The 112,297-nt window shown below is 66.2% G+C and carries 108 protein-coding genes and 2 tRNA genes (2 of these 110 cut by a window edge); 64 read left to right on the top strand and 46 right to left on the bottom strand.

The genetic code is table 11. The annotated features are described in order from the left end of the window. The 3 genes from ACNI3Q_RS14505 to ACNI3Q_RS14495 form a co-directional block, all read right to left on the bottom strand. Positions 1-758, bottom strand: the 5' portion of a protein-coding gene (locus ACNI3Q_RS14505) for a helix-turn-helix domain-containing protein (RefSeq protein WP_426277894.1). 196 nt of this gene lie to the left of the window's left edge; the window shows 758 of its 954 coding nt (coding positions 1-758); its start codon is at positions 756-758; the stop codon falls past the left edge of the window. A gap of 116 nt (positions 759-874) precedes the next feature. Then, complete coding sequence (gene ptsP / locus ACNI3Q_RS14500) at positions 875-3,151, bottom strand: phosphoenolpyruvate--protein phosphotransferase (RefSeq protein ID WP_426277892.1); 2,277 nt, start codon at positions 3,149-3,151, stop codon at positions 875-877. A 115-nt stretch (positions 3,152-3,266) separates the two neighbouring features. After that, entirely contained in the window at positions 3,267-3,848 is a 582-nt protein-coding gene (locus ACNI3Q_RS14495; protein ID WP_426277890.1) for a helix-turn-helix domain-containing protein, read from the bottom strand. 100 nt (positions 3,849-3,948) lie between these two features. Here ACNI3Q_RS14495 and ACNI3Q_RS14490 point away from each other — a divergent pair, with 100 nt between their 5' ends. Further along, entirely contained in the window at positions 3,949-4,428 is a 480-nt protein-coding gene (locus ACNI3Q_RS14490) for a DUF6456 domain-containing protein (protein WP_426277888.1), read from the top strand. Positions 4,429-4,432: 4 nt separating this feature from the next. On the opposite strand, the gene ACNI3Q_RS14485 is transcribed toward ACNI3Q_RS14490, so the two are convergent. Then, on the bottom strand, positions 4,433-5,065 hold the full coding sequence (locus ACNI3Q_RS14485; protein ID WP_426277886.1) for a YqaA family protein: 633 nt from the start codon (positions 5,063-5,065) through the stop codon (positions 4,433-4,435). A 101-nt stretch (positions 5,066-5,166) separates the two neighbouring features. On the opposite strand from ACNI3Q_RS14485, the gene dapF reads away from it, so the two are divergent. The 13 genes from dapF (at position 5,167) to ACNI3Q_RS14420 (ending at position 18,437) form a co-directional block, all read left to right on the top strand. Then, positions 5,167-6,120 carry a diaminopimelate epimerase gene (gene dapF / locus ACNI3Q_RS14480; RefSeq protein ID WP_426277884.1) on the top strand — a complete coding sequence of 318 codons (954 nt, stop codon included), beginning with the start codon at positions 5,167-5,169 and terminating at the stop codon, positions 6,118-6,120. Between the two features lie 6 nt (positions 6,121-6,126). After that, a complete protein-coding gene (locus tag ACNI3Q_RS14475) occupies positions 6,127-7,011 on the top strand; it encodes a DMT family transporter (RefSeq protein WP_426277882.1) in 885 nt (294 codons plus the stop codon). 77 nt (positions 7,012-7,088) lie between these two features. Then, entirely contained in the window at positions 7,089-8,057 is a 969-nt protein-coding gene (locus ACNI3Q_RS14470; protein WP_426277880.1) for a protein-tyrosine phosphatase family protein, read from the top strand. A 101-nt stretch (positions 8,058-8,158) separates the two neighbouring features. After that, complete coding sequence (locus tag ACNI3Q_RS14465) at positions 8,159-8,554, top strand: hypothetical protein (protein ID WP_426277878.1); 396 nt, start codon at positions 8,159-8,161, stop codon at positions 8,552-8,554. 123 nt (positions 8,555-8,677) lie between these two features. Further along, positions 8,678-10,384, top strand: a complete 1,707-nt coding sequence (locus ACNI3Q_RS14460) for a hypothetical protein (protein ID WP_426277876.1) — start codon at positions 8,678-8,680, stop codon at positions 10,382-10,384. A 171-nt stretch (positions 10,385-10,555) separates the two neighbouring features. Beyond that, a complete protein-coding gene (locus ACNI3Q_RS14455) occupies positions 10,556-11,068 on the top strand; it encodes a hypothetical protein (RefSeq protein ID WP_426277874.1) in 513 nt (170 codons plus the stop codon). After that, a complete protein-coding gene (locus tag ACNI3Q_RS14450; protein ID WP_426277872.1) occupies positions 11,065-12,372 on the top strand; it encodes a DNA-packaging protein in 1,308 nt (435 codons plus the stop codon). Before ACNI3Q_RS14455 ends, ACNI3Q_RS14450 begins: the two co-directional genes overlap by 4 nt. 27 nt (positions 12,373-12,399) lie before the next feature. Next, positions 12,400-13,086 carry a spermidine synthase gene (locus tag ACNI3Q_RS14445; protein ID WP_426277870.1) on the top strand — a complete coding sequence of 229 codons (687 nt, stop codon included), beginning with the start codon at positions 12,400-12,402 and terminating at the stop codon, positions 13,084-13,086. A gap of 690 nt (positions 13,087-13,776) precedes the next feature. Then, positions 13,777-14,460: a phage portal protein gene (locus ACNI3Q_RS14440; RefSeq protein WP_426277868.1), complete on the top strand. Its 684-nt coding sequence runs from the start codon at positions 13,777-13,779 to the stop codon at positions 14,458-14,460. A 1-nt stretch (position 14,461) separates the two neighbouring features. Beyond that, positions 14,462-16,054, top strand: a complete 1,593-nt coding sequence (locus ACNI3Q_RS14435; protein ID WP_426277866.1) for a GTA baseplate fiber-binding domain-containing protein — start codon at positions 14,462-14,464, stop codon at positions 16,052-16,054. 34 nt (positions 16,055-16,088) lie between these two features. Then, positions 16,089-16,598, top strand: coding sequence for a DUF2793 domain-containing protein (locus ACNI3Q_RS14430; RefSeq protein WP_426277864.1), 510 nt, complete (start codon positions 16,089-16,091; stop codon positions 16,596-16,598). 105 nt (positions 16,599-16,703) lie between these two features. Next, on the top strand, positions 16,704-17,840 hold the full coding sequence (locus ACNI3Q_RS14425; protein ID WP_426277862.1) for an OmpA family protein: 1,137 nt from the start codon (positions 16,704-16,706) through the stop codon (positions 17,838-17,840). A 264-nt stretch (positions 17,841-18,104) separates the two neighbouring features. Next, positions 18,105-18,437, top strand: coding sequence for a hypothetical protein (locus ACNI3Q_RS14420; protein WP_426277860.1), 333 nt, complete (start codon positions 18,105-18,107; stop codon positions 18,435-18,437). 9 nt (positions 18,438-18,446) lie between these two features. On the opposite strand, the gene ACNI3Q_RS14415 is transcribed toward ACNI3Q_RS14420, so the two are convergent. Beyond that, positions 18,447-19,763, bottom strand: a complete 1,317-nt coding sequence (locus tag ACNI3Q_RS14415; protein ID WP_426277858.1) for an MFS transporter — start codon at positions 19,761-19,763, stop codon at positions 18,447-18,449. 144 nt (positions 19,764-19,907) lie between these two features. Here ACNI3Q_RS14415 and pgsA point away from each other — a divergent pair, with 144 nt between their 5' ends. The 3 genes from pgsA to ACNI3Q_RS14400 are packed head-to-tail and all read left to right on the top strand — an operon-like array spanning position 19,908 to position 21,216. Beyond that, positions 19,908-20,453 carry a CDP-diacylglycerol--glycerol-3-phosphate 3-phosphatidyltransferase gene (gene pgsA, locus ACNI3Q_RS14410; RefSeq protein ID WP_260021353.1) on the top strand — a complete coding sequence of 182 codons (546 nt, stop codon included), beginning with the start codon at positions 19,908-19,910 and terminating at the stop codon, positions 20,451-20,453. A 5-nt stretch (positions 20,454-20,458) separates the two neighbouring features. Continuing rightward, entirely contained in the window at positions 20,459-20,722 is a 264-nt protein-coding gene (gene moaD / locus ACNI3Q_RS14405) for a molybdopterin converting factor subunit 1 (RefSeq protein ID WP_426277856.1), read from the top strand. Next, complete coding sequence (locus tag ACNI3Q_RS14400) at positions 20,719-21,216, top strand: molybdenum cofactor biosynthesis protein MoaE (RefSeq protein ID WP_426277854.1); 498 nt, start codon at positions 20,719-20,721, stop codon at positions 21,214-21,216. The genes moaD and ACNI3Q_RS14400 overlap by 4 nt, the downstream gene beginning before the upstream one ends. A gap of 50 nt (positions 21,217-21,266) precedes the next feature. Here ACNI3Q_RS14400 and ACNI3Q_RS14395 read toward each other — a convergent pair whose 3' ends face one another. The 5 genes from ACNI3Q_RS14395 to ACNI3Q_RS14375 all read right to left on the bottom strand — a co-directional run bounded on the left by ACNI3Q_RS14395 (position 21,267) and on the right by ACNI3Q_RS14375 (position 26,405). After that, complete coding sequence (locus ACNI3Q_RS14395; protein ID WP_426277852.1) at positions 21,267-22,028, bottom strand: fasciclin domain-containing protein; 762 nt, start codon at positions 22,026-22,028, stop codon at positions 21,267-21,269. Between the two features lie 134 nt (positions 22,029-22,162). Continuing rightward, entirely contained in the window at positions 22,163-23,068 is a 906-nt protein-coding gene (locus tag ACNI3Q_RS14390) for a hydrogen peroxide-inducible genes activator (protein ID WP_426277850.1), read from the bottom strand. Between the two features lie 115 nt (positions 23,069-23,183). Then, on the bottom strand, positions 23,184-24,764 hold the full coding sequence (gene ahpF / locus ACNI3Q_RS14385) for an alkyl hydroperoxide reductase subunit F (protein ID WP_426277848.1): 1,581 nt from the start codon (positions 24,762-24,764) through the stop codon (positions 23,184-23,186). Positions 24,765-24,897: 133 nt separating this feature from the next. Further along, positions 24,898-25,458 (bottom strand): alkyl hydroperoxide reductase subunit C, encoded by a 561-nt coding sequence (gene ahpC / locus ACNI3Q_RS14380; protein WP_260021359.1) that lies wholly within the window; start codon positions 25,456-25,458, stop codon positions 24,898-24,900. 185 nt (positions 25,459-25,643) lie between these two features. Next, positions 25,644-26,405, bottom strand: coding sequence for a sulfite exporter TauE/SafE family protein (locus ACNI3Q_RS14375; protein ID WP_426277846.1), 762 nt, complete (start codon positions 26,403-26,405; stop codon positions 25,644-25,646). A 184-nt stretch (positions 26,406-26,589) separates the two neighbouring features. Between ACNI3Q_RS14375 and epsC the strand changes: the two genes are divergently transcribed. Together epsC and ACNI3Q_RS14365 are read left to right on the top strand one after the other, a co-directional pair. After that, positions 26,590-27,282 carry a serine O-acetyltransferase EpsC gene (epsC, locus tag ACNI3Q_RS14370; RefSeq protein ID WP_426277844.1) on the top strand — a complete coding sequence of 231 codons (693 nt, stop codon included), beginning with the start codon at positions 26,590-26,592 and terminating at the stop codon, positions 27,280-27,282. After that, complete coding sequence (locus tag ACNI3Q_RS14365; protein WP_426277842.1) at positions 27,282-27,629, top strand: DUF2794 domain-containing protein; 348 nt, start codon at positions 27,282-27,284, stop codon at positions 27,627-27,629. The genes epsC and ACNI3Q_RS14365 overlap by 1 nt, the downstream gene beginning before the upstream one ends. A 14-nt stretch (positions 27,630-27,643) precedes the next feature. On the opposite strand, the gene ACNI3Q_RS14360 is transcribed toward ACNI3Q_RS14365, so the two are convergent. From ACNI3Q_RS14360 to ACNI3Q_RS14325, 8 genes are all read right to left on the bottom strand, one after another. After that, positions 27,644-28,537, bottom strand: coding sequence for an SDR family NAD(P)-dependent oxidoreductase (locus ACNI3Q_RS14360; protein ID WP_426277840.1), 894 nt, complete (start codon positions 28,535-28,537; stop codon positions 27,644-27,646). An 81-nt stretch (positions 28,538-28,618) separates the two neighbouring features. Then, positions 28,619-29,311: a phosphate regulon transcriptional regulator PhoB gene (phoB, locus tag ACNI3Q_RS14355; RefSeq protein ID WP_260021367.1), complete on the bottom strand. Its 693-nt coding sequence runs from the start codon at positions 29,309-29,311 to the stop codon at positions 28,619-28,621. A 4-nt stretch (positions 29,312-29,315) separates the two neighbouring features. Beyond that, positions 29,316-30,011, bottom strand: coding sequence for a phosphate signaling complex protein PhoU (gene phoU / locus ACNI3Q_RS14350; protein WP_426277838.1), 696 nt, complete (start codon positions 30,009-30,011; stop codon positions 29,316-29,318). Between the two features lie 20 nt (positions 30,012-30,031). Continuing rightward, on the bottom strand, positions 30,032-30,832 hold the full coding sequence (gene pstB, locus ACNI3Q_RS14345; protein WP_426277836.1) for a phosphate ABC transporter ATP-binding protein PstB: 801 nt from the start codon (positions 30,830-30,832) through the stop codon (positions 30,032-30,034). Continuing rightward, positions 30,832-32,100, bottom strand: coding sequence for a phosphate ABC transporter permease PstA (pstA, locus tag ACNI3Q_RS14340; protein WP_426277834.1), 1,269 nt, complete (start codon positions 32,098-32,100; stop codon positions 30,832-30,834). Before pstA ends, pstB begins: the two co-directional genes overlap by 1 nt. Further along, on the bottom strand, positions 32,093-33,469 hold the full coding sequence (gene pstC / locus ACNI3Q_RS14335; RefSeq protein ID WP_426277832.1) for a phosphate ABC transporter permease subunit PstC: 1,377 nt from the start codon (positions 33,467-33,469) through the stop codon (positions 32,093-32,095). Before pstC ends, pstA begins: the two co-directional genes overlap by 8 nt. Then, complete coding sequence (locus ACNI3Q_RS14330; protein WP_426277830.1) at positions 33,466-34,500, bottom strand: substrate-binding domain-containing protein; 1,035 nt, start codon at positions 34,498-34,500, stop codon at positions 33,466-33,468. The genes pstC and ACNI3Q_RS14330 overlap by 4 nt, the downstream gene beginning before the upstream one ends. Before the next feature lie 83 nt (positions 34,501-34,583). Continuing rightward, positions 34,584-35,801: a sensor histidine kinase gene (locus ACNI3Q_RS14325; RefSeq protein WP_426277828.1), complete on the bottom strand. Its 1,218-nt coding sequence runs from the start codon at positions 35,799-35,801 to the stop codon at positions 34,584-34,586. Positions 35,802-35,928: 127 nt separating this feature from the next. Between ACNI3Q_RS14325 and ACNI3Q_RS14320 the strand changes: the two genes are divergently transcribed. From ACNI3Q_RS14320 to ACNI3Q_RS14305, 4 genes are read left to right on the top strand one after another with little or no spacing between them, the layout of a single operon-like run. Then, positions 35,929-36,351: a hypothetical protein gene (locus ACNI3Q_RS14320; RefSeq protein WP_426277920.1), complete on the top strand. Its 423-nt coding sequence runs from the start codon at positions 35,929-35,931 to the stop codon at positions 36,349-36,351. A gap of 43 nt (positions 36,352-36,394) precedes the next feature. Further along, positions 36,395-36,664: an HPr-rel-A system PqqD family peptide chaperone gene (locus ACNI3Q_RS14315; RefSeq protein WP_426277826.1), complete on the top strand. Its 270-nt coding sequence runs from the start codon at positions 36,395-36,397 to the stop codon at positions 36,662-36,664. Continuing rightward, a complete protein-coding gene (locus ACNI3Q_RS14310) occupies positions 36,661-37,524 on the top strand; it encodes an HprK-related kinase A (RefSeq protein ID WP_426277824.1) in 864 nt (287 codons plus the stop codon). Before ACNI3Q_RS14315 ends, ACNI3Q_RS14310 begins: the two co-directional genes overlap by 4 nt. After that, a complete protein-coding gene (locus ACNI3Q_RS14305; protein ID WP_426277822.1) occupies positions 37,521-38,528 on the top strand; it encodes a nucleotidyltransferase domain-containing protein in 1,008 nt (335 codons plus the stop codon). Before ACNI3Q_RS14310 ends, ACNI3Q_RS14305 begins: the two co-directional genes overlap by 4 nt. On the opposite strand, the gene gph is transcribed toward ACNI3Q_RS14305, so the two are convergent. Continuing rightward, positions 38,513-39,187, bottom strand: a complete 675-nt coding sequence (gene gph, locus ACNI3Q_RS14300) for a phosphoglycolate phosphatase (protein ID WP_426277820.1) — start codon at positions 39,185-39,187, stop codon at positions 38,513-38,515. The genes ACNI3Q_RS14305 and gph overlap by 16 nt on opposite strands. 76 nt (positions 39,188-39,263) lie before the next feature. Between gph and glmU the strand changes: the two genes are divergently transcribed. From glmU to ACNI3Q_RS14270, 6 genes are all read left to right on the top strand, one after another. Further along, a complete protein-coding gene (gene glmU / locus ACNI3Q_RS14295) occupies positions 39,264-40,622 on the top strand; it encodes a bifunctional UDP-N-acetylglucosamine diphosphorylase/glucosamine-1-phosphate N-acetyltransferase GlmU (RefSeq protein ID WP_426277918.1) in 1,359 nt (452 codons plus the stop codon). A gap of 93 nt (positions 40,623-40,715) precedes the next feature. Then, on the top strand, positions 40,716-42,539 hold the full coding sequence (glmS, locus tag ACNI3Q_RS14290; RefSeq protein WP_426277818.1) for a glutamine--fructose-6-phosphate transaminase (isomerizing): 1,824 nt from the start codon (positions 40,716-40,718) through the stop codon (positions 42,537-42,539). 41 nt (positions 42,540-42,580) lie between these two features. Further along, complete coding sequence (locus ACNI3Q_RS14285) at positions 42,581-42,877, top strand: hypothetical protein (RefSeq protein ID WP_426277816.1); 297 nt, start codon at positions 42,581-42,583, stop codon at positions 42,875-42,877. Between the two features lie 146 nt (positions 42,878-43,023). After that, on the top strand, positions 43,024-44,343 hold the full coding sequence (locus ACNI3Q_RS14280) for an EAL domain-containing protein (protein WP_426277814.1): 1,320 nt from the start codon (positions 43,024-43,026) through the stop codon (positions 44,341-44,343). A gap of 43 nt (positions 44,344-44,386) precedes the next feature. Continuing rightward, positions 44,387-46,867, top strand: a complete 2,481-nt coding sequence (locus tag ACNI3Q_RS14275) for an ATP-binding protein (protein WP_426277812.1) — start codon at positions 44,387-44,389, stop codon at positions 46,865-46,867. Between the two features lie 62 nt (positions 46,868-46,929). Next, positions 46,930-47,316, top strand: a complete 387-nt coding sequence (locus tag ACNI3Q_RS14270) for a response regulator (RefSeq protein WP_426277810.1) — start codon at positions 46,930-46,932, stop codon at positions 47,314-47,316. A 20-nt stretch (positions 47,317-47,336) separates the two neighbouring features. On the opposite strand, the gene ACNI3Q_RS14265 is transcribed toward ACNI3Q_RS14270, so the two are convergent. Together ACNI3Q_RS14265 and ACNI3Q_RS14260 are read right to left on the bottom strand one after the other, a co-directional pair. After that, positions 47,337-48,605, bottom strand: a complete 1,269-nt coding sequence (locus ACNI3Q_RS14265; protein WP_426277916.1) for an MFS transporter — start codon at positions 48,603-48,605, stop codon at positions 47,337-47,339. Between the two features lie 29 nt (positions 48,606-48,634). Beyond that, the gene (locus ACNI3Q_RS14260; RefSeq protein WP_426277808.1) at positions 48,635-49,951 is read right to left on the bottom strand and encodes a dicarboxylate/amino acid:cation symporter; all 1,317 of its coding nucleotides are present in this window, start codon (positions 49,949-49,951) and stop codon (positions 48,635-48,637) included. 169 nt (positions 49,952-50,120) lie between these two features. Here ACNI3Q_RS14260 and rpsU point away from each other — a divergent pair, with 169 nt between their 5' ends. Together rpsU and ACNI3Q_RS14250 are read left to right on the top strand one after the other, a co-directional pair. Then, positions 50,121-50,327 carry a 30S ribosomal protein S21 gene (gene rpsU, locus ACNI3Q_RS14255; protein WP_260021384.1) on the top strand — a complete coding sequence of 69 codons (207 nt, stop codon included), beginning with the start codon at positions 50,121-50,123 and terminating at the stop codon, positions 50,325-50,327. Between the two features lie 153 nt (positions 50,328-50,480). Further along, on the top strand, positions 50,481-51,095 hold the full coding sequence (locus tag ACNI3Q_RS14250) for an FKBP-type peptidyl-prolyl cis-trans isomerase (RefSeq protein ID WP_426277806.1): 615 nt from the start codon (positions 50,481-50,483) through the stop codon (positions 51,093-51,095). Positions 51,096-51,143: 48 nt separating this feature from the next. On the opposite strand, the gene ACNI3Q_RS14245 is transcribed toward ACNI3Q_RS14250, so the two are convergent. Together ACNI3Q_RS14245 and ACNI3Q_RS14240 are read right to left on the bottom strand one after the other, a co-directional pair. After that, the gene (locus tag ACNI3Q_RS14245; RefSeq protein ID WP_426277804.1) at positions 51,144-52,763 is read right to left on the bottom strand and encodes an alpha-L-fucosidase; all 1,620 of its coding nucleotides are present in this window, start codon (positions 52,761-52,763) and stop codon (positions 51,144-51,146) included. After that, on the bottom strand, positions 52,760-54,277 hold the full coding sequence (locus ACNI3Q_RS14240; protein WP_426277802.1) for a tryptophan halogenase family protein: 1,518 nt from the start codon (positions 54,275-54,277) through the stop codon (positions 52,760-52,762). Before ACNI3Q_RS14240 ends, ACNI3Q_RS14245 begins: the two co-directional genes overlap by 4 nt. 134 nt (positions 54,278-54,411) lie before the next feature. Between ACNI3Q_RS14240 and ACNI3Q_RS14235 the strand changes: the two genes are divergently transcribed. From ACNI3Q_RS14235 to ACNI3Q_RS14220, 4 genes are all read left to right on the top strand, one after another. After that, positions 54,412-57,321, top strand: coding sequence for a TonB-dependent receptor (locus ACNI3Q_RS14235; RefSeq protein WP_426277800.1), 2,910 nt, complete (start codon positions 54,412-54,414; stop codon positions 57,319-57,321). A gap of 116 nt (positions 57,322-57,437) precedes the next feature. Further along, positions 57,438-59,066, top strand: coding sequence for a DUF5597 domain-containing protein (locus tag ACNI3Q_RS14230; RefSeq protein ID WP_426277798.1), 1,629 nt, complete (start codon positions 57,438-57,440; stop codon positions 59,064-59,066). Between the two features lie 2 nt (positions 59,067-59,068). Then, positions 59,069-61,951 carry a glycoside hydrolase family 31 protein gene (locus ACNI3Q_RS14225; RefSeq protein ID WP_426277796.1) on the top strand — a complete coding sequence of 961 codons (2,883 nt, stop codon included), beginning with the start codon at positions 59,069-59,071 and terminating at the stop codon, positions 61,949-61,951. Next, complete coding sequence (locus tag ACNI3Q_RS14220; RefSeq protein ID WP_426277794.1) at positions 61,948-63,540, top strand: GH39 family glycosyl hydrolase; 1,593 nt, start codon at positions 61,948-61,950, stop codon at positions 63,538-63,540. Before ACNI3Q_RS14225 ends, ACNI3Q_RS14220 begins: the two co-directional genes overlap by 4 nt. On the opposite strand, the gene ACNI3Q_RS14215 is transcribed toward ACNI3Q_RS14220, so the two are convergent. From ACNI3Q_RS14215 to mutM, 6 genes are all read right to left on the bottom strand, one after another. After that, positions 63,533-64,792 (bottom strand): adenosylmethionine--8-amino-7-oxononanoate transaminase, encoded by a 1,260-nt coding sequence (locus ACNI3Q_RS14215; RefSeq protein WP_426277792.1) that lies wholly within the window; start codon positions 64,790-64,792, stop codon positions 63,533-63,535. The two genes, ACNI3Q_RS14220 and ACNI3Q_RS14215, sit on opposite strands and share 8 nt — an antisense overlap. Continuing rightward, entirely contained in the window at positions 64,789-65,421 is a 633-nt protein-coding gene (gene bioD / locus ACNI3Q_RS14210; protein WP_426277789.1) for a dethiobiotin synthase, read from the bottom strand. Before bioD ends, ACNI3Q_RS14215 begins: the two co-directional genes overlap by 4 nt. Continuing rightward, positions 65,418-66,533 (bottom strand): 8-amino-7-oxononanoate synthase, encoded by a 1,116-nt coding sequence (locus tag ACNI3Q_RS14205; protein ID WP_426277787.1) that lies wholly within the window; start codon positions 66,531-66,533, stop codon positions 65,418-65,420. The genes bioD and ACNI3Q_RS14205 overlap by 4 nt, the downstream gene beginning before the upstream one ends. A gap of 77 nt (positions 66,534-66,610) precedes the next feature. Then, positions 66,611-68,062, bottom strand: a complete 1,452-nt coding sequence (gene dnaA, locus ACNI3Q_RS14200; protein ID WP_426277785.1) for a chromosomal replication initiator protein DnaA — start codon at positions 68,060-68,062, stop codon at positions 66,611-66,613. Between the two features lie 427 nt (positions 68,063-68,489). Next, positions 68,490-68,753, bottom strand: a complete 264-nt coding sequence (gene rpsT / locus ACNI3Q_RS14195) for a 30S ribosomal protein S20 (RefSeq protein WP_260021397.1) — start codon at positions 68,751-68,753, stop codon at positions 68,490-68,492. A gap of 131 nt (positions 68,754-68,884) precedes the next feature. Then, a complete protein-coding gene (gene mutM / locus ACNI3Q_RS14190) occupies positions 68,885-69,700 on the bottom strand; it encodes a bifunctional DNA-formamidopyrimidine glycosylase/DNA-(apurinic or apyrimidinic site) lyase (protein WP_426277783.1) in 816 nt (271 codons plus the stop codon). A 146-nt stretch (positions 69,701-69,846) separates the two neighbouring features. Between mutM and ACNI3Q_RS14185 the strand changes: the two genes are divergently transcribed. Genes ACNI3Q_RS14185 through wecC form a run of 12 tightly spaced genes read left to right on the top strand, consistent with a single transcriptional unit; the run spans position 69,847 to position 80,082 of the window. Continuing rightward, entirely contained in the window at positions 69,847-70,584 is a 738-nt protein-coding gene (locus ACNI3Q_RS14185) for a class I SAM-dependent methyltransferase (RefSeq protein ID WP_426277781.1), read from the top strand. 43 nt (positions 70,585-70,627) lie between these two features. Further along, on the top strand, positions 70,628-72,160 hold the full coding sequence (ubiB, locus tag ACNI3Q_RS14180) for a 2-polyprenylphenol 6-hydroxylase (protein WP_426277779.1): 1,533 nt from the start codon (positions 70,628-70,630) through the stop codon (positions 72,158-72,160). Then, on the top strand, positions 72,157-73,263 hold the full coding sequence (locus tag ACNI3Q_RS14175; RefSeq protein ID WP_426277777.1) for a hypothetical protein: 1,107 nt from the start codon (positions 72,157-72,159) through the stop codon (positions 73,261-73,263). The genes ubiB and ACNI3Q_RS14175 overlap by 4 nt, the downstream gene beginning before the upstream one ends. Next, entirely contained in the window at positions 73,260-74,444 is a 1,185-nt protein-coding gene (gene coaBC, locus ACNI3Q_RS14170) for a bifunctional phosphopantothenoylcysteine decarboxylase/phosphopantothenate--cysteine ligase CoaBC (protein WP_426277775.1), read from the top strand. Before ACNI3Q_RS14175 ends, coaBC begins: the two co-directional genes overlap by 4 nt. Continuing rightward, positions 74,434-75,267 (top strand): alpha/beta hydrolase, encoded by an 834-nt coding sequence (locus ACNI3Q_RS14165; protein WP_426277773.1) that lies wholly within the window; start codon positions 74,434-74,436, stop codon positions 75,265-75,267. The genes coaBC and ACNI3Q_RS14165 overlap by 11 nt, the downstream gene beginning before the upstream one ends. 26 nt (positions 75,268-75,293) lie before the next feature. After that, on the top strand, positions 75,294-75,719 hold the full coding sequence (dut, locus tag ACNI3Q_RS14160; RefSeq protein ID WP_426277914.1) for a dUTP diphosphatase: 426 nt from the start codon (positions 75,294-75,296) through the stop codon (positions 75,717-75,719). Continuing rightward, complete coding sequence (locus ACNI3Q_RS14155; protein WP_426277771.1) at positions 75,716-76,108, top strand: hypothetical protein; 393 nt, start codon at positions 75,716-75,718, stop codon at positions 76,106-76,108. The genes dut and ACNI3Q_RS14155 overlap by 4 nt, the downstream gene beginning before the upstream one ends. Beyond that, entirely contained in the window at positions 76,105-76,857 is a 753-nt protein-coding gene (locus ACNI3Q_RS14150; protein WP_426277769.1) for a HesA/MoeB/ThiF family protein, read from the top strand. Before ACNI3Q_RS14155 ends, ACNI3Q_RS14150 begins: the two co-directional genes overlap by 4 nt. Further along, on the top strand, positions 76,842-77,150 hold the full coding sequence (locus ACNI3Q_RS14145) for a DsrE family protein (RefSeq protein WP_426277912.1): 309 nt from the start codon (positions 76,842-76,844) through the stop codon (positions 77,148-77,150). The genes ACNI3Q_RS14150 and ACNI3Q_RS14145 overlap by 16 nt, the downstream gene beginning before the upstream one ends. Positions 77,151-77,192: 42 nt before the next feature. Further along, on the top strand, positions 77,193-77,618 hold the full coding sequence (locus ACNI3Q_RS14140) for an FKBP-type peptidyl-prolyl cis-trans isomerase (RefSeq protein WP_426277767.1): 426 nt from the start codon (positions 77,193-77,195) through the stop codon (positions 77,616-77,618). A gap of 51 nt (positions 77,619-77,669) precedes the next feature. Further along, a complete protein-coding gene (gene wecB, locus ACNI3Q_RS14135) occupies positions 77,670-78,800 on the top strand; it encodes a non-hydrolyzing UDP-N-acetylglucosamine 2-epimerase (RefSeq protein WP_426277765.1) in 1,131 nt (376 codons plus the stop codon). Further along, positions 78,784-80,082 (top strand): UDP-N-acetyl-D-mannosamine dehydrogenase, encoded by a 1,299-nt coding sequence (gene wecC / locus ACNI3Q_RS14130; protein ID WP_426277763.1) that lies wholly within the window; start codon positions 78,784-78,786, stop codon positions 80,080-80,082. Before wecB ends, wecC begins: the two co-directional genes overlap by 17 nt. 35 nt (positions 80,083-80,117) lie before the next feature. On the opposite strand, the gene trpS is transcribed toward wecC, so the two are convergent. The 3 genes from trpS to secB are packed head-to-tail and all read right to left on the bottom strand — an operon-like array spanning position 80,118 to position 83,268. Further along, the gene (gene trpS / locus ACNI3Q_RS14125) at positions 80,118-81,125 is read right to left on the bottom strand and encodes a tryptophan--tRNA ligase (protein WP_426277761.1); all 1,008 of its coding nucleotides are present in this window, start codon (positions 81,123-81,125) and stop codon (positions 80,118-80,120) included. Between the two features lie 10 nt (positions 81,126-81,135). Continuing rightward, complete coding sequence (murJ, locus tag ACNI3Q_RS14120; protein ID WP_426277759.1) at positions 81,136-82,719, bottom strand: murein biosynthesis integral membrane protein MurJ; 1,584 nt, start codon at positions 82,717-82,719, stop codon at positions 81,136-81,138. Positions 82,720-82,743: 24 nt separating this feature from the next. Beyond that, entirely contained in the window at positions 82,744-83,268 is a 525-nt protein-coding gene (gene secB, locus ACNI3Q_RS14115; protein ID WP_260021414.1) for a protein-export chaperone SecB, read from the bottom strand. 181 nt (positions 83,269-83,449) lie between these two features. On the opposite strand from secB, the gene ACNI3Q_RS14110 reads away from it, so the two are divergent. The 4 genes from ACNI3Q_RS14110 (at position 83,450) to ACNI3Q_RS14095 (ending at position 87,805) form a co-directional block, all read left to right on the top strand. Then, a complete protein-coding gene (locus ACNI3Q_RS14110) occupies positions 83,450-84,094 on the top strand; it encodes a Tim44/TimA family putative adaptor protein (protein ID WP_426277910.1) in 645 nt (214 codons plus the stop codon). 22 nt (positions 84,095-84,116) lie between these two features. Continuing rightward, complete coding sequence (gene mltA / locus ACNI3Q_RS14105) at positions 84,117-85,421, top strand: murein transglycosylase A (protein WP_426277756.1); 1,305 nt, start codon at positions 84,117-84,119, stop codon at positions 85,419-85,421. Then, positions 85,408-85,980, top strand: a complete 573-nt coding sequence (locus ACNI3Q_RS14100) for a Smr/MutS family protein (protein WP_426277754.1) — start codon at positions 85,408-85,410, stop codon at positions 85,978-85,980. Before mltA ends, ACNI3Q_RS14100 begins: the two co-directional genes overlap by 14 nt. Before the next feature lie 130 nt (positions 85,981-86,110). Continuing rightward, complete coding sequence (locus ACNI3Q_RS14095) at positions 86,111-87,805, top strand: putative bifunctional diguanylate cyclase/phosphodiesterase (RefSeq protein WP_426277752.1); 1,695 nt, start codon at positions 86,111-86,113, stop codon at positions 87,803-87,805. Here the strand turns inward: ACNI3Q_RS14095 and dapE are convergent. Continuing rightward, positions 87,774-88,907 (bottom strand): succinyl-diaminopimelate desuccinylase, encoded by a 1,134-nt coding sequence (gene dapE, locus ACNI3Q_RS14090; protein ID WP_426277750.1) that lies wholly within the window; start codon positions 88,905-88,907, stop codon positions 87,774-87,776. The two genes, ACNI3Q_RS14095 and dapE, sit on opposite strands and share 32 nt — an antisense overlap. Before the next feature lie 28 nt (positions 88,908-88,935). Here dapE and ACNI3Q_RS14085 point away from each other — a divergent pair, with 28 nt between their 5' ends. Continuing rightward, positions 88,936-89,400, top strand: a complete 465-nt coding sequence (locus ACNI3Q_RS14085) for a cupin domain-containing protein (protein WP_426277908.1) — start codon at positions 88,936-88,938, stop codon at positions 89,398-89,400. Between the two features lies 1 nt (position 89,401). Here ACNI3Q_RS14085 and ACNI3Q_RS14080 read toward each other — a convergent pair whose 3' ends face one another. From ACNI3Q_RS14080 to rpmH, 6 genes are all read right to left on the bottom strand, one after another. Further along, the gene (locus ACNI3Q_RS14080) at positions 89,402-90,070 is read right to left on the bottom strand and encodes a glutathione S-transferase family protein (protein WP_426277747.1); all 669 of its coding nucleotides are present in this window, start codon (positions 90,068-90,070) and stop codon (positions 89,402-89,404) included. A 97-nt stretch (positions 90,071-90,167) separates the two neighbouring features. Continuing rightward, positions 90,168-90,821: a ribosome biogenesis GTP-binding protein YihA/YsxC gene (gene yihA / locus ACNI3Q_RS14075; RefSeq protein ID WP_426277745.1), complete on the bottom strand. Its 654-nt coding sequence runs from the start codon at positions 90,819-90,821 to the stop codon at positions 90,168-90,170. Continuing rightward, entirely contained in the window at positions 90,818-92,518 is a 1,701-nt protein-coding gene (gene yidC, locus ACNI3Q_RS14070) for a membrane protein insertase YidC (RefSeq protein WP_426277743.1), read from the bottom strand. Before yidC ends, yihA begins: the two co-directional genes overlap by 4 nt. A gap of 21 nt (positions 92,519-92,539) precedes the next feature. Next, positions 92,540-92,734, bottom strand: coding sequence for a membrane protein insertion efficiency factor YidD (yidD, locus tag ACNI3Q_RS14065; RefSeq protein ID WP_426277906.1), 195 nt, complete (start codon positions 92,732-92,734; stop codon positions 92,540-92,542). Positions 92,735-92,763: 29 nt separating this feature from the next. Then, positions 92,764-93,105, bottom strand: a complete 342-nt coding sequence (rnpA, locus tag ACNI3Q_RS14060; protein WP_426277904.1) for a ribonuclease P protein component — start codon at positions 93,103-93,105, stop codon at positions 92,764-92,766. Continuing rightward, a complete protein-coding gene (gene rpmH, locus ACNI3Q_RS14055; RefSeq protein WP_044332822.1) occupies positions 93,102-93,236 on the bottom strand; it encodes a 50S ribosomal protein L34 in 135 nt (44 codons plus the stop codon). The genes rnpA and rpmH overlap by 4 nt, the downstream gene beginning before the upstream one ends. 240 nt (positions 93,237-93,476) lie before the next feature. Between rpmH and ACNI3Q_RS14050 the strand changes: the two genes are divergently transcribed. The 5 genes from ACNI3Q_RS14050 (at position 93,477) to ACNI3Q_RS14030 (ending at position 97,516) form a co-directional block, all read left to right on the top strand. Further along, positions 93,477-94,985 carry a YifB family Mg chelatase-like AAA ATPase gene (locus ACNI3Q_RS14050; protein ID WP_426277741.1) on the top strand — a complete coding sequence of 503 codons (1,509 nt, stop codon included), beginning with the start codon at positions 93,477-93,479 and terminating at the stop codon, positions 94,983-94,985. A 97-nt stretch (positions 94,986-95,082) separates the two neighbouring features. After that, entirely contained in the window at positions 95,083-95,472 is a 390-nt protein-coding gene (locus ACNI3Q_RS14045; protein ID WP_426277739.1) for a DUF805 domain-containing protein, read from the top strand. Between the two features lie 55 nt (positions 95,473-95,527). Then, positions 95,528-95,612: transfer RNA gene (locus tag ACNI3Q_RS14040), tRNA-Leu, on the top strand. 13 nt (positions 95,613-95,625) lie between these two features. Further along, positions 95,626-95,701: transfer RNA gene (locus ACNI3Q_RS14035), tRNA-Thr, on the top strand. 396 nt (positions 95,702-96,097) lie between these two features. Continuing rightward, positions 96,098-97,516, top strand: coding sequence for a hypothetical protein (locus ACNI3Q_RS14030; RefSeq protein ID WP_426277737.1), 1,419 nt, complete (start codon positions 96,098-96,100; stop codon positions 97,514-97,516). 104 nt (positions 97,517-97,620) lie between these two features. On the opposite strand, the gene ACNI3Q_RS14025 is transcribed toward ACNI3Q_RS14030, so the two are convergent. Further along, entirely contained in the window at positions 97,621-98,601 is a 981-nt protein-coding gene (locus ACNI3Q_RS14025) for an SPOR domain-containing protein (RefSeq protein WP_426277735.1), read from the bottom strand. 173 nt (positions 98,602-98,774) lie between these two features. Between ACNI3Q_RS14025 and ACNI3Q_RS14020 the strand changes: the two genes are divergently transcribed. The 3 genes from ACNI3Q_RS14020 to ACNI3Q_RS14010 are packed head-to-tail and all read left to right on the top strand — an operon-like array spanning position 98,775 to position 101,402. Then, positions 98,775-99,485, top strand: coding sequence for a ParA family protein (locus tag ACNI3Q_RS14020; RefSeq protein ID WP_260021436.1), 711 nt, complete (start codon positions 98,775-98,777; stop codon positions 99,483-99,485). 10 nt (positions 99,486-99,495) lie between these two features. Next, positions 99,496-100,038 carry a hypothetical protein gene (locus ACNI3Q_RS14015; protein WP_426277732.1) on the top strand — a complete coding sequence of 181 codons (543 nt, stop codon included), beginning with the start codon at positions 99,496-99,498 and terminating at the stop codon, positions 100,036-100,038. Positions 100,039-100,052: 14 nt separating this feature from the next. Then, on the top strand, positions 100,053-101,402 hold the full coding sequence (locus ACNI3Q_RS14010) for an SPOR domain-containing protein (RefSeq protein ID WP_426277730.1): 1,350 nt from the start codon (positions 100,053-100,055) through the stop codon (positions 101,400-101,402). Positions 101,403-101,470: 68 nt separating this feature from the next. Here the strand turns inward: ACNI3Q_RS14010 and ACNI3Q_RS14005 are convergent, their stop codons facing one another. Genes ACNI3Q_RS14005 through ACNI3Q_RS13985 form a run of 5 tightly spaced genes read right to left on the bottom strand, consistent with a single transcriptional unit; the run spans position 101,471 to position 106,157 of the window. Further along, the gene (locus ACNI3Q_RS14005; protein ID WP_426277728.1) at positions 101,471-102,679 is read right to left on the bottom strand and encodes a dihydroorotase; all 1,209 of its coding nucleotides are present in this window, start codon (positions 102,677-102,679) and stop codon (positions 101,471-101,473) included. Then, positions 102,676-103,665 carry an aspartate carbamoyltransferase catalytic subunit gene (locus tag ACNI3Q_RS14000; protein WP_426277726.1) on the bottom strand — a complete coding sequence of 330 codons (990 nt, stop codon included), beginning with the start codon at positions 103,663-103,665 and terminating at the stop codon, positions 102,676-102,678. Before ACNI3Q_RS14000 ends, ACNI3Q_RS14005 begins: the two co-directional genes overlap by 4 nt. Positions 103,666-103,722: 57 nt before the next feature. Further along, positions 103,723-104,565: an oxygenase MpaB family protein gene (locus tag ACNI3Q_RS13995; RefSeq protein WP_426277724.1), complete on the bottom strand. Its 843-nt coding sequence runs from the start codon at positions 104,563-104,565 to the stop codon at positions 103,723-103,725. Positions 104,566-104,589: 24 nt separating this feature from the next. After that, entirely contained in the window at positions 104,590-105,057 is a 468-nt protein-coding gene (gene ruvX / locus ACNI3Q_RS13990; protein WP_426277722.1) for a Holliday junction resolvase RuvX, read from the bottom strand. After that, positions 105,054-106,157 carry a DUF3089 domain-containing protein gene (locus ACNI3Q_RS13985; RefSeq protein ID WP_426277720.1) on the bottom strand — a complete coding sequence of 368 codons (1,104 nt, stop codon included), beginning with the start codon at positions 106,155-106,157 and terminating at the stop codon, positions 105,054-105,056. Before ACNI3Q_RS13985 ends, ruvX begins: the two co-directional genes overlap by 4 nt. 111 nt (positions 106,158-106,268) lie before the next feature. Here ACNI3Q_RS13985 and ACNI3Q_RS13980 point away from each other — a divergent pair, with 111 nt between their 5' ends. The 3 genes from ACNI3Q_RS13980 to gatA are packed head-to-tail and all read left to right on the top strand — an operon-like array spanning position 106,269 to position 109,860. Continuing rightward, entirely contained in the window at positions 106,269-108,050 is a 1,782-nt protein-coding gene (locus ACNI3Q_RS13980) for a DUF4153 domain-containing protein (protein ID WP_426277718.1), read from the top strand. 38 nt (positions 108,051-108,088) lie between these two features. Beyond that, positions 108,089-108,376 carry an Asp-tRNA(Asn)/Glu-tRNA(Gln) amidotransferase subunit GatC gene (gatC, locus tag ACNI3Q_RS13975; RefSeq protein WP_426277716.1) on the top strand — a complete coding sequence of 96 codons (288 nt, stop codon included), beginning with the start codon at positions 108,089-108,091 and terminating at the stop codon, positions 108,374-108,376. Further along, positions 108,376-109,860: an Asp-tRNA(Asn)/Glu-tRNA(Gln) amidotransferase subunit GatA gene (gene gatA / locus ACNI3Q_RS13970; RefSeq protein WP_426277713.1), complete on the top strand. Its 1,485-nt coding sequence runs from the start codon at positions 108,376-108,378 to the stop codon at positions 109,858-109,860. The genes gatC and gatA overlap by 1 nt, the downstream gene beginning before the upstream one ends. 22 nt (positions 109,861-109,882) lie before the next feature. Here gatA and ACNI3Q_RS13965 read toward each other — a convergent pair whose 3' ends face one another. Continuing rightward, complete coding sequence (locus tag ACNI3Q_RS13965) at positions 109,883-110,842, bottom strand: glycosyltransferase family 2 protein (RefSeq protein ID WP_426277711.1); 960 nt, start codon at positions 110,840-110,842, stop codon at positions 109,883-109,885. Between the two features lie 78 nt (positions 110,843-110,920). Between ACNI3Q_RS13965 and gatB the strand changes: the two genes are divergently transcribed. Beyond that, on the top strand, positions 110,921-112,297 hold the 5' portion of the coding sequence (gene gatB, locus ACNI3Q_RS13960; protein WP_426277709.1) for an Asp-tRNA(Asn)/Glu-tRNA(Gln) amidotransferase subunit GatB. It continues 189 nt past the right edge of the window; 1,377 of the gene's 1,566 nt are visible here — the first part of the coding sequence; its start codon is at positions 110,921-110,923; the stop codon falls past the right edge of the window.

Genomic DNA, 112,297 nt, shown 5'->3' with positions numbered 1-112,297 from the left:
ACATCCTTGATCGCGCGCTCCGCCGTGCCGAGGGCAGGAACAGGCCGTCCGCCGACCGTGACGTCGAGCAGGTCCGGCCGGCCGGTGTTGATCATCGGGCGATTGGCGTTGGCCGGCACCTCGAACCGCTCACCCGCCTGAAAGGTGCGCAGTACGAGCGTCTGGTTGGCGGCGTCATAGACGCGCAGCCATACCTCGCCCCTTGCCGTCAGGACGACGGGGCCGTCCGTGGCCGGCGGGGCAGCCGCAGGGGCGGCGGCGGGGACGGGGACGCTTGTGGCGGGCTTGACGCCGAGTTCGTCGGCGACGCTGGTCGTTTCGGCGGTATCGCCGCCGCGCAGCATCGCCCCGCCATAATAAAGGCCCGCCGCGATGATCAGGACGAGGAAACCGATGATCAGGCCGATGGTCATTGCCGGGCTGGGCAGACGGCTTGGTTCCTCGATCTCGCCCATGCTGATCGTCGGTTCGCGGGCCGGCGCACCGGACAGGGTGCTGCGAAGGGTGCGGGCCAGCCCCACCTCGTCAAGCCCGACCGACCGGGCATAGGCCTTGACGAAGCCATAGGCGTAGGTGGGGGAGGGCAGGGCAGAGAAATCCGATTGTTCGATCGCCTCCAGATGCCGCTGCGGAATGCGGGTGCGGGCGGCAATTTCGGCAAGATCGAGGCCCGCGGCCTCCCGCGCTGTGCGCAGCCGATCGCCGACGGTGGCCGGTTCGGCCTTATTCTGTGGGGTGCCGGCTGGGGTTTCGGCCATGTCCTGCTTCTCTCTTTCGCGCCGGTCGTGCGTCCCGTTTATTGCCGCCGCTTAGCGTTGGGTTTTGGCGACCATGGCCGTGCTGTCAACGCCGGTTCAGGCAAATACAAGCCCGGTCACGCCAGTTCGACGCCATTTTCGCGCGCCCAGTCGAGCAACGGCTCCCTGAGGCTGCGCGGCGGGTTGACCAGCAGCGTTTCCAGATGCGCGGCAAGCGCCGTCCGGTCGAGCGAACGGACCATCGCCTTGATGGGGCCGACCGCGGCGGGGGTGATGGACAGCCGGTCGATGCCGAGGCCGATCAGCATCATCGCCTCCAGCGTGCGGCCGCCCATTTCGCCGCACACGGCCAGCGGCTTGCCGGTGCCGTGCAGCGTGCGCTGCACCCGGCGCAGGAAACGGGCGATGGCGGGGCTCATCCAGTCATAGCGCACGGCCAGTTTGGGGTGCGCGCGATCGGCGGCGAACAGGAATTGCGTGAGGTCGTTGGTGCCGATCGACAGAAAGTCGAGCCGGGGCATCAGCATGTCGAGCACATCGGCCAGCGCCGGCACCTCCAGCATCGCGCCGTAGCGGATGTCGACGGGCAGTTTCTTGCCGCGCGCGACCAGCCATTCGCGCTGCGCCTCGAACAGGGTCCGCGCCTCTTCAAACTCCCAGGGTTCGGAAACCATCGGGAACATGATATTGAGCTGACGCCCGGCCGCCGCCTCCAGGAGGGCGCGGGCCTGCGCCTTCATCAGCCCTTCACGCTCCAGCGCAAGCCGCAGCGCGCGCCAGCCCATGGCGGGATTTTCCTCATCCCCATCCTCGTCATGGTTGAGATAGGGCAGCGCCTTGTCCCCGCCGATATCGACGGTGCGGAACACGACCGGGCGGTCGCCCGCCGCATCGAGCACATCGCGGTAGAGCCGTTGCTGCCGCTCACGCTGGGGCAGGGTGGCGGACACCAGAAACTGGAACTCGGTGCGGAACAGACCGATGCCGTCCGCGCCGGTCAGGTCGAGCGCGGCGATGTCGTCGCGCAGGCCCGCATTGATGTTGACATGGATGCGGGTGCCGCAGCGGGTGACGGGTTCGACATGGCGAAGCGAGGCAAAGACGGCGCGCCGCTGCTGCGTCCGGGCAAGGCGCGTGTCGAACGCCTCCTCCATCGCCGCCGAGGGCCGGATGATCACCTGTTCCGTCGCGGTGTCGAGGAGCAGCCGGTCGCCCTCTGCGATCAGGCGGCGCACGTCGCGCACGCGGCCCAGCATGGGTACGCCCATCGCGCGGGCGACGATGGTGACGTGCGCGGTCAGCGATCCTTCCTCAAGGATCACGCCCTTCAGCCGCCGCCGGTCATATTCAAGCAGTTCGGCCGGACCCAGATTGCGCGCGATCAGGATGGAATCGTGCCGCAGGCCAAGCTGCGCCGCCGTGCCGAGCTGACCCGACACGATGCGGATGAGGCGGTTGGACAGGTCCTCAAGATCGTGCATCCGGTCGCGCAGCAGGGGATCGTCGATCTGGCGCATCCGCTGGCGCGTGCGCTGCTGCACCCGTTCGATCGCCGCCTCTGCCGTCAGGCCGCTGTCGATCGCCTCGTTGATCCGGCGGGACCAGCCTTCGTCATAGGCGAACATCTTGTACGTCTCGAGCACCTCCTGATGCTCGCCATCGACGCCGAATTCGGCCTGGCTGGCCATGCGGTCGATCTGTTCGCGCATCTTGTCGAACGCAGCATAGACGCGATGACGCTCCGCCTCGGTATCCTCTGCCACCGTATGTTCGATGACGATGCGTGGCTGATGGAACACGGCGACGCCGGCCGCCATCCCCTCAACCAGCTTGAAGCCCGGCACCCGGTCCGCCGCCGTCGATTGCGGGCGGCTGGTATCGCTGCTGGCATTGTCGATCAGCCCGGCATTGGCGATGAGTTCGGACAAGACCATGCCGACGGTCTGCAGCGCCTCGATCTCCACATCGTCATAGCGGCGGCTATCGACATGCTGCACGGCCAGCACGCCGACCGCGCGTTCGCGGCGGATGATCGGCACGCCGGCAAAGCTGTGGAACTTTTCCTCGCCCGTTTCAGGGCGATAGGCGAAATCGGGATGGATCGCCGCCTCATCCAGGTTCAGCGTTTCGACGTTGCGCGCGATGCTGCCGACCAGCCCCTCGCCCAGCGCGAGCTTGGTAACGTGCACCGCCTCTTGCGCCAGGCCGCGGGTGGCGAAGAGTTCCAGCACCCCCTCGCGCAGCAGATAGATGGAGCAAACCTCGCTATCCAGCGCCTCTCCGATGATGCCGACCACCGAATTGAGCTTGGCCTGTGCCGCGCTGCGCGAGGCCATGACATCGTGCAGGCGGGTCAGGATTTCGCGGGCGGAGGCGACGGCGGAAAGCGGCATGACAGGATGCTAGCAGATGCGCGGGCGCGGGGCCAATGGCGGTGTCGGATCGGAGTTTGCAAAACCAGCCGCCCCGCCCCGCCCCGGCCCCTGCGCCGAAGGGCGCGGCTGATGCTTAAAGCGCCCGAACCAGCCGTTTGGCGCAGGCGATCCAGGGGGGATCGGTGACCACCTGTTGCCGGCCGGCGGCGCCGTGGGGCAAGAGTTGCAGCTTGCCCGGCTGATCGGCGCGTGCGCCCTCTCGCCCGATCAGCCGGGCAAAGATGAAGCGGCCGGCGGGGCGGGGGACAAGCACGTCGCGGTTGAGCGCGCGGCCGAACTGATCCGGGTCGAGCCGGTCGCACCAGATTTCGTCGCCCGCCCGGTAATCGCCGACGCCGACCGCGACGGTGACGGCGACCATGCCGGGTGCGCCATGCGGCGGCACGACCGAAGCGGCGCGGCGCGGCGCACTGGCCCCGCCCGCCTCCAGCACCGCCACGACGGGCATGTCGGCGCGGGCGGGCAGGTGGACCAGATCGGCGGCATCCACCTCAAGCGCGGCGGCGATGCGGTTGAGCCAGTTGACCGAAACGGTGCGGGTGCCAGTTTCCAGACGCCCGATGGTCTGGGCCGTGGTCGGCGGGTTGCAGCGTCGGGCGACATCTTCAAGGGTCAGCCCCTTTGCCCGGCGAACCTCCCGGATAGCGGTAATCATGCGTGTTTCGCCCCCTCAAGCGAACCAATGCGGTTTGGCGACTGTCCTACAGCCCCGTCGTCATGGCAAGCCGATTCGGGCAGCAGCAACGGAGGCCGGGATGAGCCGAATGATCGTCGAACGCAGTTTTTCCGATGACCGCATCGGATCTGCCCCGCCGCAGCGCGGGCAACGCGGGGTGCAGGTGAACCTGGGCGAATCGGCGCTGTCGTGGCTGTTTGCGCGCGGGCACCTGAACCCCCGGCAGAACGAGGCGGGCGAGCGGCTGCGCGCCGATTACGAGCGGGCGGCGCTGGCCCCCGGCGTGACGATGCGCTGGACCGCCGCGCCCGCATCCGGCGGACGGCGCGGGCCGCCCGCGGGGGTGGATGCGAGCATGGTGCAGATCGACGCCAAGCGCCGGTTCGATGCGGCAATGGCGGCGACGGGGCCGGGGCTGTCCGACATCCTGTGGCGCGTGGTGTGCGCCGACGAGCGGCTGGCGGGCGCGGAACAGGCGATGGGATGGCCGGCGCGGTCAGGCAAGCTGGTGCTGGGCATCGCGCTCGACCGGCTGGCGGATCACTATGGGCTGGGGTGAGGGGTCAGCGGGTGGCGGTTGCCGCCGCCGTGCACTGATCGGACGGCTTGTCGCCATGGCCGATCTGGCTGACCAGCAGGAAGCCGCCGATGACCAGCACGACAAAGGCGATCGAGAGCAGGCCCAGATATTTTTCGATAAACTGCTTGGCCCAGGCACCGAACAGCCGGAACAGCACGCCGACCAGCACGAACTGAAACCCGCGCGACAGCACGCTGGCCCACAGGAAGGTGAACAGGTTCATCTGAATGAAGCCTGCGGTGATCGTGACCAGTTTGAACGGGATCGGCGTCGCGCCCTTGATGATGATCAGCTGTGCCCCGTATTCGCGCAGGTAACAGGCGGCGACCGGAAACTTGTCGGCCAGGCCGAGCGCGGCCAGCAGCTGATCGCCAAAGGCGTCATAGGCGAAATAGCCGATGCCATAGCCAAGCAGCCCGCCCAGCACCGAGGCGATGGTGCACACGACACCGAAACGGACGGCGCGTTTCGGATCGGCAAGACACATCAGCCCGAGCAGCGGATGCGGCGGGATGGGGAAAAAGCTCGATTCAATGAACGAGAACAGGAACAGCCAGCGTTCGGCGTGCGGGTGCGCGGCCTTGGCCAGCATCCAGTTGTAAAGCGAGCGGAGCATCGCGGCGGGTGTTAGCGGGCAGGAGCGCCGGGCGGAAGCGGCCACGCCCGCCCGGCGCAAAAATAGTTGCGGCACCCGCGGCGCGCGCGCATGGGGCGGCCATGCGGATCGCGTTCATCAAATGCCAGGGATCGGGCAACGACTTCCCGCTGGTCGACGGGCGGGCGCTGGCGCTGGACGATGGCGAATGGGCCGCCATCGCGCGGGCGCTGGCCGACCGGGCCGGGCCGGTGGGGGGCGACGGGTTGCTGATCCTGACCGGTGCCACCGACGGGCAGCCGTTCGGGATGCGGATGCTGAACCCCGATGGCAGCGAGGCGGAAACGTGCCTGAACGGCCTGCGCTGTACGGCGCGGCTGGGGTTCGAGGTGACAGGGCTGACCGCTGCCGAGGTGCGGCTGAAGACCAGCGTGGCGGGCGCGGCGAGCGAGCCGGACATGGCGGCAGGCGTGGTGACGGTGCGGACCGAGGCGGTACCCGCGGGTGTCGGCGCGGCGGCCATCGGGCTGAAGGTCGGGATGGACGGGCCGGTCGATCAGCCGGTGCCGGGTGTGCCGAGCGCGCGCGCCTTTACCGCCGTGGCGATGCCCAACCCGCATCTGGTCGCGTTCGTCGATGCGATCGACGAGGACGAGCTGGTCGCGCTGGGCGATTGGGCAGAGGCGGCGCCCGACATCCTGCCGGCACGCTGCAACGTCAGTTTCGTGCGGGTCGATGGCGCGGACGCGATCTATGTGCGCACCTATGAACGGGGCGTCGGCCTGACCGACAGTTGCGGCAGCGCGATGGCGGCGTCGGTGCTGGCCGCGGTGCTGACCGGCAGCGTCGCGGCGGGCGCGTGGATCCGGGTCGCCAATCGCGGCGGATTTGTCCGCGCACAGGCCGACCGGGCAGCGGCGGATGCGACGATCACCATCGCGGGCAATGCGACGTTCGAATGGGAGGGCGTGGCCGAAATCGACCTGGCCGCCGCGCGGGTGACGGCGATGACGCGCACCGCCGAGCGGCCGCAGGAGGCCGATGCCTGGGACGCCGTGCTGGCCGGTCTGGACTGACCGGCGGTGCCCCCCGCGACCGTTGCCCTGATGCTGGTGATCAACCTGTTTTGGGCGGGCAATATCATTATTTCGAAGTTCATCGTGGCGACGCTGGGCGTGCCGCCATTCTGGGCGGCGGGCATCCGGGGGTTCATCATCGCCGCCGCGCTGTCGCCATGGCTGTTCCCGCTGCCCCGGCCGTTCGGGCGAGTGATCCTGATCGCGCTGTCGATGAGCGGGGGCAGTTTCGGGCTGTCGATGGTCGGCCTGATGACCGCAGCGCCGTCGGCGGTCGCCATCGTCAGCCTGCTGGCCGCGCCGCTGACCGTGCTGCTGGCGATCGTGATGCTGGACGAGCAGGTGGGGTGGCGGCGCGCGCTGGGCATTGCGCTGGCCTTTGCCGGTGTGGTGACAGCGCTGGCCGAGCCGCAGACGCTGAGCGCATCGACCGGGCTGTTGTTCGTGCTGGCCGGTGCGGTCGTCGGCGCGCTGGGATCGGTGATGATGAAGCGGGTCGAGGTCGGCGCGGTCAAGCTGCAGGCATGGGCGGGGGTTTCGACGGGCATCGGACTGACCCTGGCCAGCATGGTGTTCGAACAGGGACAGGCAGCGGCGGGCGCGGCGGCGGGATGGCGGTTCTGGGCGGCGATCGCGACATCGGCGCTGCTGGTGTCGGTGGTGGCGCACACTGCCTATTTCTGGGTGCTGCGGCGGCATGATGCGAACCTGGTCGCGCCGCTGACCCTGTTGACGCCGGTATTCGCGGTGATGATGGGCGCGTGGATCACCAACGACCCGGTCAGCCTGCAGATGGTGATCGGCGGCCTGATCGCGATGGCGGGCGTGGCCGTGATCCTGATCCGGCCCAGCAAGCGGTTCTGGAAGGGGTGGATGGTCCGCGAGGGGTAAGGCGGTTCGTCGCAAGCCGGTGGCGGCACCGCGCGCGAGCGGATAGCGTGGCGGCAGTTCAGTCGAAAGGCGAGGCGATGTTGCGTATCCGTCCGATCCTGTTCCCCGTCCTGTCCGTCGCGGCGATTGCCGCGCCTGTCGCGGCGCAGACCGCGCCCGATCCCGCCACCGCCGCAAAGGTCGATGCCGACAATGCGCGCTATGCCGAGCGCAGCATGGCGGAGCGCGGGTTCGTGCCGATGGCGGAGATGCGATTTGCCGGGCGCGACGTGCGCCGCGTGCTGCCCAGCGATCCTTATGGCATTATGCCCATCCCCGGCGTGGAGATGGAGCGGCACCGAGACGGGCGCATGACGATCCGCGTCGTGCACCATCGCTGGACGGATGAAGCGAGGCCGATGACGCAGGCCGAATGGGATGCGATCGCCGCGCTGGAGCCGGCAGCCTTTGCCCCGTTTCGTGACCCCGATCTGGTCCGGCGGCCGAATGTCGTCACCCATTGCTGGAGCGGGATGATCGCGGCCAGCCCCGGTGCCCATGCGACCTGGGGCTGTTCGACGCGTGAGCCGCCCGCCGCCACTTATTCCGCCGCCGTGCTGGAACTGGCGATGGCGAAGCAGGGGTGCGCGGCAAGCGACAGGGACGTCTGGTCGCGCTTTTCCGATTGTTTCAAGGATGGCGGCGTCCCCGGCGATCCGGGTGTGGCCGAAAAGCTGGCGGCGGCGAAAGCGCGTTGGCAGGCGCTGCGGGTCGATGGCCCGGACCTGCTGATGCCCGCGCGCCGGGCGCTGAACGACGCGCGGCAGCAGCCGGTGCCGGAACGGATTGCGGCGGCGCGTGCGGCCATATTGGCGTTCGGCGCGCGGCAACGGGCGCTGCGCGATGGGGTGATCCAGGGGTTTCGGGACATGCCCCCGCCGCACCGGATGAGCATGCGCGATGCCGCCATCGTCAACCAGACCCGCGATCAATGGCTGTCCGACATCGCCGCGCAGACCGGCAATTATACCGGGATGCTGGAGGAACTGGCGGGAATCGGCAACTGAGCCTGCCAGCCGGGCCGGGCGCCGACGCCCGACGGCGACTTGTGCGCCGCCATGGACCCGCTATCGTCTGCGCCGGGGATCGAGCCGGACCGGGGGTGGCCATGAGGGACGCGTTGCCAAGTGTCGCCACCAGCGAGGTGACGCCGATACGCGATGATGCCGCGTCGCGCTGTGGCCTGGCCGACCCGGCGCTTGCCTATGATTATTTCAAGAGCATGGTGTCGGTCAGCGTGGCGACGCTGGGCGGCATCCTGACCCTGGGCGAAACCGTGTTCGGGGCGCGGATCGAGCCGTGGCAGATGGCGGCAGGCGCGTTGCCCGTCGCCCTGTCCGGCCTGTTGGCGTTGCAGGCCAAGACCGACATCACGCAGATGTGTCAGGGGATCAAACCGCAGCGGAACAGCGTGCGCCTGGCGCTGCGCGTCGTGCCGGGCCTGTACGGACTGGGGCTGGGCGTGTTCCTGGCGTTTCTGACCCTGTCCTATCTGAACCCATAGGGTGCCCGAAAGGGCGCCGTTCCCGCATGATTCCGATTGCATCCGGCACGGGCCGGCATAGGATTATCCCAACGCTGTCAACGGGAAAGCGTGGAGGGGTCAGGTTCGCCTGAGGGGGCATTCATGGTTGCAAGGATCGGTGCGGCGGGCGTGATCGCCATGGCGATGGGCGTGTGTGCGCCCGCTTATGCAGGGGTGTCGGAGGATTTCGCCGATTGCGACGGCCTGCGCAAACCCAAGAACAGCGATGACGGGATGCGCGGGCAGGCGACCATTTCCGCCTTTCGCTTTCGCGCTGCGGACAGTTCGGCACAGGTGATCGCGGCGTGCACCCGCGCGCTGGAGAGCAAGAACCTGTTGCCCAAGCAGACGCTGCGCCGGGCGCATCTGTTGCGGGCGCGGGCGGCAGCGCGGCTGGAGGCGGGCGATGCCGAAGCGGCGCTGATCGACCTGAACGCAGCCGAGGCGGCGGCCGCACCGCACAAGGGCGATTTTTTCTATGACCGCAGCATGGGCCTGTCGATCGACCTGCTCCGTGCCATCGCGATGAACGAGAAGGGCGACCGGGCAGCGGCGCTGGCCCTGGCCGAAGGCGTGGCGGCCAAGCGGCCCTATGCCCTGCCGATCCAGCAGGCCGCCGCGCTGATCCGCACCGCCACGGCGGAAAAACGCGACGGCGCGATCTGGGCAAACCTGTCCAGGATCGACCCGAATGTGCGCGACCTGACCGGCAAGCTGTCCGGCCAGCCGGCTGACCTGGCCAGCGTTGCGGCGGCGGCGGGGGTGCCCAAGGTGACGATCCCCACCGAAATCCCGATGCAGTTGGTGCTGAACGGCAAGATGGATGCAGGCCGGATGCTGGCGGAATGGGGCGCCCCGGTGAACGAGGCGATGACCACCGCCTATGCGCTGGCCGCGACGGGCAAGCCGGATGCGGCGCGGGCATGGGTCGCGGCGGCACGCAGCGCGCTGGATGCGGCAAGCCCGCCAAAGCCCGCCGCCAAACCGGACGCCGCGCTGACGCCGGTTGCCGCCACGGCCGGGGCGCCTGCGGCGGACGAGGCGAAGAAGCCCGCGGCCAATCCGCTGGTCGCGCTGCTGACCAATGCGGTGCGCACCAATCAGCTGGAGCCGGCCGCGCTGCTGGTCGAGGCGCGGATTGCAGTGGCCGAAGGGCGGCTGACCGATGCGGCGCGCGCGCTGGAGGGCAAGGGCTGGCGATCGACGCCGATGACCGAGGAGCTGTTCGCAGCCTATCGCACCGCGCGGGAGAAGAACCCGGCGGGGGCACCGGAGCTGACCGCGCTGGTCCCCGCAGAGCAGCGGAGTACGGTGAAGCTGACCGGCATGGCGCGCGAGTTGCTGATCAGCCCGGAAACCAGCCGCAACCTGATCGATTACGAAAAGTCGCGGCCCAACATCCTGGGCGCGGCAGTGGGGGCGGCGCTGTCGTTCGGCACCACCCTGCTGGGCGGGATCGACCGCACCGCCGGGTTCCGATCGACCCCCAATCCCGATGGCACGATCAATGTGACGTTCAACGGCAACACCACATCCGGGCCGATGGTGCAGGAAATGGTGCTGCTGCGCGCGGCAGAAGTGACGCGGGAGGCGGGCAAGAACCGGTTCCACATAAAGGCGCGCAGGGATTATCAGCGGTACATGGCGCAGACCCAGTACGGCATCGAACAGAACCGGACGCTGGTGGGATACAAGACCGAGCTGGACATCCGGCCGCTGGATGACGGCGCGCAGCAGACCGATGCGATCGATGCCGTGGCGGTGATCGATGCGCTGGGCCCCGTCTATTACGAGGGCAAGACAAAATAACCGTAGGGGTTATTTTATGCTGTCCTACAGCGTGACGATCAGGCTAATCCTTTTGACAGGATGACGAATCGCGTCCGGGCGGGGCGGGGTTTGCAAGGGGGGGTGACGGGCCGGGGCGCGGGGGGCGCTTTCCGGCCCGTTTCGCTGTTGGCGACGGGACAGGAGGCTGGCATGGGGGATCGGATCGTCGGGACCAACCGGCAGGGGCGGGTGCAACAGCGGCGGCCAAGCGGCCGGGCGTTCAGCGCGGCGCGGCGCAAGCAGTTCCTGACGCACCTGGCCGAGACCGCCAACGTCACCGCCGCCGCCGGCCAGTCCGGCGTTTCAAGTTCAACGGTCTATCGCGCGCGATATCGCGAGCCGGCGTTTGCCGCCGAATGGGATCGGGCGCTGGCGATCGGTTACGACCGGCTGGAGGCGGCGATGCTGGCCGCTGCAATGAACGCGGTGCGGGCGGTTGAGGATCGGGTGCCGGTGCCCGAGGGCGAAGCCGTGATCGTGTCATTCGACCAGGCCCAGCGCCTGTTGAACCATCATCGCAGCCTGGCCCGTGAGGGGCGGTGGCGGGGCCATCCCGATCGCGATTATGCCGCATCCGCCGAGCGGACCGACGCGGCGATCCTGAAATTGCTGAAGAAGTTGCCGACGAGGCGCGCCGATCCGCCGGTGGAGACAGACGGATGAACGAGGCGATCGACGCTCTGACCGCCCGTTCGCCGGATGAACAGGCCGCGCTGCTGGCCAGAATGACGGCAGGGGACCGACAGGAGCTGCTGCATCGCTGGTCGCTATGGGCCCATGCCGGGCAACTGGCGCCGCCGGGCGACTGGCGGGTGTGGGTGATCCGGGCCGGGCGCGGGTTCGGCAAGACGCGCGCCGGGGCGGAATGGGTGAGCGAGGTGGCGCGGACCGACCGGGATGCACGGATCGCGCTGGTCGCGGCGAGCCTGCACGATGCGCGGCAGGTGATGGTGGAGGGGCCGAGCGGCATCCTGGCGCTGGCGCGGCCGGGGGAGAAGCATCGCTGGCGACCGGCGCTGGGGCAGCTGACCTTTGCATCGGGCGCGGTGGCGCAATGCTATTCGGCGGCGGCCGGCGAGACGCTGCGCGGGCCGGAGCATGGCGCGGCATGGTGCGACGAGCTGGCCAAATGGCCGCGGGGAAGCACGGCGTGGGACAATCTGATGATGGGACTGCGCATCGGCGATCATCCGCGCGCGGTGGTGACGACGACGCCGCGGCCGATCCCGCTGCTGAAACGCATCCTGAGCGCGCGGGATACGGTGGAGACGCGGGGGGCGACGCGGGATAATCCGCACCTGCCGGACGGGTTCGTCGCGGCGATGATGGCGGATTATGGCGGGACCGCGCTGGGGCGGCAGGAGCTGGACGGCGAGATCATCGACGACCTGGCCGGGGCGCTGTGGCACCGGGCGGAGATCGAGCGGGCGCGGATCGCGGCGGACGCGGTGCCGGAGATGGTCCGCGTCGTCGTCGGCGTCGATCCGCCCGCCACGGCCGATGGCGATGCGTGCGGGATCGTGGCCGTCGGCCTTGGCGAGGATGGCATGGGCCATGTGCTGGCCGATGCAAGCGTTGCCGGCCGGTCGCCCGAAGGCTGGGCCAGCGCCGTGGCGGACTGTGCCGCGCGGTGGAATGCCGAGTGCGTGGTGGCCGAGGTGAACATGGGCGGCGACATGGTGAAGGCGGTGCTGGCCGGGGCTGGCGTGACGCTGAACGTCAAACAGGTGCGCGCCAGCCGGGGCAAGGTGGCACGGGCCGAGCCGGTCGCTGCGCTGTACGCCGCCGGGCGGGTGCGCCATGCGGGCGCGTTCCCCGCGCTGGAGGACGAATTGTGCGGCCTGTTCCCCGCCGGGGACTATCGCGGGCCGGGACGGTCGCCCGACCGGGCGGATGCGCTGGTATGGGCGATGAGCGAATTGATGCTGAACGGCCGGGGACAGGCGGCGCTGCGGGTGCTGGCGTGAGGGGGCAGGGCGCGCTAGGGGCGGGGCATGATCCCGCGCGAGCATCTGGATACGGCCGAGGTGCCGGGGGGCGAGCCGCTGCGGCTGGTGCGGCGGGGCGCGGATTTCATGATCGTGCTGGACCGCAACGAGCTGATGAACAGCCGGATGAGCGGATCCGAGGCGGCGCTGGCGACGATGACGGTGGAACGGTTGAAGGCGCGGGCGCCCCGGCTGCTGATCGGCGGCTATGGCATGGGGTTCACGCTGCGCGCGGCGCTGGCCGTGCTGCCCGGTGATGCGCAGGTGGTGGTGGCGGAGCTGGTGCCCAAGATCATCGACTGGGCGCGGGGGCCGATGGCGGAACTGACCGCCGGGTGCCTGGACGATCCGCGCGTCACGGTGCGCATCGGCGATGTCGGTGCGGCGATTCGTGAAGGAAGGGGCCCCGAGGGACGCGGCGCATATGACGCGATCCTGCTGGACGTGGACAACGGGCCGGACGGGCTGACCCGGCCGGGCAATGACGGGCTGTATTCGGCAGGCGGGCTGGCGGCGAGCGTCGCGGCGCTGCGGCCCGGCGGGGTGCTGGCCGTTTGGTCAGCCGCGCCTGATGCTGCGTTCCGCCGGCGGATGGGCGAGGCGGGGCTGGCCGTCGAGGAAGTGGCCGTGCGGGCGCGCGCGAACGGCAAGGGGCCGCGTCACGTGATCTGGTTCGGGCGGCGAAGGGGGTAGGGCGGTGGCTTGTCGCTACTTCGCTCGACACCCACGGCCCGATAATATGCTACCGAACCGGACGGGTTATTCACCCGCCCGGCCGGTATCAAATGAGCGACGTTGCAAACCGAATGAAATAGTCGCGCCGGGCTTCCTGCCGTGAGGCAAACAGTCCGGCAGACCGCGCAATCGGTCGGCACTGTGCATCCAAATGATACCACGCCCACAAGGACTGACCTTCATGGGCAACAGGGACCGGAGCGAACATCGCTCTTCTCCTTCTGTGTATGGTTTCATAAGAATGTACTCGTCTCAAGGCTCGCTTTCGGTGTCCTGAATATCACGTATCATTTGCTTTAACTCCGCAACCGCTTGGTTGTTTGGCAGATTATCTGCTCTTGTCCGGACCGCAAAGGGTTTGTCTACGTACGATATCCCCGATTACAGGCGAGATATGAGGGGCATTCCCGATCAAGGTGAGTCCATCGCTTGCTCCTTCCCCAGCGCGGAATTGCGCTGACAACGTAGGTTGGAACAAAGGCGATACAAAGGCAATCCTTTCGGACGTGCCCAACCTGGGTTCGGATCGCCACCCAGCTTCAACTAGGCGGCTGAGCCGCCAAGTCTGCGCAACCCTCTCCCACAAGGGGAGAGGGAGATCGTCCCTTGCCCTCTGAACGAGGAAAGGGGTTAGAAGGAGCATCAGGTATGAAGATCTTCGGGCGCAAGGCTGCGGCCGGGCGGGGTAATGCGCGGCCGTTTCTGGTGCAGGGCGGCGCGCGCGGCGTCATCGGGGAATGGCCCGCATCCTATGAGGCGCAGGTGCGCGATGCGTTTCTGGCCAATCCCATTGCCCAGCGATCCGTGCGGATGATCGCATCAAGCGCGGCGAGCGCACCGATGGCGGCTGATCCGCCTGAACTGCTGGCGCTGATCATGGCGCGGTCCGCTGCGCAGGACCTGATCGAGGCGGCGGCGTCCCACCTGTTGATGCACGGAAATGCGTTCATTCAGGTGATGACCGACGAGGGCGGCATGGCGCGCGAGCTGTATGCGCTGCGCCCCGAACGGGTGAGCGTGGAGGCGGATGCACAGGGGTGGCCCGCCGCCTATTGCTATACCGTCAACGGCCGCAGCCAGCGGCTGAGCGCAGGCGACGGGGGCGGGCGGCCGCAGGTCATCCACCTGAAGCAGTTCAGCCCGCTGGACGATCATCTGGGGCTGGGGTGCCTGGGCGCGGCGGCAGGCGCGGTGGCGATCCATAATGCGGCGACGCGGTGGAACAAGGCGCTGCTGGACAATGCCGCCCGGCCATCCGGTGCGCTGGTGTACGATCCCGGCGACGGGGCGACGATGACGGCGGTGCAGTTCGACCGGCTCGCTGACCTTTGAAGTGATCGCCGATCCGGGGCCGGTGACGACGGGCGGGGTGCTGGCCGCGATGTCCGACCGGCTGGGGGCGGAAGGTGCCGGTTCGGCGCTGGGCGGCCTGGCGGTCGAGGGCGCGAGCGTTGCCGAGGCGGCGGGCGATATTGCGGCGATCACCGGTGGCTGGTGGCGCGAGGGGGACGGCAGGCTGATCCTGTGTGCCGGCAAGGGCGATGGCGGGGAGCGGATGCTGACCGACCATGGCTGGCGCGCGGCGGGGGCGGGATCGCCGGGCCGGCGGAGCATGACGCCCGCCGACCGGATGCCGGGTGCGGTGACCATCGCCCATTATGATCCGGCGCGCGATTATCAGACAGGGGTGCAGCGGGCAGCGCGGCCGGGCGCTGGCAAATCGGAACGTCGCATCGCCATGCCCGCCGCCATCGGCGCGGACGCCGCGCTGGCGCTGGCCGAGGCGGCGATGGACCGGGCGATGGCCGAGCGCGAGCGGCGATGGATCGGAGCTGCCGCCGATGCATTGACGATGAACCCCGGTGACCGGGTGCGCCTGTCGGGCGAGGCCGGGCTGTGGCGGGCAGCGGCGGTGACGATCGAGCGGAGTGGGCGGCGCATCGAACTGGTCCGGATTGCCGATGCTGCGGCGGTGCCTCTGCCCCTCGCCGATCCCGGACGGGTGCATCCCGATGACGACCAGGTCCATGGGCCGACCGTGATCGCGGCGTTCGAACTGCCGCTGGATCAGGGCAGCGGCCCCGGCGTGCCAAGGCTGGCCATCGCAACGTCGGGGACGGAGGCGGGGTGGCGATCCGCGGCGCTGATGACTGCGGCGCCGGGCGGGGCGTGGCAGCCAGTCGGCGGCAGCGCAAGGGCCGCCGTGATCGGGCGGGCGATCGTGCCGCCGGGGCCTGCGTGCCCGCTGTTGATCGATTGGCGGAGCGCGGTGATCGTCGCCCTGACCCGCCCCGGTGACATGATGCGCGATGCAGACATGGCGGCGGTGGACCGGGGGGAGAACCTGGCCCTGATCGGGGATGAGCTGATCCAGTTCATGCGCGCCGATCCGCTGGGTGAGGGGCGGTGGCGGCTCACCGGCCTGTTGCGTGGACGGCGCAGCACGGAATGGGCGATGGCGTACCATGCGCCGGATGAACCCTTTTGCCTGATCGAAGCCGATGCGCTGGCGATCGTCGACCTGACGCCCGGTGCGATCGGCAGCGACATCGATGTTGCAGCGCAGGGCGTGGGCGATCCCGACCTGGTGCGGGAAAAGGTGTCGATCGACGGCCGGTCCGTGCGGCCACCGTCGCCGGTGCGCGCGATCGTCAGCACCGGCGCGGACGGCGACATCGTGATTCGCTGGACCAGGCGCAGCCGGACGGGGTGGAACTGGATCGACGCGATCGATGCGCCGCTTGGCGAATCGGCAGAGCGGTACCGCGTGACCATCCGCGATTCGGATGGCGCGACCCGTGTTCACGACACGGGGGTGCCGGAAATGAGGCTGGGTATCGACGGCCGGCCCCGGCCCTGGCACATCGAGATCCGCCAGATCGGCGACCTGGCGGCATCGACGCCGCTGTCCCTTGCCCTTTCATGACCGGCGGCAGGATCGACACGATGGGAGACGAAGGATGAGCGACGACCAAACCCCCCGCTGGGCCATGCCGATGATCCACCCCGGTCAGGCGCAGAAGGAGATGACGCATAATGAGGCGCTGATCATTGCCGATTTCCTGATCGCCGGCATGGTCGAGGGCAGTGCAGGTGCACCGCCGACTGAGGATCCAGCGCCCGGAGCGGGGTGGATCGTTGCTGCATCTGCGAACGGGGACTGGGCCGGGCAGGCCGGGCGGATCGCCTTCTGGAGCGGGGGCGCATGGCGGTTCGTCGACCCGGTGCCCGGCATGGCATTATGGGATCGCGCAGCCGCGCAGGTCATCCGGCTCGGCGCAGCGGGATGGGAGGCCGGACAATGGCGCGGTCACGTGATCGACGGTGCAGGATACCGCGTGACGGGCGATCGCCAACCGGCCATTTCGAACCCGGTCGGTGGCACAGTGATCGATAATGAAGCGCGCGCCGCGATCGCCAGTTTGCTGACCGCGGCACGCACATACGGCATGATTGGTTCCTCGGAATAATGTGTCTTTCGCGCAACACACCGCATATTTGTTCGCTTGCACGGAAACTTACTGCGGAGTAGAGGGTTTGCGCTGTCCGTAGGACAACCATGAAAGGGGATTACAATGCGGAAGCTTGCCGTCACATTGGCGCTTGCATCAACCGCGCTGGCCACTCCCGCCCTTGCACGCGACAAAGCGTGGTATGTGGGCGTGGAAGGCGGCGCGATGATCGTCGAAGACATCGACTATGACATCGCAACCGGCAACGGCGCCACCGGCACCGTTGACAGCGACTATGGTTACGACGCTGGTGCCACGGTCGGTTACGACTTCGGTCCGGTCCGTCTGGAAACCGAAGTAAGCTATCGCAGCGCGACTGCCGACCAGTTCACCTCGTCGACCACCACTCCGGTGTTCAACACGGCGGGTGCGGTGTTGAACGCGCCGGCCGGCAGCTACAGCCTGGGCGGCCGCACGAGCGCGCTGAGCTTCATGGCCAATGCGCTGCTGGACTTCGGTGCCGATGATGCCGTTCAGGGCTTTATCGGCGGTGGTGCCGGTGTTGCCCGCGTCAAGGCGAGCGACAATCGCCTGAACGAGAACGGTGCGTTCCTCGACAATTCCGACACGGTGTTCGCATGGCAGGCCCTGGCCGGTGTGCGCGCCCCGCTCAGCGATAATGTCGATGTGTCGCTGAAGTATCGTTTCTTCAACGCCGACAACGTGTCCTATTCGGACATTCAGGGTCGCCAGTTCGAAGGCCGGTTCCGCTCGCACTCGCTGCTGGGTGGCCTGACCTTCAACTTCGGTGCGCCGACGCCTCCGCCGCCGCCGCCGCCTCCCCCGCCGCCTCCCCCGCCGCCTCCGCCGCCCCCGCCGCCGCCTCCGCCGCCTCCGCCGGCAGTGGTCTGCACCCCGGGGCCGTACATCGTGTTCTTCGACTGGGATAAGTCGGATATCACGCCGGAAGCCGCGAGCATCCTGGACAACGCGATCACCAACTATCAGTCGTGCGGCAACGCGCAGGTGATGCTGGCTGGTCACGCCGACAAGTCGGGTTCGGCCAAGTACAATGTGGGTCTGTCGCAGCGTCGTGCCGACGCGGTGAAGGCTTACCTGTCGGGCCGTGGCATCGGTGAAGGCGCGATTTCGACGGAAGCGTTCGGTGAAAGCCGTCCGCGCGTCGACACCGCCGACGGTGTCCGCGAACTGCAGAACCGCCGGGTGGAAGTCACCTACGGTCCGGGTTCGGGCAACTGATCGACCGGTAACGGACGAACAAGGATCGGGGGTCGGGAAACCGGCCCCCTTTTCTTTTGCGCGGATGGCGCGCGAATGCCGCAGCACCCGCCGGCCGATGTAGCGTCAGGGATATGCCAGCCGCTGGCAGGCCGGGGAACGCGGACTCGCTGCGTTCCCGACCACGACATCCGAACATACCGGAAGCGTTGCAGGGCAGAGGCGGCATCCGTACCGCCCCGTTTCCCCCTCGGGACCAGGCGGGCCTGCTGGCTGGCGTTGCGGATGATGGACAGCATCGCATCGGGGCATCGGCGGCCTGAACTGACCCAAGGTCATGGCGCAGGGCGCTTTACCCCCGGCCCACCGAAGGTTCAGGTCGAGGGCCTGTCCCGTTCCCGGACGCAGGCTCGCGCTTTTGCATGGAGCGCAATGCTCAACGGCACGTTAACATGTGTCATGAGCATTCACCGCATCGAGCCCGCCGTACCCAACGGTTTTCGTCGCCAGCTGAACCTGCCCAAGCCCAAGATCACGAATCCCGATGATAGCGACATCAAGCTGTTCGCGCTGAGCTTCACAGCGTTCTTCGTCTGCTTTTACACGCTGTTCCTGTAGCGGACGGCGTCAGCAGGCGGCGGCATCTTCCATCTGGCAAACCCGGTGCAGGCGATAAGCCAGCCATGCCGAGATGAGGCACATGCCGGCCACGACCAGCAGCATATCTTCCGATGAGATGCCAAGCCCGGTCAGTCCCATCACGAACAGCGCACCCACGGTCATTGCGCCGGCATTGACGACGTTGTTCGCCGCGACCGTGCGCGCCGTCTGATCCTTGGTCACGGTGGTGGTCAGGAAGGCATAGAGGGGCACGACGAACATCCCACCGAACACGGCGATCGCCAGCAGCGTCGCCATGATCATCCATCCCTGTCCCTGGGTCGCGAATTGGGCGACCGAATAAAGCGTCCCGGCTGGTGCCGGCACCCACATCCGCACCTCTACCGAGAAGAGCACGATGATGACGGCCATCACGATGACCGAGATCGGCGAATAACGGGCCGAGACATGGCCCTTGAGAAGCGCGTTGATGATGACCGATCCCACCGCGACGCCGATCGAAAAGACCGCAATGGTGAGGCTGGCCACCTGTTCATCGCTGGTCAGGACATTCTTCACCAGCGGCGTGAAGATGATGATGAGCACCGAGCCGATCGTCCAGAAAAAGCTGATCGCGCAGATGGCGAGGAACAGGCGGGGAATGTGCATCGTCGCCGAGATCAGCCGCCAGGATGCGGTGACAGGGTTGTAGTTCAGCTTCAGCTTTGGTCCCACGCGGGGGGCCGGCGGCACCATGCGACCGGTGAACCAGCCGATCAACGCGACGATCAGGACAAGGCCGGCGGCCAGTTCGATATGCTTGGCAACGAAACCCGCGGTTACCGTGCCCATCAGGATGGACAAATAGGTCGCCGCTTCCACCAGGCCGGTGCCGCCCAAAACCTCATCATCCTCAAGATGCTGCGGCAGGATCGCGTATTTGATCGGCCCGAAAAAGGTCGAGTGAACGCCCAGGCCGAGGACGGCGGCCAGCATCATGACGATGCCCGCACTGTGATACCCGGCATTGGCGATCAGCATGCCCGCTCCACCGAACAGCATCAGCCCGATTTCGGCGGTTTTCACGATGCGGATGATCCGCGCCTTGTCCGTCGTGTCGGCCAGCTGACCGGCCAGCGCGGACAGCAGGAAAAAGGGGAGGATGCCAAAGCCGGTCGCCAGCGCGTTGAATTGAAACTCCACCTCGGGATTGTTGAAAATCTGATAGGTGGCGAACAGCACCATCGCCGTCTTGAACAGATTGTCGTTGTAGGCGCCGAGAAACTGCGTGACGAACAGCGGAAGAAAGCGGCGCTGGCGCAGCAGGCCAAAGGCATTGGTCATGGGCAGATGCGATCCAGCCGGGGTTAAGCAACAGGGGTGGGGCATAGCCCCGATTGCGTCGCACCATCAATCCCGGATCGCGGTTGTCGATCCGTTGCGCTGGACCGTTGCCCTGTCGCCGGGCACGCCGTAGGGAAAGCATCCATGTTGACGCTGCCCAACATCCTGACGCTGTCCCGCATCCTGGGTGTGCCGTTGCTGGTGGCGCTGCTGTGGTGGCCGGGCTGGGAAGCGGGCTATGTCGCCGCGTTCCTGTTATACTGTGTGATCGGGGCGACGGATTATCTGGACGGATATCTGGCGCGGGCACAGGGCACGGTATCGAAACTGGGCATTTTCCTGGATCCGATCGCCGACAAGATCATGGTGGCCGCCGTGCTGCTGATGCTGTGTGCCAAGGGGGTCATCGACGGGGTGCACATCATCCCCGCGCTGATCATCCTGGTGCGCGAGATTACCGTTTCGGGCCTGCGCGAATTTCTGGGCGGGTTGCAGGTATCGGTGCCGGTTTCCAAATTGGCCAAGTGGAAAACGGCGCTGCAGCTGATCGCGCTGGGTGCGCTGATCCTCAGCGATATCGTGTGGCTGGCCGACTGGATCGGTCTGCCGACCCTGTGGATTGCGGCGTTGCTGACGCTGGTGACGGGGTGGGATTATCTGCGCGTCGGATTGACGCACATGGATAGCTGAACGGCATGACCCGCACGGTTACCCTGCTGTATTTCGCCTGGGTGCGCGAGGCGATCGGCAGGGGTGAGGAGGCGGTGACCCTCCCCGATGACATTGTCACCGTAGAGGCGCTGGCGGCATGGCTTGCCGGGCGCAGCGCAGGACACCGCACCGCCTTTGCCGAGCCCACGCGACTGCGCGCGGCGATCGATCAGCAGTTCGTGCCGTTCGACGCGGCGATCGGTGCGGCGCGGGAAATCGCGTTCTTTCCCCCGGTGACCGGCGGATGATCGAGGCGCGGATCGAGCAGACGCCCATCGATCTGGCCGCGATGCTGAACCGCGCGGCGGCGCTGGAAGGGGTTGGCGCCGTGGCCACGTTCACCGGGCTGGTCCGTGCCGATGACGGCGTGACCGAGCTGATGCTGGAACATTATCCCGGCATGACCGAGCGGGCGTTGCATGGACTGTGCGTGGATGCGGCGGCCCGCTGGCGGCTGACCGGCGCGCTGCTGGTCCATCGTGTGGGCGCGATGTACCCGGGCGATGCGGTGGTCATGGTGGTGACGGCTGCCCCGCATCGGGCCGATGCGCTTGCCGCCTGTGCGTTTCTGATCGACCGGTTGAAGACGGATGCCCCGTTCTGGAAACGGGAGACGCGCGGCGAAGACGTCCGCTGGGTCGCGGCGCGGGACAGCGACCACGAAGCGGCGGACCGCTGGCGTTGGGGACCGGCGCACAAAGCCGAGCCGACACCCCGTCCGGTTGGCGCCAACCAGAAATAGCAACGGCCGACGCACGAGGCGCCGGCCGCAGCCATTCAGTCAAGGTCGGATCAGCGGGTTGCGCCGTCCTGAGCCGGGGCGGTGGCGTCCGCCGCCTCGGTCGACGGCTGAGCCGCCGGGGCCTGTGCCGCCTGCGCTTCCTGCTTCGGGATCAGCACGCCGTTGACGACATGGACGACGCCATTGGCCTGCTTCACGTCATACTGGGTGACGTAGCTTTTGTTGCCGTTCGCATCCGTCAGGATGATGGCGTTGTTTTCGAGCGTCGCGGTCAGCGGCTGGCCGGCAACGGTGGTCAGCGTGACGCTGCCGTTATTGGCCTTCAGCTGCTCGACCAGCTTGGCCGAATCGAGTTCACCAGCGACAACGTGATAGGTCAGCAGACCGGACAGTGTTGCCTTGTTCTCCGGCTTCAGCAGCGTGTCGACCGTGCCGGGGGCAAGGCGGCCAAAGGCTTCGTTGGTCGGCGCGAACACCGTGAACGGGCCAGGGCCCTTCAGCGTATCGGCCAGACCGGCGGCTTGCACTGCCGTTACCAGCGTGCTCAGCGTCGGCGTGGCGACAGCCGCATCGACGATCGTACCGCCGGGCGCCGCAGCGTCCGCCGTGGCCGGAGCCGCGGGCTGGGCCGTCTGCGTCGTCGTGTCGGCCGGAGCCGTGGTGGTGGTGGCCGGATCGGCCGTGGTGGTGGGGGCAGGTGCCTCGGTCTGGGCAGGGGCCTGCGGTTCGGCCTGCTGCGCATTGGCAGCGGCGGCGGTCAGGGCAAAGGCGCTGACGGCAGCCAGCTTGGCGATGACAGAAAGACTACGCATGGAACTCTCCAAATCGGTTGTCCGAAATTCTGGGCGCATCGCTGCGCCGGATAACATTACGCTTGAGCATCCAATCGGGTTCCAAGTCACCATCGGACGATCATTTGGCGCAGTTCGGGGGACTCATTGCAGGATCAGCGTTGGGCGTCGCTCAAAACCTTGGCAAGCAACCGGAAATCGCGTTCACGCGGGCTCGCCTTTCTCCAGACCAATGCGACGTTCCGTACTGCTTTGTCGGTGAGCAGAGGGCGCGCGACAATGCGCGTATGCGTCAATATCCCGGCATCAATGGCCATTTCCGGCAGCATGGTGACGCCAAGCCCGTTGTCCACCATCTGGACGATGGTGTGGAGTGAGGTGCCAAGCATCGTCGCTTGGCCGCGCAATTCGGGATTGTTGCACGCCGACAGGGCATGATCCTTAAGGCAGTGCCCGTCCTCCAGCAGCAGCAGCCGGGTTTCGTCGATATCGTCGGACAGCACCGGGCCGGGCGGCGGCGCATGATCATCGCCGGGATAGGCAACGAACAGCCGGTCATCGAACAGGGGTTCGATTTCGACATCGCCGCAGGCATAGGGCAGGGCGAGCAGCACGCAATCGGTGCGCCCGTGATGCAGCCCCTCGCACGCGGCCGCGCTCGGCTCCTCGCGGAGATAGAGTTTGAGGTCGGGATAATCGGTGCGCAGCCGGGGCAGGATGCGCGGCAGCATGAATGGCGCGATGGTGGGAATGACGCTCATCCGCATTTCGCCCGACAGCGGCTGACCGGCGGCCCGCGCCATGTCGGCCAGCTCGTCCGCCTCACGCAGCACAACGCGCGCCTTTGCCACGATCCCTTCGCCCAGCGGGGTGAAGCGAACGACGCGCCGCGTCCGTTCCACCAGCACCACGCCGATCAGCGTTTCAAGCTCGCGGATGCCGGCCGAAAGCGTGGATTGCGTGACGAAACAGCTTTCCGCGGCCCGCCCGAAATGGCCGGTATCGCGAAGGGCGACGAGATATTGCAGTTGTTTCAGTGTCGGCAGATAGGTCGCGGCCATTGATCGTCCCAACCGATGATTTTGGACGATATAAGTGAGCAAGGCGATAATTAAACCCCTTCCCGGCCCGGCCAGGAAGGGGTTTTCAAAATCGTTGCGGATCCGTCGTTCCGGATCAGGCCGCCTGAGCCTCTATGACCTCTGCGGGCAGGCGGATCAGATAGTCGAACGCGGCGAGACCCGCGGTCGATCCGGCGCCCACGGCAACCACGATCTGCTTGTACGGCACCGTCGTGCAGTCGCCTGCGGCAAAGATGCCCGGCTGGCTGGTTGCGCCGTGCGCGTCGATCTCGATCTCGCCGCGCGGGGTCAGCGCCACACTGTCCTTCAGCCATTCGGTATTGGGCACCAGGCCGATCTGGACGAAGATCCCTTCCAGCTCGATATCATGCTCCTCGCCCGAATTGCGATCCTTGTAGGTCAGACCTGTGACTTTGTCGGTGCCATTGACGCGGGTCGTCATCGCCGAGGTGATGACCTTGACGTTCGACAGGCTGCCCAGCTTGCGCTGAAGCACCGCGTCGGCGCGGAGCTGGCTGTCATATTCGATCAGCGTGACATGAGCGACGATGCCGGCCAGGTCGATTGCAGCCTCGACGCCCGAATTGCCGCCGCCGATGACCGCCACGCGCTTGCCCTTGAACAGCGGGCCGTCGCAGTGCGGGCAATAGGCCACGCCCTTGTTCTTGAACTCTTCCTCGCCCGGAACGCCCATCTGGCGCCAGCGTGCGCCGGTGGACAGGATCACCGTCTTTGCGCGCAGGCGGCCGCCATTGGCCAGCACGACCTCGTGCAGGCCGCCTTCGCGTGCTGCGGGGATCAGCTTGTCCGCGCGCTGAAGGTTCACCACGTCCACGTCGTTTTCGCGGACCTGTGCCTCCATCTGCGCGGCGAGCTTCGGGCCCTCGGTATAGGAAACCGAGATGAAATTCTCGATCCCCATGGTGTCGAGCACCTGACCGCCGAACCGTTCGGCTGCAACGCCGACCCGCAGCCCCTTGCGCGCGGTATAGATGGCCGATGCCGCGCCCGCAGGACCGCCGCCGACGATCAGCACGTCGAACGCGTCCTTGGCATTCAGCTTTTCCGCCGCCTTGGCCTCTGCGCCGGTGTCGAGCTTGGCAACGATCTGCTCCAGCTCCATCCGGCCGGATCCGAACTGCTGACCGTTCAGGAACACCATCGGCACCGCCAGCACCTGACGCGCATCGACCTCTTCCTTGAACAGCGCGCCGTCGATGGCGACATGGCTGATCCGGGGGTTGAGCACTGCCATCAGATTGAGCGCCTGCACTACATCAGGGCAATTCTGGCAGGACAGCGAGAAATAGGTTTCGAAGTGAAGCTCGCCCTCCAGGCCCTTCACCGCTTCGATCACGTCCTGCGCCGCCTTTGACGGGTGGCCGCCGACCTGAAGCAGCGCCAGCACCAGCGAGGTGAACTCATGCCCCATCGGGATGCCGGCAAAGCGGACGCCGATGTCGGTGCCGACGCGCCGGATCATGAAGCTGGGCTTGCGCTTGTCGTCATCCTTGCGGACGACAGAGATCTTGCCGGACAGGCCGGCGATTTCGTTCAGCAGCCCTTCCAGCTCAAGCGATTTCGCATCCTCGCCAAGGCTGGCGACGAGTTCGATCGGTTCGCGGATATGGACCAGATAGCCTTCAAGCTGCTGTTTCAGATGCGCGTCGAGCATGAAACACTCCTGTTGATCAAAAAACGAACGGCCCGGAGCGAAGGGAGAGGAGGATCGCTCCGGGCCGCGTTACGCCCGCCAGGGGGAGGGGGGAGATGGCGGGCGCTATTCAAACATGGCCCTGAATTCGGCCTTAGATCTTGCCGACCAGGTCCAGCGACGGAGCCAGGGTCTTTTCACCCTCTTCCCACTTGGCCGGGCAGACTTCGCCGGGGTGCGCCGCAACATACTGCGCCGCCTTGATCTTGCGCAGCAGCTCCTGCGCATTGCGGCCGACGCCTTCGCTGGTGATTTCAACGAGCTGGATCACGCCTTCCGGATCGACGACGAAGGTGCCGCGATCGGCAAGGCCGCTGTCGCGCAGCACGTCGAAATTCTTGGCCAGCACATGGTTCTGGTCGCCCAGCATGTAATAGGTGATCTTGCTGATCGCCGGCGAGGTTTCATGCCATGCCTTGTGGCTGAAATGCGTGTCGGTCGACACCGAATACACCTCGACGCCCATCTTCTGCAGCGTCGGATAAACGTCCGCCAGATCTTCCAGTTCGGTCGGGCAGACGAAGGTGAAGTCGGCCGGATAGAAGAAGAAAACGGCCCACTTGCCGCGGACATCGGCGTCGGTCACATCGACGAACTTGCCTTCCTTGAACGCGGTGGCGGTGAACGGCTTCAGCTGGCTGCCAATAAGGGCCATGGAAATCCTCCTGTTGATGAACGGGTGTTGCATTGCGGCATATAGGTATTGTGCAGTGCCGTTCAAACCGGAATGATCGTTCCCCCTGATCGCCTGTATCGATCAAAGCGGCCGCCCACAATCGAACGGCTTCATGTCATTGCCGTACCGACTTTGCCGGTTCGCACACTGACCGGTGCGGGGATTCAGGTCACCGCGCGATAGATGCTGTAGGCGCTGGTCAGGGTCAGGACGGTGCCGACCAGGCCGAGCAGCAGGCGCGGCTGGATCCGCTTGACCAGCAATGCACCGAACGGCGCAGCGACGACGCCGCCGATCAGCAGGCCGATGGTCGCCTGGGTAAACGCCTCGAACCCCAGATGAGCGATGAAGGTGATCGACACGGCCGTCGTCAGGAAAAACTCGGCGCTGTTGACGGTGCCGATGGTCATGCGCGGATTGCTGCCCTGAATCAGCAGGTTCGAGGTTACGACCGGCCCCCAGCCGCCGCCACCCGCCGCATCAAGGAACCCGCCGATCAGACCCAGCGGCGCGATCAGCTTGGGCTCTTTCGACTTGGGCGGGATGCCGAAGGCGCGGAAGATCAGGTAAATACCGATCACCGAGAGATAGGCCATCACGAACGGCCGGGCGCCTTCCCCCATCTCAGACAACAGATACGCGCCAGCGACCCCGCCGATGACACCGGGGATGACCAGCCGGGCGAACAGTTTCCAGTCGATGTTGCGGTGAAAGAAATGGCTGATGCCGGACGCTGCCGTCGTGAACATTTCCACCAGATGCACGCCGGCAGAGGCGCGCGCGGGCGCCACGCCCATCACGCTGACCATCAGCGTCGATGAAATGACGCCAAACGCCATGCCCAGTGCGCCATCGATGATCTGCGCTGCAAAGCCGATCGCGATGAACGGCAGCACCCCAGCAAGATCGAACCCGAAAATCTCCACGCGCGGACCTTATGCTGCCCCAGACTTTGGCCCGTACAATGACGGCTTTTTCATATTCGACAAGAATGATCGGGTTTCCATCGGCAAGGCTGAACTATCCCCCCGCCGGTGCAGCGTCGCCGTCCCACTGGAAATTGCGGGGTTTTCCCCCTAAATAGCTGGCTTGCAACAAGGGGACGGGCCGATGATCCGGCGCCTGGGACAATATCTGGATTCGATCAAGGCGCGCGATCCGGCTCCGCGGTCGCGGGCAGAGATCCTGCTGTACCCCGGCGTCTGGGCGCTGGGGTTCCACCGGATTGCGCATCGCCTGTTCCGGATGCGCCTGTTTTTCCTGGCCCGGGCCGTCAATCACGTGTCCCGGTTCCTGACCGCGATCGATATTCATCCCGGCGCGACGATCGGCCATCACTTCTTCATCGACCATGGCTTTACCGTGATCGGCGAAACAGCGGTGATTGGCGACAATGTAACCATCTATCAGTGCGTGACGCTGGGCGGGACCAGCCCGGACAATGGCGTTGCCGGCAAACGGCATCCGACGTTGCTGGACGGTGCGATCATCGGTTCCGGTGCGCAGGTGCTGGGGCCGATCACGGTCGGGCGCGGTGCGCGCATCGGGGCCAATGCCGTGGTGACCAAGGATGTGCCGGACGGGGCGACGATGGTCGGTATTCCCGCCAAGCCCGTGCTGATGGATGCATCCAGTTACCAGTCGGGGCAGGGGTTCATGCCCTATGGCACGCCGTGCCGCGAGATGTTCGATCCCCAGACGCAGAAGCTGGAAATCCTGCGCTGCGAGCTTGAGGCGATGCGTCGGCGCGTGGACGAACTGATGGCCGAACGCGATGCCGTGGAGCGCCGCGACCGCGCCTGATGGGAACCGTCACGCCGTTTCCCGCCCTTGGCGGGCCGCGCCCCGGACAAGTGGGCTTTGACCGGGCGGAACTGGGCCGGATCCTCGACCTGTATGGTCGGATGGTCGCCGCGGGCCACTGGCGCGATTATGCCATCCGGCTGGAAAGGGACGTGGCGATGTTCGCCGCGTTTCGCCGGACGGCGGAAAACCCCGAATTGCGGATCGAAAAGCGTCCGGCACTGCGCAACCGGCAGGGTATGTGGGCGCTGATCGGGGAACAGGGCGTCGTGCTGAAGCGCGGGCACGAACTGGCGCTGGTCTTGGCCCCGGTCGAACGCCGCCTGATGAAGCTGGTCGAGAATTAGGCGGGTCGGCGGCTTCAGCCGAGCTGGCTGAAGATCAGCCCGGCCTGCTCGCCGCCCGACTGGGGCACGATTTCGCCCGTGCGGTCGGTGATCGTCGCCCAATGTTCTGCCACGCCCTCTGGCGACAGAGCATCGCCGGTCAGGTGGACGCCGCGGGTCAGCGTGACATAGCTGGCCTGGAATACGCCCGCGCCCGCCCCGACGATCGCGTTGGTCGGCGCATCCTCGCTGACCAGATAGAGCGCGGCCGGCACCACGGCCTCTGGCGCAAAGGCGTGAAAGGCGGCTTCGGGAAAAATGTCCTCTGTCATCCGCGTGCCGGCGACGGGGGCCAGCGTATTGACGCGGACATTGTATTTCGCGCCCTCCAGATACAGCGTCTTGGTCAGCCCCGCGAGGCCCAGCTTGGCCGCGCCGTAATTGGCCTGGCCGAAATTGCCGAACAGACCGGTCGAGCTGGCGGTCATCAGGATGCGGCCATATCCCTGATCGCGCATCCGGTCCCACACCGCCTTGGTCGCATTGGCCGACCCGATCAGGTGGACGCGCACCACGAACTCGAAATCCTCCGGGCTCATCTTGGCAAAGCTGCGGTCGCGCAGCACGCCGGCGTTGTTGATCAGAATGTGGACGCCGCCCCAGCGATCTGCGGCGCGGGCGACCATCGCCTCCATCTGGGCGAAATCGGTGACGTTGCCGCCATCGGCCATCGCCTCGCCGCCCAGCGCCTCGATCTCCGCCACTACGCGATCGGCGGCATCGGATCGTCCGGTGCCGTCGCGCGCGCCGCCCAGATCGTTGACCACGACCCGCGCCCCGCGACGGGCCAGTTCCAGCGCATAGGCGCGGCCAAGCCCGCCGCCAGCGCCAGTGACGATCGCCACGCGCCCATCGAACCGGATCGCCATTTCATCCACTCCCGAATAACCTTGGACGGACTGGTGCAGGCTCAACCGGCCAGCGTCAACGGTGGCACGCGGGCGCTGCGATCAGTTCCCCGAATCCAGCGCATAACCGGCGGAGCGGACCGTGCGGATGATGTCCGGCCGGTCGCCCTGATTGATTGCTTTGCGCAGGCGGCGGATATGGACGTCGACGGTGCGGCTTTCGATGTCGCTGTCATGGCCCCAGACCGCATCGAGCAGCCGTTCGCGGCTGAACACCCAGCCGGGATGTTCCAGGAAATGCTTGAGCAGGCGGAACTCCGTGGGACCCAGCGGCACCACTTCGCCGCCCCGCCGCACCTTGTGGCCGACCGTATCCATTTCGATATCGGCATAGACCAGCTGTTCGCCGGCCAGCGCCGGGCGCACGCGGCGCAGCACCGCGCCGACCCGCGCAACCAGCTCGCGCGGGGAAAAGGGCTTGGTGACGTAATCGTCCGCCCCGGTTTCCAGGCCGCGCACCCGATCCTCTTCTTCGCCGCGCGCGGTCAGCATGATGATCGGGACATTGGCCGTCTCGCTCATCCGGCGCAGGCGGCGGCACACCTCGATCCCCGACAGCCCCTCGACCATCCAGTCGAGCAGCACGATGTCGGGCGATGCCTCCTTGGCCAGCAACAGCGCCTCTTCGCCGTCGGGTGTGTGCTTGACCTCGAAATCCTCGCGCTTGAAATGATAGATGAGCAGTTCGGCCAGTGCCGGATCGTCCTCGACCAGCAGCATCGTTGCGCGTGACATGGGTTCAGCTCCCGATGACGGGAACAGGGTCGCCCTGATCCCGGTCGCTCATGTGGTGGCCGGTCGCGGTGTAATAGACCATTTCCGCGACATTGGTGGCATGATCGCCCACCCGCTCCAGATTCTTGGCGATGAACAGAAGGTGCGCGGCCTGACCGATGATCGACGGGTTTTCGACCATGAAGGTGACCAGCGTGCGAAAGATCGAATTGTAGAAATCGTCGACCGCATTGTCGCGTTCGCACACCCGGACCGCCGTTTCGGGGTCGCGCGCGGCAAAGGCGTCGAGCACGTCATGCAGCATGTCCGTCGCCATGGTCGCCATGGCGGGCAGCAGCGACAGCGGCGCCATGTCGCCGCCATCCTTGATGACGGCCACGCGCTTCGCGATGTTCTTGGCATAATCGCCGACGCGCTCCAGCACGCTGGCGATCTTGAGCGCGCTGACCACTTCGCGCAGGTCGTCCGCCATCGGCGCGCGCAGGGCGATCAGCCGGACGGCCAGCCGCTCGATCTCGAACTCCAGCGCGTCGATCGCCTTGTCGCCCTCGATGATCTCGGCCGCCGCCTTCAGGTCGTGCCGCTTCAGCGCGGTCATCGCCGCCTCGATCGCGCTTTCGGCCATCCCGCCCATCTGCGCGATCAGGCCGCGCAGTTCGCCGATGTCCTCATCGAACGCCTTGACCGTATGTTCGCTCATGCCGCCTGAAACTCCCGAACTCAGCCGTAGCGGCCGGTGATGTAATCCTTGGTCCGCTCCTGGCGGGGATTGGTGAAGATGTCCGACGTCACGCCATATTCGACCAGGTTGCCCAGATGGAAAAAGGCCGTGCGCTGCGACACGCGGGCCGCCTGCTGCATGTTGTGGGTGACGATCACGATGGCGTAACGGCCGCGCAGTTCGTGGATCAGCTCCTCGATCTTGGCGGTTGCGATGGGGTCCAGAGCCGAACACGGCTCGTCCATCAGGATGACTTCCGGGTCGACGGCGATGGCGCGCGCAATGCACAGCCGCTGCTGCTGGCCGCCGGACATGGCAGTGCCGCTGTCGTTCAGTCGGTCCTTCACCTCATCCCACAGGCCCGCGCGACGCAGCGACTGTTCGACGATGTCGGCAAGGTCGGACTTGCTGGTCGCCAGCCCGTGGATCTTCGGCCCATAGGCGACATTTTCAAAGATCGATTTGGGGAAGGGATTGGGTTTCTGAAACACCATGCCCACCCGCGCGCGCAGCTGAACCACGTCCATCGACGAGGCATAGATATCCTCTCCGTCCAGCGTGATGTCGCCGGTGACGCGGGCATTGGCGACGGTGTCGTTCATCCGGTTCAGCGTGCGCAGGAACGTGGACTTGCCACAGCCCGACGGGCCGATGAACGCGGTCACATTGTCCATGTCGATGTCGATCGACACGCCCTTGATCGCGTGCGTCGTCCCGTAATGCACATGGACGTCGCGCGCCGCCATCTTGATCGGCGCAGTGGCCGGCGCGATCGCCGGGTTGATGAGGGTGTCGGTCATTACCAGCGGGTCTCGAACCTGTTGCGAAGATAGATGGCAAGCGCGTTCATGGCGAGCAGGAACACCAGCAGCACGATGATCGCCGCGCTCGTCTTTTCAATAAAGCCGCGGCTGACCTGATCGGACCACAGAAAGATCTGGACCGGCAATACGGTGGCCGGATCGGCCATCCCCTCCGGCGCGCTGACGATGAACGCGCGCATCCCGATCATCAGCAGCGGGGCGGTTTCGCCCAGGGCGCGGGCCATGCCGATGATCGTCCCGGTCAGGATGCCGGGCAGTGCCAGCGGGATGACGTGGTGGAACACCACCTGCACGCGCGATGCGCCGATGCCGAGCGCGGCGTCGCGGATCGACGGGGGCACCGCCTTGATCGCGTTGCGGCCCGCAATGACGATGACCGGCATGATCATCAGCGCCAGCGTCAGGCCGCCGACGATCGGCGCGGATCGCGGCAGGTTCAGCGTGTTCAGGAACACCGCCAGCCCCAGCAGGCCAAAGATGATCGATGGCACCGCCGCCAGATTGTTGATCGACACCTCGATCAGGTCGGTCCAGCGATTGCGGGGGGCATATTCCTCAAGATACACGGCCGAGAACACGCCGATGGGAAAGGCGAGCGCCAGCGTCACCAGCATCGTCAGGAACGATCCCTTGAGCGCGCCCCAGATGCCGACCGCGCTGGGATCGGTGGAATCCGATGCGGTCAGGAACTGCCAGTTGAAGCCGGAATTGAGCGCGCCGGCCGCATTCAGGCGCTGAACGATCGCCTCTGCCTCCGGCGTGCCGTCGCCCTTGACCGCTTCCTCGATTTCGCTGGAGACCGGCACGTCGATTTTAGCCGACCGGTTGATCAGCGCCGGATCGGCCTTGATCGCGTCACGCACGGCCAGCCAGCTATATTCGGACACCACCGGCACGGGGGTTTCCCCGAATGCCGCAAGCGCCGCCGCCTCCACGGTATCGGCCAGCCCGGCACTGGCCAGCGCCAGATCGGCACCTGGCGAATTGAGCTGTTCCGGCGTCACTTCCAGCGCCGCCGCCTTCAGATTGAGCGGCAGCGCCACTTCGGTCCGGTTGAAGCCGCCAAGGCCGCTGGACAGCATGGAAAAGAGCAGGAAGGCAAGGAACCCGGCCGACACCGCAACCGCGCCCAGACCGAGCAGGCGGAACCGCCGTTCGGCGCGATAGCGCGCACCGATGCGGCGGCGCATCGCATCGGAGCGCCAGTCGGTCTGCGACCGTTCCATGGACGCGGGCTTATTCATAAGCTTCCCGATATTTCTTCACCACGCGCAGCGCGACGATGTTGAGAAGGAAGGTGACAAGGAACAGCGTCAGGCCAAGGGCAAAGGCGGCCAGCGTCTTGGGGCTGTCAAACTCCGCCTCGCCCGTCAGCAGGTCGACGATCTGCTTGGTCACCGTGGTGGCGCTGTCGAACGGGTTCAGCGTGATGTTGGCCGCGCCGCTGGCCGCCATCACCACGATCATCGTCTCGCCGATCGCGCGGCTGACGGCGAGCAGCATGCCGGCAACGACGCCGGGCAGCGCGGCGGGCAGCAGCACGCGGCGGATCGTCTCGCTGGTCGTCGCACCCATTGCCAGCGATCCGTCGCGCATGGCGCGCGGTACGGCGGCAATGCTGTCATCCGCCATGGACGACACGAACGGGATGATCATGATCCCCATCACCAGGCCCGCTGCCAGCGCGCTTTCGCTGCTGGCATAGGTGAAGCCCAGCGTGACGGCCAGGTCGCGGATCGCCGGGCCGACGGTCAATGCCGCGAAATAGCCGTAAACCACCGTCGGCACGCCGGCCAGGATTTCCAGGATCGGCTTCATCCACTTGCGGACGGCAGGCGCGGCATATTGGGTGAGGTAGATCGCGCTCATCAGGCCGAACGGGATGGCGACGATCATCGCGATCACCGCACCGATGAAAAAGGTGCCCCAGAACAGCGGCACCGCGCCCAACGTCTCGCCGGGGTTGGTCGCGCTGATCACCTGCGGGTTCCAGCGGGTGCCGAACAGGAAATCGGTGACCGGCACGATCGCAAAGAAGCGCGCGCTTTCGAACAGAAGCGACAGGAAGATGCCAAGCGTGGTCAGGATCGCGATCAGCGACGCGATCAGCAGCACCATCATCACCACCCGTTCGACCATGGTGCGTGCACGCAGGTCCGCCCGGATGCGGGTATAGGCATAGGCGCCGCCGGCAAAGGCGAGCAGCAGCGCGATGGCCGTGCCGATCCAGCCATAGCGGTCGGCGGCGGCGGCATAGATGGGGGCCAGCGTTTCGGCCAGCGGGTTGAACGCGCCATAGGCATTGCCGGTCGCCAGCGCGCGCGCCTCTGCCAGGATGGAGGCGCGTTCGAACCCTTGCGTCGGCAGCGCGGCGGCGGCGGGATGCGCGGTGACCGTATCGGCGACCAGCGCGGGCATGATCGCGGCCCAGATCCCCAGAAAGGCGAGGGCGGGCAGCGCGACCCAGATCGCGACATACCAGCCATGCTGAGCCGGAAGCGAATGGGGGCGACGGCCATTTGCGCCCTCCAGCCCGGCGGCGCGGGCACGCGCGACCAGCCAGCCGATCAGCGCCAGGCCAAGGACCAGAAAGAACAGGACGACAGGGTTCACTTCAGCCCCTCCGGCGTCAGGACCGTCTGTTCGGCGACGGCGCGGGCGGCGGCGGCACGCACCGGGGCGGGCGACGCAATCATCCCCTTTCGCACCAGCGGGCCATCGGCTTCCCACGACTGGACATAGGTGGCCAGGAATTCGGCCATGCCGGGAACGGCGCGCATATGCTGTTTCTTCACATAGATGAACAAGGGCCGCGCCCCCGGATATTTGGCGTTGGCGACCGTTTCATAGGTCGGAACGATGCCGTCGATCGGCACGCCGCGCACCCGCGTCAGGTTTGCCTCCAGAAAGCTGTAGCCGAAAATGCCGATGGCGTTGGGATCGGCGGCCAGTTTCTGGACGATGAGGTTATCGTTTTCGCCCGAATCGATATAGGCGCCATCGTCGCGGATGCGGACACAGGCGTTCTTGAACGCATCCTTGTCCGGGCTTTTCTTGAGCTTTTCCATGTCGGGAAAGGCAGCGACGCAGCCCGGCTCCATCATCAGCTCGTTGAACGAATCGCGCGTGCCGCTGGTCGTCGGCGGGCCGAGCACCTTGATCGGAATGCGCGGCAGGGAAGGATCGACGTCCGACCAGAACCGGTGCGGGTTGGGCTTGCCGCCGATCTTTGCGGCGAGCGCCGAATAAAGCTGGCCGCGGGTCAGCGTCATGCGCGGGCCATTGACCGATTCGGCGATGGCCAGGCCGTCCGCGCCGACCTGAACCTCGATCATGTCGCGCACGCCGTTGCCGACGCACTGCTCGAACTCGCTTTTCTTGATCCGGCGCGATGCGTTCTGGATGTCGGGATATTGCGATCCGACGCCGGCGCAGAACAGGTTGAAGCCGGCACCCGTGCCCGTCGATTCGATCACCGGCGCACGGCGGCCGGGATCGGCGTTGACGAATCGCTCCGCAACGGCCGTCGTGAACGGATAGACGGTGGACGAACCCACCACCTTGATCTGTTCGCGCGCACTCGGCCCGCCACAGGCGGTCGTCATCAACGCGAGGATCGCAACCAGCACCGGCCGGCCGAGCATAGAAATCTCCATCAGCGGTGCGGAATTGGCCCCCTGTCCCGGCCCCGCTAGCACCTTACCCGGCTGCCTGTGTTGCAATCCTGTTACGGATTGATGACATCGCCCCCGATCGGCAGCAGGATCGTGACCGTGGTGCCGACGCCGACCTGGCTGGCGATGTCCATCCGGCCACGGTGCCGCTCGACGATATGCTTGACGATGGCGAGGCCGAGGCCCGTGCCGCCCATGGCCCGGCTGCGGCCGGAATCCACGCGATAGAAGCGTTCGGTCAGCCGCGGCAGATGTTCCGGCGCCACCCCTTCGCCCCGGTCGCGCACCGACAGTTCGGCCATCGTCCCGCTGCTTTTCAGGGTCAGCAGGACCGGGGTTTCGGGCCGGCCATATTTCATCGCATTGCCGACGATGTTGTACAGAACCTGGCTCAACTGGGCGCGGTCGCCGCGCACGGGCGGGACATCGGCCAGCTGAAGCTGAATGTCCGCGGCGCGGGGATCGTGAGTCGAACGGATCGATGCCACCACCTCGCCCGCCAGTTCGGCCAGATCGACCTGCTGGTCCGGCTCGCGATATTTTTCCGCCTCGATCCGGCTGAGGCTCATCAGATCGTCGATCAGCCGCTGCATCCGCACCGCTTCGGTGTGCATCACCTTCAAAAACCGCGCGCGCGTTTCGGGATCGTCGCCCGCCTCGTCGCCCAGCGTTTCGATAAAGCCCAGGATCGATGCCAGCGGCGTGCGCAGTTCGTGGCTGGCATTGGCGACGAAATCGACGCGCACCCGTTCCGTCGCATAGCTGCTGGTCCGGTCGATCAGGTGGACGATGCGCTGGCCCGATGACAGCATCCGCGTGCGCAATTCCCATCGCTGGTCGCGGGTGCCAAGGCCGACCAGATGCACGGGCGCGCCGCCCGCGGGGTCGCTGCGCGCCAGCAATCGTTCGGCGGCGGCGGGATGCCGGATGGCGATACGGGCATCCTGCCCCAGGATATGCGTGCCGAGCAGCGCGCGGGCGGCGCTGTTGGCATGGACCACCCGGTTGTCGGCGATCAGCAGGATGGGTTCGGCAATCGCTTCCGACAATTCGCCCATGCCGGTCGTCTGCGGCGCGGATTTCAGCGCCTCTGCCTTGGCCCGGCGTTTCAGGCCGTCGCCCATGCCGTGCGCGATCAGCACGGCGGCGATGCCGGAAATGGCGGAAATGACCAGGATGTTGATGTCCGCCCCAAGCGCGGCAATGCCCAGCGCGCCGATCAGGATCAGCACAATGGCGACGGCGAGGCGGGAGGCGAGGGCGGCGCTCATCACCCACGCCCTATCGCGCGGCGCTGGCCCCGACAATGGCCCGCAACAGGACATTTCGGTCCGCGCGGGCCGGGATTTACCCTCTTTTACCATTGCACAACCCGCTGTGTGGCAGGACAAGCGCATGATGGATCATGCCGACCTGCCCGAAGCCCAGCCGCCCGCGACCCCGGGCAAGGATGGCGCGCGCACCAGCCGCCGGGCATTGATGCTGGGCGCGGTCGGCGCATCGGCGGTGGTTTCCATCCGGCCTGCGCTGGCGCAGACCACGGCTTCCATCTCGACGTGCGAGATTCCAGTGCCCGATCCCGGCCGCGCGGGCCAGTATATCGCGGCGGATGGCAAGGTTGTCCCGCCCGGCACCCAGGGCGCGTTCGCCCCGCCGGGCCGCGCGTTCAAGGGCGAGGAAGTGAAGCGCGCACTGAACGGCAGCACGCTGCCGGGCACCAGCTATGAGCAGAGCCGCGCCTACACCAACTATATCCGGCGCCTGCAACAGGGGACGAGCGGCTTTACCTGCTACGCCTCTTTACAGATGCCGCGCGGCTGATCGCTTAATTCCCCCCTAACCGCTTTGACGGTAGGGCAATGGCGTGACCCGATATCGTGCCGCCCCCCCTGAAACGCTGCTGACCGTGCCGCTGGATGCGCTGACCGCGATCCATGACCGTCGATCCGGGCAGACGCATCTGGTGGCGGCGCCGGTTCCCGAACTGCTTGAGGCGCTGGGCGATGGCGCGCTGGATGCGGCCGCATTGCTGGCCCGGCTGGCCGAGCAGTTCGACCTGGTCGACGGCGATGCGGCGGCGCTGGCCGAGCGGCTGGAGGAGCTGACTGCGACGGGGCTGGTGGAGCGGCTGTGAGGCACGTCTTTCACGTCCGTGTCGGCCCGGTCGGCTTTCGCGTCGGTTCCGACTGGCGGCTGCCCGTGGCGCAGCTGGCGGAATGTTATCGCGACTATCCCCGGCCCGAAAACGGCATCCCGGATTTCACGGTCCGGCTGTTCGCCGCGCGGCCGTGGCGGCGGGTGTTCCGTCCATCGGTGATGATCGGCGGCGATTACACCATTCCCGATGCTGCGCCCTTGCCGCTGTCGCTGGGGTTGCTGGCGGCCGAAATGGGCATGAACCTGCAAATGGCGCTGGCGCAGCGGCGTTATCTGTTGCTCCACGCCTCGACCGTGGAGCGGGACGGGCGCTGCGTAATGATGACCGGGGTGTCGGGATCGGGCAAGTCCACGCTGTCGGCGCTGCTGATGGCGCGCGGATGGCGACTGATGGGGGATGAGTTCGCGCTGCTCGACCCCGAAACCGGCATGGTCCACGCCTTTCCCCGCCTGATCAGCCTGAAGAACCAGTCCGTGGCGGTGATGCAGGCCGCGCTGCCCGATGGCCGGTTCGGCCCGCCCCAGCCCGCCACGCCAAAGGGCGATATCCGCCACCTGATCCCCGATGCCGCTGCCATCGCGGCGATGGACCGGCCGGCGCGACCCGCGCTGATCCTGTTTCCCACCTTTGGCCATGCTGCCGACGAGCGGCCGGTCGAGCCGAGCGAGGTGTTCGTCCGGCTGACCCAGGCGTCGACCAATTATGTCGCGCTTGGCGAACGGGGTTTTGCCGCGCTGACCCGTCTGGTGCGCACGGTGCCCGCCCGCGCGATCGATTATCCCGACACGGACACCGCGATGGCGATGGTCGAACGATTGTTCGGAGCGGCGGCGTGAGCGCCCGGCTGCTGATCCATGCGCTGCGCGATCCGGCCAGCACGGCATCGCTGGATGCAGCGGGCTGGACCGGCCTGATCGCGGCGGCGCGCGCGGAACAGATCGTCGGGACGCTGGCCCACCGCCTGAACGGCCTGTCCATGCCCGATGCCGCTGCGCGCATCCTGGCCGATGCCCGCGCCTCTGCCGAGCAGGGGCGGACGGCCGCGCTGTGGGAGGCGGAGATGGCGCGCCGCGTGCTCGCCCCGCTGGGCGTGCCGGTCGTGCTGCTGAAAGGGACGGCGTTCGTTGCCGCAGGGCTGTCCGCCGGGCTGGGGCGGTCGATCGGCGACCTGGATATCCTGGTTCCCCGGGACGCGCTGGATGCGGTGGAGGCGGCGCTGCTGGGGCCGGGCGGCTGGGAATGGGTCAAGCCCGATCCCTATGACGATGCCTATTATCGCCGCTGGATGCACGAATTGCCGCCGCTGATCCATCGGGAGCGAGACCGGATGATCGACGTCCACCACACCATCCTGCCGCTGACTGCGCGGGTGCAGCCCGATGCAGCGGCGCTGATCGCGGACCGCGTGGACCTGGGCGGCGGGCTGGCGGTGCTGAACCATGCCGACATGCTGTGCCATGCCGCCGCGCATCTGATCGCCGATGGCGACATGGCGGGGGGTGTGCGCAACCTGTGGGACATTCACTGCCTGTTGAGCGACGGGGGGCATGACGGCCTGCCCGATCGGGCGCGGCTGCATGGCCTGACCGGCGCGATGGCGCGGGCCTGCCGCCTGTCGGCGCGATTGTTCGGAACCGACATTCCGGCCGAATGGTCGGGCAGGCGATGGAGTGACGCCTGGTTCCACCGCCGGCTGACGGGCCGCGATGGCTGGGGAAGGCAGCAGCACAAGGGGACCGAGTTCGCCTTTTACCTGCGCGGTCATGCCTTGCGGATGCCGCCTGCCATGCTGGCCCGGCATCTGTGGACCAAGTGGCGGACGGGTTATCGCCCCGCCTGATCCGCCAGCGCGGCCGGCAGGTCGGCAAAATCACCGATCACCGCGTCCGCACCCAGATCGGCGGCAGGGACTGATGAAAATCCGAAATCGACCGCAATGACCGGAATGCCGGCCGCGCGCGCCGCGCCGACATCGAACTGCGAATCGCCGACAAAGGCCGCCGGGCCGCCGCCCAGCCGGTCGATCATCGCCAGAACGGGTGCCGGATCCGGCTTTGCCCGGCCTGGCCCCATGGTGTCGCCGCCGATCACCACCCTGAAATGGCGGGTCAGGCCAAGCTGATCGAGCAGGGCAACGGCCAGCGCCTCCGGCTTGTTGGTCACCACCGCCAGCTGCGTATCCCCTGCCGCCAATTCGGTCAGCACCGCCTCGACGCCGGGATAGGGGCGGGTATGGACGCTGAGATGCGCGCCATAATGGGCAAGCATCACCGCCCGCAGCGCCGGAAAATCGACGCCGTCCGCGCCTCCCGTCGCTACCAGCGCCTGTTCCAGCAGGCGCGTGACGCCCCCGCCGATCATCCGGGTGACGGCATCCAGCGTCAGCGCAGGCCGCCCGATCCCCGCCAGCGCGGCGTTGACGGCGATGGCGATATCCGTCCGGCTGTCGACCAATGTGCCGTCCAGATCAAAGCCGATAATCGAAAATGGATGCTTCATGGCCCGGCAAATGGCGGTCGCCTATGGTCATGGCAAGCCGGGCATGGCAGGGACGCGGCCGACAGCTGGAGGCCGCATGACGCAACCCATCGCCGCGATCATCCTTGCCGCGGGCAAGGGCACCCGCATGAAATCCGACACGCACAAGGTGCTGCACCCCGTCGCCGGGCGGCCGATGCTGCTGCATCTGCTGGCCAGCGTCGATGCGCTGTCGCCCGAACGCCGCGTGGTCGTGGTCGGGGCAGGGCGCGAGCAGGTGGAAACGGCCGTCGCGCCGCTGGGCGTGGGCATCGCGGTCCAGTCGGAACAGCTGGGCACTGGCCACGCCGTGGCGCAGGCCGAGCATGCGCTGGCCGGGTTCGATGGCACCGTCCTGATCCTTTATGGCGACGTGCCGCTGGTTTCTGCCGATACGATGCGCCGCATGGTCGACCGGCTGGGCGCGGCCGATGCGCCCGCGTGCGTCGTGCTGGGCTTTCGCCCCGTCGATCCGGCCGCTTATGGCCGGATCCTCGCCGATGGCGACCGCATCACGCGCATGGTGGAATATAAGGACGCCAGCGAAGCGGAGCGCGCCGTCACCCTGTGCAATTCCGGCCTGATAGCGGTGCGTTCAGCCGATCTGTTCGCGCTGCTGGCGCGGGTGGGCAATGATAATGCAGCCGGGGAATATTATCTGCCTGACATCGTCATGCTGGCCGCCGCCGACGGCCGGGCAAGCGCCGTCATCGAAACGGGCGAAGCAGAGGTGGCGGGCGTCAACAGCCGCGCCGAACTGGCCGGGGTCGAACTGGCGTGGCAGCAGCGCCGCCGGGCACAGGCGATGGCGGATGGGGCGACACTGATCGCGCCGGAGACCGTCTGGTTCGCCCATGACACGGTGCTTGGCCGCGATGTCGTGGTCGAGCCGAACGTGGTGTTCGGGCCCGGCGTCAGCGTGGGCGACCGCGTGACGATCCATGCCTTCAGCCATCTGGAGGGGGCAGTGCTGGAAGCGGGCGTGTCGATCGGCCCCTATGCCCGGCTGCGGCCCGGCGCGGTGCTGCGCGAAGGGGCCAGGATCGGCAATTTCGTTGAGGTAAAGGCCGCCGAAATCGGTGCGGGCGCAAAGGCCAATCACCTCAGCTATATCGGCGATGCCAGTGTCGGCGACGGCGCGAATATCGGTGCGGGCACGATCACCTGCAATTATGACGGGTATTTCAAATACCGGACCGTGATCGGCCCGCGCGCCTTTATCGGTTCGAACAGCGCGCTGATCGCGCCGGTCACCATCGGCGCGGATGCCATCGTCGGCGCCGGCAGTGCAGTGACCCGCGACGTGGCCGATGGCGAATTGCGGATCGTTCGCGCCGAACAGCTGGTGAAACCCGGCTGGGCCGACCGCTTTCACGATGCGATGAAGCGGAAAAAGGCCGACCGCGCAAAGGGATGATTTCTCCACCACCGCCGGTTAAAGGCGGTGCGATCCACCTATCCTGCCGGTGCAACCGATACCGGCAACCCAGTCACGAAGGCCAGTTGAACCATGTGCGGCATTGTTGGAATCGTCAGCAACACCGATGTTACCGACCGTCTGGTCGACGGGCTGAAGCGGCTGGAATATCGCGGCTATGACAGCGCCGGGGTTGCCACCATCCATGACGGCGCGATCGAACGCCGCCGGGCGGAGGGCAAGCTGGCCAATCTGGTGCGCGAGGTGCGCGACGAGCCGCTGCCCGGCACCATCGGCATCGCCCACACCCGATGGGCCACCCATGGCGCGCCGACCACGGCCAATGCCCATCCCCATTCGACGGGCGAAGTGGCGCTGGTCCACAACGGCATCATCGAAAATTACAAGCCGCTCCGCGATGAGCTGGTGGCCGCCGGGCGTCATTTCGACAGCCAGACCGACAGCGAAGTCGTCGCCCATCTGATCAGCGCGCAGGTGGAACAGGGCGTGGCCCCGCGCGATGCGGTGGCCGCGGTGCTGCCTCGCCTGCACGGCGCCTTCGCCCTGGCCATTCTGTTTCGCCAGCATCCCGATCTGCTGATCGGGGCGCGGCTCGGCTCGCCCCTGGTCGTCGGCTACGGCGATGGCGAGACGTTTCTGGGCTCCGACGCGCTGGCGCTCGCACCGCTGACCCAGCGGATCAGCTATCTTGAGGAGGGCGACTGGGTCGTCATCACCCGGGACGGCGCGGAAATCTTTGACCGCGACAACCGGCCGGTCGAGCGCGCCATCACGCTTTCCGGCGTGTCGGCGGCACAGGTGGAAAAGGGCAATCATCGCCACTTCATGCTCAAGGAAATCCATGAGCAGCCGATCGTGGTTGCCCAGACGCTGAAATCCTATCTGCGCCGGGAACAGGACCAGGTGTCGCTGCCGATCCCCGAGTTCGACCTCGGTGCCATCCGCCGCGTGACCATCGTTGCCTGCGGGACCAGCTTCTATGCCGGGATGGTCGCCAAATACTGGTTCGAACAATTCGCTCGCGTGCCCGTGGACCTCGATGTCGCGTCCGAGTTCCGCTACCGCGAGCCGGTGATGGAAGGGGGCGGCCTTGCCCTGTTCATCAGCCAGTCGGGCGAGACGGCCGACACGCTGGCTGCGCTGCGCCACGCCCGCGAGGAAGGGCAGAAGATCGCCGTTGTGGTCAATGTTCCGACCAGCACCATGGCGCGCGAGGCGGATCTGTTGCTGCCCACCCATGCCGGCCCGGAAATCGGCGTTGCCTCGACCAAGGCGTTTACGTGCCAGCTTGCAGTGCTTGCAGCGCTTGCTGCAAACCTTGCCCGTGCCAAGGGGCGGCTGGACCCGGATGCGGAGAAGGAGATCGTCCGTCATCTGGCCGAGGCGCCCGCGGCGCTGAACGCGGCACTGGCGCATGACGAGGCGATCCAGGGGATGGCGCATCTGATCGCCGGCGCGCGCGATGTCCTGTATCTGGGTCGCGGCACGGATTATCCGCTGGCTCTTGAGGGTGCGCTCAAGCTCAAGGAAATCAGCTATATCCATGCCGAGGGCTATGCTGCCGGCGAGATGAAGCATGGCCCGATCGCGCTGATCGACGATGCCGTTCCGGTCATCGTCATCGCGCCGTCCGGCCCGCTGTTCGAAAAGACCGTCAGCAATATGCAGGAGGTGCAGGCGCGGGGCGGCAAGGTTGTGCTGATTTCGGACGAGGCAGGGGTGGCCGCCGCTGGCGAGGGTTGCCTGGCCACGATCGCCATGCCGCGCGTGCATCCGTTGATCGCGCCGCTGGTCTATGCCGTGCCCGTGCAGCTGCTCGCCTATCATGTCGCCGTGGCAAAGGGCACCGACGTGGATCAGCCCCGCAACCTGGCGAAATCGGTGACCGTGGAATAACCGCCGTCCCGATTCGGGACTTGGCACATGTTCGGGCGGAAATGGCGCGCGTCGGCGTGTTCCGCGCTTATGCCCATGCGCCTGAAGTCAGCACAGGGCTGAACTACTGGGCGATACGCCAAAAAGCCCAGCATTTCAGCCAGGCCATTGATTTCAGGCTTGAAACGCTCGCGCTCGTGTTTGCCGAAACGTCCGGGCTGGCTGATTTCCGAAGACTTCACCCAGCCCGGAAGCGTCCGTTACCAAGGGCGAAGGTCGTCGCCGTAGGAATCACGAAACAGCAGAGCGAACATCAGGATTCTCCTGTTTTGGCGCAATGTGCGCGTCGTGATTATTAACTGATTTTTAAGCATTTTGCAATTCGGACTTGCGTCGCTTTCGGGACAGCGTCCACCGGAATTAACCCTTCTTTCAACCCTTGACAGATAGGGGTGATGCAATGTCCGGCACCGCGCCCTTGCGTCCTCTGCCCAGACGAACGGCGATGCGCGCGCCGGTCGCGCCCATGGCCATGCCCATTGCCAGCGCCGCCAATGCCGAGCCGCTTTCGACCGGTCGCCTTGCCGACAACAACCATGTCCAGATGTTGCTGGTGCGACTGACCAATTTTGACGTGCTGCGCCGCCATGCGGGCGTTCATGCTGCGAACGAAATCATCGACCGGATCGCAGCGCGCGTTGCGCTGGCCCTGCCGCTGGCCGAAGTGGTGGCAAGCGGACGTCGGACGATGGAAGTGACCCTGGCCATCCGAAGTCCCGGTGACGCCGACACCAATATCGCGCTGGTTCGCGATGCCATGACCGCACTGATCGATCTGGACGGCCAGCTGCACCGCATGTTCGTGACCATTGGCTCTGCGGTCGCTGGCAACCGCCATGATCCGATCCGCCTGGTCGAACTTGCCGAAGCGGCGCTGCGCCAGGCCCAATCCGATGAGCGGGATGTCGTCCGGGTGCTTGGCGAAACCGGTGACGGGCTGGATCCGGTGGCGTTGATGCGCGAATTGCCCAGTGCGATCGCGGCGGGGCAGATGGTGCTGCATTACCAGCCCAAGGTGCATGTCCGGCGTCAGGAAGTTTCCAGCGTCGAGGCGCTTGTCCGCTGGCGCCATCCGGTTCACGGCCTGATTCCGCCCGGCGATTTCATCACGCTGGCCGAGCAGGCCGGACAGATCGGGGCGTTGACGCTCTGGACTCTGGGAGAGGCGGTGCGCGGACAGGCCCGCCTGGCCGAATCCGGGCATGATATTCCGGTTTACGTGAACATTTCGGGCCTGTTGCTGGCCGACCGCGATTTCGTGCAACAGGTGTCGCTGATGGTGCGCGACACCACGGGTCGGATCGGGTTCGAGATCACGGAGACGTCGGTGATCCGCGATCCGGAGGTCGCAATCCGCCATCTGAAACTGTTTGCCGATGCAGGCATTCCGATCGCCATCGACGATTACGGTGCGGGCCTGTCCTCGCTCGCCTATTTGAAACAGCTGCCGGCGACCGAACTGAAGATCGACAAGCTGTTCGTTACCCAGCTGACCAGCAGCAACCGAGATCCGCTGATCGTGCGGTCCACCATCGATCTGGCCCATGCGCTCGATATGGAAGTGGTGGCGGAAGGCGTCGAAACGCCGGCGGCGATGGCCCTGCTCAGCGTCATGGGCTGTGACATGATCCAAGGATATCTGGTCAGCCGCCCGGTCGAACTGGATGCGCTGATCCCGTATCTGGCGCAGCATCGCCACAAACAGGCGCTGACCCGCCCGACCATCTCGTTCCAGGCGGGCAATCGTTTCTGGAATCGCGTGTAACCCCTTTAGCGCGACGTTAACGCCCGCCGGATAGTCAGGACGGGTGAATGGTTGCGCACGCCTCTTCCTGTTCCTGACCGGTGCCATGATCGGCATGATGCCGGTCGTGCAGCAACCCGCCCAGGCAGCGCCAGCCGGTCCAGCCGCAACGCAGTCGTCACCGGCAACCACCGCACAACTGGTCGAACGGGCGCGATCCGTCATGGCATCCGATCCCGAGCAGGCGCGGACGATCGCTGTTCAGGCGGCAGGCAAGGCAAGGGCAGCACGCTCGGCCGAATGGCTGGTCGCTGCGCTTGGCCTGCAGGCCGAAGCGGCACTGCGCATGCGCCATATCGACCAGGCGTCAAAGCTGATTGAAGAAGCCGTGCAGCTGACCCGGACGAACCGGGTATCCGACAAGACTGCCGGCGACCTCAAGCTGACAAGTGGCGGCGTGCGGACGGCATTGGGCGACGTTGCCGGAGCACTGGCCGATTACCAGGGGGCGCATCGTGCCTTTGTCACCGCCAATGAAGCGCGCAGCCAGGCGATTGCACTGGTCGCCATCGGGTCGCTCTATCGTGAGGCGGCGGATTATGAAGCGGCTCTGAAATATTACCGTCAGGCGCTGGAGGCGTATGACGAGGAAGCCCAGCTGTCCGTCTTTGTCCTGAATAACCGCGGCAATGTGCTGCGGGAGATGGGGCGGTCGAAAGAGGCTGTCGAACAACTTCTGATCGCTCGTCAGCGTGCGCAGACGCTGGATAACCCGACGGTTCTTGCCCGTGTCTTGGGCAATCTTGCCCGTGCCCAGCGGGTGGCGGGCCAACTGGAGGAAGCGCAGCGGTCGGTGGACGCCGGCCTTGCCCTGCTGCCTGGCGACAATGCTGCGATTGCCCGGCGCGAGCTGCTGAATGTCGCGGCGCGGGTCGCGCTAGACCAGGGGCGGGTTCAGCGGGCGATCGCCCTGTCCGAGCAGAGCCTGGCAGGCATCGATCCGGAGACATCGGCCCTGTCGTTCCGCGACGCGCATCTCAGCGCCTATCTCGCCTATAGCGCGGCGGGCGACAGCACGGCAGCTCTGGTTCATCTGAAGGCGCTCAACCGGCTGGACGAACAGGCCACCAAGCTGGCGATTTCGACCAAGACGGCGCTGATGGGCGCTCAATTCGATTTCCAGAACCAGGAACTGCAGATCGCCCGGCTCAAGGCCGAGGAGCTGCGCCGCAATGTCGAATTTGAACGCGCCCGCCGGCAATTCCAGCTGACGCTGTTCATCGGCATTGCCATTGCCGTTGCGGTCCTGATCGGACTGCTCAGCTTTGGCGTCGTGACGCTGCGCCGCAGCCGCAATCAGGTGCGCGCGACCAACGTCGAACTGGGCCGGACCAACAGCGCGCTGGAAAAGGCGTTGGCGGCCAAGACCGAGTTTCTGGCGACGACCAGCCACGAGATTCGCACGCCCCTGAACGGTATTCTGGGCATGACTCAGGTCATGCTGGCCGACCAGCGACTCGACAGTCAGGTGCGCGACCGCATCAACGTGGTTCATGGTGCCGGCGTCACGATGCGCGCGCTGGTCGACGATATTCTGGACGTGGCCAAGATGGAGACGGGCAACCTGACCATCGAACAGGCGCCGATGGACCTGCCCGCAACGCTGACCGATGTCAGCCGGTTGTGGCAGGAGCAGGCGCGGGCCAAGGGGCTGGGATTCGATCTGACCATCGATCCCGCGCTCGGCTGGATCGAAAGCGATCCCGCCCGGCTGCGTCAGATGGTATTCAACCTGTTGTCCAACGCCATCAAGTTCACGGAAACAGGCTCCGTCGCCCTTGCCGCGCGCGCGACTGGCGACCGGCTGGTGCTGACCGTTCGCGATACGGGCATCGGCATTGCACAGGACAAGCTTGGCGAGGTGTTCGAATCGTTCAAGCAGGCCGATTCCGGCACGACCCGCAAGTTCGGCGGAACCGGGCTTGGGCTTTCCATCTGCCGCAACCTTGCCCGCGCGCTTGGCGGTGACGTGGTGGTGGACAGTGTTGTCGGTGAGGGTTCGGTCTTTACCGTCGATCTTCCGCTTGTCGCGATTGCTGCACCGAAGGCTGCTGAGCCTGCGGTTCAGGTCGATGGCGGAACCGGCGGCATCATGATCGTCGAGCGCAACCCCGTGGCCCGGTCGATGCTGAAGACGTTGATGGCGCCGCGGTTCGGTGCGCCAGGCTTTGCGACCACGGTGGACGAGGCGGTTGCCACCCTTGGCGCCCAGGCATTCCGCGCCGTGCTGGCGGACGAGACCACGCTGACCGCTGACGGAACGGCCATCGAGATCGCACTGGAGCGTATCCTTGCCGCAGGCGGCGGCACGCCGGTGCTGCTGCTTGCCCAGCCCATGGCTGCCGATCGCCGCGCGGCGCTTTGCGGCATGGGGCAGGTCGTGGTAATGGAACGACCAGTGGCTGGCGCTGCGGTTGTTACCAGCTTGCAACGATTAGGGGGTTACGAAAACAATGCCCCACCTCTTGTTTCGCAAGCCGCCTAGCGCGATAGTGATATAGTCATGCAAAACACAATAACCCGTCGACAATGCGGGACAGGTCGCAAATGAAAGTTTTATTCATCGAGGATGACGCGATGAACCGGCGCGTGGTCAGCGATATGCTGGACGTTGCCGGGGTATCGATGGTCGAAGCGCCGCTGGCCGAGGATGGCCTGCGGCTGATCGAAAGTGACGAGTTCGACGTGGTCCTGGTGGACCTGCGGATGCCGGGGATGGACGGGATGGAGGCGATGCGCCGAATCCGCGCCCGGCCGGATCACAAGGCGGAACTGCCCCTGATCGTGGTCACGGCGGACACCGCCGTCGATCTGCGCGAACGGTGCATCGCTGCGGGTGCGGACGAGGTTCTGTTCAAGCCGGTGGCGATGGATGCCCTGTTCGAAGCGATGGGCCGGGTGATGGCCAGCCGAAGCGGGGACCTGCTTCTTTAGGGCAGGTCCGGCAACGGCCCTCAATCCTCAAGGATGCGGCTGGCCCGTTTCGTATCCGGCATCAGCAGATAGGTGATCAGCGACACGCCGATCATCGCGGTGACATAGAGGTAAAAGCCGCGTTCCCACCCCGCGTCCTTCAGCCATAGCGCCACATATTCGGCGGTCCCGCCGAACACGGCATTGGCTATGGCATAGGGCAGGGCGACGCCGAGCGTGCGGATGGCGGCGGGATACATTTCCGCCTTCACCACGCCGCTGATTGCCGAATAGCCGGAGACGATGGCAAGCGCCCCCATGACGATCCAGAAGGCGGTGACGGGATCGCGTACCCCCTCCAGCGTGGTGAAAATCGGCCAGGTGAAGACAACGCCCAGCACGCCAAACCCGACCATCAGCGGCTTTCGCCCGATCCGGTCGGATAGAGCCCCCATCACCGGTTGCAACAGCATGAATCCGAACAGGCTGGCCGCGCTGATCGTCGATGCGGCCTCCCGGCTGAACCCGCTCGTGTTCACCAGGAACTTCTGCATGTAGATGGAATAGGCATAGAAGGCGAGCGTGCCCCCGGCGGTCAGCGCGATGACGGTCGCCGTCTCTCGCGGGTGATCGCGGATGAGCGCGACAAAGCCCGATTGCCGCCGCGCCGCCGGGTCGGCATTGTGAAAGCTCTCCGTTTCCACCAGCCCGCGCCGCAGCCAGAAGACGCTGATCGCCAGCACGCCGCCGATCAGGAAGGGGATGCGCCAGCCCCAGGCATCCAGCGCCTCCCGCGGCAGGAATTGTTGCAGCAGCAGCAACAGTCCCAGCGCCGACAGCTGCCCGCCGATCAGCGTCACATATTGAAAGCTGGCAAAGAAGCCGCGCCGGTCGCGACCCGCAATTTCGGACAGATAGGTGGCGCTCGCCCCATATTCCCCGCCCACCGACAGCCCCTGCATCAGCCGGGCGAGCAGCAGCATGGCCGGTGCCGCAACGCCGATGCTTTCATAAGTCGGGGTGACGGCGATCAGCAGCGATCCGGCGCACATCAGCGTCACCGACAGGGTGAGGCCCGCCTTTCGCCCGTGCCGGTCGGAATAGACGCCCATCAGCCAGCCACCGATGGGCCGCATCAGAAACCCGAGCGCGAAGACCGCCGCCGCCTGCAGCAATTCCACCGTCGGATCGCCGGACGGGAAAAAGTGCGGCGCGAAATACAGGGTGAAGGCGGCATAGGCATACCAGTCATACCATTCGACCAGATTTCCCGCCGATCCGCCGATGATCGACCGGATCCGCGCTGCCATGCCCGGCGCGCCAGTCGATGCCGTGGCGGTCAAGCGTGTTCCCCGTCCAGTCGCCCATCCAGCGCCGCCGCCAGTCGATCGCGGTCCAGCTGGCCCTCCCACCGGGCGACGACGATCGTGGCGACCGCGTTGCCGATGAAATTGGTCAGCGCGCGGCATTCCGACATGAACCGGTCGACCCCCAGGATCAGGGCCATGCCCGCCACCGGCACGGCGGGTACGATCGACAGCGTCGCAGCCAGCGTGACAAACCCGGCGCCGGTCACGCCCGCCGCGCCCTTTGACGAAATCATGGCAACGCCAAGCAGCGCAATTTCCTGGCCAAGGGTCAGGTCGACGCCCACGGCCTGTGCGATGAACAGGGCGGCCAGCGTCATGTAGATGTTGGTGCCGTCCAGGTTGAAGGAATAGCCGGTCGGAATGACCAGCCCCACTACCGCCTTGGCACAGCCCGCCCGCTCCAGCTTGTCCATCACCGCGGGCAGCGCCGCTTCGGACGAGGAGGTGCCGAGCACAAGCAGCAGTTCCGCACGCAGGTAGCGGATCAGCTTGAAGATCGAAAAGCCGGCGGCAAGGCCGACCAGCCCCAGCACGCCAAGCACGAAGATGAGCGAGGTGGCGTAAAAGGTCGCCACCAGCTTGCCCAGATTTGCCAGGCTGGCGATGCCGAATTCGCCGACAGTGAACGCCATCGCCCCGAACGCGCCGATCGGGGCCAGCCACATCAACAGGCCGACGATGCGGAACACTACCTTGCCCACCCGCTCCAGAATGTCGAGCACCGGACGGGCAGGCTCGCCCACCAGGACAAAGGCGGTGCCGAACAGGATCGAGACGAGCAGCACCTGAAGGATGTTGTCGCCGACAAACGGGCTGACCAGCGTGGTCGGGATGATGCCGAGCAGAAATTTGATCAGCGATGTTTCATGCGCCTTTTCGGCAAAGCCCGACACGGCGCTGGCATCCAGTGTGGCCGGATCGATGTTCAGCCCCGCGCCCGGCTGAACCAGATTGCCGATGATCAGGCCGACGACCAGCGCAAGCGAGGAAAAGAACAGGAAATAGCCAAACGCCTTCAACGCGACGCGGCCGACCTCTGCCATGTCGCGGATGCCGGCGATTCCGGTGACCAATGTCAGGAAGATGACCGGCGCGATGATCATCTTGACCAGTTTGATAAAGGCATCGCCCAGCGGTTTCAGCGCGGATCCCGTTTCCGGTGCGGCAAAGCCGACGGCGATGCCCGCGGCGATCCCGATCAGGACCCAGCTGTACAGATGCGTCCACCAGCGTCCACGCGATGCCGTCGGTGCGGCTGCCGTGCCCTCGCCGATGGAGATTGCCATGCACCCACTCCCGCCCGAAAAAAGCAAAGCCTATCGCGGTGCACCATGCTCCGCCAGTCCGCAAAACGCTTGAACCGCGCGGGAATCGCTGATAGGGGCACCGGCAACGACCGGGAATGCGTTCCCGGCGAACCCTAATCTATTGTTTGATCGGAGCAACGACGGCCTTATGCAAATCATCGTTCGCGACAATAATGTCGACCAGGCGCTGCGCGCCCTCAAGAAGAAGCTGCAGCGCGAGGGCGTCTATCGCGAGATGAAACTGCGCCGTCATTACGAAAAGCCGTCGGAAAAGCGTGCGCGCGAGCGTGCCGCTGCCGTTCGCCGCGCCCGCAAGATGGAGCGCAAGCGGATGGAGCGCGACGGCGTCAAGTAAGCCGTCCGTCATCGCCGGGACACGATACCGGCGATGGCAATTTTCTGCTTTCGTCCGTTTCGATCACGGTCGGGCGTGGACTGTTCCGGCACGACCGGTTAGGGGGCGGCACGAGTGTCGCCCCTTTTGTCATGTTTGCAAGGATTGCCGTTCATGTCCGCCACCGCCGTGCCGATTCCGCCCGTCAAGCGCAGCTATGTCGCGTGGATCTGGATTGGCGTGGTTGCTGCCATCGCGCTGGCGATCCTGCTCGCGCGGTTCGGCGCCACCGATCCGGTGACCCGGTATCTGTCATCCAACGCATCGCGTTCGGGCGTCGTCACCACGGCATCCGGCCTGCAATATGAAGTGCTGTCGCCCGGTCAGGGGGATGCGCGCCCGTCCGAGGCGGATGTTGCGCTGATCAACTATGTCGGCACCTTTACCGACGGCAAGGAATTCGACCGCAGCCAGCAGCCGGTGCCGTTCCCGGTCGCCCCGGGCGCGTCGATCCCCGGTTTTTCCGAGGCGCTGAAGCTGATGCCGCGCGGCTCCAAATATCGCATCTGGATCAAGCCTGAACTCGGCTATGGCGCGCCCGACATCGTCGCCAAGCTTCAGCCCGGATCGCCCCAGGCGGATCTGGCCAAGAAGGTTCTGGTGTTCGAAGTCGACATGCTGGAATTCATGCCGGAACAGATGTTCCGCCAGATGCAGATGCAGATGATGGGCCCGGGTGGTCCCGGCGGCCCCGGCGCTGGCGGTCCGCCCCCCGGCGCGGGTCAGTAATCCGCGGCACGGGCCGGTCCTTTACGGGCCGGCCCGCCGTAGCTGCGGTCAGATGAGGCCGCGTCCTTCCAGCCGCACGACCGGCACGATGCCGCCCTTTGACGGGGCGCGGGGCAGGGTCAGCACCAGGGCATCGGCCTGCCGGTCGAACCCGACCTTTTGACCCGATGCCATCCGGGCGGCAGCGATCTGCGCATCGGGCAGGCGGCCGGTGCCCAGCGACGGCACGCGAACCGGCCCGTCCGGCCATTTCAGGAACAGGATGTTCAGCCCGCCATCCTTGGCGGTGAACCGGACGTCCTGCGCCGAAAATGCCTTCATCTGATCCTCCGTATGCATCCCGGCTTTCAGGACGGTCGGCCCTTCGCCATAGATGCGCCAGGGGCGTGAGCCGTAAATGGCCTTTTCGCCGTTCACGCGCATCCAGTCGCGGATGCCATCCAGGATTTTCTCTTCTTCCGCATCGATGCTGCCATCGCCGCGCACCGGGACGGACAGCAGCAGATTGCCGTTTTTCGACACGATGTCGGCCAGCCGCTGGATGACCTGTTCGGCGGGCACATAGCTGCGCTCCAGAAAGCGGCTGCGATTGTAATGCCAGTCGCCGATGCAGGTACAGGTTTGCCACGGTTCGTCGCGCAGCCGGTCCGAAAATCCGCGCTCGATATCCTCGACCAGTGCCTGACGCTGATAGGCGGACAGGTTCTTTGCCGTCAGCACCACGTCGATCGCGCCGCGCCGTTCCATGCTGCGGCTGTAATAATGGGCCAGCGCCTCCAGTCCCGTGCTGCCGAACGGCAGGCCGTAATCGTCCAGATAGACGAGATCGGGATCATGCTGTTCCACCAGGTCCATCTGGCGGGCCAGCCATTTGGCAACGAAATGGGGATTCTGCGGCGGCGAATGCTGCATCCAGCGGCCGGTATTGGCATCGTGCCAGTCGCGCATCGCCTGATTGTCGGTAATGCCGTCCGGCGGCACCATGGCGGGGCCGGTGTAGAGCTGTTGCGGGTCAAGCCCGTCCCACCATTTGCCCTTGCCGTCCGCCTTGGTCAGGCGGAATGCGTCATAACGCTGTCCGGCGCGGGGTCCTTCGGCATCATAGCCATAGGCGGTCTGCCACCAGTGCCAGGCATGGCTGATATGGTTCGACACGCCAAAGCGCAGCCCCTCTGCCCGAACGATGTTCGCCCAGGTGCCGACAATGTCCCGTTTTGGCCCGACGCGAACCGAGTTCCATTCGTGATGGCGGCTGTTCCAGCAATCGAAATTGTCGTGGTGCGCCGCCAGCGCCATGAAATAGCGGGCGCCCACTTCCTTGTACCGCCGGACCAGATAGGCGGGATCCCATGCCTCGGCCTTCCAGCGGTTTTCCATTTCCATGAAGCCGGTGTCGGCCGGGTGGCCATAGGTGCGCAGATGATGATCGTACCGGTAATCGCCCGGCACATACATCAGGCGGCCATACCAGTCCCCCGCCTCTGGCACGCATTGCGCCGACCAGTGCGCCCAGATGCCGAACTTGGCGTCGCGGAACCAGTCGGGCGTGCGATAGGCCGCGGTCAGCGCCGACCAGTTGGGCGCGACCGACTGGCCCATGCCCTGTGCCCCTGCCGCCGCTGCACCGAACAGCGCCCCGGACGCGCCCAGAAAGCCGCGCCGCTTCATGCCGCCACCTTGCCTGGTGCGCTGACCTGGGTTCGGCAATGGGCGTCGATGAAGGCCTGATGCGTCGGCATGGCGGCGACGCCGCGTTCGATCACGGCGCGCATCTGATCCAGTTTCGCCTGCATAGTCGCGGCGGGCAGGGTGTCGGCAACCGGGTCATGCCCGCCGGGCATCATCCCCTGACCCATCATCACGGCCACCCAGCTGGTGGGCGTGAACAGCTCGCCCGCATCGGTGAACACTCGCCCGGCATCGGCAAACAGCGATAGCCGGTGCTGCAGGCTGTCAGGCACGGTCATCTCCCGCATTTCGGTCCAGAACGTGGAATCGGCGCGACGATTGAGGTGGTAGTGCAGGATGATGAAATCCCGCACGCTTTCAAATTCGCGTTGCATGAACCGGTTATACTGATCGACCGTCGCCGGATCGAAGCGTTTGTCCGGAAACAGCGACATCAGCGTAACGACACCCTGCTGGATCAGGTGGATGCTGGTCGATTCAAGCGGTTCGATGAACCCCGATGCCAGGCCCAGCGAGACGACATTGGCATTCCATGCCTTGCGCCGCCGTCCGGTCTTGAACCGCAGAAAGCGGGGATCGGCCAGCGGCTGTCCCTCGACCGACGCGACCAGATCGGCCGCGGCCTCATCGTCCGACACATGGCTGCTGCAATAGACATGGCCGTTGCCGGTTCGGTGCTGCAACGGAATGCGCCAGTGCCATCCGGCCTTGCGCGCGGTGGCGCGGGTATAGGGCGGGGGCGTCCCGCTGCTGGTGGTGGGCATCGCCACGGCCCGGTCCATCGGCAGCCAGTCGGCCCAGCTTTCATAGCCGGTGTTCAGCGCCCCTTCGATCAGCAACCCGCGAAAGCCGGTGCAATCGATGAACAGGTCGCCCGGCAATTCCCGCCCGTCGGTCAGGGTCAGCGCGCTGACATGGCCGCGGTCATCCATGCGGACATCGGCAATCGTGCCGGTCAGATGGCTGACCCCGCGCGCCACCGACAGGTCGCGCAGATAGGCGGCGTACAATCCCGCATCGAAATGCAGTGCATAGGCCATGCGCGAATGGACGTGGCGGGGATCGTCAACGGGCCGGGTGAAGCGGTGCTGCCGCGCGGCCATGGTGGGCAGCGAATATTCGGCCAAATCGCCGCGACCCAGGCGCAGCCAGTGATGGTGGAAATCGACGCCCTGCGTATCGGCGCCATAGGTCCCGAACGGGTGGAAATAGCTTTCGCCCCGGTTCCCCCAATCCTTGAACTCGATGCCCAGCTTGAACGTGGCGGCGGTGCGACGGACCAGTTCGTCCTCGTCCAGCCCGAGCAGCCGGTTCAGCGTCAGGATCGGCGGGATGGTCGCTTCGCCCACGCCGACCGGTCCGATTTCCGGCGATTCGACCAGGGCGATCTCCATCCGGCTGTCGGCAAAGGTCTTGGACAGCACGGCTGCGGCCATCCATCCTGCCGTCCCGCCGCCCGCGATGACCACGCGGCTGATCGGTTCTCTTGTCACCCGACCTCTCCCTCGAACGAAATCTTGATAGCCCTATCCGATGCTACTTGTCGGATTAAATATGATCTGTATAGACGGTTGATAATAATATGATCTTTAAGCTCGTGGCTACACGACATCGGAGGGGACTGATCATGGCGTTCGGCAATCGCAAATTTCATCATCTCATGCTGCGCGCGTCGCTGACAGCGCTGACAGTCGCCTGTGCCACGCCCGCGCTGGCGCAGGACAATGCCGATCCAGCGGCGGAGCAGGCGCCGGCCGACGACGAGATCGTCGTCACCGGCCTGCGCGCGTCGCTGCAGAGCGCCCAGAACATCAAGCGCAATTCCGAACAGTTCGTTGATTCGATCACGGCCCAGGATATCGGCCGTCTGCCCGACGTGAATGTCGCCGAATCGCTCCAGCGCATTTCCGGCGTCCAGATCACCCGCAACCGCGGCGAGGGCAGCGGCATTGCCGTGCGCGGCCTGACCCAGGTTCGGACCGAGCTGAATGGCCGCGACATCTTTCAGGCCAGCGGCGGACGCGGCCTTTCTTGGGAAGAGGTCGGATCGGAGCTGCTGGCCGGTATTGATGTGTACAAGAACCCGTCGGCCGAACTGATCGAGGGCGGCCTGTCGGGCACGGTGAACCTGCGCACGCGCAAGCCGTTCGATTCGTCGGGCCGCATCATCGCGCTGAACGCAGGGGCCACCTATTTCGACCTGATCGAGAAAAGCGGCCAGCAGCTGGCGGGGCTTTACAGCAATCGCTGGGACACCGGCATCGGTGAAATCGGCCTGCTGCTCAATGTCGGCTATCAGACCACGGCGTTCCGTGAGGACAAGGTGGTGGTGGAGCCTTTCTGGCGGCACGGGCCGAACCCCACCAACATCTCAAGCATCAAACAGGCCTATCCGGGGTTCGAGAACCAGACGCTGCTTGCCCCGCATGGCGGCGGCTTTGCGGTCAGCTATGGCGACCGCGAGCGGCTGAGCGGCACGGCCGTGCTGCAGTGGAAGCCGACGGACCGGCTGGAATTGTACGCCCAGTATTTCCGTGCCGATTACAGCTTCGACGAAGCCGGCGTGTCCTTCTTTGCCTATGGCGAGGATATGCCGATCGCGACCGGGCCGAACCGCCCGTTCACCGTCGATGACGAGGGCGTTGTCCGCAGCGGCTATTTCAGCAATCCGGGCGTCGATTCGGTCAATTACGGCACGCTGCGCGACACATCGACCAGCGAATATTCCGGTGGCCTGATCTGGCAGGCGACGGACCGGCTGAAGCTGAGCGTCGATTATCAGCATATCGATTCCGACGTGCAGCAGCAGACGCTGAACCTGACGGCCAGCGCGCTCAACCCGCGCACCAGCGTTGCCGGGCTTGGCAAGGCATATGACTTCTTCTTCGATATCAGCGGCGATGTGCCGGTGCTGCTGGCCACCGATCCCAGCTATTATGGCGACATCCGCAATTACGGCATGACGGCGATCCTGCCCTATGCCGAGGATAATGAAGCGGCGGCCGATGCGATCCGCGCGGACCTCAGCTGGGATTTCGACGACGGCAGCTTCATTCAGCAGATCCGCGTCGGCGGCCGATATACCGACAAGAGCGCGATCAACCGCAACACCACCTATGGCACCTGGACGGCGATCGGTTCGACCTGCGCCAACTGGTCGTCGGTCGATGGCTGCACGCTTTTGTCCGAATTCCCGCAATATGCCGAACCCAACCGTTTCCAGTCCAACCTGCTGCGCGGCCGGGCCAGCGATACGGTGTTCGGTCCGGTGTGGCAGTTCAGCGATGCGCTGATCAACGACAGCGCCGCTGCCTTTGCCGCAGTGAAAGCGATTTCGGGTCAGGACATCGCGTTCCGCCCGTTCGACGCGCCCAATGCGTTCAGCGGCACGATCGATGAAAAGACCTATGCCGGCTATGTCCGCGTGGCTTTCGGCGCGGACCTTGGCGGCATCCGGTTTGATGGCAATGCAGGTCTGCGCGCGGTGCGGACGGAAACTGCGGCCAACGGCCTGTCGGTGCTGACTTATCGCGATCCCGCCAGCGGCGGCACGACGCCGACGACGGTCACGGTGACAGAGCCCTATTCGGGCGGTCGCGATTACGACAAATATCTGCCCAGCCTGAACCTGCGCGTCTTCCTGACCGACGAACTGATCCTGCGTGCGGCGGCGTCGAAGAATTTCTCGCGGCCCGCCTTCACCTCGCTCAACCCCAGCTTCACGCTCAGCCCGAACTACACCGATGTCGGGGAAAACCGGGCACTGACGCCGGACAGGGTGAACAACAACCTGCCCTATGATCCCGTCACCAATCCCTATGCGGGCAATGGGACGGCACAGGGCAATCCCGACCTTTTGCCCGAAGAAGTCACCCAGGCCGATCTGGCTCTGGAATGGTATTTCGAGCCGGTCGGCTATCTCTATGCGACCGGGTTCTACAAAAAGATCAAGAACCTGATCACGACCGAGGCAGCGACGTTCGTTCGTGAAATCCCCGGTGTCGGCAATGTCCAGTTCGGCGTCACCAACCTGGTCAATGTCGAGGAAGGCTTTGTCCGCGGCTTTGAAGTGGGGGGTCAGAAATTCTTCAACTTCCTGCCCGCGCCGTTCGACGGGCTGGGGGTTCAGGCGAACTATACCTATGTTGAAAGCGATGCCGGCCAGCAGGCCGCTGGTGCAATCGGCAGCCCCGAACTGATCCGCGTGCCGATCACCAACCTGTCCAAGCACAGTTTCAACCTGGTCGGTCTGTACGACAAGGATGGCCTGAACATCCGCGTCGCCTATAACTGGCGCGACGATTATCTGCAGGGCACGGCGAATACCGGAACGCAGAACCTGCCGATTTACGGCGAGGCGTTCGGGGTGCTTGATGCGTCGGTGAGCTATGACGTGACGCCGCAATTCTCGATCATCGTCGATGGCCAGAACCTGCTGGATACGGCGTTCAAGACCTATCAGATCGTGGGCAGCCGCCCGCGCGACTATGTGATCAACGATCGCCGCTTCTCGATCCGGACACGCGTCCGGTTCTGATGGTTCCACCTCCTGAACGGGGGGCGGCTTCGGTCGCCCCCGCCTTTTTCAGGGGCAGAACGGTTGGCATCATCGCGGGGCGGTGGCATTCATTCATCAAACAGATTGAGGGGCGGATGTTCGGACGGATTTTTCTTGCGCTGACAGCGTTGACATTGACCGCGCCCCTGGTCGCCCAGTCGCCGACCAGCGTTCCGCGCCTGTCAAGCGACGGCGGCCGACACGCGCTGATCGTCGATGGCAAACCCTTTCTGGTCCTGGGCATTCAGGCGCATAACAGCAGCAACTATCCCGCGATGCTGGAAACGGTGTGGCCGGTGATGGACCGGCTGCACGCCAACACCCTGGAAATCCCCGTCGCCTGGGAACAGCTGGAGCCGGAAGAGGGCCGGTTCGATTTCAGCTATGTCGACACGCTGCTTGAACAGGCGCACGCGCATGACAAGCGGCTGGTGCTGCTGTGGTTCGCCACGTGGAAGAATACCAGCCCGAATTATGCGCCCGCCTGGGTGAAACTGGATAATCAGCGGTTTCCCCGGATGCGGACGGCCGATGGCAAGGCGCATTACGCGCTGTCGCCCCATCACCGCGCCACGCTGGAGGCGGATAAAAAGGCGTTCGTCCGCCTGATGCAGCATCTGAAGGCGCGCGATCCGCAGAATACGGTCATTCTGGTGCAGCCGGAAAACGAAGTCGGCGTCTATGGCCAGAAACGGGATTTCGCACCCGCGGCCAACCGGCTGTTCGCGGGGCCCGTGCCCGATGCGCTTGCCCGCAAGATGCGCCGCAAGGGCACATGGACCGAGGTGTTCGGCAAGGATGCCGATAGCGCGTTCAACGCCTGGTACACCGCCAGCTATATCGACGAGATCGCCGCCGCCGGAAAGGCGGTGAAGCCCATTCCGATGTACACCAATGCCGCGCTCAGCGACGCCTATGCCAAGCCGGGCGAGGGGGGCGGTGCATCGGGTGGTCCCGACTGGACGATGATCGATGTCTGGAAGGCCGCGGCGCCGCACATCGATTTCGTGGCCCCCGACATCTATTCGGGCGAACCGCGCCAGTTCCTGAAGCATCTCGATCATTATGCGCGGGCGGACAATGCCCTGATGGTGCCCGAATATGGCAATGACGCGAAATTCGCGCGCTTCTTCTGGGCAATTCTGGGCAAGGGCGGGATCGGCATGGCGCCGTTCGGCATGGATGCCAGCGGCTATTCCAATTACCCGCTGGGTGCCAAGGAACTGGACGACGCGACGCTGGATGCCTTTGCGCGGCCCTATCGCCTGTTCGCGCCTGCCGCGCGCGCATGGGCGGCGATCGCCGCCGACCGCCCGACCTGGGGCACGACCAAGCGTGAGGATACGCTGCGCGACGAAACCGTGATGGGCGCGTGGAAGATCAGCGCGCATTACGAGGAGTGGCAGTTCGGCGACCGGGACAGCCCGTGGCTGAAATCCGATCCACATCCGACGGCGGGCAAGCCGGTCGGCGGCGCAGTGGTCGCCCAGCTGTCCGAAAACGAATTTCTGGCCGCGGGCAGCCATGTCCGCCTCAAGTTCGGCGCGGAAAAGCTGCCCGCCGGGCGGCAGGGGATCATGCTGCGGGTCGAGGAAGGCAGCTTTGATGCCGACGGCAAATGGCTGATGCGCCGTGTCTGGAATGGCGATCAGACCGACCACGGCCTGAATTTCGGTGCCGATCCGGTGTTTCTCAAAATCACGATGGGCAGTTTCAAGGAATGACCATGCGCGCATTGAACAGGGGTGGGGCGGCGCTTGCGCTGCTGATGGCTGGCGTTTCGGCGGTGCCGGCATGGGCCGCCGAGGTGGAAAAGGTCCCGGGCGGCGTGGTCGTCACGCCCGACCGCGGCCCGGCCAAGAAGGTTCGCGTGCTGGTTTATGGTGCGGATCGTTTCCGCGTCTCTGCGACGCCGACGACGGAGTTCAACCGCCCCGACAGCATCATGGTCGTCGCAAAGCCCGACGGTGCGTTTACGATCAGCGAGGCGCGCGGGACCGTGACGGTCAAGGCCGAACGGGGCAGTGCGACGATCCGGTTGTCCGACGGGCAGGTCAGCTTTGCCAACGCGGCCGGCACGACCATCCTGACCGAGGCGGCGCGCGGCGCGTTCCAGCCGGTGACAGTCGAGGGCGAACAGTTCGTGGCGGTGAACCAGCAGTTCAATCGCGGCACGGACGAGGGCTTTTTTGGCCTGGGCCAGCACCAGAACGGGCAGATGAATTACAATGGCGAGGATGTTGAGCTGGCCCAGCACAACATGTCGATCGCCATCCCCTTTGTCGTGTCGACCAACAATTACGGCGTGCTGTGGGACAATGAAAGCATCACCCGCTTTGGCGATCCGGTGCCCTATGCCCATGTCGGATCTCGGGACGATGCGGGCCTGACTGTCACGAGCGGCGGCAAGCCGGGATGGAAGGCCGAATATTTCCTGGACGACAAGCCCGCCGTCACCCGTCAGGAATCGACGATCAACTACGAATATATCCGCGACCAGAAGAATTGGCCTGAAGCGGCCAAGGCTCAGACGGTTGCGGCGACGACCGGGCAGAACACGGCTGGCAATGCTGTGCAGCAGCAGCGCGTGGTGTGGACCGGCACGCTGAACGCCAAGGCCAGCGGCACGCACAAGTTCAAGCTCTACAGCTCGCATTACGTCAAGGTGTTCGCCGACGGCAAGGAAGTGCTGTCGCGCTGGCGCCAGAACTGGAACCCCTGGTACCATAATTTCGAACTGCCGATGACGGCGGGCAAGACGGTCGATCTGCGGATCGAATGGTCGCCCAATGCCGGATATATCGCGCTGTATCACAACGATCCGATGCCCGCGCAGGACCGCAAGTCGCTGTGGCTGTCGTCGGAACTGGCCAAGAACCTCGATTACTATGTCGTCACCGGCGACAATCTGGATCAGGTGGTTGCGGGCTATCGCTCGTTGACCGGCCAGGCGTCGATGATGCCGAAATGGGCCTATGGTTTCTGGCAGTCGCGCCAGCGGTACAACACGCAGGACGAATTGCTGGGCGTGGTGCGCGAATATCGCAAGCGCGAGTTCCCGATCGACAACATCGTGCAGGACTGGTTCTACTGGCCCGAAAACGCGTGGGGCAGCCACGAATTCGAGAAGGCGCGGTTCCCCGATCCCAAGGGGATGGTGGACGAGGTGCACGCCCTGAACGCGCGCATCATGATCTCGGTCTGGCCGAAATTCTATCCGACCACCGACAATGCCAAGGAACTGGACGCCAAGGGCTGGCTCTATCGCCGTCCGCTGGAGGCTGGACAGCTCGACTGGGTGGGCAAGGGGTATCCCAACACCTTCTACAACCCCTACACCAAGGGCGCGCGCGAGCTGTACTACAAGCAGATCGAGGACAAGCTGGTCGGGCTTGGCTTCGATGCATGGTGGATGGATGCGACCGAACCCGATTGGCATTCCAACCTGTCGGTCGAGGAGCGCAAGTTCCAGATGAGCCATCGCGACAGCGGCGTCGGCGCGGCCCGGTTCAACAGCTATCCGCTGATCCACGCCGACGGGATGGCCGATGGCCTGCGCGGCAGCCACCCGGATCAGCGGCCCTTCATCCTGACGCGGTCGGGCTATGCCGGGGTGCAGCGTGCATCGAGCGCGCTGTGGTCGGGCGATGTCGCCGCGCGCTGGGACGATCTGCGCGATCAGATTTCGGCCGGCGTCAACCTGTCGATGGCGGGTGTGCCCAACTGGACGCACGACATTGGCGGCTTTGCAGTCGAGGATCGCTACACCAAACAGGATCCGGCGCACGTCGCCGAATGGCGTGAACTGAACCTGCGCTGGTTCCAGTTCGGCACGTTCAGCCCGCTGTTCCGCAGCCATGGCGAGTTTCCGCTGCGCGAGGTCTATTCCCTGGCCGGGGATGATCAGGCCGCATACCAGTCGATGCTGGATTATACCCGCCTGCGTTATCGCCTGTTGCCCTATATCTACACGCTGGCGGCGGACACGCACTTCAAGTCCGGGACGATCATGCGCGGCCTGGCAATGGATTTCCCCGCCGACCGCAAGGGCTGGGACGTGGACGACCAATATCTGTTCGGTCCCGCGTTCCTGGTCGCGCCGGTCACCGAATTCAAGGCGACGAGCCGTACCGTCTGGTTGCCCGCCGGCGCCGACTGGTACGATTTCGCCACCGGCCGGCATTTCAAGGGCGGGCAGACGATTACCGCCGATGCCCCGCGGGAACGGATGCCGCTGTTCGTCCGTGCAGGGTCGATCGTGCCGACCGGCCCGGCGGTGCAGTACACGTCGGAACAGCCAGATGGACCGCTGGTCCTGCACGTCTTTGCCGGGGCCGACGCCAGTTTCGACCTGTACGAAGATGACGGCACGTCGATGGGCTTTGATCGTGGCGAGTTTGCCCGCACCCCGATTCGCTGGGATGACAAGGCGGGTACGCTGACCATCGGTGCGCGTCAGGGCAGCTATCCCGGCATGGCGGGCAAGCGCGGCATTTCCGTCCGCGTCTATCGGCCGGGCGGGACAACCGCGCCCAGCTTCGAGGCGGGATCGGTGCAGGTCGTCTATGATGGCAAGGCGGTGACCTTGGGGCGGGATCGGCTGAAATGAGCTGGCGCTGGAGCCGCCGGCGGACGCTGTCGGCGCTTGGCGCGCTGATCGGCACGGTTGCCGCCCCTGTGGTGCGGGCTGCATCCGCCGCCACCGGCGGCACGCGGGCGATCGACCTTGATCTTCGCCGCGCCGGCAAGCCGATGGACCGGTTTTTCGATTACATGGTCGGATCGGATTATCCCGGCACGTTGATCCGCGACGACAGCATGGCGCAGCTCAAGACCACAGTCGATGAACTGGGGTTCCGCACGATCCGCTTTCACGCCCTGTTCCACGACGTCCTGAAAACGGTGCAGGTCAGGGACGGGCGGATCATTTACGACTGGTCGGGCATCGACCGGCTGTACGACGGCCTGATTGCGCGGAACATCCGGCCCTTTGTCGAACTGGGTTTCACGCCAGAGGCGATGAAGACATCGGATCAGCAGATCTTCTGGTGGAAGGGGAATACCAGCCATCCTCAGGATGGGCCATGGGCCGCGCTGGTCGATGCGTTCGTTCGGCACTGCCGCGAACGGTACGGCGTGGCAGAGGTTCGCCGCTGGCATTTCGAATTCTGGAACGAACCCAATCTGGACGGCTTTTTCGAGCGCGCGGATCAGGCCGCCTATTTCCGCCTCTATGCCCTGACCGCGCGGACCATCAAGGCGATCGACCCTGCGCTGCCGGTTGGCGGGCCGGCCACGGCGGGCGCTGCCTGGGTGCCGGAATTCCTTGCCTATTGCCATGCCAACAAGGTGCCGGTCGATTTCGTGACCACCCATACTTATGGCGTGGAGGGCGGCTTTCTGGACGAAGAGGGCAAGCAGGATACCAAGCTGTCCCCATCGCCGGATGCCGTCATCGGCGATATCCGCAAGGTGCGGGCAGAGATCGAGGCATCGGCCTATCCCGGCCTGCCGCTCTATTTCACCGAATGGTCGACCAGTTACACCCCGCGCGACTTCGTCCACGACAGCTATGTCAGCGGGGCCTATGTCCTCACCAAGCTGAAACAGGCCGAGGGGCTGCTTCAGGGCATGAGCTACTGGGCCTATACCGACCTGTTCGAGGAACCGGGTCCGCCGCCGACGCCCTTTCATGGCGGCTTTGGCCTGATGAACCGCGAATCCATCCGAAAGCCGGTCTGGTTCGCCTATAAATATCTGAACGCCGTGCGCGGGCGCGTGCTGCCCAGCACGGACGAACAGGTCTGGGCCGCGACGGACAATGGCCGGGTCGCCGCACTGGTCTGGGCATTTCGCCAGCCGGATCAGAAGTTCAGCAACAAGCCGTTTTTCAGCCGGATTGTTCAGGCATTGCCCGACCGGACGGTCGTGCTGCGCGTCGCCGGGATGCGGCCGGGCCGATATCGGATGCGGCTGCACCGAACCGGCTTTCGCGCCAATGACGCCTTTTCGGCCTATATCGACCTTGGTTTGCCGGACAGCCTGTCGGCGGACCAGATCGCGCGGATGCAGGCGCTGACCGCCGACAAGCCTGAGCGGCAGGTGATGGTCACCATCGGCATGGACGGCACATGGATGGGCAGCATCCCGATGCGCAGCAACGACATGGTGCTGGCGGTGCTGGAACCGGTCAGCTGACCCCTGCGGCCTGATCCTCGCAGACCGCGTCGATCCCCTGCCAGATTGCGGCAAGATCGGCGTCGTCGATGCAATAGGGCGGCATGACATAGATGGTGTTGCCAAGCGGCCGGATCAGCAGGTTACGGGCGCGGAATGCGGCCAGCAGGCGCGGGGCGATATCCGCCAGATAACCATCGCCGCTCTGGCCGAATTCGAACGCAGCAATGGTGCCGATGCTGCGCGCATTGTGCGCCCATGGCCGTGCGGCAATCCGGTCCAGCCAGCCCCGTTGCCGCCGCCCAAGATCGGTCACGCGGTCCAGCACCGGTTCCTCTTGCCAGACGGCCAGATTGGCGGCGGCGGCTGCGCAGGCGATGGGATTGGCGGTGTAACTGGATGAATGAAAGAACATCCGCCCCCGGTCGGTCGACAGATGCGCCTCATAGATCCGCTCGCTCGCCATGGTGACGGCCAGCGGCACGGCCCCGCCCGTCAGCCCCTTGGACAGGCACAAAATGTCCGGCACCACGCCCGCCTGTTCACAGGCCAGCAGCGTGCCGGTGCGGCCCCAGGCGGTCATCACCTCGTCCGCGATGAACAGCACGTCGTGCGCGGCGCAGATGCGTGCCATTTCGGCGAGAATGGCGGGCGGATAGGTCAGCATCCCCCCCGCACCCAGCAGCAGCGGCTCGACGATCAGGGCGGCCGGACGATCGTGGCACGCCGCCTCCAGCGCATCCAGCGTTGCCTGTTCGCGTCCCGCTGCGGGAAAGGGCAGGGTGTCGACATCGAACAGCAACGGTTGATAGGCGCGGTTGAACACACCGCGCGCGCCCACCGACATCGCCCCGATGGTATCGCCATGATAGCTGTGTTCCAGCACCAGGATGCGGTCGCGCGGCTGACCGATGTTCAACCAGTATCCCAGCGCCATTTTCAGCGCGACCTCGACCGCCGTCGATCCGCTGTCCGAAAAGAAGGTGCGGGTCAGGCTGTCCGGTATCATGGCGTGCAGGCCCGTCGCCACCGCCTCTGCATGGGGATGCGTCCATCCGGCAAAGATGATCTGGTCCATCTGTCCCGCCGCCTCGGCAATAGCGGCCATGATGCGGGGATGGCTGTGACCATGGGTGGTGACCCACCAGCTGGAAATGCCGTCGATGATGCGGCGGCCATCGCGTGTGAACAATGCCGCACCCTCGGTCCGCACGATTTCGGGAATCGGCTCGTTCAGGCCATGCTGGGTAAAGGGGTGCCAGATGTGGCTCATGCGAAATCGTCCAGCCGGAAATGCTGCGCAAATGCTGCGGCAAGCGTCTGGGGTGTGAGCGGGTCCAGCCGGGGCAGGCGGCCTAGCCGGCGGACGCCGCCGATTGCCGCAATGGTTGCCTCGCTATCCTCGTTCGCATCGCCGTTGAACGCCACGCCCAGGATGGGAATGTTGCGCGCCCGCAGCGCCTCGATGCTCAGCAGGCTGTGGTTGATCGTGCCCAGCGACGTGCGGGCGACCAGCACCACGGGCGCGCTCCACCGCGCGAACAGGTCGGCATAAAGCAGATCGCGCGTGACGGGGACCAGCACGCCGCCCGCACCCTCCACCACCAGCGGGCGCTGATGCCGGGGCAGGGTCAGCCGGTCGGGGTCGATCACCACGCCGTCCAGCTCCGCGGCGCGATGCGGCGACAATGGCTCGGTCAGGCGATAGGCTTCGGGCAGGATGCGTTCGCGCGCCAGACCGGACAGGCGGTGGACGGTATCGGCATCGCAGCCATCAGCGATGCCGGACTGCACCGGTTTCCAGTACAGGCCGCCCAGCGCGCCGGCCAGGGCGGCGGCAAAGATCGTCTTGCCCGCATCGGTATCGGTGCCGGTGACGATGATGGTCGGACCCGTGCTCATGCCATTGCCTCGTTCAGCGCGCCTGTCAGCGCATCGATATCGGTCATCGTGACGTTGAGCGTCAGGGACAGACGCAGCCGGGCGGTCCCGGCGGGTACCGTCGGCGGACGGATACCGCGCACGTCGAACCCGGCCGCCTGTATCTGTGCCGCGACGGCCATGGCGCGGGCATCTTCGCCCAGGATCACCGGCACGATCTGACTGCCCGTCGGCGCGATGCCCAGCCGGGCCAATCCTGTGCCCGCAGCGGCGATCAACCCGTGCAGGGCGGCCCGCCGCTCCGGCTCGTCCGACAGGATGCGAAGCGATTCGCGCACCATCGCAGCGATCAGCGGCGAAGGCGCGGTGGAATAGATGAAGCCGCGCCCGCGATTGACGATGAAATCGCGCATCACGTGGGGCAGGGTGACCAGCGCCCCTTCGACGCCCATCGCCTTGCCACAGGTGTGAATGGCGATGCGGCGCGGGCCGGGCAGGGACAGCCCCTGTCCACTGTTGCCGAACACGCCGGTGGCGTGCGCCTCGTCCACGATCAGCACCGCATCCTCGGCTTCGGCCAGCGCCGTCAGCTCGGCCAGCGGCGCGCGGTCGCCATCCATGCTGTACAGGCTCTCCACCGCAATCCAGGGCGTGCCCATCCCGCCGCTTCGCCGCCAGTCGCGGATCGCGTCGGCAAATCCCTGCACGTCATTGTGCGGCACCTCGCGGGCAGGCGCGCGGGCCAGCCGCATCCCCTCATGCGCGCTGGCATGGATCAGGGCATCGTGCAGGATCAGGTCGCCGCGCTGCGGCAGCGTCGACAGGATCGTCGCATTGGCCGCAAAGCCGCTGGAAAAGAACAGCGCGGCCTCCGATCCGAAAAACGCGGCGGCCTCTGTCTCCAGCAGCTCATGCTCCGCATCGTTGCCCCGCAACAGGCGGGATCCGCCGGACCCGGTCGGCACGCCACGCGCCAGCGCCGCCTGTGCCGCAGTGGCAAGGCGGGGGGAACGGGCAAGCGCCAGATAATCGTTGGACGAAAAATCGATGCCGGTGCGCGGCGACAGCGACCGCAGCCGGTCACGTGCCGCCAGGCCGGCCAGGTCAGACCTCAATGCGTCAATCGCTTGCATGGCTCGCTGTTAGGATCGCTGCGCCATCAAGGGAAGCGGCCCGCGCCAGAGACCCGGGCTATGCCCGGCCAGCGGGATCAGCCCTCCAGCTGGCGCATCAGCACGGTGACGGCCGAATCGATTTCCTGATCCACCGCGCGCAGTTCCTCGATCCGGCGAACGGCATGGATAACGGTCGAATGGTCACGATTGCCGAACTTGCGACCGATTTCCGGCAGGGACCGGGTGGTCAGCCGCTTGGCCAGATACATGGCGATCTGTCGCGGCCGGGCGATCGAAACCGCCCGCCGGGCAGAAATCAGGTCGATCTGCCGGACATGGTAATGCGCCGATACCGCCCGCTGAATCTCGTCGATGGTAATGCGACGCTGCGCCCCCTTCAGCACCTCGCCAAGCGTGGCGACGGCAAAATCCATCGTCACCGACTGGCCGGTCAGCTGGGCATAGGCGACCAGCCGGTTGAGCGCGCCTTCCATTTCCCGCACCGAATGGCACAGCCGCTGGGACAACAGGTCCAGCACCTCTGCCGGGATCGCAGCGCCGGGCATGTCCGCCAGCTTCGCCTTCAGGATCGCCTGACGCAGCGACAATTCGGGCGGGCGGATGTCGGCAACCAGACCCGAGCCCAGCCGCGTCATCAGCCGCGTCTCGATGCCGTCCAGCTGCTGCGGCGGGCGATCGGCGGCGACGACCAGCCGCTTGCCCGCGCCCATGAACTCGTTGACGGTGTGAAAGAATTCTTCCTGCGTCGATTCCTTGCCGGCGATGAACTGAAGATCGTCGATCATCAACAGGTCAACGCCGCGCAGCCGCGCCTTGAACGCAAAGGTATCGCGGGCACGCACCGCCTGCACGAATTCGTACATGAAGCGTTCGGCCGGCATGTAGATCGCGGTCGCATCCGGCTGGGCACCCAGAAAGGCGTGGCCGATGGCGTGCATCAGATGGGTTTTGCCCAGCCCGGTCGCGCTGTGCAGATAAAGCGGGCTGAACCGCGGACGACCCGGCTCGGCCAGCGCCTTTGCCGCATTGGTTGCCACGCGGTTCGAATCGTCGGCCAGGAACCGGTCAAAGGTCAGGCGCGAATCGAACGGCTGGGTGTCGCGCGGCTGCATTGCCGCAGGCTCGGCCCGCGGCGTTGCCGGCATGGGCGCCGGCTGGTCATTGGCGATGGTCCGCACCGGGGTCTGTACAGGCTTTTCGGGCGCCTCGACCGGACGCAGGTCGACATTGGCGGGCAGGGTTTCGATCGACACCTTGCGAATCGACGGCAGGATCGCCCGGAACTCGTAAAAGATGCGGTCCGCATAGTGATTGCGCACCCAGCTGGCCATGAAGGCAGAGGGCAGGCCAAGGCGGACATGACGATCGCCGTCGCCGGGCATCACCTGGATCGGCTTCAGCCACTGGTCGAACAGACGGGCCCCGGCCGACGCCCGCAGATTATCGCGGACCCGGTTCCATGCGGCAGTAACTGCTCCATTCGGTTCGATGGCTTCGTTCACTTCCTGTCCCGCAAGGCCTGCCACGCGCACAACCTTTCCCTTGGCGCGGACAGGATCGCCCGCGCGCTACATGCCAACAGTCAACACTTCCCCCCAGCCGGAACATGCCCCCCGACTGTACAGAATGCAGCTACGCTTGAACCCGACCTCGTCCGCGGCCGGGACAGTCGTTTTAGGAAGGGTTTCTTGAGTCGATCAAGTCCGCTTTCGTAAAGAAAGTGAAATAATGACCATTGACTCGACTTTGCCGCAGTTTTGCGTGAGACGCCCGGTTTTCTGCGGTCTTTCAGGTGGTTAACAAATGCTTGCGGGCTTTCCCCGTTCGAATCGTATGATTCGGAGCAGGGTATTTCCCTGCCATCCTGGATCATTTCCATATGACAAAAGCCCCCGCCGCAGATGCAGCAGAGGCTTTGGTCTCAGATCGTGCAGGCAATGCCTGCCGACAGGATCAGGCGAGGGCGGAAACCGCCTTGGTCAGGCGCGAGAACTTCCGCGATGCGGTGTTCTTGTGCAGCACGCCGCGTGCCACGCCGCGCGCCAGTTCCGGCTGAACCGCCGTCAGCGCCTCGGCAGCGGCGGTCTTGTCGCCAGCAGCCAGGGCCAGTTCGACCTTCTTCACGAAGGTGCGGATGCGGCTGACGCGCGCACCGTTGATTTCCGCGCGGCGCTGGTTGCGCCGGATACGCTTCTTTGCCTGAGGCGTATTCGCCATGCCGTCCTCGAATCCTTAAAATCGTCAAGAAAAGGGCCGGCACACAAAGGGCGCCTGTCCCCGGAAGGACGCGCCCTTACGCGCTCCGGCTCGCCCGGTCAACTGTTCAGCGGCATCGAAGCGACGGCCAATCATCGCTGACAGGCGCGGCACCAGAAGGTGGACCGGCCGGAATCGACCATGCGCTCGACCGTGCCGCCGCACCGGCATGGCTCGCCTTCGCGGCCGTAAACCAGCCATTGCTTGGAAAAATAGCCCAGTTGTCCGTCAGGCCGCGCATAATCGCGCAACGTCGATCCCCCGGCCAGGATGGCGGAGGACAGGACGTCGCGAATCGCCGTCACCAGCGAATCGAGCCGTTTGCGCGAAATCGTGCCGGCGGCCCGGCGCGGGTGGATGCCGGCCATGAACAGCGCCTCGCACACATAGATGTTGCCAAGGCCCGCGACGATTCGCTGATCCAGCAACAGCGCCTTGACCGGCGCGGACCGGTCATTGAACCGGTCGGCCAGATAGGCCGCGGTCAATTCCGGTCCCAGCGGTTCCGGCCCCATCGCGGCAAAGGCGGGATAGGCGGCAAGCCCCGATGCCCCGGCCAACAGGTCGACAAAGCCGAATCGGCGCGGATCGTTCAGCGCCAGCCGCCGCCCGGCCGCGGTTTCGATCACCAGATGGTCGTGGGTCAGCACATCGGTGGGATCAACCCGCCAGCGCCCCGACATGCCAAGATGGAATAGCAGAATATCGTCGCGATCGGTGTTGATCAGGCCATATTTGGCCCGCCGTCCCAGCGTGGTGACCGTCGCACCGGTCAGCCGCTGGCGCAGATCCGGTGGAAACGGAAAGCGAAGGTCCGGCCGCCGCGTTTCGATCCGCGCGATCCGCTGGCCCTCCAGCACGGGCGCAAGGCCGCGAACGGTAGTTTCGACTTCGGGCAGTTCTGGCATCGGGATCGGCTCTCGGGTCCGGCACGCTGAACGGTGCCGCCTGCCCGGTAGCTAGGCAGTGTTTGCGGTGCGCTCAACCCTTGGCTAGAGGCGGTGGAGACGCGGTGCCTGTCCCTCGACTTCGCTCGGGACGAACGGAGTTGGCTATGACGAACGAACGCTCGGTGTCCTTTGGCTATGAACAGGTGGCACCAGAGGAAAAGACCCGCCGGGTGGGCGGCGTGTTTTCCAGCGTCGCGGCCCGATATGATGTGATGAACGATGCCATGTCCGGCGGCCTGCACCGGCTGTGGAAGGATTCGTTCGTGCGCAAGGTCAATCCGCGCGCCGGGGAATCGATCCTCGACATGGCGGGCGGCACCGGCGACATCGCGTTCCGCCTGGCCCGGTCGGGCGCATCGGTGACCGTGGCGGACATCAATCCCGACATGCTGGCCGTCGGCATGGAACGCGCGTCGAAGCGGCGCATCGACGGCCTGGTCTGGCAGGAACAGAATGCCGAGACGCTGAGTTTCGACGACCGCGCCTTCGATGCCTATACCATCGCGTTCGGCATCCGGAACGTGACCGATATTCCGGCCGCCCTGCGCGAGGCGCATCGGGTGCTGAAACGCGGCGGGCGGTTTTTCTGCCTTGAGTTTTCAACGACGCAATGGCCCGGCTTTGCCGATGTCTACGATGCCTATTCGCATCATCTGGTCCCGCGGCTGGGCAAGCTGCTGGCCAATGATTCGGACAGCTATCGCTATCTGGTCGAATCGATCCGCCGGTTCCCGCCGATGCCCGCGTTCAAGGCGATGATCGAAGAGGCGGGCTTTGCCCAGGTGCGGGCGGAACCGATCCTGGGCGGGCTGGTGGCCATCCATAGCGGGTGGAAGCTTTGATGATTGTCCCGCCCGCGTCGCCGCCGGTCGGCATCGTTCATCCATGACCGCACCTGTCGTTCATCTGTGGCGCCTGCTGAAATGGGGCCGCACGCTTGCCCGGCACGGCGCGCTGCGCGGGATCGAGCGGGATCCCAATGCGCCCGTGGCGGTCAAGCGGGTGGCGCGGATCGCCCGGTTTGGCGCGCGCGTGCCGGCCGAACCGGCCTATGCTGATGCGTTCGAGGCGATCGGCCCCGCAGCGATCAAGCTGGGCCAGACGCTGGCGACCCGCCCCGATCTGGTCGGAGAGGCGGCGGCGCACGACCTGATGCGCCTACAGGACCGGCTACCCCCGTTGCCGTTCGAGCCGATCCGTGCCGCCATGGAAAAGGGGTTTGGTCGGCCGCTTGAGGATCTGTTCGCCAGCATCGATCCGGTGCCGGTGGGGGCAGCGTCGATTGCACAGGTCCATCGCGCCGTGACGACCGATGGCCGCCAGGTGGCAGTCAAGGTGCTGCGTCCCGGCGTCGAAACCGAATTCCTGTCCGCCATCGATACCTATGAATGGGCCGCCGCGCAGGTAGAGGCGATGGGCGGCGAGGCGCAGCGGCTGCGCCCCCGGCTGGTCATCGACACGTTCAAACGCTGGACGCTGCGTGAGCTGGACCTGCGGCGCGAAGCCGCATCCGCCAGCGAACTGGCCGAAACGATGCGCGCCGAACCCGATTTCGTGGTGCCGAAAATCGACTGGCAGCGCAGCACCGGAAAGGTGATGACCCTGGAATGGATCGACGGCATCAAGCTGTCGAACCGAGAGGCGCTGATCGCGGCGGGGCACGATCTGCCGGGACTGGCGGTCAAGCTGGTCCGCGCGTTCTTGCGGCAGGCGATTTCCGAAGGGTTCTTTCACGCCGACATGCATCAGGGCAATCTGTTCGCCCTGCCCGACGGCCGCATCGCCGCCATCGATTTCGGCATCATGGGGCGCATCGACCGGCGTGCCCGCGTCTGGCTGGCCGAAATCCTCTATGGCCTGATCACCGGCAATTATCGCCGCGTGGCCGAAATCCATTTCGAAGCGGGCTATGTGCCGCCGCATCACAATGTCGAGGAGTTCGCCACGGCCCTGCGCGCGGTGGGCGAACCGATGCGCGGCCTGCCGGTCAAGGAAATGTCGATCGGCATGATGCTGGACAGCCTGTTCAACATCACCCGCGATTTCGACATGCAGACGCAGCCGCACCTGTTGCTGCTGCAAAAGACGATGGTGATGGTGGAAGGGGTGGCGACCAGCCTGGATCCCGACGTCAATCTGTGGGAATCGGCGGCACCGTTCGTGCGCGAATGGATCCGGACGGAACTTGGCCCTGAAACCTATGTCGCCGACCGGTTGATCGAGGATCTGCGCACCCTGGCGCGGCTGCCGCAGCTGGTCCGCAATATCGAGCTGCATTTTCCCGCCCCCGGCGGGGCGCCGCCGTCGCCGCCGCTGCGCGAGATTCAGCTGGTCCGTGTGGGCGGCGGGTGGCGCTATGCCGTCATCGCCCTGGCCGGCGGGGCGCTGGGCGCGCTGGCCATGTTCGCGGTGCAATGACCGGCTTCTGGCTTGCCGGAAACCGGCGGCTGGCCGGGATCGATCGGCGCGGCGCGATGATTGCCGCTGCGCTGCTGGCACTGGTGCTGGCGCTGTCGTTTACTGCGCTGCTGGTGCCCGCACCGCCGCCCGCCGCCCGCGACGCCAGCGGCCGGGTGGAGGCGCAGGCGGATGTCGTCCTTTATGAAACCATTGTCGCGGGGCTGCGCGGCGGGGATGACTATTACCCGGTGGCGGCGCGTGCGCTGCGCGCGGGCAATTATCCGCTGCGGCCGTTCATCACCTTTCGCCTGCCGACGCTGGCGCGGTTGCAGGCAGCAGTGCCCGACTGGCTGGTCTGGGGCGTTCAGCTCAGCCTGGTCGCAGGCGTGCTTGCCGCCTGGGCGGCGCGGCTGTGGCCCGCGCTGACCCGGATGGCGCCGCGGATTGCCCTGATCGTGCTTATGTTCGGCGGGCTGATGGCGTTCGTTCAGCTCGACCTTGCGCCGTTCCACGAAATCTGGGCCGGGCTGCTGATCGCGCTGGCGCTGGCGATGTACCGCCCCGACCGGGTGCTCCTGACGGTGTCCATCACGCTGATGGCCATGCTGATCCGCGAAACCAGCGCCCTGTTCGCTCTGGTCATGTTCCTGACCGCGATTGCCGAGCGGCGCTGGCGAGAGGCTGCGGCATGGGTGGGTGCGGTTGCCGTGCTGGGCGCTGCCGTCGCGGCTCATGCCCATGCAGTGTCGATGGTTGTCACACCGCTGGACCCGGTGTCGCCTGGATGGTCGGGCATGCTGGGGCCTGGCCATTTTTTCCGGACGATGGGCATCTCGACCGCCTTGACCCTGGCACCCGTTTGGCTGGCGGCGCCCGTCGTTGCCCTTGCCCTGTTCGGCTGGGCAATCTGGCGCAGCGCCATGGCGGTGCGGACGCTGGGCACGCTGGCCGCCTATGGCCTGTTGCTGGCGCTGTTCGGGCGGCTCGATACCTTTTACTGGGGCCTGCTGGTCGCGCCGCTGGTCCTGCCCGGTCTGATCTTCGTGCCCGATGCGCTGCGGGACCTGACGCTTGCGCTGCTCGACAGACAGGCCCCGCGCGTGCAGAAGTCGGCGGCATGAAGCGCATCCTGCTGATCGTTGGCGGCGGCATTGCGGCCTATAAGGCGTGCGAGCTGATCCGCCTGATCCGCGGCGCGGGCATGGCTGTCCGCTGCGTCCTGACGGATGGCGGCGCGCAGTTCGTGACGCCGATGACGCTGGCCGCGCTGTCCGAACAGCCCGTCCATACCAGCTTGTGGGACCTGAAGGACGAGGCGGAGATGGGCCATATCCAGCTCAGCCGTCAGGCCGATCTGGTCGTGGTCGCGCCCGCCACCGCCGATCTGATCGCGCGCATGGCCGGCGGGCTGGCCAATGACCTTGCCACCACGCTGTTGCTGGCGACGGACAAGCCGGTGCTGGCGGTCCCCGCCATGAACGTGCGGATGTGGCAGCACGCCGCCACGCGCCGGAATGTCGCCCAGCTGCGGGCGGACGGCGTGACCGTGATGGAACCCGACGAAGGGCCGATGGCGTGCGGCGAACATGGCCCGGGCCGGTTGCCGGAGCCCGCCGCGATCCTTGCCGCGATCCAGACCGCGCTGGGGGGCGAGGGGCAGGCCGCCGGGCGATTGTCCGGGCGGCACCTGCTGATTACGGCCGGTCCCACGCATGAACCCATCGATCCGGTACGGTACATTGCCAACCGCTCGTCCGGCAAACAGGGCTTTGCCATCGCGGCGGCAGCGGCGCGCGCCGGTGCGCGGGTGACGCTGATCGCCGGTCCGGTACAGCTTGCGACGCCGCCCGGCGTTGACCGGGTGGATGTCGAAACGGCAGCCGAAATGGCCGCTGCCGTCGATGCCGCACTGCCCGCCGACGCGGCGATCATGGTCGCCGCCGTCGCCGACTGGCGCGTGGCCGCGGCTGGTCAGAAGATCAAGAAACAGAGCGGCGATCCGCCGCGGCTGACGCTGAACGAAAATCCGGATATACTGGCGACCGTCGCGGGGGGAGATCGGCGGCCGGCGCTGGTCATCGGATTTGCCGCGGAAACCGAACGGGTGATCGACCATGCGGTCGCCAAGCGGCTGCGCAAGGGGGCGGACTGGATCATTGCCAATGACGTATCGGGCGATGTGATGGGCGGCGGTCACAATCTGGTCCATCTCGTCCGCGATACGGGGGTCGAGACGTGGGAACGGATGACAAAGGAGGCCGTGGCCGAGCGGCTGGTGGAACGGATTGCGGATGCGATTTGACCGAATGACACGATGGCTGGCCGGCGCGGTGCCGATGGCGGCGCTGCTCGTCCTGGCCGGATGCGCTGCCAGCCTGCCGCCGATGGACGGTCCGCAGGGCATGACGCTGTATCAGCAGCTGATCGGTCCAAAGCGCAGCCGCTCCGTCGAGACGCTGTTCATCATGCTGAACGGCGATGGCCCGCCCGCCAATCGCGGGGATGAGGATGGCTTTATCCGGAAACTGGGCGCGTCCGTTCCGAAAAGCGCGGTCGTGCATCTGCTGCGTCCGGGATATGGCGATGCCAGCGGCCATCGCAGCCCCGGCGACGTCCCGGCGGAAAATGGCGATCAGGCATCGACCGAGGCGATGATGGCGGTCGCCGACACCATTGGCGCGATCCGCAGCCGGTATCCCAATGCCGAAACCGTGCTGATCGGTTCGGGCGGCGGCGCGGCGATCATCGCCAACCTGGCCGGGACCCGCCCGCAATTGCTGGACGGCATGGTACTGGTCAGCTGTCCGTGCACCCTGCCCGAATGGCGCAAGCTGCGCGCGCGCCAGTCGCCGGGCAAGGGGTGGGACAAGCCCGTCGAGGCGCTCGATCCCCTGCTGACCGCAGGCGGCGTACCGCCGGACATGATGGCCGCCATCGTGACCGGCGCCGATGACAAGGAATTGCCGCCGCGCTTTTCCCGTTCCTATGCCGAGGCGCTGGCGCTTCGGGGGATCAACACGGACCTGCGCATCCTGCCGGGACGCACCGGTTCGCTGATCGATGATCCGCAGGTGCTGGAAGCGACGCAGCGCATGGCCGCGCGGCTGCCGAGGGATGCAAAGTGACGAGCGGCGTCATTCGCATTGCGCTGATGCGCCTGCCGCACGGCCACGGCCTGCCGCTGCCCGCCTATGCGACGGCAGGCGCGGCGGGCATGGACATCGTGTCGGCCGAGGACGTGATGCTGGCCCCGGGCGCGCGCCATGCCGTGGCGACCGGACTTGCCATCGCCATTCCGGATGGGTTCGAGGTTCAGGTGCGTCCCCGTTCGGGCCTGGCGTTGAAGCATGGCGTTACCTGCCTCAACACCCCGGGTACGATCGACAGCGACTATCGGGGCGAGGTGAAGGTGATCCTTGCCAATCTTGGCGATCAACCCTTTGCCATTGCCCGCGGCGACCGGATTGCTCAGCTGGTGGCCGCCCCGGTTCAGCGCGCAGCGTTCGACGAAGTCGCCAGCCTTGACGACACGGCGCGCGGCACCGGCGGCTTTGGATCGACGGGGGTGCGGGGATGATCCGTCTGCTGTCCGTCGCGGCCCTTGCCGCACAGGCCCAGGGGCTGACCCTGCCGATCGACTGGGATGCGCTGCCGCCGCTGCCCTATCGCACCGTGCCGCCGGTCACCCCGGATATGACCAGTTATGTCGCGGGCGAGATTCAGTCCGGGCGCTGTCCGCAAGCCCCTGTTCTTGCCGGTCGCCGGATGGTGCGCGCCGATGTCGCCGTGCTGCTGGATGACGAGGGTAATGTCCGCGCCACCATTCCGCGCGCGATCAAATGCGCGACGGTCGAACAATATGCCGCGGGCGTCGTTGCCAGCGCCGCGCGTAACAACCTGTTGCCGCGGGCCCAGGGCGCGCCCGGCTGGTACCGGGCCAGCATCACCTTTGACTGGGCGGCATGAGCCTGTCCGATGCCGAGCTTCAGCGTTATGCCCGCCATCTGATCCTTCGCGAGATTGGCGGGGCGGGGCAGGCCGCGCTGAAGTCGGCGCGGGTCATGGTGATCGGCGCGGGCGGGATCGGATCGCCGGTGATCCAGTATCTGGCAGCGGCGGGCGTCGGGCACATCGTCATTGTGGATGACGACCGGGTCGATCTGTCCAACCTGCAACGCCAGACGATCTTTGCCACCATCGATATCGGCCAGCCAAAGGCAGAGGCCGCGCGGGATCGAGCATTGGCGATCAATCCCGAAATCGCGGTGGAGGCGATGGTGCGCCGCATGGATGCGGCCAGCATCGATGCGGTTGAGGGCATGACGGTCGTCATCGACGGGACCGACAGTTTTGCCACGCGCCTGCTGGTCGCCGATGCGTGTCTGCGCCACCATGTCCCGCTGGTGTCCGCCGCTGTGGGCCAGTTCGATGGCCAGCTGGCCGTGTTCCGGGGATGGGAGGGGGACAAGCCCTGTTACCGGTGCTGGGTGGGCGGCGATCCCGACCGGCCGGACGTCAGCTGTGCCGATCAGGGCGTGCTGGGCGCGATGACCGGCGTGATGGGCAGCATGGCGGCGATCGAGGCGGTGCGGCAGATCGCGCCGTTCGGCACCGATCCGGCAGGAAAGCTGCTGATCGCCGATGCGCTGGATTTCCGCTTTCGCACGCTGTCGCTGCCCAAGGATCCGGGGTGCCCGTCATGCGGCGCGGCCTGACCCTGATCGTTGCGGGTGATGACCCCCAGCGATTCGACGCTGCGGTGGCGGTTGCAGCGGCAGAAGCGGCCATTGGCGGGACCGTACGGTTATACGCCCATCGGATGGCCGTGATGCGGCTGTCCGATCCCATGCTGGTCGATGCGATGGACGGCGGGGTCGCGGTCATCGCCTGTCAGACCGGCCTGGCCGAGGCGGGCATCGATCTGTCCACGCTGGATCCCCGGATCGAGGGCGGAGGCATGGTCGGGCTGTTGCTCGCCCTGGGCGACGATCGGCTGGTCCTTGTCTGACCGGCATTGCGCCATATGTCGGGTCCGGCCTATGGCGCGGGCATGGCATTCGCATTCCTCTCCGCGCTGATCGCGCTCGTTTCCCCCAGCAAGGATAAGCCCGTGTCCGATACCGCACCCATTCAGGCCGGTGAGGCCACCCAGATCATCGAATCCGAAATCGGCACCGGGGCGGAGGCGCAGCCGGGGCGCATGGTTCGCGTGCATTATACCGGATGGCTGCTGACCGAAGGCACACGCGGCAAGAAGTTCGACAGCTCGCTGGACCGCGGCGAGCCCATTGCCTTTCCGCTGGGCACCGGCCGCGTGATCCGGGGTTGGGACCTGGGCATCAACGGCATGAAGGTGGGCGGCAAGCGCACGCTGGTGATCCCGGCCGTCGATGGCTATGGCGCGCGCGGCGCGGGCGGGGTCATCCCGCCGGGCGCTGACCTGATCTTTGACGTCGAACTGGTCGGCGTCGACTGATCCGGCGGGGCTTAGCGGGCATTTAACCTTGTGCCGCTAATCCCGCGGGCCATGACCCAGCCCAAAATCCTCGTCATCTTTGGCACCCGTCCGGAAGCCATCAAGATGTTTCCGGTCGTCCATGCGCTGCGCGCGCAGGGCGGGATGGACGTGCGCACGTGCATCACGGCGCAGCATCGCGGCTTGCTGGATCAGGTGATGGCGATTGCCGGGCTGGTGCCCGACATCGACCTTGACCTGATGGAGCCGGGCCAGACGCTGGACCGGCTGACCGCGCGGCTGCTGACCGGCCTAAGCGAGGTGATGGACGCCGAGCGGCCCGACCGGGTGGTGGTGCAGGGCGATACCGCAACGGCAATGGTCGGCGCGCTTGCCGCCTATTACCGAAAGGTGCCGGTGGCCCATGTCGAGGCTGGCCTGCGGTCGGGCGATATCTGGCAACCCTGGCCAGAGGAGGTGAACCGCCGCATCGTCGCGCCGATCGCCGACCTGCATTTCGCGCCCACCGAAACGGCGGCGGCGGCGCTGCGCCGGGAAAATATCGATCCCGCGACGATCCATGTCACCGGCAACACGGTGATCGACGCGCTGCACGCGACGCGCGACCGGATTGCCGCCGATCCCGGCCTGGCCGCCGGACTGGATGGGATCGAGACGCGCTTTGCCGACAAGCGGCTGGTGCTGGTGACGACCCATCGGCGCGAAAACTTTGGCGACGGCATGGCTCAGATTGCCGCCGCCATCGGCCGCATCGCCGACCGGCCCGATACGGCCGTGCTGTTTCCCGTCCATCCCAACCCCAATGTCGTCAGCGTGATGGACGCGATGCTGGGCGAGCGGCCCAATGTCGCGCGCATCGATCCGCTGGATTACCCGCATTTCATCCGGGCACTGGGGATGGCGCACATCGTCCTGACCGACAGCGGCGGCGTTCAGGAAGAAGCGCCCGCGCTGGGCAAGCCCGTGCTGGTGATGCGCGAGACGACCGAGCGGCCGGAAGGGGTGGAGGCGGGCACCGCGAAGCTGGTCGGCCCCAACGCCGACCGGATCGTTTCCGAAATCTCAACCCTTCTGGACGATAGCCATGCGTATCAGGCCATGGCGCGCGCCCACAATCCGTTTGGCGACGGCCATGCCTCGGCACGGATTGCGGAGACGATTGCCCATGGGTTCGGACAATGACCTGAACGTCTGCGTTCTGGGGCTGGGGTATATCGGCCTGCCCACCGCAGCGGTGATCGCCCGGTCCGGGGCCCGCGTCCTGGGCGTGGACGTGCATCAGTCGGTCGTCGACACCGTCAATTCGGGCAAGGTGCATATCGAGGAAATTGACCTGGACGGCCTGGTATCGGGCGTCGTTGCGCGGGGCCTGCTTCGCGCCTCGATGCAGGTGGAGCCGTCCGACGTGTTCGTCATCGCGGTCCCGACACCGTTCAATCAGGATCACGCCCCCGATATCGGCTACGTCCTGCAGGCCGCGACCAATGTCGCCGCGGCGCTGAAAACCGGCGACACGGTGATCCTGGAATCCACATCGCCCGTGGGCACGACGGAAGAGGTGGCAAAGCTGCTTGCCGGGCTGCGCCCCGACCTGAAGGTGCCGGGGCATTGCATGGGCACGCCGGATGTTGCCATCGCCTATTGCCCCGAACGGGTGCTGCCCGGCCGCATCCTGGTTGAACTGATCGACAATGACCGGGTGATCGGCGGCATCACGCCCCGCTGCGCGCGCAAGGCGCTGCAATTCTATCGCCGGTTTGTGCGCGGCGCATGCGTAACGACGACCGCGCGGGCGGCAGAGATGACCAAGCTGACCGAAAACGCGTTCCGCGACGTCAACATCGCGTTTGCCAACGAATTGTCGCTGATCACGGACAAGCTGGGCATCGATGTGTGGGAGGTGATCCGGCTGGCCAACCGCCATCCGCGGGTCAACATCCTGTCGCCCGGCCCGGGGGTGGGCGGCCATTGCATCGCGGTGGATCCGTGGTTCATCGTCCATTCGGACCCCGAAAATGCGCGGATGATCCGCACCGCGCGGCAGGTGAACGATGGCAAGACGGAATACACCATTGCACAGGCGAACGATCTGATCGCGTCCCTGCCCGGTGCGCCGGTCGCCTGTCTGGGCCTGGCGTTCAAGGCGAATATCGACGATTTCCGGGAAAGCCCGGCGCTAAAGGTCGCGGCCGAACTGGCCCGCCACCATGGCAGCCGCGTGCGCATCGTCGAGCCTTATGCGACCGAACTGCCCCGCGCATTCGATGGCACAGGCGCGACCCTGATCGATGTGGACGAGGCGATCGAAAGCTGTCCGATCTTTATCGTGCTGGTCGATCACGACGTGTTCAAATCCGTCCCGCTGGACGAACGGCGCGGCAAGATCGTGTATGACACGCGCGGCATCTGGCCCGATCAGCCGCGGCCGGTGACAGACCCGGTTCCGCTGAAGCTGGCGGTTTGACCGAAAGGGTGTTCGCCCCCCTTCGCCACCCGATGCTAGACCTGAAGACCCATCGCGTCCTGCGCCTCGCGCAGGGTGGGCGCGGCAAGCGCATTGGCGCGGGCGGCGCCCTCTGCCAGCGCAGCACCGATCGCTGCCCGGTCTGACAGCAGCGCGGTCATCCGGTCGCGGATCGGACCAAGCGTCGCGATCATCAGATCAGCCAGCGCGGGTTTGAACTGGCCAAATCCCTGACCGGCAAATTCGCCCAGCACATCGGCCGGCGCGCGCCCGGCCAGCGCGGCATAGATGGTGACCAGGTTCTTTGCCTCTGCCCTGCCTTCAAGCCCCGCCATCTCGCCCGGCAGCGGCTCGGCATCGGTGCGTGCCTTGCGGCATTTCTGGGCGATCACGTCGTCGCTGTCGATCAGGTTGACGCGCGAGGCATCGGAGGGATCGGATTTCGACATCTTGGCGCTGCCGTCGCGCAGGGACATCACGCGGGGTGCCGCCGATCCGATCATCGGTTCGGGCAGGGGGAACAGCTCGACCCCGAAATCGGTGTTGAATTTGGTGGCGATGTTGCGGGCCAGTTCCAGATGCTGTTTCTGATCCTCGCCCACCGGCACATGGGTCGCCTTGTACACCAGCACGTCCGCAGCCTGAAGCACCGGATAGGTGAACAGGCCGACGCTTGCGCCCTCGCTGTTCTTGCCCGCCTTGTCCTTCCACTGCGTCATCTTGTTCAGCCAGCCCATGCGCGCGGTGCCGCCCAACAGCCAGCAAAGCTCGCTGTGCGCGGGAACGCGCGCCTGGTTGAACAGGATCGATTTGGCCGGATCGATGCCGGCCGCCATCAGCGCCGCTGCCATCTCGATCGTCGCATTGGCCAGCGCCGCCGGTTCCTGATGCACGGTCAGGGCGTGCAGGTCGGCAAGGAAGAACAGCGATTGCCCGCCGCCGGACGCCACCTGATCCTGCATCGCCACCCATTGCTTGATGGCGCCCAGATAGTTGCCGAGGTGGAGATTGCCGGTGGGCTGGATGCCGGAAACGACGCGCATGGTTTGAAAATCAATCCTCTGTCGGTTTGGTGACGCGCCCCCGGCGCGCGAGCAGGGCACGAATCGCTGTCGGGCTGAAGGCACCCGTGACGATGCTGGCGATGCCATAAACCACGCATCCGGCCGCGACCAGCGCCGCCATGCCCACGATGCGGACCCACAATTCGCCGGTCGTCCAGGGCGTCACCAGCCGGTCGAGCCAGAACAGTGCGCCGCCCATCAGCAGCGCCGCCAGCGCCAGCCGGGGCAGGCGGCGGCGCAACTGGGCATCCACCTCGAAATCGCCGCGCTTGCGCAGGGTGCGATACAGCAGGGTGACATTGACCAGTGCGGCCAGCGTGGTGGCCAGCGGCGGCCCGATATGGCCGATCGTCGGAATCAGGGCGAGGTTGCCGACAATGTTCACGCCGATCGAGATTGTCGCATAGCGCATCGGCGTGCGCGTATCCTGACGCGCGTGATAGGCCGGCGTCAGCAGCTTAATCAGGACATAGGCGGGCAGACCGAGAGAGAATGCGCCCAGCGCCAGCGCGGTGGCGCGCGTGTCGTCGGATCCGAACACGCCATGCTGGAACAGCGCCCGGACAATCGGTTCGCCGGCAACGACCAGCGCGACGGCGGCGGGCAGGGTGAGCAGCAGGGCAAGCTCGATCGCCCGGTTCTGCGTCGCCATCGCTTCTGCATGGTCCCCGCCGCTCAACTGACGCGACAAGGTGGGCAGCAGGATGGTGCCCAGCCCGATGCCGATGATGCCGAGCGGCAGATCGGACAGGCGGTTGGCATAATAGATATGGCTGATCGAGCCGGCGTCGAGCAGGCTGCCGGCCAGCGCGGTCGAGATCACCAGGTTGATCTGCACCGCGCCCGCCCCGACCGCTGCGGGCAGGATCAGACGGCCGAGTTCGCGCATCTGCGGCGTGATGGTCGGCAGGCGCAGGCGAAGCGACACGCCAGAGGCGCGGCATACCCAGATCAGCCAGCCCAGTTGCAGCACGCCCCCGGCCGTGACCGCCAGTGCCTGCACGCGTGCGGTTTCAAACGGGTCCGCGCCATGGAAGAAGACCAGGGCAGATACCATCGACAGGTTCAGCAGGATCGGCGCGGCGGCATTGGCCCCGTAACGGTCGATCGAATTGAGGATGCCGCCCAGCAGCGAGGTGAGCGAGATCAGCATCAGATAGGGAATGGTGATCCGCGACAGCTCGACCGCGTAGGCGAACTGCGCCGGGCTGGGGTCATCGAACCCGCCGGACAGCACCCAGGTGAGCGGCCAGGCGGCGATCAGCATCACCGCCGTCATGGCCAACAGGATGGGAAACAGCAGCGCCAGCGCCTGTTCGGCGAACAGCAATCCGGCGGGCCGGCCGCCGCCCTCCGCCACCTGCCGGTTGAACATGGGGACAAAAGCGGCCGAAAATGCGCCCTCGGCGAACAGGGCGCGAAACATGTTTGGCAACCGGAACGCGACCAGAAAGGCGTCCGAGGCAAAGCCCGCGCCCATGAAAGCCGCCTGAAGCGTATCCCGGCCAAGCGCCAGGACCCGGCTGGCCAGCGTCAGGCCACCGACCGATCCCAGCGATTTGGCGAGGCCCATCGGGCGGCTCTCCGGGCGGGCCGGTCAGGCCTGGCCGCTGGTCGGGAACTCGCCGCCAATCTCTCCGCCCTGACCGCCCTGGGCCGCTGCCTGCTGCAGGTACAGCGCGCCAAAGTCGATCGGTTCCAGCAGCAGCGGCGGGAAGCCGCCGTCGCGCACCTGATCGGCCAGCACGCGGCGGGCGAACGGGAACAGGATGCGGGGTGCCTCACCCAGCAGGAACGGCTGAAGATGCTCGTCGGGGATGTTGCGCAGGGCGAACAGGCCGGCAAAGGACAGGTCGACCAGATACATCACGCGGCCATCGACTTCGGCCCGCGCCTCGATCTTCAACACGACCTCGTGCACGCCCTCGCCCAGCTGGCCGGCGCCGATGTTGAACTGGACATCCAGCTTAGGCTGGCCGTCCTGAACCTGGTAAATGGCGGGCGCGTTCGGATTTTCGAAGGAAAGATCCTTCACATATTGTGAAATGACGCTTGCCGACGGAGCGGTGTCTGCACCGTTCGCCACGGGCTCGCCAGCCACGCCATTGTCCTCAATTTCCATCGAACTTTTCCTTGTCGTCCCTGAAAAGGCCGTCCGGCGATCCCGCTCCCCCGGCCAAGAGCGCCGCGACTAGCAGGGGCGGCGGCCGAGTTCAACGGTCGCGGGAACCGGATCGGCGCAAGGTTCATTTGAAACCCGCGGCGCTTCTGCCTATGTTGGACGCATCATGACCGGTGGACCCATCCTTTTCATTGTGCTGCTCGCCATGGTTGCGGGCTTCCTGGCGCTGCGCCTGTATTCGGTTCTGGGCAAGCGGACGGGGCACGAACAACCTCTGCCCAAGCCTGCGGAAGAGCGCGTTGCCATGCCACAGCCGCAGCGGCCGGTGGATCAGCCCGCCGATCCGCGCGAGCCGGCGCAGCGGTTGATGGAGCCTGCGGCCGAGCGCGGCGTACGGGCGATCATCGACGCGGACGCGCGGTTCGATGCCGCGCAGTTCCTGACCGGTGCGCGCTCCGCATATTCCATGATCCTGGACGCCTATTGGAAGGGCGACCGGGAAACGCTGACCTGGCTGGTCGAGGATGATGTTCGCGAAGGGTTCGATGCAGCGATCGCGGATCGTGAGGCAGCCGGCCATGTGCTCGACAATCGCGTTGTGGCCATCGAAAACGCGGTCATCACCGATGCGCGGGTTGAATCGGGCGTTGCCGAGATCACCGTCCGCTTCGATGCCGATATCGCCGCGGTGACGCGCGACAAGGAAGGGAATGTGGTGGCCGGTTCGCTGTCCGACGCCGTGCAGACCCACGATATCTGGACGTTCAGCCGCCGCCTGCGGAGCGACGATCCGAACTGGAAACTCAGCGAAACCGACGAAGCCTGAACCGGCAGGAGTGTAGCGTGCCATGACGAACGGGGGACGGGCGTCGCTGGCGGCCATGGCGATGATGGCCGCGATGCTGACGCTGCCCGGCTGTGCGTCGACATTGGTTCCCCGCGCCGACACCCCGTCGTCAGCAGCCCGCCCGCCCGCCGCGACACGGCCGGCCACCCGCCGGCAAGTCCCCGGCCAGCCCGCCGCGCGCCAGCCGGTTGCGGCGACGCCGATCGCCCCCGCAATCGCGCCCGCGGTCGATGCCAGCATTACCACCGCGGCTGCGGCCACCCTGACGCCCGGCCCCGCGATCGACAGCCTGCCGATCAGTGAGAGCGTTGCGGCCCGCGCGCTGGCCGCGTTTCGCATTTCCTGCCCGTCGCTGATCCGGCGGACCGATGCGTCCGGCCTGACCCGCGGCGCGGACTGGCAACCGGCCTGTTCGGCCGCGGCCGGGACCAGCGACGCCCGCCGGTTCTTTGCCGAGCGGTTCGAGACAGTTCAGGTGGCGGATGGCAAGGCGTTTGCCACCGGATATTACGAGCCGGAAATTGCCGGATCGCGGCGGCAGGAGGGGCCGTACCAGACCCCGGTCTATGCCCGCCCGACCGATCTGGTCGATGTTGCGCTGGGCGAATTCAGCGATGACCTGAAGGGCAAGACGATCCGGGGCCGGGTGCAGGGCACCAGCCTGGTCCCCTATCACGACCGGACCGCGATCGAGGAAGGCGCGCTGGCCGGGCGCGGGCTGGAAATCGGCTGGGCCGCGGATCCGATCGAGCTGTTCTTTCTGCAAATCCAGGGATCGGGCCGGTTGCGGCTACCCGATGGCGGCGTCCTGCGCATCGGCTATGCCGGGCAGAACGGCCGGACCTATACCGGCATCGGCGCACTGATGCGGGATCGCGGCCTGTTGGCCCCCGGTCAGGCATCGATGCAGGGCATCATGCAATGGCTGCGCGATCATCCGGAGGAAGGCCGCGCGCTGATGCGCGAGAACAAGAGCTATGTCTTTTTCCGCGAGCTGACCGGGCCGGGTCCGCTGGGCGCGCTTGGCCTGCCGGTGACCGGACAGGCGAGCGTCGCTGCCGATCCCAAATTCGTGCCGCTGGGCGCGCCCGTGTTCCTGTCGATGGACCGGACGGATGCCACCGGACTGTGGGTTGCACAGGATACCGGCGGCGCAATTCGCGGGCCGAACCGCTTCGATACATTCTGGGGCGCGGGCGACGATGCGCGAGCGATTGCGGGCGGCATGTCGGCACGCGGCACCGCCTTTATCCTGGTGCCGCGCGGCACGATTGCGCGGGTCCGGGGCGGCAATGCGGCGCCTTGACCCCGCAGAGGCCGCGCTTTGGGCAAAGGTGATGGCGAGCGTGCGGCCGTTGCGTGCTGCACGGATCGCCGTCGTCCCCCCGCCGCCGCCGCCATTGCCGCCCGTTGCCGATTTCGCCCCCGCCAGCCATCGCCCGCCAAAGGGGCGGGTGCAGCTGCCCCGCCCGGTTACCCCGCCCGCGCCAGCACCGCGCAGTATCGACGGATCGCTGGACGGCGGATGGGAACGCAGGATTGCGCGGGGACAGTTGCTGCCCGACAGCAGCATCGACCTGCACGGCCACAGCCTTGCAGAGGCGCACCGGGTGCTGGACGACGGACTGGCCCGCGCCATCGCGCGCGGCGACCGGGTGCTGCTGCTGATCACCGGCCGTCCGCCGCGCCCCGAATCCGAACGGCCCCATGCGCGCGGCGCCATCCGTGCCGCCGTCCGCGACTGGCTGGCCATGTCGCGCCATGCCGATGCGATTGCGGCAGTGCGCGGTGCCCATCCCCGGCACGGCGGGGCCGGGGCGCTGTATATCGTTCTGCGGCGCGGGCAGGCGCACCGGCCGGGTTGAACGGCAATCATATCGTCATCGAAATGAAAATCCGGCTGCAAGTCGCGCTTTTTTAACTCTTTCCGATGATATTTCCGCACTGGTCGGGGGCCGTTTGGGCGCTCCGCTGCTGGGATAGCCATCGATAACGATGAAAGGCCATTCGCTCAGAGTTCGCGCGATTGCATTCGCGCTGGGCGCTGGCGCGCTGGTTTTCATCCTCGCGCTGGTGGCGACGGGTGCCGGAATCACGCCGGATGGCGCGGGGCGTGCGCTGATTGCGGCGATCATCTGTGGCGCGATGTGCTGGGCCTTTGCCGAACATACGCTGGCCGGGACCGCCACCGCGCTTGACACCGCGATCCAGCGATTGCGCCAGGCGGCCGCTGGCGACCTGACCGCGCCGGTACCCGAACAGATCGACCGCGCCGTGCCGGGACTGGCCCAGACGATGCGCGAACTGTTCGATCAGGTGGGCAGCAACCTGAACAGTGCCGAACGGCTTGCGCTGTTCGATGCGGTGACCGGCCTGCCCAACCGGCTGCATTTCCGCCGGACGTGCGACCGGTTGCTGGAAACGTTGCCCCGCGACGGGTCGTCGGCGCTGTTTTTCATCGACCTTGACCGGTTCAAGGTCGTCAATGACACGCTGGGCCATGCGTGTGGCGACATCCTGCTGAGTTTGGTGGCACAGCGGCTGCGCGACGTGGCGAGCCGGTTTGCCGGGATGGCGGACGACGGAAGTGCGGTGCAGCCGCTGATCGGCCGACTGGCCGGCGATGAGTTCACCCTGTTCTTTCCGGTCGTCAGCGATGCGGCCGATGCCCTGCAGATCGGCCATGGCATCCATGCCGAACTGATCCAGCCATTCGATGTCGAGGGGCAGGATGTGCGGATCGGCGCATCGGTTGGCGTCGCCCTGCGTCCGCGTCATGGCCAGATGCTGACCGAATTGATGCGGGCCGCCGATATGGCGATGTACCGGGCAAAGGGCGATGGCCGCGGCCGGGTGGCGCTGTATACCGACGAAATGGCGCTGGCCGCCGAAACGCGGATGCAGCTGGAACGGGACCTGCGCGACGCCGTCGAACAGGATGCGTTCAGCCTGTATTTCCAGCCGCAGATCGCGGCAAAGGATGGCCGCGTTGTCGGGGCAGAGGCCCTGCTGCGCTGGCGCCATGCCGATGGCGTCCGCCTGCCGACTGAGTTCATCGCCTGTGCCGAGGAAACCGGCCTGATCGTCGAAATCGGCAACCGGGTGGTGGATCAGGTGGCGGACACCATTGCCCGCTGGGCCCGGATCGGCATCGAGCAGCGCATGGCCGTCAACATCAGCCCGCGCCAGATCGACCATGCGACCTTTTTCCGCCGGTTGCGAAGCGCGCTGAGGGCGGCGGGGGCCCCGGCCGGCCTGCTGGAACTGGAAATCAGCGAAACGCTGGCCATGACCTGCAGCGGCGAGGTGATCAGTGCGATCCGGGCGCTGCGCGAGGACGGCGCGACCATCGCCATCGACGATTTCGGCACCGGCTATTCCAATCTGGCCCGTCTGCGCGAGTTGCCGGTGGACCGGGTCAAGCTGGATACCAGCATCGTGGAGCATGTCGCGATTCGCACCGAGGCGCGGGCCATCGCGCAGGCGGTCATCGGCCTGATCCACGGGCTGGGCTGTACGGCGGTGGCAGAGGGGATCGAGGACGAGGCACAGCGCGACGTCCTGCGCGTCATCGGGTGCGAGGTGCTGCAGGGCTATGCCATCGCCCCGCCGATGGACGAGGTGACGTTCATGCGCTGGGTCGCGGCCCAGCCGTCGATCAGGATGCCGCGGCCAGCGCTTCGCGCGTGATATCGGCGTAGATCGCCGTCAGTGCGGTCAGATCCTGAAGCGCCACTGCCTCGTCCAGCTTGTGCATGGTGGCGTTGAGCAGCCCGAACTCGATGGTCGGCGCGATCCGCGACAGGAACCGGGCATCGGACGTGCCGCCGGTCGTCGACAGTTCCGGCCGGATGCCCTGGTGTCGCTCGATCACATCGGCGACCAGCGTGGACAGCGCGCCCGGCGGGGTCAGGAACGCCTCACCCGACACGACAGGCCGCACGATCGCCTCTGGCGCATGGGCATGGACGACGGACCGGATCCGCTCGCCCAGCCCGTCGCCGGTGTGCAGATCGTTGAACCGGATCGACAGGCGCGCCGACGCCGCAGCCGGGATCACATTGGTGGCCGGGTTGCCGACGGTGATGTCCGTCACCTCGATATTCGACGGCTGAAACCAGTCGGTCCCGGCGTCCAGCACGATCGCGTCGATTGCCGACAGTGCGGCGATCAGGCGCGGGATCGGATTGTCGGCCAGATGCGGATAGGCGACATGACCCTGCCGCCCCGGCACGTCGATCCAGATGTTAACGGAGCCGCGCCGCCCGATCTTTACCATGTCGCCCAGCCGGGCGACGCTGGTCGGCTCGCCCACCAGGATGGCGTCGGGGACCAGGCTGCGCTCGCCCATCCGGTCGATCAGTGCGCGCGTGCCGAACACCGCCGGTCCTTCCTCGTCACCCGTGATGATCAGGCTGACCGTGCCTGCATCGGCCGGCACCTGTCCTGCGGCGGCGACAAAGGCGGCGATTGCGCCCTTCATGTCCACCGCACCGCGCCCGTGCAACAGGTCGCCGCGCACTTGCGGGTCGAACGGATCGCTGGCCCATCCCTGGCCGGGCGGCACCACGTCCAGATGTCCGGCAAAGGCGAAATGCCGCCCGCCGGTGCCGCGCACGGCCAGCAGGTTTTCCACCGGGCCATCAGGCGCCTGACCGTTGACGAACCGTTCCACGGCAAATCCAAGCGGCAGCAGCGCCGCCTCCAGCACATCGAACACCGTGCCGGTGGCCGGGGTGATGCTTGGCGCGGCGATCAGCGCCTTGGTCAATTCGATGGGATCGGGCAGCATGGCCGCACCGTTAGCGCAGGATACGCCGATGCCCAAGCTGGACCTTGATGCCGTGCCGCAAACCAATGCGACGGGCTATCCGCCGCCATTCGATACTGCGGTCGAGGGGCGATGGTATCGCCGCCTGGCGCCTGCTGCGGGCCTGGTCCATATCGCGGCCAGCCATGTCGTCCTGAAACCCGGGGCATGGTCGTCGCAGCGCCACTGGCATCGGGGGGAGGACGAGCTGGTCGTGATGCTGGCCGGCGAAGCGGTGCTGATCGACGATCACGGCGAAACCGTGATGCGGCCCGGCGATATTGCGGCGTTTCCGGCGGGGGAGGCGAACGGGCATCACCTGATCAACCGCAGCGATGCCGATTGCGTGTTCATTGCCATCGGCGCGGGCGACCGGACGGCGGGCGGCAGTTATTCCGACATCGACATGCAGTTCACGGCCGACGGCTATCAGCGGCAAGACGGTACGCCCTATCCAGACCCGCGCCTGCGATAGGTCAGCCCTGAACCGCGCCTTCGAACTTTTCGATCACCCAGTCCTCGGCCTGGGCGCACGCGATCCAGTCCTGCATCCACGGATAGGTCAGGACGGCGTGCATATAGCCGGGGGCAAAGCGCGCGACGGGCAGCGAATAGGTGACGAGCCGCGTTACCACCGGCGCGAACATCGCGTCCGCTGCGCTGAAATCGCCGAACAGAAATTCGCCATCGCCGCCGAACCGGGCGCGGGCCTGTGCCCATAGCTCCATGATGCGCTGAATATCCTGAAGCACATCGTCATCGGGCTTTTGCGGGGGATAGACCTGGCGGACATTCATGCTGTGCTTGCGGCGCAGCGCCGAAAAGCCGGAATGCATTTCCGCCGCCATCGACCGTGCCATGGCGCGTGCTGCGGGATCGGCGGGCCAGAACCGGCCATTGCCCGATTTTTCGTTCAGATATTCGACGATCGCCAGGCTGTCCCACACGACGACATCGCCGTCCCACAGGATCGGCACCTTGCCCGATGATGGCGCGAACTCGTCCCCTTCGCGCCGCTGGTCCCATTCGGCGTCGTACAGTGGCACCACCACCTCCTCGAACGGCAGGCCGGACAGCTTGCAGGCAAGCCAGCCGCGCATGGACCAGGAGGAATAGGCCTTGTTGCCGATATAAAGCTTGAGCATGGCACGGGCTTAGCCGGGCGGGGGACGGGGGGCAACCGCCGCGCGCTGACGGGCAGGCAGCGGGGCCGGGGGCGCGATACCGCCCGGCCAGGGGTGTTCAGACGGTCACAGCCTCGATCACCGCGGCGCGCAATGCGGGGATTCCCATGCCCTTTTCGGACGAGGTGGGGATGATTTCCGGATGCGCGGCGGGACGCTTGCGGGCCTCCGCCTCGGTGCGGGCGAGGACGGCGGCAAGGTCAGTCGCCTTTACCTTGTCCGCCTTGGTCAGGACGATGCGATAGCTGACCGCTGCCTTGTCCAGCATGTCCAGCATCTCGGTATCCACATCCTTGATGCCGTGCCGCGAATCGATCAGCACCAGCGCGCGTTTCAAGACCGGGCGACCGCGCAGGAAATCGTTCACCAGATAGCGCCAGCGGCGGACCATGTCCTTCGGCGCCTTGGCAAAGCCATAGCCGGGCATGTCGACCAGCCGGAAGAACAGCGGATTGCCGACGTCGAAATAATTCAGCTCCTGCGTCCGCCCCGGGGTCACCGATGTGCGGGCAAGCGAGGTCCGACCGGTCAGCGCGTTGAGCAGCGACGATTTGCCGACATTCGACCGGCCGGCAAAGGCGATTTCCGGCACCGTCGCATCGGGCAGGAATTCAAGCGCGGGCGCCGATTTCAGGAACGTGATCGGCCCGGCAAAGATGCGCCGTGCTTCCTCGATCGCCGCTGCCCGCGCCGCTTCCTCTTCCGCCGTCATGCCGGTTTCTGCTTGAGCGCCGGATGCCGGGAATACAGCCATTGCTGCTGTGCGATGGTCAGCAGGTTCGACGTGATCCAGTAGATCTGAAGGCCCACGGCGAACGGTGCCATCATGAACATCAGCATCCATGGCATGATCGCGAACACCTGTTTCTGCACCTCGTCCATCGGCGCGGGGTTCAGTCGGAACTGCGCCCACATCGAAATGCCGAGCAGGATCGGGATCACCCCGATGGCCAGGAAGCCGGGCGGCGTGAAATCGAGCAGGCCAAACAAGTTGACCGGCGTCAGCGGATCGGGCGCGGACAGATCCTTGATCCACAGGGCGAACGGCTGATGCCGCATTTCGATGGCCAGGATCAGCACCTTGTACAGCGCAAACAGGATCGGGATCTGGATCAAGGTCGGCAGGCATCCGGCCAGCGGATTGACCTTTTCCGTCTTGTACAGCTCCATCATCTTTTGCTGAAGCTGCGCCTTGTCGTCCTTGTACCGTTCCTGCAGCGCCTTCATCTTGGGCTGCACGGCGCGCATCGCCGCCATGCCGGCAAATTGCTTCTGCGCGATCGGGAACAGCAGCAGGCGAATGGTCAGCGTCAGCAGGATGATTGCCACGCCGAAATTGTGCACGTTGGTGAAAATCCAGTGCAGGAAGTGGAAGATCGGCTTTTCCAGAATCTCGAACCAGCCCCAGTCGATGGCGCGGCCGAAATGCGGGATGCCGCCCTGTTCCTCATACCGGTCCAGGATGTTCACTTCCTTGGCACCGGCGAACAGTCGGCTCGTCTGGGTCAATTGCTGCCCCGGGGCGAGCCGGGCTGCGCTGGCGGGTTCGGTATCCACCTGGAACGACCGCTCGCCCGCCGAAATCAGGCGCAGCTCCGATGCCACCTTGGGATCGGGAATGACGGCAGTCAGCCAGTAATGATCGGTGAACCCGGCATAGCCGCCGCGCGTCTCGAACCGCGTCGCCGTGGGCGTCACCTCGTCATAATTGATGTAATTCGCCTTTTCGGTGGTCGCGGCGATGGCGCCGACATGGGCCGTCCACTGATCGACATCGGCGGATTTTTCGGCGCGGCTCAAATAGCTGAACGGCACGACCTGAACCGGCTGGCCGCCGGTATTGCCCACCGTCTGCGTTGCGGTGAACATATAGGCGTCATCGACCGCCAGCTGGATGCGATAGACCTGAGCCCCCACGCGCGCGCTCAGCGTGACGGGCTGACCCGGCTTCAGCGTCGGCGCGCTCGCCTGCCACACGGTGTTCGCGTCCGGCGCGGCAAGGCCGGTTCCGCGCCAGCCAAACCCGGCGAAATACGCCTTTTCGGTGCCGGAGGGCGAAAACAGCCGGATGGGCGGGCTGTTCTTGTCGACCGTCTGATCATAGCGGGTCAGCACAAGGTCGTCGATCCGCGCGCCCTTCAGGTTGATCGATCCCTTCAGCGTCGGCGTGTCGATGGCAACGCGGGGCGTTTCGGCCAGCACGGCATTGCGATCACGGATCGCGCCCGGGGTGTTGGCGGCAGGATCGGCAGACGGATCGGGCTTGGCCACGCGCTCGCCGCCCGCGATCACCTCGGTCGGCCGGGTGACGGCGCTGGGATAGACGAAGCGGACGATCGGTTCCCAGGCAAACAGGATCAGCGCCGCGATCACGGCAAAGATCAGGAAATTCTTCTGTTCTTGTTTCACCAGTCAGTCCCTGCTTGGCGCTTATGGCACCGGATCATGGCCATGGCCGCCCCATGGATGGCATCGCGCAATGCGTCGCATCGCCAGCCATCCACCCTTCAGCGCCCCATAGCGGGCAAGCGCCTCGATTGCATAGGCCGAACAGGAGGGCGAATAGCGACAGCTGGGCGGCAGGATGACCGACGGGCCAAGCTGCCACAGCCGGGCCAGCCCCATCAGCGCCTGTGCGGGCAGGGAAGGGCGGCTCACGCAGCGGGCGGCCCGGGCCGGGCGCGGGCCAGCGCCTTTTGCAGGTCGGCGACCAGATCGGCATAGGGATGTTCGATCCCCGACTGGCGGCCGATCAGGACGTGGTCGGCACCGGCGATGCCGTGCGTTGCCAGCACCTCGCGCGCCAATGCGCGAAAACGCCGCTTCATGCGATTGCGCACGACGGCGTTTCCCACTTTCTTCGATACGGTATAGCCGATCCGCATGGCCGGATCGCCGTCACCCCGGTCGCGCACCAGCAGGAGGAAGCCCCGGGTCGGTGCGCGCCTGCCCTGATTCGCGGCGAGGAAATCCGCCCGCCGCGTAAGGACGGTCAGGCCGACAGCTTGTTGCGGCCGCGCGCGCGGCGCGCACGGATCACGTTGCGGCCGCCCGGAGTCGCCATGCGTGCCCGGAAACCGTGACGGCGCGCCCGCACCAGATTGCTCGGCTGAAAAGTCCGCTTCATTGTGCATTCCCGGTAAATCAGAACGAAAAAGGGCCGCCACTCGGACGGCCGTGTTGGGCGCGGCCTTATGCCAGCCTGCCGATAAAGTCAACGCAGAGGGCGAAGTCGCCATGCCGGCATAGTTGGGCGCTGTGTGTTGCTGGTGCAATACGCCTGCCCCGTTTTTTTCCCGTACGGCCCTCTGGCCAGAACCGCCAAACCGGCTAAGCTTCTGCAAAACCGGGGCAGGGGGATTGGCCATTGGTCGCGATCGTATCGACAGTGGCCTATCTGGGGCTGGAGGCGCGCAGCGTCGAGGTTCAGGTATCGCTGGCCCCCGGCCTGCCCAATTTCGTCGTTGTCGGCCTGGCAGACAAGGCGGTGGCCGAAAGCCGCGAACGGGTGCGCGCCGCGATCGCCGCCATCGGCCTGTCGCTGCCGCCCAAGCGCATCACCGTCAATCTGTCGCCCGCCGACCTGCCCAAGGAAGGATCGCATTACGACCTGCCCATCGCCATGGCGCTGCTCGCCGCGATGGGCGTGGCGGATGCCGAGACGCTGGGGGAGTATGTGATCGTTGGCGAGCTGGGGCTGGACGGGCGGGTGGCCCCGTCGCCCGGCGTGCTGCTAGCCGCGCTTCATGCAGCGGCGGAGGGCAAGGCGCTGATCTGTCCGGCGGCGCAGGGTGCGGAGGCCGCCTGGGCGGGATCGGCGGGCGTCGTGCCGGCGGTCGACCTGCTGGGACTGCTCAACCATCTGAACGGGCTGCAACTGCTGTCGCCGCCGGAGCCGGGGATGGCGGTTGCGCATGGCGGCGGGCCGGACCTCAATCAGGTCAAGGGACAGGAAACGGCCAAGCGCGCGCTGGAGATCGCGGCGGCGGGCGGCCACAATCTGTTGATGGTCGGGCCGCCGGGTGCGGGCAAATCGCTGATGGCGGCGTGCCTGCCCGGCATCCTGCCACCGCTCGATTCGGGCGAGGCGCTGGAGGTTTCCATGGTCGCCAGCGTCGCGGGCACGCTGGAGGGCGGGCGGATGACGCGGGTGCGCCCGTTTCGCAGCCCGCATCACAGCGCGTCGATGGCGGCGCTGGTCGGCGGCGGGCTGAAGGCGCGGCCGGGCGAGGTCAGCATGGCGCATCTGGGCGTCCTGTTCCTAGACGAACTGCCCGAGTTTCAGCGGGCGGTACTCGATTCGCTGCGTCAGCCGCTGGAAACCGGCACGGTCAGCATCGCACGGGCCAATGCGCACCTGACCTATCCGGCGCGGGTGCAGCTGGTGGCGGCGATGAACCCGTGCCGTTGCGGTCATCTGGGCGATCCGGCGCTGGCGTGCAGCCGCGCGCCCCGCTGCGCCGCCGATTATCAGGCCAAGGTATCCGGTCCGCTGCTCGACCGGATCGACCTGCACGTCGAGGTGCAGCCGGTGACTGCCGCCGACCTGATCCTGCCCCCGCCGGTCGAGGGATCGGCAGAGGTCGGTGCCCGCGTCGCGGCGGCGCGCGCCATCCAGCAGCGGCGTTATACCGCCAATCCCGCGCGCACCAATGCGGAGGCGGATGGCGATATCCTGACCGATCATGCAACGCCCGACGATGCGGGCCGCGACCTGCTGGCCAAGGCGGCGGCGGCGATGCGCCTGTCCGCGCGCGGTTATACCCGCGTCCTGCGCGTGGCCCGCACCATTGCCGATCTGGCCGGATCGGAAACCGTCGGCCGGGTCCATGTGGCCGAGGCGCTGAGTTACCGGCGACAGGCACCGCGCGCCTGATGTGATCCGCTTGCAGCGGGAGCCGGTCTGCGCCACGTTTGCCTTGCCGCGCCGGGGGGCCGGTATTTCGGGGAGAGTGGGAATGGAATGGATGCTGATGCCGCTGAAGCGATATGCGGATTTTCAGGGACGGTCGCGCCGCAAGGAATATTGGATGTTCTTTCTCGGCTATCTGATCGTCACGATCCTGCTGGCCGTATTTGGCGGCATCTTCGGATCGACGGGCGATGGCGCGTCAGGGCTGTTCCTGATCCTGTTCGGGATTTTCGTGCTGGCGATCTTCATCCCGGCACTGGCCGTGCAGGTGCGCCGGTTTCATGACCAGGACAGGAGCGGATGGTTCGTCCTGTTGAACTTCATCCCCTATGTGGGCGGGCTGATCGTCCTTGTCTTCATGGTGCTTGAAGGAACGCGGGGGCCGAACCGGTTCGGGCCGGATCCCAAGGATCCTTATGCCGAGGACGATGTCGTCGAAACCTTTGGCTGACGCCGATGGCTTGCGGGGCGCGGCGCAATCGGTTAGCGCCTGCGTCCCGCGACAGGCCCCTGTGGTGAAATTGGTAGACGCGCTCGACTCAAAATCGAGTTCCGAAAGGAGTGCTGGTTCAAGTCCGGCCAGGGGCACCATTCGCGGCGGGTCGCCGGTTTAGCTCAGATGGTAGAGCAGCGGTTTTGTAAACCGAAGGTCGCGGGTTCGATCCCTGCAACCGGCACCATATAAATCAACGATTTAGCGCGCCATTTTGCCTAAGCATAATCTGCTGCCATCGTTGGATAAGCTCCGGCTAATCACCGACAAGGCTGACCCAGAGTGGACAGGCAGGCAGAGCGGCTCCGTGCCGTTAGTGCCAGTAGCGCCGATAGGTTCGTAACTCGATGTAGTATCATCCGACATAGGAAGGCGAATTGAGCATGCCGCTCTAGGCGTGCGACGGAGAAAAGGAATATCTCTCGTACGCCGCTTGACGCCTCGCTTGGCGCTCAGCTGGCGGACAAGATTCGCCTTCGAAACAAAACAATCGCCTGCAGAGCTAGGTCGGTATAAGCATTGGCTTATGCAAGAACGCCGACCCGCACCGCTTGCCAGGCCGCTCGGGAGGCTGTCGATATGGATGCTGGCGGCCCTTATCGTGCTCATAACGGTGGCGGCGATCATCGCGGCGCCATTCGTGCTGATGGCTTGGCAGACGCGTGCGATCGACGTCATCGCGCTCCCTGTCTGGCTGGCGCTGGCCGCACTTGCCGGGCCGATCGCACGCGGGAGAATGGATGGCCGGATGTTCCTCCTACTGGCGATGGCTGGGCTGGTGGCGCGGGTCTGGCCGATGATCCTGACCCAGGGGCTAAGCCCAGCGGGTGATGCCCAAATCTATCCGGCGCTTGCCGGGACGCTGCTCAATGACGGCACGCTACATATCGTAGACCGAGACAGCGGTATCGATATGTGGGCCTTTTATCCGCCAATGTTCCCGCTCATGCTGTCAGTCTGGTCCTTGCTGTTCGGGCTTTCGACGGTATCCATCTTTCTCTTGAACCTCATCATTGATGTGGCAACAGCGGCCGCCATTATCGCTCTGGGGCGGCGGTTGGTCGGTAAACGGGCAGAATGGGTTGCAGCTTGGTGGTATCTGATCTGGCCATCCACACTGATGTCCGTCCCCTTTGCTCAGAAAGAAGGGCTGGCGGTGCTCCTCACCCTGCTGATCGCGATCGGCTGGCTGGATCTCGCCCGCCACGCGCATTTCAGCGTCTGGCGCGCGCTCGGCATTGGAGGACTGGCAGCGGTGCTAGCGCTGCTTCAGCCGTTGCTTGCCCCGATCGTGCTGTGGTTCGCATTGGCGTTGGTGCCCTGGGCGCAGGGGCGCAGGCTGATCGGCTGGATGATCATCGTTGGCGGATCGACAGCGCTGCTCATGGTGCCTTGGTGGCTCCGCAACTGGGCGGTACTCGGCGCGTTCGTGCCACTGACCAGTGCCGGCCCTGTCAGCCTGTGGGTGGGCAATAACCCCGCCGCCACCGGATACTGGATGCCGACGCCCCGCGCCCGGCCCGGTATGAACGAGTTGGATTATGGCCGCTATCTGGGTGCCACGGCGATGGACTGGATCAACGCACATAAGCGGGACTTTGTGATGCTTACCGCGCGCAAGGCGATCTATGGCCTGTCGCTTGGCCATTACGGCGTCGGCAGACTGTCTGCGGCTGCACTTGCGCCGCCTTGGCTCGGTCATCTGGCGATCATCGGCAGTGTGGCGCATATCGCAGTTCTGGGTGGAACCGCGACAGCGTTGGCTCGCTGCTGGCGGTCCATCCCGTCGCAACTGATTTGGCTGCTCGCCGTTGGCTTCGCCCATCTGCTGCTGTTCGGCCTGTGGTTCGAATTTGGCGAGCGACATCGGGATTTCCTGATGCCGATCCTGTTCCTGATCGCGGCCAGCCTGTTCAGCCAGGCCCGGCCCGGTGAAGCAGTGCCCAAAGCTGGTGAGGATCGAACACCGTCCGCCGCCGACAGACCTTGCAATCGACCGTGATCGAGCGATGCCACAGGGCGCACTCAAACACCCGCGTCGGCATTTTGTAAACCGAAGGTCGCGGGTTCGATCCCTGCAACCGGCACCATATCCGGCATCACGCCCTATTTCTGAACGGGGACGCAGGGGCTGACGCGGGCGCATCCTGCCTTTGCGTCCGCCTGACTGGCAAAGGGGCCGACGATCAGCCGGGTCAGATTGCCTGCGCGGACGAAACTTGGCTGGCGGCCCGGAAAGCGGCCCTGAACCTGTGTCCATAGTCGCCGGGCATTGCCCGGATCGCCGAATGCGCCAAGTTGAACCCGCCAGCCGCCGTCGCGGATCGCGGGCGCTGCAGCGCGGGCGGGCTTTGGCGCGGGCGGGGTTGCGGGGGTGGGGCGGTCAACCACCATCGGCTTTGGCTCGAAGCGCGGCTGGGGCGGCAGGTCCGCGGGCGTGGCTGCCGCTGTCACCAGCGCATCCGGCGTCGGCGCGCGGCCGGCGATGATCGGCACGGCGGCTGTCGACGCGGGCGCTGCCGCTGCCTGCCGTTCATAGTCGCTGGCCAGCTGCGCGCCGCGTTGCCGGTCGGGCAGCGCGATATACCGGTCGATCTGTTCAAGAGTCTGGGTCGCCTGCGTGATCCCCTGAGACGAGGCGCGGGTGAGCAGGGCAAAGGCGCGGGCATGATCGCGCGCGGTCACGTCGCCGTTGAAGTACAACGTGCCCAGGACATATTGCGCGCGCGGCTCGCCCCGGGCGGCCGACGCCTCCAGCCAGCGGACGGCATCGCGCTTCTTGCCGTTCTGAAACAGCGCCAGTCCGTAAAAGTCGCTTGCCTGCACATGGTTCTGAAGCGCGGCGCGGCGATACCATTCCTCGGCCTGAACCAGGTCCTGCGGCACGCCCCGGCCGAGGCGATAGGCCTGACCCAGATTGAACTGCGCATCGGCATCGCCGCGTTCGGCATCGGCCCGCCATTCGCCGACGGCGGCGGCATAATCGCCGCGTGCCCACGCCTCCAGCCCCGCCTTGACGTCAGCACGCGCCGGGCTGCCGATTCCCGCCGTCAGCAGCGTGGCTGCCATCAAAAACTTCGCGTTCATGCGCCCATTCCGCCCGTTTCCAGTCAAAGGATAATGCGGCTTAACTATGAATGGCAAAGCAATCCTAAACGCCGGGGGCGTGGCATCCATCGTCGCCGACAAGGCCGTTTACCAATTCTTATCATCCCGCATGGCATCTGGAACGCTGTAGCAGCGGGAATTCAGGGGATTTCATGCGCGTTCTGGCGATGGCATCGCAAAAGGGAGGATCGGGCAAGACCACCTTGTCCGGTCATCTGGCCGTGCAGGCACAGCTTGCAGGGGCCGGGCCCGTTGTTCTGATCGACATCGATCCGCAAGGGTCGCTGGCGGATTGGTGGAACGAACGCGAGGCGGAGTTTCCCGCCTTTGCGCAGACCACCGTGGCGCGGCTGGCCGCCGATCTGGAGGTTCTGCGCCAGCAGGGCTTCAAGCTGGCCGTCATCGACACGCCGCCCGCTATCACCATGGCGATCCAGAGCGTGATCCAGGTCGCCGAACTGATCGTCATCCCGACCCGCCCCAGCCCGCACGACCTGCGCGCCGTGGGTGCGACTGTTGACCTGTGCGACCGCGCGGGCAAGCCGCTGATCTTCGTCGTCAACGCCGCCACGCCAAAGGCGCGGATCACCAGCGAAGCGGCCGTCGCGCTGTCCCAGCACGGCACCGTCGCGCCGATCACGCTTCACCATCGCACCGATTTCGCGTCGTCGATGATCGACGGCCGCACGGTGATGGAAATGGACCCGCACGGCAAATCGTCCTCGGAAGTGCAGGCTTTGTGGAGCTATATCCATGACCGGCTGGAAAAGAATTTCCGCCGCACCGTCTTTGCCGCACCGACCGCCGGTCATGCGTTCAACGCGGCCCGCCAGGGCGGCTTTGGCCGCCGGGTCGTGAGCTGAGGCGATGGCGATGTTCGGAACCGTCAAGCCCGCCGCCTCGCTTTCCTCCGGCCTGCTGGCGCGAAAGGGTCAGGCAAAGCCTGCCATGCGGCCGCAGGGCTATGTCGGCGGATATCCCGCCGCCGAAGCGCCGATCGAGGATCTGGGCTGGAACGACATGGGCGAGGGCGTTCAGCCCCGCGCCGTGACCGCCGCCGTGCCGGAAGTGGTCCGCCAGCGAGAGGCGCTGGCCGCCGAACTGGCACAGCCGGTCCCGGTCGATATCGTTGCCGAAGCGCCCGCCGAGCCGTCGGCGCCGGCAGAGGCGGCGCCGCTGCGCCCGGTTTCGGTGAAAACCGCCGAACGGCTGCGCCGGGAAACCCGGCACAAGGGCCGCAAGGCCGCGTTCACGCTGCGGCTGGACGAGGAGCGGCACCTGAAGCTGCGCCTGGCCAGTGCGCTGCACCGGGCATCGGCGCAGCAGCTGGTGACCGAGGCACTGGATCAATTTCTGAACGCCATTCCCGAGGTGGAGACGCTGGTTGCCCAGCTTCCCGCGGGCAAGGGCCGCTGAAGATGGGGGGAATCATGAACGGCCGGACCTTTGCCACGCTGAGCGCGTCGGTGCTGATCCTGGGCACGGCGATGGTCGGTTGTTCGACCCAGCCGATGGGCATTGCGACCGCCAGCTCGGTCGCCCTGTCCCCCGACGCCAAAAAGGCCGTGCGGATTGCCGCCAACGCCGAGCGGGCGTTGCTGGCGCGCAAGCACGGCGCGGCGATCGCGCAGGCGGAACATGCAGTGGCGTTGGTCCCCGACAATGCCGCCTATCGTTCGCTGCTTGCCCGCGCCTATCTGGCGGCGGGCCGGTTCGATTCGGCGGCACAGGCATTTTCGGATGCGCTGGTGCTGGATCCCGCCAATGGCCGGTCCGCGCTGAACCTGGCGCTGGCGCAGACGGCGCTTGGCCAGTGGGCCGAAGCGCGCGACACGCTGAAAACCTATGAAGCGCAGATCGGAGCGACCGATCGCGGCCTGGCGCTGGCGCTGGCCGGGGATCCCGACGGCGGCGTTGCGGTGCTGGCGGTTGCCGCGCGCGAGCCGACGGCGGATGCCGTGACGCGGCAGAACTTTGCCCTGGTGCTTGCCCTGTCGGGCCGCTGGCGCGAGGCACAGGCGGTCGCAGCGGTCGACCTGGCCCCGGCCGAGGTTGAAAAGCGGCTGATCGAATGGGCTGCCTTTGCCCGTCCGGCCACCGCCTCTGATCAGGTTGCCGCGCTGCTCGGCGTGGTGCCGATTGAAGATCCGGGTCAGCCGGTCCATCTGGCGCTGAACGCCGCGCCATCGGTGGCCGATGCGACTGCCGAAACGCCGCCGCCCGCACCCGAAGCCCCGGCTGTCGAAACGCCCGCCCCGGCCGCCGAACCCGCGGCGGTGGTGGCGGAACCGCCGGTTGCCGTTGCGCCTGTCGCCGACCTCAGCATGACGCAGGGTGTCGGCCCGTCGATCAGTTTTGCACCGCGCGCAGAAATCGTGCAGCCGCTGCCGGTCCGCACCGTCGCGGCCAAGAGGCCGAGCTTCATGCGGATGGATCGTCCGGCCCCGGTCGCGGGCAAGGCCAAGCCCTATGCAGCGCCCGCGCGCGGCGAGTTTTTCGTTCAGCTTGGCGCGTTCGAAAACGATGCCGTTGCCAAGGATTCATGGAATCGGCTGACCAGGCGGATCGGCGCGCTGAAAGGCATGACCCCATCCGGCATGACCGCGACGGTCAACGGGGTCAGCTATTATCGGCTGTCCATCGGAGGCTTTGCACGGCCTGACGCCGATCGCTTGTGCCGTGACGTGAAGCGTTCAGGCGGCACTTGTTTTGTGCGTTCGGGCGCTGGCGACAAGCTGGCGACATGGTTTCGAAGCGGCGTGCGCGCTGCTTCAAAGTAATTCCGGTTCATCCGGGATAACAGAGCGAACTCAGGCGGCGTCGATCCATGCGATCGGCGCCGCTCCTTTTATGGATCGGCCAGGACGCCGCCCTTCATCACGCCAAGCACGCGGCCCTGAACCGGCAGGCCGTCGAACGGGGTATTGCCCGCCTTTGCCCGCATGGTGTCCGCGCTGATCTGCCACGGCGCGCCTTCGTCCACCAGGATCAGGTCGGCCGGTGCGCCGATGGCCAGCGTGCCCGTGTCCAGCCCCAGGATGCGGGCGGGGTTGCGTGCCAGCATCGCGAACAGGCGGGGCAGGTCGATCACGCCATCGCGAACAAGGCCAAGCCCCAGCGCCAGCAGCGTTTCCGCCCCCGCCGAACCGGGTGCCGAATCGGCAAAGGGCAGGCGCTTTGCCTCTGGCCCGCGGGGGTCATGGCCGCTGGTCAGCACGTCGATGGTGCCGTCGCGCACCGCCTCGATCGCTGCGCGGCGGTCCGATTCGGCGCGAAGCGGCGGGGACAGATGGGCAAAGGTGCGGTAATCCGACAGCGCAATGTCGGACAGGAACAGGTGCGCAGGCGTGATGCCGCAGGTGACGCGCACGCCCCGCGCCTTTGCTGCACGGATCAGGTCGAATGCCCGCGTGGTCGTCACTTGCCGGAAGTGCAGGCGCGCGCCCGTATCCTCGGCGAGCATCAGGTCGCGGGCAACGGCCAGCGCCTCGGCACAGGCGGGTGCGGCAGGCAGGCCAAGGCGCGTTGCCGTTTCGCCCGCCGTTGCCACCGCATCGCCGGTCAGGCCGCCATCCTCCGCATGGGCGATGACCGTCAGGCCAAGGTCGGCGGCATAGGCCAGCACCTTTCGCATGACGCCCGCATCCGCGATCCAGTGCCGCCCGGTGGCGACGGCGCGCGCGCCCGCTTCGGCCAGGATCGCCATTTCGGACAGGTCGCGGCCTGCCAGACCCTGGGTCGCGGCGGCGATGGGGTGAACCCACAATTCCGGCTTGCCCATCGCAGCCGCGCGCTGAACGATGCCGGGATCGTCCAGCACCGGCGACTGATCGGGCATCAATGCAACGCGCACGATGCCGCCGGCGCGAAACGCCGCCTTGTCGATGGCGAATGCGCCAAGATCGACGATGGCGGGGGCAAGCAGCTTGCCCGTCGCATCGATCTGCGTTTCGGCCGGACCCTGCCGGGCGATCAGATCGCCGCCGACATACAGGTTGCCGGTTGAAACCCCGCTATCGGGGCAGACCAGCGTCGCGCCGGTAAAGACGGTGCTCATGCCCAGCCCTCCACGCCGCGCTGGCGCCGGGTCAGCACGTCGAGACAGGCCATGCGCACCGCCACCCCCATCTCCACCTGTTCGGTAATGGCCGACCGCGCCTTGTCATCGGCGACCACGCTGTCGATTTCGACCCCCCGGTTCATCGGGCCGGGGTGCATCACCAGCGCATCGGGCGCGGCCAGCGCCAGCCGCTGCGGCGTCAGGCCATAGCGATGGTGAAATTCGCGCGTGGACGGAATGAACCCGCCGTTCATCCGCTCGTTCTGAAGGCGCAGCATCATCACGACGTCGGCACCGGCCAGCGCCGCATCGAAATCGCTGAAGGGCGTGACGCCCATGCGTTCGATCCCGTCGGGCATCAGCGTGGCGGGGGCGACGACCCGCACCTCGGCGGCCAGCGCGGTCAGCAGCAGGATGTTCGACCGCGCGACCCGGCTGTGGCGGATATCGCCGCAGATGACGACGCGCTGATGGGCGATGCTGCCCCGGCGGCGGCGGATGGTCAGCGCGTCGAGCAGCGCCTGGGTCGGATGTTCGTGCCAGCCATCGCCGGCATTGAGCACGGGGCAGTCCACCTTGTCCGCGATCAGTTGCACCGCACCCGAACTGCCATGACGGATGACGATGACATCGGCTCGCATCGCGTTCAGCGTCATCGCCGTATCGATCAGCGTTTCGCCCTTTTTCACGCTGGATTGGGCGGCGTGCATGTTGACCACATCGGCGCCCAGCCGCTTTCCGGCGATTTCAAAGGACAGGAGCGTGCGCGTCGAGTTTTCGAAAAACGCGTTGATCTGGGTAATCCCCTCCAGCCGCCGGTCGGATGGCGCGCGCGTCCGGTTCGCCTCCACCCATTGTTCCGCCTCGTCCAGCAGGAACAGGATTTCGTGCGGTTGCAACCCGTCGATGCCGGTCAGGTGCCGGTGCGGAAAGGCGAGCCGCCCGGGCAGCTGCGCGGCGGGGCTGTGATCGATGGCTGGCATTGAAGCGATCGCCTAAACCGGGTGTGGCGGGGGTGCAAGCCGCTGCGGCCTTCGCCTTCAGGAAAACGCCCAGCGAAGCGTGCGGGCAATGCCGGTCGTGCCCGCGCGCACCAGCGGCCGCGCAAGCATCGGGGTGTTCAGCCCGTGCATCCGTTGCGCCCAGCCGGGCAACAAATCGATCCCGGCCTGCATCGTCAGCGCCTGCACCGGCTGAGCCGCCGCGGACGGCGCACGCTGTGCCATCAGCAGGCGGAGCACTTCGCGGGTTCGGTCGTCCACCCGCAACTCGGGGCGATAGCTGGCGATCAGCCGTTCGGCCTCCGCGCGGCTTTCCGGCACGGGATCGGCACCCAGCGCCCGGCCCATCCGCGCCATTTCGGCGAAATACCGGTCCTGATCCGCGCGCCGCATTCCGGGTTCGCCATAGCGGATCCAGCCATCGAGAAAGCTGGTCGTTTCCGTGACATGGACCCAGGCGAGCAGATGCGGATCGTCCGCGCGATAGGGCGTCCCGTCGGGCAGGGTGCCGCCAACCGCCGCATGGATCCGGCGGACCCGGTCGATCACTGCCTCTGCCGCGCCGCGATCGCCATAGGTGGTCTGCGCGATGAAGCGGGCGGTGCGCCGCAGGCGGCCGTGCATGTCGGTGCGGAAATTGGAATGATCCCACACGCCCGCCAGCACGCGGGGGTGCAGCATCTGCATCATCAGCGATGCGACGCCGCCCGCCAGCATCGACACGACATCGCCATGCACCCGCCATGTCACGTCATCGGGCATGAACAGGGCATTGTCGCTGCGCTGAACCGGTGCCTCGCCCCGGGCGGTGTCGTTGAACATCGCCCGTACCTCGCGGATGATCGCCCGGCGAACGGGGGTGGCAAGGGAGGGTGCGGCCATGGCCCGAAGATAGGGTGCGCGCTGCTATCCCGCCAGCGCCAGTGCGTCGATCGCCCCTTGCAGGATCAGGGCGGCCGCATGGTTGTCGATGCGTTCGGCGCGCTTGGCCCGGCTGAGGTCCTGTTCGATCATCGCGCGCTCTGCCGCCACCGTGGACCAGCGTTCGTCCCAGAGCAGGATGGGCAGGCGCAGATCGGCCAGGTTGCGGGCAAAGGCGCGCACCGATTGCGTGCGCGGGCTGTCCGTCCCGTCCATGTTGAGGGGCAGGCCGATGACGATCCCCTTCACCGCCTGTCGCTGCATCAGCGCGGCCAGCGCCGCGCGGTCGGCCATGAACTTGGTGCGGCGGACCAGTTCGGCCGGGCTGGCAAAGCTCCACCCGGCGTCGCACAGCGCGGTGCCGATGGTCTTTGTGCCCACGTCCAGCCCGATCAGCCGGCCGCCATCCGGCAGTTCGGCGGCGAAATCGGCGGCGGCGGAATGGACGTTCATCGCGCGAACGCCGCCAGCCGCCGGGCCGCATCCGCGCGGACATTGCCCCAGAACAGGCTGTAATCGAACACATGGAAATTGTTGCCGGGCAGCACGAACGGCCCGACTTCCGGCGGCTGTCCGATCAACAGGAACCCGCGGCCGTCGCAGCGCGCGGGGACCTGGCCCGGCTGCAGCGTCGCATCGCTCATATCCTTGGTCGGGAACAGGGTGCCCAGATTGGCACCGGCCGGCGCCGCGCTGTCGGGCGTGCCGGTGATCGGGTTGGTACAGATCATCGCCGTGCCCGCGCGCGATGCGCCGGTATAGCCGGGGGTACGGTCGAACACTTCGGTCACCAGCGCGGGGTCCGCAGGCTCGGCAAAGCTCTGCCACGACAGGACGCAGCCGGTCTGATCCGCGCTGGCACATTCGGGCAGGCCAAGCGCGGGCAGGTCGGCCGTCCGGCTGATCGGCCAGCCAACGGCATAGGCCGCCACGATCCGGGTCGCCAGCGGCTTGCCGGCAACCCGGTCCTTGAGCAGCCGGGTCAGGTGCAGCGCGCCCTGGCTGTGCCCGGCCAGGATGATCGGGCGGTCGGCGGGTATTTCGGCCAGAAAGCGGTCGAACGCTGCCGCAACGTCCTGATAGGCAAGGTCGAGCGCCTGGCTGGCCGCGCCCTGATCGGTCAGGAACGCGCCGAACGTCGCCTGGCGGTATCGCGGTGCCCAGATCGCGGCGCTGGCGTTGAACGCGCTTGCCTGACCCCGCAGGAACAGGGTGGCGCGATCGTTCGCCTCCCTGTCGTCTAGCGGCGCATTCCATGCGTTGCGGGACAGGTAGGAGGTGGGGTGGATATAAAACATCGCCGCGCCAGGCGCCCTGCCGACCGACTGGCCAGAGGGCACCCAAAGCGCAGGATTTTTCGGCAGGTCGGGGCGCGCGATCCACATCTTTGCATCGGCATAGCGTTCCGGCCCCATCGCCCCCTGCATCGAAAAGGGCGCGGACGGCACCATTGCGGCGCGCATCAGCTGAACGCCCCAGATGCGATAGGCAAACGCGCCGCCGATGGTCAGCACGATAAGAACGGCAATGACGTAGAGGAACTTGCGGGCCACGCGGCACCCTCCTTAGGCTTGGGCATCGTTCATGCTCCGGCGCGAGTCGAGGCCATGGGTGGGGGTTTGGGCGGCGCGTTGCAAGCCCGCCCTTGGGTGAGGGGGTAGTGCGTGACCGATCAGGATATTCCGGCCGAGGATGAAACGGGGATGCGGCACCGCCCGCTGATCCTGGCCATGCTGGGCGCGGCCGCGGGGCTGCTGGCCCATGCCGTGATCGGCGAATCGCGAACCATGGATGCCAGCGCGATGCGCACCGCCGCGCTGACGTTCATCATCGTCGCGCCCGTGCTGTTTGGCCTGGTGGTCGAACGCGCGCGGCTGACCGCATCCATCGTCCTTGCGCTGATCTGCGGCGTGCTGGCCGGGCTGATTGCGCTGTGGAACGGGCCGACCAACAGCTGGAGCGCCAGCGAGGGGTGGCGGATGGTCGCCATCATCCTGGCCATCGCCATTGCCGCACCGCTGTTTCAGTCGGTCCGGGTCGTCGATCGGCGGCGGTTCCAGTTTCCCTATCGCAGCGTCCATGACCATGCCTGGACCAATGCGGTCATGGTTGCCGCCGCCTGGGCGTTCACCGGCATCAGTTTCCTGATGCTGTTCCTGCTCTCCGAACTGTTCGCGCTGATCGGCATCAGACTGCTGCGCGACCTGTTGCGGGAGGACTGGTTCTGGCGCGTCATGCTGGGCGGGGCATGGGGCGCGGGTCTTGGCCTGATCCGCGAACAGGACAAGGTCGTGCGCCTGCTTCAGCGGGTGGTGATGACCATATTGGGCGTGCTTGGCCCGGTGCTGGGTGCGGCGCTGATGCTGTTCCTTGTCTCGCTGCCGTTCACTGGCCTGTCGGGCCTGTGGGAAAGCTGGGGCAGTGCGGCCGCATTGCTGCTGTCGGCGACCATCGGCTGCTTTATCCTGGCCAATGCGATCATCGGCAACGGGCCAGAGGATGAGCCGAAGAACCCGTTGCTGCGCTATGGCGCGACCCTGCTGGCGCTGGTGATGTTTCCGCTGGCCGTGCTGGCGGCGACCGCCATCGGACTTCGCATCGATCAATATGGCCTGACGCCGGAACGGCTCTGGGCCATCGTGTTTGCGGCCGTCGCCTGTACGGTCGGCCTTGCCTATTGGTTCAGCCTGGGGCGGGGGCAGGCGGCGTGGGCGCGGATGGCCCGTTCGGCCAATCTGCGCATCGCGCTGGCGGTCTGCATCGTCGCCGCCATCCTGGCGACGCCGCTGGTCAGCTTCAACACGCTGGCGACGCGGAATCAGGTGGCGCGAATCAGAGATGGACGAACGCGGCCGGACAAGGTGGACTGGGCGGCGCTTGCATTCGATTTCGGGGAACCGGGGCGAGCGGCCGTGAAACGGCTGGGCCAGCAGACCCGGTTTGCGGAAAAGGCGAAACAGGCTCTGGCTGCGGATAATCGCTGGGATTTGTTCCAACGGCCCGTCGATGTTGCGAAACGTCGCCGGTCGCTGACCGTGCTGCCCGCCGGTACCGCTCTGCCAAAGGGGCTGGTCGAGGCGACCGCGAGCTATGCGCTGTGCGGGGACGACGACAAGCCGTGCATCGTCCGTGCGCTGCCCGATGACGAATGGCTGGTGCTGGATGGCGGCTGTATCGAGAGCCTTCAGCCGGTGAAGTCGTCGGATCGCGATGCGCGGGACGATGGCCCCGTCGTCTCTGCGCGCTATCGGACGGACTGTGCAGCGCCAAAGCGGATCCGGGCCGCGGGTGACCAGTGGCTGATCCTGAGCACCGGCCTGCCCGAAACTGCCGAAGCCATTGCCGCCGCCAAAGCAGGCGTGGCCAAGGGCGATGTCGAGGTACGCGACGTCACCCGGCGGCAGGTGTTCGTCGGCGGCATTCCGGTCGGCGATCCGTTCGAGTAGCCTTGCGCCTGCGCCGCACCCGCGCTAGCCGCAGGGCCATGTCCGTCGATACGCAAACCGTGAAGAAGATCGCGAGCCTCGCGCGCATCGCGATCACTGAAGAGGACGCCGAGCGGCTCGTCCCCGAACTCAACAACATCCTTGGCTGGGTGGAACAGCTGGGCGAGGTGGACTGCACCGGGGTCGAACCGATGACGGCGGTGATCGCCAACCACCTGCGCCTGCGCGACGATGTGGTTTCGGACGGCGACGTCCGCGACGCGGTGCTGGCCAATGCGCCGGTTGCCGAACATGGCTTTTTCGGCGTGCCCAAGGTGATCGAATAATGACTGCGCTGACCGACCTGACCGTTGCCGGCATCCGCGACGGGGTGCGCGCGGGCGACTTTACCGCGCGTGAGGTGGCCGAGGCGTTCGTGACGCGCGTTGCCGCCGCCAAGCCACTGAATGCGTTCCTGATCGAGACGCCCGACCATGCGCTGGCCGCGGCCGATGCCGCCGACGCGGCACGGGCGGCCGGTGAGACGCCGAAGCCGCTGGCCGGCGTGCCGATTGGCATGAAGGACCTGTTCTGCACCAAGGGGGTGGAGGCCCGCGCGGCGAGCCATATCCTTGAAGGGTTCAGGCCGCCCTATGAATCGACCGTTTCCGGCAAATTGTGGGAAGCGGGCGCGGGGATGCTGGGCAAGCTGAACATGGATCAGTTCGCCATGGGTTCGTCGAACGAAACCAGCGCCTATGGCAATGTCATTTCGCCCTGGCGCCGCAACGATGGCGGCAATGCAGCGCTTGCCCCCGGCGGTTCGTCGGGTGGCTCGTCAGCGGCCATCGCCGCGCGGCTGTGCCCGGCGGCGACCGGCACCGATACCGGCGGTTCGATCCGACAGCCCGCCGCATTCACCGGCATTTCGGGGATCAAGCCGACCTATGGCCGTTGCTCGCGGTTCGGCGTCATCGCCTTTGCATCTTCGCTGGATCAGGCCGGGCCGATGGCGCGCGACGTGCGCGACTGTGCGATCATGCTGGAGGCGATGAGCGGGTTCGACCCCAGGGACGCGACCAGCCTGGACCTGCCGGTGCCCAATTGGGAAGCACTGCTGAACGCCGACCTTCGCGGCAAGCGGATCGGGATTCCCCGGGAATATCGCGTCGACGGGATGCCGGCCGAGATCGATGCCCTGTGGGAACAGGGCATCGCCTGGGTCAGGGACGCGGGTGCCGAGGTGGTGGAGGTGAGCCTGCCCCACACCAAATACGCGCTGCCCACCTATTACATCATCGCCCCGGCAGAGGCGTCGTCCAACCTGGCTCGGTATGACGGGGTCCGCTATGGCGCGCGCGAACTGCCGCAGGGCGCGGGGCTTCAGGACATGTATGCCGCCACCCGCGCCGCCGGATTCGGTGACGAGGTGAAGCGTCGCATCATGATCGGCACCTATGTGCTGTCGGCCGGGTTTTACGACGCCTATTTCACGCAGGCGTCCAAGGTCCGCACCCTGATCGCGCGCGATTTCGAGCGGGCGTTCGAGGCGTGCGACCTGTTGCTGACGCCGACCGCGCCGTCATCCGCCTTTGCGCTGGGTGAAAAGAGCGCGGATCCGCTCGCCATGTACCTGAACGATGTGTTCACGGTGCCGTCGTCGCTGGCCGGGCTGCCCGCGATGAGCGTGCCGGGCGGGCTGGACGCACAGGGCCTGCCGCTGGGGCTGCAGATCATCGGCAAGCCGCTGGACGAGCAGGGCGTGCTGAACGCCGGCCTGGCCATCGAACAGCGCGCAGGCTTTACCGCACGGCCCGGCGACTGGTGGTAATGGCAGCGCCCCTGCGCCCCGATCAGGCGCGGGGCGCGGGCACCGCCAGATAGGCGAGGCGGCGGATTTCCCGTCGTCCGCGCACCACCGTGTCGAGAATAAGGCCGGTGAACAGGTTGAGCAGGCCGACGATGGACAGGCCGGTGACCAGCACCGCCGTCGGCAACCGCGGCACCAGTCCCGTCTGGGCATAGGTCACCGCCAGCGGGATCGCCAGCAGCACCGCCAGCACGATGGTCGCCGCCCCGATCGCGCCAAAGAACAGGACCGGCCGTTCGATCCGGTACAGGTTGACGATGGTCCGCAGGATGCGCCAGCCATCGCGATAGGTCGACAGTTTCGACGTCGAACCTTCCGGCCGGGCAAGATAATTGGTCATCACCTCGGCCACCGGCATCCGGAGTTCGAGGGCATGGATGCTGATTTCCGTTTCGATCTCGAACCCCGCCGACAGCACCGGGAAGCTTTTGACGAAGCGGCGGGAAAACACGCGGTATCCCGACAGGATATCGGTAAAGCTGCGCCCGAACAGCCGCGCCAGCATCCCCGTCAGCATCCGGTTGCCCAACCGGTGCCCCCGGCGATAGGCAAGCTCGACCTCTGACCGGCGCGCGCCGACGATCATGTCGAGCTGTTCCGCGACCAGTTTTTCGACCAGTTCCGGCGCGGCGGCCGCATCATAGGTCAGGTCGCCGTCGGACAGGACATAGATATCGGCATCGACATCGGCGAACATCCGGCGGACGACATTGCCCTTGCCCTGCATCCGTTCGGTTCGCACCACGGCCCCGGCCGCCTCCGCCGCCGCGATGGTGCCGTCGCGGCTGTTGTTGTCATAGACATAGACGGTGGCGGTGGGCAGCGCGTCGCGGAATGCCGCGACGGTGCGGCCGATCGCAACCTCTTCGTTGTAACAGGGCAGGAGAACGGCGATCTTCAGGCCGGCGAACCGGCCCGGCTCGCGATGAACTTGCGACGACACGGCCCCACCCTGTTGCGTGCCGCCCGTGCGGGGGCGGCGTTGATCCCGAGTGCGTAATGCACACCCGGAAGCCGCGCAATGCCGAAGCGTCTGGACCTTGGCGGGATGACGCGCGATAGACGGGTGCATATCCCCATTTCCACCATCCATGACGGACAGATCGTGACGCAGACGACGACAGACTATCGGATCAAGGGCGAAACCGGCGAATGGGAGGTCGTGATCGGCCTTGAGGTCCATGCCCAGGTGACGAGCAACGCCAAGCTGTTTTCCGGCGCCGCCACCGCTTTCGGTGCCGAACCGAATACGCAGGTCTCGCTGATCGACGCGGCGATGCCGGGGATGCTGCCCGTGCCCAACCGCGAATGCATCCGGCAGGCCGTGCGCACCGGCATGGCGATCAATGCGCAGATCAACCGCTGGTCGCGGTTCGATCGCAAGAATTACTTCTACGCCGATCTGCCCCAGGGCTATCAGATCAGCCAGCTTTATCACCCGCTGGTGGGTGAGGGCGCGCTGACTATCGATGCCGATGAAAAGGCCGGGATTGTCGAGCCCAAGCGGATCGGGATCGAGCGCATCCACGTGGAACAGGACGCCGGCAAGCTGATGCACGATCAGCATCCCAGCATGTCCTATGTCGATCTGAACCGGTCGGGCATTGCGCTCATGGAAATCGTCAGCCGGCCGGATATGCGATCGCCGGCAGAGGCAGGGGCCTATCTGTCCAAGCTGCGGTCGATCCTGCGCTATGTCGGGTCGTGCGACGGCAACATGGATCAGGGGTCGATGCGCGCCGACGTCAACGTCTCCGTGCGCAAGCCCGGCGGCGAGCTGGGCACCCGGACCGAGACCAAGAACGTCAATTCGGTCCGCTTTGTCATGCAGGCGATCGAGCAGGAGGCCCGCCGTCAGGTCGAGGTGCTGGAATCCGGTGGCAAGATTGTTCAGGAAACCCGCCTGTTCGATCCGGACAAGGGCGAGACGCGGTCGATGCGGTCCAAGGAGGACGCGCATGATTATCGCTATTTCCCCGATCCCGACCTGTTGCCGCTTGAGCTGGACGAGGATTTCCTGACCGAATGCCGCAACAGCCTTCCCGAACTGCCCGATGCCAAGCGGGCGCGGTACGAAGGACTGGGCATCACCCCCTATAATGCCGCCGTGCTGACCGCAGAGGTCGAGACGGCGCGCTGGTTCGACGCGCTGCTGGATGCGGGTGCCAAGCCGGTTCAGGCATCCAACTGGGTCGCCGCCGAACTGTTTGGCGCGCTCAACCGGCTGGGCCGCGACATCACCGACAGCCCGGTCAGCCCGGGTCAGGCCGCCGGGCTGCTGGCGCTGGTGGCGGACGGCACCCTGTCGGGCAGCCTGTCGAAACAGGTGTTCGAAATTATGCTGGAAACCGGCCAGGACGCAGCCGTGATCGTCGAAGAGCGCGGGTTGAAGCAGACC

This window comes from Sphingomonas eleionomae (assembly GCF_049889035.1).
Classification (GTDB): Bacteria; Pseudomonadota; Alphaproteobacteria; order Sphingomonadales; family Sphingomonadaceae; genus Sphingomonas.
This window is presented reverse-complemented; position numbering and strand designations above follow the sequence as displayed.

Excerpts from the sequence above, each read along its gene's own strand:
- yihA (WP_426277745.1), bottom strand. The coding sequence starts at position 90,821 with ATGACGGCGGAAGAGGAAGCGGCGCGGGCAGCGGCGATCGAGGAAGCA.
- ACNI3Q_RS14430 (WP_426277864.1), top strand. The coding sequence starts at position 16,089 with ATGAGCGACGACCAAACCCCCCGCTGGGCCATGCCGATGATCCACCCC.
- ACNI3Q_RS14470 (WP_426277880.1), top strand. The coding sequence starts at position 7,089 with ATGTTGCGTATCCGTCCGATCCTGTTCCCCGTCCTGTCCGTCGCGGCG.
- ACNI3Q_RS14015 (WP_426277732.1), top strand. The coding sequence starts at position 99,496 with ATGTTCGGAACCGTCAAGCCCGCCGCCTCGCTTTCCTCCGGCCTGCTG.
- phoB (WP_260021367.1), bottom strand. The coding sequence starts at position 29,311 with ATGTCACGCGCAACGATGCTGCTGGTCGAGGACGATCCGGCACTGGCC.
- ACNI3Q_RS14245 (WP_426277804.1), bottom strand. The coding sequence starts at position 52,763 with ATGAAGCGGCGCGGCTTTCTGGGCGCGTCCGGGGCGCTGTTCGGTGCA.
- ahpF (WP_426277848.1), bottom strand. The coding sequence starts at position 24,764 with ATGCTCGACGCGCATCTGAAACAGCAGCTTGAAGGCTATCTGGTCCAT.
- ACNI3Q_RS14465 (WP_426277878.1), top strand. The coding sequence starts at position 8,159 with ATGAGGGACGCGTTGCCAAGTGTCGCCACCAGCGAGGTGACGCCGATA.
- rpmH (WP_044332822.1), bottom strand. The coding sequence starts at position 93,236 with ATGAAGCGGACTTTTCAGCCGAGCAATCTGGTGCGGGCGCGCCGTCAC.
- wecB (WP_426277765.1), top strand. The coding sequence starts at position 77,670 with ATGACCCAGCCCAAAATCCTCGTCATCTTTGGCACCCGTCCGGAAGCC.
- ACNI3Q_RS14220 (WP_426277794.1), top strand. The coding sequence starts at position 61,948 with ATGAGCTGGCGCTGGAGCCGCCGGCGGACGCTGTCGGCGCTTGGCGCG.
- moaD (WP_426277856.1), top strand. The coding sequence starts at position 20,459 with ATGACCCGCACGGTTACCCTGCTGTATTTCGCCTGGGTGCGCGAGGCG.
- dapE (WP_426277750.1), bottom strand. The coding sequence starts at position 88,907 with ATGCTGCCCGATCCCATCGAATTGACCAAGGCGCTGATCGCCGCGCCA.
- secB (WP_260021414.1), bottom strand. The coding sequence starts at position 83,268 with ATGGAAATTGAGGACAATGGCGTGGCTGGCGAGCCCGTGGCGAACGGT.
- ACNI3Q_RS14085 (WP_426277908.1), top strand. The coding sequence starts at position 88,936 with ATGCCCAAGCTGGACCTTGATGCCGTGCCGCAAACCAATGCGACGGGC.
- trpS (WP_426277761.1), bottom strand. The coding sequence starts at position 81,125 with ATGCGCGTCGTTTCCGGCATCCAGCCCACCGGCAATCTCCACCTCGGC.
- ACNI3Q_RS14265 (WP_426277916.1), bottom strand. The coding sequence starts at position 48,605 with ATGGCAGCGCGGATCCGGTCGATCATCGGCGGATCGGCGGGAAATCTG.
- ACNI3Q_RS14030 (WP_426277737.1), top strand. The coding sequence starts at position 96,098 with ATGCTGGCGGCCCTTATCGTGCTCATAACGGTGGCGGCGATCATCGCG.
- ACNI3Q_RS14225 (WP_426277796.1), top strand. The coding sequence starts at position 59,069 with ATGCGCGCATTGAACAGGGGTGGGGCGGCGCTTGCGCTGCTGATGGCT.
- ACNI3Q_RS14360 (WP_426277840.1), bottom strand. The coding sequence starts at position 28,537 with ATGGCGATCCGGTTCGATGGGCGCGTGGCGATCGTCACTGGCGCTGGC.
- ACNI3Q_RS14280 (WP_426277814.1), top strand. The coding sequence starts at position 43,024 with ATGCGCGCGCCGGTCGCGCCCATGGCCATGCCCATTGCCAGCGCCGCC.
- epsC (WP_426277844.1), top strand. The coding sequence starts at position 26,590 with ATGATCCGGCGCCTGGGACAATATCTGGATTCGATCAAGGCGCGCGAT.
- ACNI3Q_RS14080 (WP_426277747.1), bottom strand. The coding sequence starts at position 90,070 with ATGCTCAAGCTTTATATCGGCAACAAGGCCTATTCCTCCTGGTCCATG.
- gatA (WP_426277713.1), top strand. The coding sequence starts at position 108,376 with ATGACTGCGCTGACCGACCTGACCGTTGCCGGCATCCGCGACGGGGTG.
- ACNI3Q_RS14020 (WP_260021436.1), top strand. The coding sequence starts at position 98,775 with ATGCGCGTTCTGGCGATGGCATCGCAAAAGGGAGGATCGGGCAAGACC.
- mutM (WP_426277783.1), bottom strand. The coding sequence starts at position 69,700 with ATGCCAGAACTGCCCGAAGTCGAAACTACCGTTCGCGGCCTTGCGCCC.
- ACNI3Q_RS14330 (WP_426277830.1), bottom strand. The coding sequence starts at position 34,500 with ATGCTCGGCCGGCCGGTGCTGGTTGCGATCCTCGCGTTGATGACGACC.
- ACNI3Q_RS14140 (WP_426277767.1), top strand. The coding sequence starts at position 77,193 with ATGGCATTCGCATTCCTCTCCGCGCTGATCGCGCTCGTTTCCCCCAGC.
- ACNI3Q_RS14415 (WP_426277858.1), bottom strand. The coding sequence starts at position 19,763 with ATGACCAATGCCTTTGGCCTGCTGCGCCAGCGCCGCTTTCTTCCGCTG.
- dapF (WP_426277884.1), top strand. The coding sequence starts at position 5,167 with ATGCGGATCGCGTTCATCAAATGCCAGGGATCGGGCAACGACTTCCCG.
- ACNI3Q_RS14145 (WP_426277912.1), top strand. The coding sequence starts at position 76,842 with ATGCGGCGCGGCCTGACCCTGATCGTTGCGGGTGATGACCCCCAGCGA.
- phoU (WP_426277838.1), bottom strand. The coding sequence starts at position 30,011 with ATGAGCGAACATACGGTCAAGGCGTTCGATGAGGACATCGGCGAACTG.
- ACNI3Q_RS14365 (WP_426277842.1), top strand. The coding sequence starts at position 27,282 with ATGGGAACCGTCACGCCGTTTCCCGCCCTTGGCGGGCCGCGCCCCGGA.
- ACNI3Q_RS14185 (WP_426277781.1), top strand. The coding sequence starts at position 69,847 with ATGACGAACGAACGCTCGGTGTCCTTTGGCTATGAACAGGTGGCACCA.
- ACNI3Q_RS14270 (WP_426277810.1), top strand. The coding sequence starts at position 46,930 with ATGAAAGTTTTATTCATCGAGGATGACGCGATGAACCGGCGCGTGGTC.
- ACNI3Q_RS14490 (WP_426277888.1), top strand. The coding sequence starts at position 3,949 with ATGAGCCGAATGATCGTCGAACGCAGTTTTTCCGATGACCGCATCGGA.
- ahpC (WP_260021359.1), bottom strand. The coding sequence starts at position 25,458 with ATGGCCCTTATTGGCAGCCAGCTGAAGCCGTTCACCGCCACCGCGTTC.
- pstB (WP_426277836.1), bottom strand. The coding sequence starts at position 30,832 with ATGACCGACACCCTCATCAACCCGGCGATCGCGCCGGCCACTGCGCCG.
- ACNI3Q_RS14400 (WP_426277854.1), top strand. The coding sequence starts at position 20,719 with ATGATCGAGGCGCGGATCGAGCAGACGCCCATCGATCTGGCCGCGATG.
- ubiB (WP_426277779.1), top strand. The coding sequence starts at position 70,628 with ATGACCGCACCTGTCGTTCATCTGTGGCGCCTGCTGAAATGGGGCCGC.
- ACNI3Q_RS14445 (WP_426277870.1), top strand. The coding sequence starts at position 12,400 with ATGATCCCGCGCGAGCATCTGGATACGGCCGAGGTGCCGGGGGGCGAG.
- ACNI3Q_RS14440 (WP_426277868.1), top strand. The coding sequence starts at position 13,777 with ATGAAGATCTTCGGGCGCAAGGCTGCGGCCGGGCGGGGTAATGCGCGG.
- ptsP (WP_426277892.1), bottom strand. The coding sequence starts at position 3,151 with ATGCCGCTTTCCGCCGTCGCCTCCGCCCGCGAAATCCTGACCCGCCTG.
- pstA (WP_426277834.1), bottom strand. The coding sequence starts at position 32,100 with ATGAATAAGCCCGCGTCCATGGAACGGTCGCAGACCGACTGGCGCTCC.
- ACNI3Q_RS14320 (WP_426277920.1), top strand. The coding sequence starts at position 35,929 with ATGGATCATGCCGACCTGCCCGAAGCCCAGCCGCCCGCGACCCCGGGC.
- ACNI3Q_RS14425 (WP_426277862.1), top strand. The coding sequence starts at position 16,704 with ATGCGGAAGCTTGCCGTCACATTGGCGCTTGCATCAACCGCGCTGGCC.
- dut (WP_426277914.1), top strand. The coding sequence starts at position 75,294 with ATGCGCCTGCCGCACGGCCACGGCCTGCCGCTGCCCGCCTATGCGACG.
- ruvX (WP_426277722.1), bottom strand. The coding sequence starts at position 105,057 with ATGAACGTCCATTCCGCCGCCGCCGATTTCGCCGCCGAACTGCCGGAT.
- ACNI3Q_RS14005 (WP_426277728.1), bottom strand. The coding sequence starts at position 102,679 with ATGAGCACCGTCTTTACCGGCGCGACGCTGGTCTGCCCCGATAGCGGG.
- ACNI3Q_RS14235 (WP_426277800.1), top strand. The coding sequence starts at position 54,412 with ATGGCGTTCGGCAATCGCAAATTTCATCATCTCATGCTGCGCGCGTCG.
- pgsA (WP_260021353.1), top strand. The coding sequence starts at position 19,908 with ATGTTGACGCTGCCCAACATCCTGACGCTGTCCCGCATCCTGGGTGTG.
- bioD (WP_426277789.1), bottom strand. The coding sequence starts at position 65,421 with ATGAGCACGGGTCCGACCATCATCGTCACCGGCACCGATACCGATGCG.
- ACNI3Q_RS14000 (WP_426277726.1), bottom strand. The coding sequence starts at position 103,665 with ATGCCAGCCATCGATCACAGCCCCGCCGCGCAGCTGCCCGGGCGGCTC.
- ACNI3Q_RS14045 (WP_426277739.1), top strand. The coding sequence starts at position 95,083 with ATGCCGCTGAAGCGATATGCGGATTTTCAGGGACGGTCGCGCCGCAAG.
- glmS (WP_426277818.1), top strand. The coding sequence starts at position 40,716 with ATGTGCGGCATTGTTGGAATCGTCAGCAACACCGATGTTACCGACCGT.
- ACNI3Q_RS14155 (WP_426277771.1), top strand. The coding sequence starts at position 75,716 with ATGATCCGTCTGCTGTCCGTCGCGGCCCTTGCCGCACAGGCCCAGGGG.
- glmU (WP_426277918.1), top strand. The coding sequence starts at position 39,264 with ATGACGCAACCCATCGCCGCGATCATCCTTGCCGCGGGCAAGGGCACC.
- ACNI3Q_RS14215 (WP_426277792.1), bottom strand. The coding sequence starts at position 64,792 with ATGAGCCACATCTGGCACCCCTTTACCCAGCATGGCCTGAACGAGCCG.
- ACNI3Q_RS14395 (WP_426277852.1), bottom strand. The coding sequence starts at position 22,028 with ATGCGTAGTCTTTCTGTCATCGCCAAGCTGGCTGCCGTCAGCGCCTTT.
- rpsT (WP_260021397.1), bottom strand. The coding sequence starts at position 68,753 with ATGGCGAATACGCCTCAGGCAAAGAAGCGTATCCGGCGCAACCAGCGC.
- ACNI3Q_RS14455 (WP_426277874.1), top strand. The coding sequence starts at position 10,556 with ATGGGGGATCGGATCGTCGGGACCAACCGGCAGGGGCGGGTGCAACAG.
- ACNI3Q_RS14100 (WP_426277754.1), top strand. The coding sequence starts at position 85,408 with ATGCGGCGCCTTGACCCCGCAGAGGCCGCGCTTTGGGCAAAGGTGATG.
- ACNI3Q_RS14175 (WP_426277777.1), top strand. The coding sequence starts at position 72,157 with ATGACCGGCTTCTGGCTTGCCGGAAACCGGCGGCTGGCCGGGATCGAT.
- wecC (WP_426277763.1), top strand. The coding sequence starts at position 78,784 with ATGGGTTCGGACAATGACCTGAACGTCTGCGTTCTGGGGCTGGGGTAT.
- ACNI3Q_RS14095 (WP_426277752.1), top strand. The coding sequence starts at position 86,111 with ATGAAAGGCCATTCGCTCAGAGTTCGCGCGATTGCATTCGCGCTGGGC.
- ACNI3Q_RS14485 (WP_426277886.1), bottom strand. The coding sequence starts at position 5,065 with ATGCTCCGCTCGCTTTACAACTGGATGCTGGCCAAGGCCGCGCACCCG.
- ACNI3Q_RS14420 (WP_426277860.1), top strand. The coding sequence starts at position 18,105 with ATGATGGACAGCATCGCATCGGGGCATCGGCGGCCTGAACTGACCCAA.
- ACNI3Q_RS14495 (WP_426277890.1), bottom strand. The coding sequence starts at position 3,848 with ATGATTACCGCTATCCGGGAGGTTCGCCGGGCAAAGGGGCTGACCCTT.
- ACNI3Q_RS14025 (WP_426277735.1), bottom strand. The coding sequence starts at position 98,601 with ATGAACGCGAAGTTTTTGATGGCAGCCACGCTGCTGACGGCGGGAATC.
- ACNI3Q_RS14205 (WP_426277787.1), bottom strand. The coding sequence starts at position 66,533 with ATGCAAGCGATTGACGCATTGAGGTCTGACCTGGCCGGCCTGGCGGCA.
- ACNI3Q_RS14260 (WP_426277808.1), bottom strand. The coding sequence starts at position 49,951 with ATGGCAATCTCCATCGGCGAGGGCACGGCAGCCGCACCGACGGCATCG.
- ACNI3Q_RS14250 (WP_426277806.1), top strand. The coding sequence starts at position 50,481 with ATGTCCGCCACCGCCGTGCCGATTCCGCCCGTCAAGCGCAGCTATGTC.
- ACNI3Q_RS14010 (WP_426277730.1), top strand. The coding sequence starts at position 100,053 with ATGAACGGCCGGACCTTTGCCACGCTGAGCGCGTCGGTGCTGATCCTG.
- ACNI3Q_RS14165 (WP_426277773.1), top strand. The coding sequence starts at position 74,434 with ATGCGATTTGACCGAATGACACGATGGCTGGCCGGCGCGGTGCCGATG.
- mltA (WP_426277756.1), top strand. The coding sequence starts at position 84,117 with ATGACGAACGGGGGACGGGCGTCGCTGGCGGCCATGGCGATGATGGCC.
- murJ (WP_426277759.1), bottom strand. The coding sequence starts at position 82,719 with ATGGGCCTCGCCAAATCGCTGGGATCGGTCGGTGGCCTGACGCTGGCC.
- ACNI3Q_RS14325 (WP_426277828.1), bottom strand. The coding sequence starts at position 35,801 with ATGAGCGCCGCCCTCGCCTCCCGCCTCGCCGTCGCCATTGTGCTGATC.
- gph (WP_426277820.1), bottom strand. The coding sequence starts at position 39,187 with ATGAAGCATCCATTTTCGATTATCGGCTTTGATCTGGACGGCACATTG.
- yidD (WP_426277906.1), bottom strand. The coding sequence starts at position 92,734 with ATGGGGCTGGCCCGGCTGTGGCAGCTTGGCCCGTCGGTCATCCTGCCG.
- ACNI3Q_RS14450 (WP_426277872.1), top strand. The coding sequence starts at position 11,065 with ATGAACGAGGCGATCGACGCTCTGACCGCCCGTTCGCCGGATGAACAG.
- ACNI3Q_RS14150 (WP_426277769.1), top strand. The coding sequence starts at position 76,105 with ATGAGCCTGTCCGATGCCGAGCTTCAGCGTTATGCCCGCCATCTGATC.
- rpsU (WP_260021384.1), top strand. The coding sequence starts at position 50,121 with ATGCAAATCATCGTTCGCGACAATAATGTCGACCAGGCGCTGCGCGCC.
- ACNI3Q_RS13995 (WP_426277724.1), bottom strand. The coding sequence starts at position 104,565 with ATGGCCGCACCCTCCCTTGCCACCCCCGTTCGCCGGGCGATCATCCGC.
- gatC (WP_426277716.1), top strand. The coding sequence starts at position 108,089 with ATGTCCGTCGATACGCAAACCGTGAAGAAGATCGCGAGCCTCGCGCGC.
- ACNI3Q_RS14460 (WP_426277876.1), top strand. The coding sequence starts at position 8,678 with ATGGTTGCAAGGATCGGTGCGGCGGGCGTGATCGCCATGGCGATGGGC.
- coaBC (WP_426277775.1), top strand. The coding sequence starts at position 73,260 with ATGAAGCGCATCCTGCTGATCGTTGGCGGCGGCATTGCGGCCTATAAG.
- ACNI3Q_RS14230 (WP_426277798.1), top strand. The coding sequence starts at position 57,438 with ATGTTCGGACGGATTTTTCTTGCGCTGACAGCGTTGACATTGACCGCG.
- ACNI3Q_RS14285 (WP_426277816.1), top strand. The coding sequence starts at position 42,581 with ATGGCGCGCGTCGGCGTGTTCCGCGCTTATGCCCATGCGCCTGAAGTC.
- ACNI3Q_RS14390 (WP_426277850.1), bottom strand. The coding sequence starts at position 23,068 with ATGGCCGCGACCTATCTGCCGACACTGAAACAACTGCAATATCTCGTC.